Consider the following 115,343-nt stretch of genomic DNA (forward strand, 5'->3'; position numbering starts at 1 on the left):
TCGTCATAGGCGCCTTCCTCTTCGAGGAAGTTGATGGCGGTGATGACGCCACGGCCGGCGCAGCCGACGCCCGGCTCCGGGCCGCCCGACTCGACACACTTGACGCCACCGTAACCGACGGAGAGCACATCATCGAGTTCGAGGTCTTCGACCGAGCCGGCTTCCGCGGCCAGGTGCATGACGGTGGTTTGCGCCTTGGAGTGCAGGATCAGGCGGGTGGAGTCGGCCTTCGGATCGCAGCCGATGATCATCACCTTCTTGCCGGCTTCGGCGAGGGCGGCAACGAGGTTCTGCGTGGTGGTGGACTTGCCGATACCACCCTTACCGTAAATAGCGCACTGACGTAATGCCATGATGAAGCCTCCATTAGAAATTCAGTGGCGGTCATTAATTGCCAATTACAGTAAAGCAACTCGTATGCCACTTTTTAAAAACGACTTGGAGCGCCGCCGACATTCACCTGAAATACTCAAATTTCTGCGCAAAATCACTGAATCATGCCGTGCCAGGCCATTAATCCGCCATTTCCAGACGACTCACGCCCTCATTTTCACGAAGCAGCGGCCAGAGCCGGTCGAGTGCGAATTCAGGAGCTGTGAATTCGAGTACGCGGCGGTACGCAAAGCGCTGCCGGGCGTTCCTGCCGGTACGCCTTCACCGGCGTGGCGAGCAGCAGCTGTACGCTGCGCACGACGAAATACACCGGCGCGCCGAGGCACAGATCGAGGTGATGCAGCGCGGCAGCGGCGACCTGCGCATGCAGCGTCAGTCCGCTGCGGGTGCTCATCATCACCTCGACGCAGGCCGGGTATTCGCTGATGGCCGCGATGCGGCCGCAGAAGACATTGCTGGCGCCGATCTGCACCGGCGTTCCTGTACCGACGAGTACATCGTTCGCCGTGAACAGTACGTCGATGTCCGCGCCGGGGCGCAGTTCCAGCGCTTCGCTGGAGCGGCGCGAGACCGAGGCGATCAGCCGATCCTCGGCATTGAGGGCGATCGCAACCTCGATGCGATCAAAGGCCGGCATCAAGGCTTCGATGCGGCCGCGAAACTGGTTGCAGGCACTGAACTTCATCTACTGCTACTCCGCAGTCCTGGGGGGACGCCGCGCGGCCGGCGCGCGGCAGGGTCGATGCAGCGCTCAGTCGAGCTCGTCGATCGAAGTGATCAGGCGCAGGCCGGGCGCGGCGGCGCTCGTCGGTGCCGCGCTCTGCGCCGCCTGACGGCGCTCGGCCTGGCGCTTGGCCCGCTCGACCCAGCTCAGACCGCCGCAGTGCAGCGCCAGGCTGACCTCATTGAGCAGGTCTTCGATGGTCTGGCCGGTGCCGACGATGATCGGCTGGATGCCGGCGGCGATCAGGCGCTTGATCGATGAAGTGCCGATCGAAGCGGCGTAGACCGCGGCGCAGTCCTGCAGGAAGTCGAGCTTGGCGATCACCTTGTCCTCAGGCGGCTTGGCAGCAAGGCGTTCGAGTTCCTCAGCGCCGAGTTCGAGCTCGACGACATTGCTCTCGGCGTCGGTCGACAGCGACTTGAAGCGGTTCTCGCCCTTCATCTCGACCTTGATGAACTCGCCGACGCCGAGCAGCTCGGCGTAGCCCGGCGAGACTTCGTAGATCACCAGCGTGTCGGCAGCACCGAAATGCAGGTTGACGTTGACCTGGTCATTGGAGGCAAAGGCCACTTTGATCATGACTGGATACTCCCGGCCGGCATACCGGCATGAGCCGCGCAGCAGGCGAAGCGCTGGCGCAGCGGCGACTGATAGGGTTCGATGCCGGCGCGGTGCGTCGACAGCAGGTTGGCGAGATCGAACAGCAGCTGGCGGGCACCGCGGTAGCCGACCCACTGCCGCGCCGCGGCGCCGTAGTGGTCGTACTGCGGGAAGCCCGCGCGCAGCAGCGGCACGCCGAGCCGCTCGGCGCTCTGCAGTGCGTGTGAATTGCCGATCAGCAGCTGCGCGCCGTGGGCGCGCGCGCGCTCTTCGAGATCCTCGAAGTCGCCAACCAGCACCTCCTCGGTATTGAGCGCTTCCAGCGCCGGCGTGCGGTACGGGCTGACCGCGGCGACCAGCTGGGCACCGACGTCGTCGAGCAGCTGACCGAGCGCGATCAGCTGATCGGCATCGGCGCCGATGGCGATGCGGGCGTCGCCGAACACCACGTAGGTGTCGACCATCGCATCGAGCAGCTGCTCGCGCTGGCGCACGATGCGCGCCGGCACCGGCCGCCCGGAGACATCGGCCAGCGCCTGCACGAAGGCATCACAGTCGGCCAGGCAGCTGAGGCCGGTGAAGCGCACGTCCGGCACGCCGGTGCGCGCACGCAGCAGATCGGCGGCGGCGCCGAGTGAGGCGCCGATCACCAGCGTCAGCACCGAGGCGCCCATCGAGGCGATCTGCGCACGGCTGATGCCGCCGCTGCTCAGCGTGGTGTAGCCCTGCGCATCGAGGTGGCCGTCGAGGGCATCCCCCAGATCGGGCAGGAACAGCGCCTGCAGGCCGAAGCTCTCGATCCATTCGCGGATCGCCTCGATGTCGGCCGGCGTCAGCATCGGCGAGGCCAGCACGTTGACCTGACGTGCCCGCCGCGCCACCGGCACCGCCGACGGCGGCACCAGCGCATCGATGATCGCGCGCACCGCCAGCGCAAAGCCGCTCTCCAGGCCGCCGAGCGTGTCCGGCGTGTTGACGGCGACCACGCTCGCCGCGTGCTCGCCGCCCTGGCGGAACGTGCGCAGCGCGCGGCCGATATCGACGCCCTGGGTCTCGGCGAGCCCGGTGGTGATCAGGCCGACGACTTCCGGGTGATGGCCGCTGATCACCGTGGCCAGTGCCTCCTGGATGCGCTCGTCGGCGCCCATGACGGTGCTGACCATGTCCATCGCTGTGGTCTGCAGCGGGATCGGTTCGCGAAAGTGCCGGGTGAAGAACACTTTGCTGAACGCGGTGCAGCCCTGCGCGCCGTGCTCCAGCGGCACGCACTGGCGGATGCCGAGGAAGGCGAGCGCCGCCCCCATCGGCTGGCTGACGCGCAGCGGGTTGACGGTCAGCGGTTTGCCGGTCTGGACGATGCAGGCCATTTCACACCTCCTCCAGTGCCGGCGCTGTCGCCGTCACGCCGTTCAGCCAGCGCGGCTGCTGGCGTGCGCGCTGCCACACCGGACTGTCGATGGCCAGCGACAGCTGGCGCGCCAGTTCGATCAGGCCGTCGTAGCCGGCGTAGCCGAAGTCGCGTTCGTGATTGATGTCGAGGAAGGCCAGGCGCGCCTTCAGCGCCGCGTAGAGGTAGCGGCCGCCGGCGATGAGGATGTCGGCGCCGCTGTCGCGGCAGGTGGCGATCAGCGCCGACTGATCGTTGTCGTCGATCATGCGCGTGCGCTCGCCCATCAGCTCCTGGATGCGCGCACGGTCCTCGGCGGTGGACTTTTCAGTGCCGGTGGCAACCACCTCCATGCCCAGATCCTGCAGCGCCGACACCACCGACCAGCTCTTGACGCCGCCGGAGAAGATCAGCGCCCGCTTGCCGCTCAGGCGTTCGCGCCAGGGCTCCAGCGCGGCGCGTGCGCGCGCCGCCTCGCGCAGGATCAGCAGCTCGGTGCGCACACTGAGCGAGGTGTCGCCGAGCAGACTGGCGAAGTCGCGCAGCGCCTGCGAGGTGTCGTGAATGCCGTAGAAGCTGCCTTCGAAGTACGGCGCGCCGTAGTCCTGCTGCAGGCGGCGTGCGACGTTGAGCATCGCCTTCGAGCACACCACCATGTTGACCTCGGCGCGGTGCATGGTCTGCACCTCGCGAAACCGCGCATCGCCCGACAGCGTGCAGAGAATGCGCAGGCCGAGCTCGTCGAACAGCGGCGCCACGCGCCAGAACTCGCCGGCGATGTTGTATTCACCGATCAGGTTGACGTCGTGCACCTGGATGCCGGGGGCGGCGAAGCCTGCCGGCAGCGGCGCCGGCTCGCGGGTACCGATGACATGGCGGTACAGCGTCTCGCCGGCGATGCGGTTGCCGAGGCTCTTGGTGCCGTAGAAACCGGCACCGTCGACCGGGATCACCGGCACCCCCCAGCGCTGGCTGGCATCGCGCGCCACCGCCTCGATGTCATCGCCGTGCAGCGCCGGCACGCAGGTGGCGTAGACGAACACCGCCTGCGGCCGGTAGCGCTCGACGGCGCTGCGGATGGCGTGGAACAGCTTTTTCTCGCCGCGGCCCATGATCACGTCGACGTCGGACAGGTCGGTGGTCATGCCCAGCCGGTGCAGCTGCGGCCCGGAGGACACGCTGCCGCGTGCATCCCACGAGCTGCCGGCGCAGCCGATCGGGCCGTGCACGATGTGCGCGGCGTCGGCGATCGGCAGCAGCGCGATCTGTGCGCCGTCGAAGGCGCAGCCGCCCTGCGTGGCACCGGGCTTGGGCCGGGCGCAACCGGTCTTGCGACCCGTGTCGTTGTGCGCGCAGGCCGGTTCGTCGAGCAGGTTCTGGATATCGTTCTGATTCATCGTGCCTCTCCGGACGGCCAGCACCGTCGCATGCGGTCAGGGTCAAAACACGGACCGGCGCGAAGCGCTGCACCCGAACGGGATCGCAGGCGGTATGCAGCGAGCCGAAGCTCACGGATGAGCGCATCACGCGGTAGGGCGATGGCATTCGGCACGCTAAAACATTTCGGCAACGCCATTTAAAAACGGCCGAATATTTCAGCAATGAAAATACTGCCGACGCTTTTCACCCCTGCTGCTGAATTAGCAATCAGTACGCCAAGGTGCTTAATGGCGATTAATGCGTGATTTCGCACCCGGGCCGCGGTAATTCGCCGTACCGGGCGGAACGAATTACGCCAACGGAGTACCGCGACGAACGCACGCATTGCACGTGATTCGTCGCGGCCTTTTTCATCTCAACGAAAATCCTTGTGGTTGAGATTGTATTTGCTCATGCGCAAGCCGAGCACGCGACGGGTCAGGCCGAGATGATCGGCGGCTTCGGTCATATTGCCGCGATACAGCTTGAGTGCATCGACGATCCACTCGTACTCGATGGCATTGAGCCGCGCCTCAAGGCCGCCGGCCGAGGCCTCGGCCTCGCCGACCACCGGCGCCTGCAGCGACGGCGGCAGGTTGTAGCCGTGGATCACACCGTCCTCGCACAGCAGCATCGCGCGCTCGATGACGTTTTCGAGTTCGCGCACGTTGCCCGGCCAGGGGTAGGACTGCAGCATGTTCAGCGCCGGCGTGGAGATGCGCTTGACGGCGATGCCCATCTCCCGCGAGAAGCGGGCGACGAAGTAGTCGGCGAGCGTGATGATGTCGGCGCCGCGCTCGCGCAGCGGCGGAATGGTGATCGGGAAGACGTTGAGGCGGTAGAACAGATCCTCACGAAAGCCGCCGTCGGCGACCATCTCGCCGAGGTTGCGGTTGGTCGCCGCGATCACGCGCAGATCGACGCGGATCGTGGTGTTGCCGCCGACGCGCTCGAAGCTGCGCTCCTGCAGCACGCGCAGCAGCTTGGCCTGCATGGTCAGCGACATCTCGCCGACTTCATCGAGAAAGATGGTGCCGCCGTCGGCTTCCTCGAAACGGCCTTTACGCAGTCCGGTGGCGCCGGTGAACGAGCCCTTCTCGTGACCGAACAGCTCGCTCTCGATCACCGACTCCGGCAGCGAGGCGCAGTTGAACTTGACGAAGGGGCCGTTGGCCATCGGGCTGTTGTGGTGGATGGCGCTGGCCACCAGCTCCTTGCCGACGCCGCTTTCACCGAGGATCAGCACCGTGGTCTTGGTGCGCACCACCCGCTCGATCAGCCGGTAGATCTCCTGCATCGGCTTGGAGTGGCCGATGATGTTGGAGGGCTTGAACTTGGCCTTGAGCTCGCTGCGCAGGCGGCGGTTCTCGGCTTCGAGAGCGACATGCTCGATGTTTTCGAGCAGGTAGAGCTCGACGGCCTGCGCGGTGGTCGCCGCCAGGATCGACAGCACCTCGATGTCGAGCTTGAGCAGTTCGACGTTGTCGTAGAGGCGCTCGGCGCTGATCGTGCCCATGACCTTGCGCCCGCGCATGATCGGCACGCACAGGAACGACAGGTCGGCATCGGCACTGCGGCTGCCGGTGCGGTTGAGGAACGCCGGTTCGTCGCGGATGCTCGGCACCACGGTGGTCTGCCCGGTTTCGACGACGCGGCCGATGATGCCCTCACCGAGCAGGTAGATGCCCTTGGCCGCCTCCTCCGCCGTCAGCCCGAAGCTCTCATGGATGATGATGTGGCCGGAGTCCTTGTCGAACAGGCTGACCATGCCGCGCACGACCTTCATGTGCCGCTTCATCAGCCGCAGCAGGATGCCGAGAATCGCTGACAGATCCGCGCTCTGCGAGGCGATGCGGCTCATCTCGTAGAGCAGCGGCAGCAGATCGGTGCGGCACTCGCCGAGATCGCATTCACAGTAGTGAGGAAGGGATGTCACCTGCTTTCGCCCCTCCTGGCTACGGCTCTCGGGACGACTGGAAAACTCGCGCTCGAACGGGCCCGTCCCCTTGGCCACGAGTTGCCGAGGCTGCAGTACTGGCAGCGCTGTCATCAAAGCTCCGCAGCGGGCAGTACCCGCACCGCCGGGTTGCCGAGCACACGTACCAGCTCGCGACGCACGCCGCCGAGCGTCTGTCCGGCCAGCGCGCAGGCCACGCAGGCGCCGCTCAGGCGCACGCGCACGATGTTGCCGCGCACGTCTACCAGCGCCATGTCACCGCCGTCGGCCTGCACCCGCGGACGCAGACGCTCGATCGTCTCCGCCACCAGTTCCAGGCAGGTTTCCGCAGCGGCGGCCTGTGGCAGCACGATCTCTTCCCCGATGGCCTCGGCGAGGTCCGGGGCCGCACCTGCGGCGGCATCCAATGCTCGATTGCTCATGGCTGTCTTGCTCCCGCCGGCGAATCCGTTGCACCGCCCGCCGCAGCCGGCGCCCGCAGCGACGCGTATCTGTCACAACCGCGTTCAAGCAGGTCTCGGGCCAACCGCAGTGTCTGGGTGAAAATCCATACGCAAAACGCGGAATGGTGCCGAATCGTGAACATTTTTGAACGGCTGGGACCGGATCGTGACGTCTGCGTACAACTGACCGCGTGTGTGCAATGCGCCAGGAAAAGCCTGCACTGCGTTATATCGGTGCAAATATAACGATCGATCAAAAGACCTCGACGCGCGGCGCGGCCGCGCGCAGTGCAGGACTCAGCCGCTGGGAAATGCGCTGACGGCAGTGCCGCCGGACGCGCTCAGTCGACGGCTTCAGCCTGCGCGGCAGCGTCGTAGGGGAAGCGCCAGGTTTCGAAGGTCTTCGGGAACAGCATGCCGGCATCACCGCGATCGCCGGTGAACACCCGGCGCAGGCGCGGCGCGCCGAGCTTGCCGCTGGGATCGAGCTCTTCAAGCTTGTCGAGCGCGCTCAGCGCCTCCGCCTCGCGACCGAGACGCGCCATGTTGTAGGCGTAGGCGGTCAGCGACTGCAGCCACAAGCGGGTGTAGGCGTGCCATTCCGCGAAATCGGCCATCTGCGGCGTGACCTCGCGCCAGTCGGCCGGCAGGCCGAGCCGCGCCGACAGCCAGTCGATGCACGACAGCGCCCAGTGCGCGGCTTCCAGCGAGCGGCGGCGATAGAAGTAAAAGCGGTAGGCGACGATGCGGATGCCGAGCGTGTCCGGCGAGGCGTCGATCAGCTCGCGCACCATCGCCTCGGTCTTTGCCGAATCCGCCCAGTTGGCGAAGATCTCGCGCAGCGTCTCACGGGTCTCCGGCGGTACGTTGTTGGCGAAGTGGTAACGCTCCAGGCTGTAGATGCGGGCGCTGCGGCGCGTGCTCGCCGCGCTGGGCTCGATGGTTTCAGACACGTTCGACTTCTCCAGTCAGTCGGGCGGCGCGACGCGCCGCTCCCAGGCACGCGCGACCGGCATGTGCCAGTCGCATTCCCTCGGGCCGTGCAGGACGGCCCCTCCACGCCGCAGCAGCGGCGCATGCACAGCAGACGAGCGGGGACGGATGCACACCGCGGCGGGCTGGCAGTGTCGTCATGCCGGCGGCCGCAAGCGGCCTCCCTCCCCTGCCGCCGGCGCCGCGGGCGGCTCGTTCGCGATTCACGGCGGCCCGCTGTGCGCGGCGACGGCATCCGCCTCCGGCGGCGCCAGGCCGAGCAAGACATGGGCCAGCTCGGCATCACTGAGCCGGTAGCCATAGAAGCGCTGGTAGAAGGCGCGTGCGGCGGCGCCGACGTCGACATCGGCCAGACGCTGCGGATGGAACAGCTGTGCTGCCCACAGCACCTGCAGCACCGTCTCCGCGGCGCGCGTGCACCAGGCGTTGATACCGCGCGGATTGACCAGCACGCGGCCGGTGCGCACCGCGCTGACGCCCTGCCAGCGCGGGTCATCGAGGATCGCGCGGCGCTGCGCGGCATCAAGGGTGACGATGACCTGCGGGTCCCAGTCCAGTACATCTTCCAGATGCACGTGTACGTCACCGTGCAAGCCGGCCCGGGCGACGACGTTGATGCCGCCGGCCGCGCCGATCCAGGCATCGACCATCGACTCCAGGCCCTCGCTGCGCAGCGGCGCCACCGAGGCGTAATACACACGCGGGCGCTGCGCCGGGTCGAGGTCCGCGAGCGCTGCGGCCACCCGCTGCAGATTGGCGGCATATTCGGTGAGCAAGGCGTCGGCCTGCACCGCGGCGGCCGGGCCGAGCGCGGTGGCGAGCAGCCGCACCGCCTGCACGAATTCCTCCGGTGTGCTGTAGCCCAGATACAGCACCGGCAGGCCGACGCGCTCCAGCCGCCGGCCGAGCGCGGTATTGCTGAGCCACAGCGTCACCAGATCCGGACGCCGCGCCAGCAGCGCCTCCAGATCGACGCCGGCCGGACGGCTGAACGGCGTCGCCAGCGCCGCCGTGCCCGGCAGCACCCGGCGCAGCCAGGGATTGTCGCGCACCTCGGGGGTGACGCTGTCGAGCTGCGCCGCGCCGCCGAGGGCGACGATCAGCGAGGCCATCGAAATACCCGGCGTACCGACCCGCATCACCGGCCGCGACAGGCGCAGCATGTGACCGGCCTGGTCGACCAGTTCGACACCGCCACCCTGCACCGTCTGCGCGCCGAACAGCAGCACCAGCAGCCAGCCCCAGCGTCCACCAACGAGCGCCCGGCGCATGCGCTCAGAACGCCACGGTCGCGGACAGCGACACGGTGCGCGGACTGCCCAGATAGAGGATGCCCGAGCGCGTGCTCCAGTAGTCCTCGCCGGTCAGGTTGGCGATGTTGAGCCGCCAGGTGGTCTCCTTGCCGTAGAGCTTGCTGCGATAGCGCAGGCCGGCGTCGAACAGCGTCACCGGATCGACGTAGAGCGTATTGGCCGCGTCCCACGGCACCTTGCCGACGTAGGACACACCGCCGGTCAGCGTCAGCCCGGGCACACCCGGCAGCTCGTATTCGGCATACAGCCGCGCCATGTTCTCGGCCACGCCCTGCGGCACCTTGCCGACGTTGGCGGTCGCCTTGTCGATGCGCGCATCGAGCAGCGTGAAACCGCCGACCAGCGTCAGCCGCTCGCTCGGCTTGCCGCTCAGCGAGAACTCCCAGCCCTGATGCACGACGCGGCCGTCCTGCGAGGCGAGGTTGGTGCCCGGGTCGACGTACTGATTGGCCTGGCGGATGCGGAACCACGCCAGGTTCAGGTCGACGCCGCCGAGCGCCAGCCGCGCGCCGAGCTCGGACTGCTTGCTGACGAAGGGCGAGAAGGTCTCGCCGGCGTTGGCCGTGGTGCTGCCGGCGACGAAGCCCTGCTGCAGCGCCTCGGCATAGGTGAAATAGGTCGTCAGCGTCTCCAGCGGACGAAACGACAGCGAGGCGATCGGCGTCGCCTTGTCGGCGTCGTAGCGGCTGACGCTGCGTTTGCCGCTGGCGCTGGTCGCGGTCTGTTCATCATCGATGCCGGCGCGGTTGACGCCGAGCAGCAGCGACCACTGTTCGCCGATGTCGATACGGTCGGCCAGCAGCAGCGTGGTGTACGTAGTGTCCTGCGCGGTCGAGGTGCCGGCCGGCGGCAGCTGCCAGGCCGGATGCGCCCGCGAGTCCCACGCATAGACCGTGCTGTAGGTGGTGCCGCGATAGCCGTTGTCGCCGGCATCGAACTCATCGCGCGTGGCGCCGAAGCTCATATGGTGATGCAGCGTGCCGGTCGTGAAGTCGGCATCGAGGAACAGGCTGTACTGATCAACGGTGGTGGTGAAGCGCTGCTGCGAATCGACACGCCAGCGGTAATCGAGATCGCGGTTCTGCCAGACGATGCGGTTGAGGAAGTACTCGCGCTCGATCTCACTGTGACGCACGCGCCCGCGCAGCGTGAAGGTGTCGTTGAGCCGGGTTTCGAAGGCACCGCCGAGGCGGCGGGTCTCGTCGCTGGCACCGGTATACGGCGCGCCCCAGTTGTCGCTGGCATCGGGCGCATCAGGGATGCCGATCTTGGCCGTGGTCATGAACAGCGCCTGGGCGTGGTCGAGTTCGCGACGCGCGGCCGCGGCTTCCAGATCGATGCGCGTATCCGCCGACAGCCGCCAGCTCAGCGCACCGGAGCCGACATAGCGCTGCTGGCTCTGCTGTTCAGCGCCGGTGGTACCGGCATTGGCGTAGCCCAGATTGAGGCGGTAGAGCAGATCCGGATTGGCGGCCAGCGGCCCGCCGAGATCGAGCTGGCTGTAGAGCTGATGGTCGTAGCTGCCGACGGTCAGTGCGGCCAGCGGCTCGGCCAGCGGGCGCTTGCTGAGGTAGTTGACGATGCCGGCCGGCGAGGTGATGCCGTACAGAAAGCCCGCCGCACCGCTCAGCACCTCGATGCCCTGCTTGTCCTCCAGCGGCTCGTAGATGTCGAAGGAGCGCAGGCCGTCGAGCGCCATGTTGTAGCTCCAGGTCGAGGCGCTGAAACCGCGCATCGAGAAATACGGCGTGATCTGGCTGGCGCCGGTGCTGGCGTAGACCGTCGGTACGTACTTCAGCGCTTCGGTGGTGTTGCTGGCCTGGGTGTTGCGGATCAACTCGGCGGGCACCGTGCTGACCGACAGCGGACTGTCGCGGCGGCTGCCGGCGCCGAGCGGGCCGAGATCGACACGCTCCACGCGGTAGCCGCTGGCGGCGCTGCCGTCGTCCGGCGACTGCGCGGTGACGACGACGGGTTCGAGCTCGACGGCGGTATCGGCCCCGGCGGCAAATACAGCGCTCGGCAGACCGAGCAGGCCCAGGGCCAGCGGGGCACGACGGTGGCGATGGACGGTCATCACGGGGAAGCTCCTTGGGTCGGTTCGGCCATGCGGGATGCACAGCCCCGGCGCAAGCGACATGCCAGCGCCGGCCGACAACCGAGAGCGCACCCCGGCGTGCAAAGCTCACCGATCGTTCATCAGGGAACCACCCTGCCCCCGGCGCCGGCAGGTACGGCTGTACGGGAATGTCCAACGGCGCCCGCAAGCGTACCGGCGGGTACGCCGGCTGGCCGCCGCCGGCGGCGCTGCGGCCAGCCGCGACGCGGGCCGGCACCGCGACGGCGGTGGCTGGCGCGCGCCTTGCTGTAGCGCTGCGTACTGCTTCGCGCCGGCGAACGGCCGCATCGTCCGGCGCCCAACAGAGGAAGGCGCCCCCCATGGAACCCATCAAGTGCGGATTGCTGCCCGGTGAATCGAAGCCGGTCGTCGAGCGGCTCAACGAGCCGCTGCGTGCCTGCCTGCAACGCTGCCTGGGGCGGCCGGTGCAGCTGGTGGTCGGCGAAAACTACGTGGCCACCGGCGAGGCGCTGCGCCAGGGCCGGCTCGACATCGCCTACCTCGGCCCGGTCACCTACGTGCTGCAGAGCCGCAGCGCGGCGCTCGAACCCTTCGCCCGGCCGACCCACGGCGGCAGCTGCGGACCGACCTTCCGCGCGGCGATCATCGTGCCGCTGGACAGCCCGCTGCAGTCACTGGCGCAGCTGCGCGGCGGCGAGATCGCCTTCGGCGACCTGGCTTCGACCTCCGGCTCCTGGGTGCCGCGGCACATGCTGCTGCAGGCCGGGCTGGCAGCCGACCGCGACTACGTGCGCCGCCACCTCGGCGCCCACGACGCGGTGGTCAGCGCGGTCGCCGCGCGCCGCGCGACCGCCGGCGCGCTGTCGCTGCCGGTGTTCGAACGCCTGCTCGCCGAAGGCCGCATCGGTGCCGGCGCGGTGCGCGTGCTCGCCGAATCGGCACCGATCCCGGAGTACATGTGGACCTTCCGCGCCGGCCTGCCGACGGCGCTGCGCGAGGCCCTGCGCGAGGCGTTCATCGAGCTGCTGACACCGGCGGCGCTGCGTCCCTACCGCGCCCAGGGCTTCATTCCGGCGGTCGACGCCGATGTCGATCGCGTGCGTCAGTGGATGGAAGACATTCTGCAGGCACGCCTGCGCGGTCCGCTGCCGCCCTCGGTGCTGCCGCCGACGCCGCGCCATGCCGCCAGCGAGGCGGCGGCGCGCTGGCGGCATGAGCGCACGGCGCAGCCGCGCAGCGGAGCGGCATCGTGAGCGCAGCGGGCGGCGACGGCCGCAGCCCGCGGGTGACGGAGCGCTCGCAGGTACAATTGGCGGTCTCGCAGAGCATGTTCTGCGAATTCGACATGGGCGAGTGCCGCACCAGCTTCATGCCGCTGCTCTATGAGATGAGCCGCGTCTCCACCGAAACCGCCGACCTGCCACGCATCCTGCGCATCCTGATGCGCCTGCTGCGCCAGTACCTGAAGGCCGAGCGCGGCAGCATCAGCCTGCGCGACCCCGACGGCGGCGAAGTCAGCGTGCATGACAGCTTCGGCGCCTGGGACGAGCACGAACCGGGCCTGCACGCCCTCAGCCAGCGAGCGATCGCCCGCGGCGAAGCCGGCGTCATCGCCCACATCCCCGGCGAGCCGGATTTTCAGGGCAATCCGCTGGCACCGTCGCACTCGACGCTGTGCGCGCCGATCATGCGCAACAGCCGGGTGATCGGCACGCTGAGCGCGCAGCGCGTCTACCTCAACCGCCGCCTGCTCAACCTCGACCTGGAAATCCTCTCGATCCTGGCGATGCACATCGCCCCGGCGGTCGACCTTTACCTGCGCGAGACGGTACGCCGCACCTCGCTGGAAGACGAAAACCGCCGCCTGCGCGACGCCGTGCGCGAACGCTTCAAGCCCTCGAACATCATCGGCAGCTCGCAGGCGATGCAGGGCGTCTATGCGCTGATCGAGCGCGTCACCCGCTCGAAGACTACGGTGCTGATCCTTGGTGAAAGCGGCGTCGGCAAGGAGCTGGTGGCCAGTGCCATCCACTATAACGGCCCCGATGCCGACGGCCCGTTCATCAAGTTCAACTGCGCGGCGCTGCCCGAGAGCATCATCGAGAGCGAACTGTTCGGCCACGAACGCGGCGCCTTCACCGGCGCACACAGCACCCGCCGCGGCCGCTTCGAGGAGGCCGACGGCGGCACCATCTTCATCGACGAGGTCGGCGAGCTGTCGCTGGCGATGCAGGCCAAGCTGCTGCGCATCCTGCAGGAGCGCGACTTCGAGCGTGTCGGCGGCAACACCACGATCCAGGTCGATCTGCGCGTGCTCGCCGCTACCAACCGCGACCTGCAGGCGATGGTGCGCCAGGGCACTTTCCGCGAGGATCTGTACTACCGCCTCAACGTCTTCCCGATCGCCATCCCGTCACTGCGCGAGCGCGGCCACGACATTATGGCGCTGGCCGAGCACTTCGTCGCCCGCTTCGCCAGCGACATGGGCGTCGAGATCCACGGCATCGCCGCCGGCGCGCAGAACATGCTGCTCTGCTACCACTGGCCGGGCAACGTGCGCGAGCTGGAGAACGTCATCGAACGCGCGGTGATCCTCGCCGAAGGCGGCACCATCGAAGCGGCGCACCTGCCACCCTCGCTGCAGACGCCGGTGGCCAGCGAGCTCGCCAGCGGCACCGGCGGCCGCCTCGAAGCGCGCCTCGGCGCCGTCGAGTACGAGATGATCGCCGAGGCGCTGCAGCTGCATCACGGCAACATGACCGAGGCCGCCCACCACCTCAAACTCAGCCGCCGCGTGCTCGGCCTGCGCATGGAGCGCTACGGTCTGACCTACAAGGACTTCCGCTAGCGCAGCGCGAACACCACCGGCACCACCACCCAGGCCGCCAGCGCCCGGCCGTCGCGATAGGCCGGGCGAAACCGCCAGCGCTGCAGGGCTGCCAGCGCCGCGGCATCGAGCCGCTGGTCGCCTGAGCCTTTCGCCAGCTGCACTTCGCCGACCCGGCCGGCCTCGGTGATCAGCACCCGCACCCGCACCCGCCCCTCGCGGCCTTCGGCGCGCGCGGCCGGCGGATAGCCCGGCGGCGGACCGCTGATCACATAAGGCAGACTGCTGCCATCGCCGCCTCCACCACCGCCCCCCGGCGTGCCGCTGCTGCCGCCGCCGTTACCGCCGGCCGCCGCCGCGGCCGACGCTGAAGCACCAGCGTTCTGCGCGACGCTCGGCGGTGTCGGCGGCGGTGCCGCTTTTTTCTTCACCGGCTGCGGCTTGGGCGCGGGTCTGGCTGGCTTGCGCACGACTTTCTTCGGCGCCGGCGCGCTGAGCGCTGGGGCCACCGGCGCCGGCGCCCGGCTGCTGATCAGCGGCGGCGTCGGTTCAGGCTCGGGCTCGACGACGGGCTGCGGCTCGGGTTCGACGACCGGCTCGGCCGCCGCAACCGACTCCGCTGGTGTGACCGGCTCCGGCGTGATCGACTCAGCCGCTGCCGCCGCGCCGGCCGCCCCGCCATCACCGGCGGCCGGGCCGAGGCCGAGCGTGACCTCGATCGGCAGCAGCTTCAGGGTCGGTGCCGGTGCCGGCTCGACCTGCAGCAGCGCCGCCAGGGTCAGCGCATGCAGCAGCAGCGACAGCAGCGTGGCGCCGGTGAACGGCCGCAGCTTCACGTCGCGCATGACAGCACTCCGCCCAGACGCGGCACGCACAGGCGGGCGAGATGGCCGTCGCGCTGGTGAATGTCGTGGATCTCGGTCTCGACGCCGTAGGTGCTGCGCAGGTAATCCTCGGTGATCAGCGCCTGCGGCGCGCCGACGTGGCAGCGGCGTTCGCGGTCGATCAGCAGCACGCGCGAGGCGTAGAGCAAGGCATGGTTCGGATGGTGCGTGGTGAGGATGACGCCGATGTCCTCGCGCGCGGCGATGCGGCGCACGTGTGCCATCACCTTGAGCTGATTACCGTAATCGAGGTTGGAGGTCGGCTCGTCCATCACCAGCACGCGCGGCGCCTGGGCCAGCGCACGGGCGATCAGCACCAGCTGGCGCTCGCCGCCGCTGATCTCGGTGTAGCGCGCCTCGGCCAGCGCGCTGATGCCGAGCGTATCCAGCGCCGCCGCCGCCAGCTCGCGATCGTGCGTCCCGGGCGCGGCGAACACGCTGCGGTGCGCCGCCCGCCCCATCGCCACCACATCGCGCACGGTGAACGGAAACGGCGGTGCATGCGTCTGCGGCACGTAGCCGACACGGCGGGCGAAGTCGCGCCGCGACCAGCGCGCCGCCGAGCGGCCGTCGAGGCGGATCTCGCCGCCGAGCGCCGGCAGCAGGCCGAGGATGGTCTTGAACAGCGTGGTCTTGCCGACGCCGTTGGGACCGAGCAGGCAGAGCAGCTCACCGCCCTGCAGCGCCACGGAAACCGCCTCCAGCAGCGGCCGGCGGCCGTAGCCGCAGCTGAGATTGCGTAGTTCGAGCATGTCCGTGCTCTCAGGCCCAGCCACGCCGGCTGCGGCCCAGCAGATACAGGAAGAATGGAGCGCCGATCACCGAGGTGAGGATGCCGAGCGGCACCTCGACGGCGAACAGCGAACGCGCCAGGTCATCGACCAGCAGCAGAAACCCGGCGCCGAGCGCCGCCGCCACCGGCAGCAGCAGGCGATGATCCGGGCCGACCAGCATGCGCGCCAGATGCGGCACGATCAGTCCGACCAGGCCGATGATGCCACTGATCGCCACCGCGGCGGCGGTGACCAGCGTCGCGCAGACGATCACCAGCAGGCGCAGCCGCGTCGTCTCCAGACCGAGCGCGCGTGCCTCCTCGTCACCGAAGCAGAGCACGTTGAGCGTCCAGCCCAGCGCCTGCAGCACAGCACCGCCGAGCAGAATCGGCCAGGCGGCCAGCGCCAGATCGGCCATTTCCACCGTATCCAGGCTGCCCATCAGCCAGAAGGTGATGGTCGGCAGCGTGTTGTACGGATCGGCGACGAACTTCACCAGCGAGACGAAGGCCGTGAACAGCGTGCCGACGATGATGCCGGCGAGCACCATCACCAGCAGCGGATCACCATGGCGGCCGAGGCCGGCACCGATCGCCGCACTGGCGCCGACGGCGAGCAGGCCGCCGGCGAAGGCGAAGGCCTGGATGCCGGCCATGCCGTAGCCGAGCAGGATCGCCAGCGCCGCGCCGAAGCTCGCGCCGGCGGACACGCCGAGGATGCCCGGCGACACCATTGGGTTGCGGAACAGCCCCTGATAAGCAGTGCCGGAGATCGACAGCGCCGCGCCGACCAGCAGCGCGGCGAGGATGCGCGGCAGGCGGATGCCGAGCACCACCGCCTCGACCTCCTGCGACCAGTGCGCATCGAGCGGCAGAATCTCCGCGGCGAGCACCTGCAGCGCGGTCAGCGGCGGCACCGGGTAGCGACCGATCGCGAACGACGCGGCAAACACCAGGGCCAGCAGCAGGCACAGACCGAACGGACGCAGCAGTAGATGTGGAGCCAGACGGGCAGAGGGCGGGTTCATGGCGGGGTCGGCTCCGTCAGCAGGGCGATGCGCACCACGCCGTGCACGCCGAGCTCGGCGAGCAGCGCACTGACCTCGCCATAGGCGAGCGCGGTGTCGGCCCGCAGGTACACCACGCGCTGCGGGTCGGCGCTCAGCTGCGCTTCAAGCAGCGCACCGAGCGCCTCGCGTGTGATCGCTTCGCCGTCGAGCGCGAGCTGGCCGTCGCGGTCCAGGCTCAGCACCAGCGGCGACTGCGGCAGCTGCACCGGCTGCGCCGCCGACGGTGGCAGGCGCAGCGGGATTTCATTGAGCGCCAGCGGTGCCGTGACCATGAAGATGATCAGCAGCACCAGCACCACGTCGATGAACGGCGTGATGTTGATCTCGGCGTTCTGCTGCGGCAGACCGTCGTCCGCGCGCGTCGACATCAGCAGGGACATGGCGGCGCCTCCGTGCTGAAGTGGACGGCCAGACGGGCGATGCCGAGGCGGATGCGCCGTGCGCAATGGCCCAGTTCGCCGGCGAACTCGTTGTAGGCGATCGCCGCCGGGATCGCCGCGAGCAGGCCGATCGCGGTCGCCGCCAGCGCCTCGGCGATGCCCGGCGCGACGGCGGCGAGGCTGGTGTTCTGCAGGCGGGCGATGCCGGCAAAAGCGTTCATCACCCCCCAGACGGTGCCGAACAGGCCGACGAACGGCGCCGTCGAGCTGATCGTCGCCAGGTAACCGAGGCGCTGCTCGGCGCGCAGCAGCACCGCCGCCAGATGATCCTGCAGCGTGCGCTCGATGCGCTCGCGCGCGGCCTCCTGATCCTCACCGGCGGGCCTCTGCCCGGCTTCGCGGCGGCCGAGCGCGTGCAGCGTCGCCGCCAGCCCCTCGCCCGCCGCCGCCGCGGGCGCACGCTCCAGGCGCGCGGCCTGGGCACGCAGGCGGCGCAGCACGAAGACTTTTTCCAGGATCACGCTCCAGCACAGCAGCGAGTAGCCGATCAGCACGCAGAACACGCCCTTGACCACCGGCGAGGCCTGCATGAACAGGCCGAGCGGCGACAGGTCGACCTCGTTCATGGTGTCGCCCTCCCCGCCTGCGGCCGGCTCAGCGCCAGCAGCGCGCGCACTTCCTCGGCGCTCGGCTCGCGGTGATAGAACGTGCTGAAGTACTCGCGGGTGACGGCTTCGAGATCGAAGTGATAGACCTCCGGGTAGAGCAGCTCGGCGAGCCAGATCACGCCGAGGATGCGGTTGCTGCCCGGCGGCCGGTCGAACCAGCTGTACGGCAGCCACGGAATCTGCACCACGCGCCCGCTGCGCACCGCCTCGACCCGCTGCCACAGCGGGTTGTCGACGATCGCCGTCCAGGTCGTCGCCTGCTCGGCCGCCGGCGTCCACACCAGGATCAGGTCCGGCTGCCAGACGTAGATCTGCTCCAGCGACACACTGCTCATGCCCTCGTCGGGCAGGTTGGCGACCTGCGCGACGTTGACGCCACCAACGAAGTCGAGCACCTGGGTATGGCTGGAGCCGGCCGGATTGGTCGACAGCCCGTCCGGGCCCTCGGCGTAGTAGACGCGCTTGCGCTGGGCCGGCGCGATGCGCTTGGCCAGCTGCGGAATCGGATCGAGGTAGGTGGCGACGAAATCGGCCAGCACCTGCGCCTGCGCCGGTTCGCCGAGCACCTCGCCGAGCAGGTGGAAGGTGCGCTTGAAGTCGCGCAGATCCTGCTCGATCAGCAGCACCGGAATCTTGAGCTTTTCCTGCAGGCGATCGGCGCGCTCCCCGGCACCGGGCATCGCCTCCATGACGATCAGATCCGGCGCCATCGTCACGATCTCCTCATCGGAGAAGCGCATGCCCTGCGCCGGCATCACCTTGCCCTCACGCAGGGCCGGCGCCAGCAGTGCCAGCGCCCGCTCGCCGAGGCGGTAGTTGTTGGCCAGCTTGTGCGGGGCGACGGCGGCGACCACCGGGATGCAGTGGCCGATGGCGTAGACGCGCTGCACCGTGTCGGGCAGCGTCAGCAGCCGCCCGCTCATGTCGGCGAGCTGGCGTTCGGCCAGCGCCGGCGCGCTGCCCAGCAGCGCCGCCAGCAGCAGTGTCAGCAGGTAAAACCGACGGGCGCCCATCAGAATTTCACCGCGACTTCGACGCCGTAGGTGGCGCCGACATCCCGCAGCACGCCCCAGTTGGCAGTGGCCGGATAACCCTTGTTGTTGGTGCCGTAGTGCTCGTCGGTGAGGTTCTGGCCGTACAGCGTCACCGTCACGTCCTTGCCGAACTGGCGGGCGACGCTGAGGTTGACGGTGGTGAAATCGCCGACGGTGTAGCCGTAGCTGAGGTAGGGATCGACGCGCAGCAGCGTGACGTTGCTGTTCCACGGCCCCTGGCGCCAGTTGAGGCGGGCCGTGTACTTGTTGTCGGGGAATTCGCTGCCGTTTTCGCCGTCTTCCTCGCTGTCGTTGAAGTGCGTCCAGCCCAGCTCGTAGCCGAGGGCATCATCGGCAAAGCGTCCGCGCAGGCTCAGCTCGAAGCCGTGGCGGATGCGGTCGGCGGCCTTGTAGACGGTGATGCTGGTCGCCTCACCGCTGGCCTCGTCGATCAGCGGATTGCCGTCGGCGTCCTCGCTGATGCTGCCGTCGGAGACCTTGGCGTTTTTGATGTTGTAGTAGAACGGCGTCAGGCTGGCCTGCAGCGCCGGGCTGAAGTCGGCCTCGATGCCCAGCTCGTAGCGGCTGCGATCCTCGGCGTCGAGCTCGGCGTCATCGCGCGTGGTCAGCACATCCGGCGTCGGCGTGTGATTGAAGGAATAGCGCGCCGACAGCCGCCAGGTCGGATCGATCTGCCAGGCGCTGCCGATCGAGACCAGCGTCGCCTTGTCGGTCCACTCATCATTGGACAGCTGCACCTGATTGCCGCTCGACAGGTATTTGTCGCCGCCTTCGATGATGTGCTTCTTGTCCATGCGCAGCGCCCCGTCGATCGACCAGGCCGGGGTGATGCGGTATTCGTCGGTGACGTAGGCGCCGAACACCTGCTCACGGCGCGGCGTGTCGCTGCCTTCACTCTGCTGATACCAGCGCACGCTCTGCGCGCCGATCTTGAAGATGTTCTGCTCACCGCTGAGGGTGTGCGAGAGATTCCACTCGATCGCCTGGTCCTTGGCGTCGCTGCCGCTGACCGAGGACTTCGGCTTGATCGTCGTGTAGGCGTACTGCGTGCCTTCGGTCTGGCTCCAGCCGTAGGTCAGCGCCGTGGTGTTGTGCTCGTTCCAGGTCCGCGCCAGATTGACGGCGAAGACCATGGTGTTCATCGGGTCGTAGCGCCAGATGTTCTTGTCGAGCACGCCGTCCGGCGTCGGCCCGCTGACCGGATACTTGGTGACGCCGCTGTAGGTGCCGGTGGCGCGCTGGATGTCGCGCTCGGCGCGGTTGATGAACAGCGAGGCCGAGGCGTTGAGATCGGCATCCTTGTAGGCGCCGTTGAGCAGAAAGGTGTCGCCTTCATAGGCGTTGTTCCAGTCATCGCGGCCATCGGTCTGGCTGCGCTGGTAGCCGAGGCCGACGCTGGCGCGGCCGTCGAGCCCCGAGTAACTGAGAAAACCGCTGGCCTTGCGCGTGTCGTAGCGGCCGTAGCTGACGTGCGCCTCGCCGCCGCTCTCGCCGCCGGGCATCGCCTTGCGCGTGGTGATGACGATGAAGCCCTGGTTCGGCGAACCGGCGTTGGCCGAACCGAAGGACATCAGTGGGCCGATGGTGATCACCGTCGAGTCGCGCAGAAAGCGGATCGAGTCGATCATCTCCACCGGCAGGTCACCGAGCACGCGCTGCGCCTCGGTCTGCGTCAGGTAGACACCGTCGAGGATGATGCTGACGTTGTCACCGCGGTTGTAGGAGAAGTTGTGCACCCGCGCGCCCTGGCGGCCGATGCTCATGCCGAGCGCGGTTTCGATCAGGTCGCTGACGTCGCGCGGGCGGATCGCCTCGATGTCCTCGCGAGTCATGGTCTGGCTGGCCTCGACGCTGCGCGGCACGGCGAAACGGCTGTAGGCCGGCACCTCGTCGCGGGCGTCCTCGACCACCACCGGCGCGAGCTCGCCGACGGTTTCGGCGGCCAGGCCGGCCTGCAGCGGCAAAAACAGCGTCACGAGCGATAAGCAGGCGGTCTCTTGCTGGGTCATGGGTCTTCCTGTGCCACCGTGGATCGTGATCGGGCCGAAACGGCCACCCGAGGCCCATCACAATCCGCATGCCAGCCGCCGCCCGCGGCGAAAAGCGCACCCGACGGTACGCAGTGGCACGTTGTTACCATCCGGTCATCTCGCCGCTCCCGGCCGGCCCCCAGCCCGCGGGCGGTCTTGTTCGTGCACGTACCGCGGGTGCACGGATCGGTACGCCGGGCGGCAGAGTGCTGGCGGAGCGATGCGCCCGGCCGGCGCCGGCATGGCACAGGCCGGCCGCGCCGCGCGCCGGCCGTGGCACGGCCGCGGGCGGACTGCTATCGTGCGCGCCGCTTTCACCGACTCCGGGACCGCGCAGCACCGTGAACGAGAAGAACAGGAGCGTCGGCCGCCCCCGCTCGCCGGCCGGCAGCACGGCCAAGGGAACGGCCGCCCCCAGTCAGTCGCTGACTCGCGGCCTGCAGTTGCTCGAATGCCTGGCCGGCGAGCCGCACGGCATGTCGCTGAGCGATGTGGCGCAGGCCGCCGGCCTGGCGACTTCGACCACGCACCGCCTGCTCGGCACGCTGCAGGCGCTCGACTTCGTGCGCCACGATGAACGGCTCGGGCTGTGGTCGATCGGGCTGAAGACCTTCTGCATCGGCAACGCCTTCACCGACAGCCGTGATTTCGTCGCCGAGGCGCGACCGCTGATGCACCAGCTCGCCGAGGACAGCGGTGAGACCGTCAACCTCGGCGTCGTCGACGATGGCGAAGCGGTGTTCATCGCCCAGGTCGAAAGCCAGGCGATGATGCGCATGGTGGTGCGCCTGGGCAGCCGCGCGCCGCTGCACGCCTCCGGCGTCGGCAAGGCGCTGCTGGCACGCATGGACGAAGCGCAGGTCGCGGCGATCCTGCACCGGCGCGGTCTCGCCGGCTTCACTGCCGGCACGCTGAGTTCACCGACCGCGCTGCGGGCGGCGCTGGCGACGATCCGCCGCCAGGGCTACGCCGTCGACGACGAGGAGCACGCCATCGGCCTGCGCTGCGTGGCGGCGACCATCCACGGCCCGGACGGACGGGCACTGGCGGCGATTTCGGTGTCCGGGCCGAAGGCGCGGCTGGCGGATGCCCGCCTCGGTGAACTCGGCGCCCGGGTGGCGCGCTGCGCCGCGCAGATCAGCGAACGCCTCGGCGGCCGCGCGCCGGCGGCGGAGTCATAAGCCGGGTCCGTCGCGCGCTGCGTCAATTCCCCGGGATACCGCTTAATGCCAAAGCCCCCGCAGCCGTCATGGCCGCGGGGGCTTGGCGTTTCAGGCAGGCGCTTCAGCCGGCGGTGGCCTCGGCCACGTTCGGCAGCGTCACCGGCTTCATCGCGATGCGGTAGAACACCGCGCCCAGTGCACAGCCGATGAACCAGTTGAAGTCGGCGAGCCCCTTGACCCCGGACAGCGTGATCACCACGCCGACCAGCACTGCCGGCAGCAGCGCGTACACCGCCCGGCGGTTGACGCCGTTGTCATACCAGTAGGTGTTGCCCGGGCGTTCGCTGTAGAGCGCGTCGACATCGATCTGGCACTTGCGCACGACGTAGAAGTCGACCAGCAAGATGCCGAACAGCGGGCCGATGAAGGCGGCAAGCATGTCCAGCGTGTAATGGATCACGTCCGGCGAGTTGAACAGGTTCCACGGCGTGATGAACACCGAACCGACCGCGGCGATGAAGCCGCCGGTGCGGAAGCTGATGTGCTTGGGTGCGACGTTGGAGAAGTCGAACGCCGGCGAGACGAAGTTGGCGACGATGTTGATGCCGATAGTGGCGGTGACGAAGGTGAAGGCACCGAGCACGGCGGCCAGCGTGTTGTCGATCTTGCTCACCGTCTCGATCGGGTCGGTGATCATGTGGCCGAACACCGGGATGGTGCCGGACACGGTGATGACGGTGACCAGTGAGAAGGCCAGGAAGTTGACCGGCAGGCCCCAGAAGTTGCCCTTCTTCACCTCGCCCATGGTCTTGCCGTAGCGCGAGAAGTCACCGAAGTTGAGCATCGGCCCGGAGAAGTACGACACCACCAGCGCCACCGCGGTGATCATCATGCCGAGCGACTCCCAGCCGCTGTACTTCACCTCGCCGAGGTTGAGGCTGATGTTGTCCGGCCCGGCCTTCCACACGATCCAGCCGGCGAGCAGGAACATCACCACGTAGACCGCCGGGCCGGCCCAGTCGATGAAGCGCTTGATCGCTTCCATGCCGTGCCAGAACACCAGCGCCTGCAGCACCCACATGGTCATGAAGCCGAGCCAGCCGAGGTGCGACAGGCCGAGAAAGTGCGCCTGGCCGAGGCTCTCCAGGCCGGGGAAGAAGCGCAGCAGCACGATGGTCAGCGCCGAGGACGCCAGGAAGGTCTGGATGCCGTACCAGGCGACGGCGATCAGGCCGCGGATGATCGCCGGGATGTTGGCCCCCCAGACACCGAACGACATGCGGCAGGCCACCGGATACGGCACGCCGGCCTGCTGGCTGGGGCGGGCGACGGCATTGCACAGGCCGTTGACCAGCCAGATACCGACCAGCAGCGAGACCAGCACCTGCCAGCTCGACAGGCCGAGCGCGAACAGACTGCCGGCGAAGATGTAGCCGCCGACGCTGTGCACGTCGGACATCCAGAAGGCAAAGATGTTGTACCAGTTCCAGTCCTGCCGCTCGCGCAGCGGGCCGAGGTCTTCGTTGTACAGGCGATCGCTGTAGCCCTCGGGCAAGTGTTCACTCATGACAGTCAACTCCGTGATTCGGCTCTGGGATATCGCTGGCGGGCGATGAAGCGGTGGCCGGGCCACCCGTCGACGGCAGGAGCGGGGATCGGCACCGTCAACGTGGATACATAAAGTCATATAATTGTATCCAAGTAAAGCGCTTATTATTCATCATGTTGTGTGCACAACCTACGGGCATTCCCGTGCGCTTTATTGAAGCCTCTGCACCGATCAGAAGCAGCATGACGGCACCTTGCAGTGCATCAAGCAGGTGCATCGCACTTTTTTACGCACACAATCGGATACAATAAAAACATATTTTGTGTACTAACCAAGATCCGCTATGCTGCACACACCGTTCGTCGCTGTTCAGGAATCCATCGCATGAGTGCTTCGATCACCCCGTTTTCAGCCGTTGGCAGTCGGCGCGCCGGGCAGGACGACGCCATCTATCAGCGCCTGTACGCCGCGATCGTCGAACAGCAGCTGCTGCCCGGCACCCGCCTGCCGGAAGACACGCTGGCCGAGGCCTTCGGCGTCAGCCGCACCGGCATCCGCAAGGTGCTGCAGCGTCTGGCGCACGAGCGGCTGATCGAGGTGCAGCCCAATCGCGGCGCCTCGGTGGCACAACCGAGCGTGCAGGAGGCGCGTGAGGTGTTCGCTGCCCGCCGGGTCATCGAATGTGCCGCGATGCCGCTGATCACCGCCGCCACCACGCCGGCCAGACTCGACGTGCTGTGCGAGCTGGTGACACGTGAGCACGCGGCGCTGGCCGCCGGCGAACGCGCTGTGGCGATCGTGCTTTCCGGCCAGTTCCACGTGCAGCTGCTGGCGCTGACCGGCAATGAACCGCTGGTCGACTTCCTCGCCCAGCTGGTCTCGCGCACCTCGCTGATCATCGCGCTGTACGGCTCACCGGCCACCAGCGGCTGCGGCCACAGCGAGCACGAGGAACTGCTTGCTCTGCTCGCCCGCGGCGAGGCCGACGCCGCTGAGCGCTGGATGGAGCAGCACCTGCTGGAAATCGAGCACGGTCTGGCGCTGGTCGAGCCGATCGACGACGAACCCGATCTCAAACGCCTGTTCACCGAGCTGGCGCAGCGCCCACTGCGCGAACTCTGATCCGCCGAGGAACCTGCATGCGCATCCGCCTGATCAATCCCAACACCAGCGCAGCGATGACCGAGAAGATGGCCGTCGCCGCGCGTGCCGTCGCCGCGCCGGGCACGCTGATCGAGGCGGTGACGCCAGCCAGCGGCCCGGTGTCGATCGAAAGTCATTTCGACGAGGCGGTGGCCGCGCTCGGCGTCGCCGAGGAAGTGCGCCGCGGCGAGGCCGAAGGCGCTGAAGGCTACGTGCTCGCCTGCTTCGGTGACCCGGGGCTGCTCGCCGCGCGCGAGCTGGCGCGCGGGCCGGTGGTCGGCATCGCCGAAGCGGCGTTCCATGTCGCCGCGCTGATCGCCACCCGCTTTTCCATCGTCACCACGCTGCCGCGCACCGCGATCATCGCCGAGCACCTGCTGGCGCAGTACGGCTACGCCCAGCACTGCCGGCGCGTGCGCGCCGCCGACATCCCGGTGCTCGACCTCGAAGACAGCGGCAGCGCCGCCTACGCCCGTATCGTCGAGGAATGCCTGCGCGCGCGCGATGCCGACGGCATCGGCGCGATCGTGCTCGGCTGCGGCGGCATGGCCGATCTGGCGCAGGCGATCAGCCGCGACATCGGCCTGCCGGTGGTCGAAGGCGTCACCGCGGCGGTCAAGCTGGTCGAGGCGGTGGCTGGCCTCGGCCTCGGCACCAGCAAATTCGGCGACCTCGCCTGGCCGCCGGCCAAGCGGTTTACCGGCGCCTTCGCCGGCTATTCGGCCTGAGACGGAGAGTGATCGATGACGATGTCCGCCGACTATCCACGCGACCTGATCGGCTACGGCCGCAAGCCCCCGCATGCCGACTGGCCGGGCGGCGCCCGCGTCGCCGTGCAGTTCGTGCTCAACTACGAGGAAGGCGGCGAGAACTGCGTGCTGCACGGTGATGCCGGCAGCGAGCAGTTCCTCTCGGAGATGTTCGCGCCGGCCGCCTACCCGGACCGGCACATGTCGATGGAGTCGATCTACGAGTACGGCTCGCGTGTCGGCGTCTGGCGCATCCTGCGCGAATTCGAGCGCCGCGGCCTGCCGCTGACGGTGTTCGGCGTGGCGATGGCGCTGCAGCGCCACCCCGAACTGACCGCGGCGCTGCGCGAGCTCGATCATGAGATCGCCTGCCACGGCTGGCGCTGGATCCACTACCAGACGCTGCCGGAAGACACCGAGCGCGAACACATGCGCCTGGGCATGCAGATCCTCGAACAGCTGACCGGCGAACGGCCGCTCGGCTGGTACACCGGCCGCGACTCGCCGAACACGCACCGCCTGGTCGCCGACTACGGCGGCTTTCTCTACGACTCGGATTACTACGGCGACGACCTGCCGTTCTGGATGCCGGTCAGGAAGACCGACGGCAGCACGGTGCAGCAGCTGATCGTGCCCTACACGCTCGACACCAACGACATGCGCTTCAGCCTGCCGCAGGGCTTTTCCCACGGTGAAGAGTTCTTTGCCTACCTGCGCGACGCCTTCGACGTGCTCTACGCCGAGGGCGAGGAGCGGCCGGCGATGCTCAACATCGGCATGCACTGCCGGCTGCTCGGCCGCCCGGCGCGTTTTCGCGCGCTGCAGCGCTTCCTCGATCACATCCAGGCCCACGAACGCGTGTGGATCTGCCGGCGCGTCGACATCGCCCGCCACTGGCGCGCGCGCCACCCCTGTTCCGCGGCCTGAAGACCCGCCCGCCCCCATTCCGGCGCTGCCCGCGCCGCAGGAGACCTCATGAGCACCGCCCCCGCCGATCTGCCCGCCTACGCCCGCCGCCTGCCCAACCTCGCCAGCACCAAACTCGGCGCCAAACCGATCGCCGCCACCGATGAGTGGTTCGCACCGGCCACGCGCATGCTCAGCGACGCGCCGGCGGTGTTCCTGCCCGACGAGTACGACGCGCACGGCAAGTGGATGGACGGCTGGGAAACCCGGCGCAAGCGCGTCGAGGGCTACGACCACTGCGTGGTGCGTCTGGCACTGGCCGGCATCATCCGCGGCGTCGACATCGATACCTCGTTCTTTACCGGCAACTACCCGCCGGCCGCCTCGCTGGAAGGCTGCTTCGTCGCCGCCGGCGAACCCGACGCCGACAGCGCATGGTTCGAGCTGCTGCCCTCGGTGTCGCTGCAGGGCAATGCCCACCACTACCACGCCATCGACTGGACGCTGCTCGGCGGCGAGCGCCCGGTCAGCCACGTGCGCCTCAACATCTACCCGGACGGCGGCGTCGCCCGCCTGCGCGTCTGGGGCGAGATCTGGTTCGACGCCGCCAGCCTGTCGCCGGGCGCCGATCTGGAGCTGTCGTCGATCCTCACCGGTGCGCGCATCGTCGCCTACAACGACAGCCATTACGGCTCGCCGCATGCGCTGATCGCGCCGGGTCGCGGCGTCAACATGGGTGACGGCTGGGAGACGCGCCGCCGCCGCGAGCCGGGTAACGACTGGATCATCGTCGAGCTCGGCTGCGCCGGCATCGTCGAGCGCATCGAGGTCGACACCGCGCACTTCAAGGGCAACTACCCGGACGCCTGCTCGATCCAGGCCGCCTGCATGCACGGCGGCACCGATCAGTCGATCGTCACCCAGTCGATGTTCTGGCGCGAACTGCTGCCGCTGCAGAAGCTCGGCCCGGATGCAATCCACACCTATGCGGCACAACTCAACGACATCGGCCCGGTGACGCACGTGCGGCTCAACATCCACCCGGACGGCGGCGTCAGCCGGCTGCGCGTGTTCGGCCACCGGGCGCAGGGCTGAGACCATGGAGACGACGATTGCGCTGCGGGCGCTGATGGTGGAACCGCTGAGCCGCGAGGCCTTTGCACCGTTCGGCGAGGTCATCGAGACCGCCGGCGCCACGCATTACCCGATCAACCAGGGCTCGACCGAGCGCTTCCACGATCTGGCGCGCGTCGATGTCGTTGGCGGCCGCACGCTGATCAACATCTTCCGCGGCCAGCCGTTTCACCTGCCGGTCGAGGTGCGCCTGCTCGAACGCCATCCGCTCGGCTCGCAGGCCTTCGTGCCGATCGACGGCCAGCGCATGCTGATCGTCGTCGCGCCGCCCGGCGAGCTCGACGAGAGCGCCATCCGCGCTTTCATCAGCACGCCGTGGCAGGGTGTGAACTACGCCACCGGCACCTGGCATCACCCGCTGCTGACGCTGGCGGCGCGCGGTGATTTCCTGGTCGTCGACCGCGGCGGCCCCGGCGACAACTGCGAAGAACGCCTGCTCGCGCAGCCGCGGCGCATCGAGAGTCTGCCCGTTTAACGCAATCGACCGATCCAGCTCAGGCAGCGCGGCGTTCAAGCTTGACAAAGCTTGCAGCTCACGTGGATTTTGGCGCGTCCAGACCAGAGACGCGGAGCGGGCGGATCAGTGGACGACTTCACATCCCAGCCGCTGGACATGCTGCCCGCGGATATACACGGAGATGCCTTGAAGCCCACCAGCCGCCAGACCGACGGACGCCAGATCGCGCTGCGCTGGGGAGTCGGCGCCAGCGCAGCCACGCTGTTGCTGCTGCCGTTGATCTACGGCCGGCCGCTGCCGGCCGATATGTTCCTTGCCGTGCATTCGCTGCTCGAAGTGCTCGCCGTCACCGCCTCGCTGATGGTGTTCGCGGTGCTGTGGAGCGCGCGCCAGTATCGTCCGCACGGCAGCGAGATGCTGCTCGGTGCAACCTTTCTCGCCGCCGGCCTGCTCGACATCGGCCACCTGCTGTCCTACGCCGGCATGCCCGAGCTGCTGACGCCGAACAGCCCGACCAAAGCCATTCACTTCTGGCTCTACGGCCGCACGCTGACTGCCGCCGGCCTGCTGCTGGCGGCCTTGCGTGCCGGACGCGGGCAGCCGGCGCCGGCACAGATGCTGCCATTGCTCGCGCTGCTGCTGGTACTGTGCGGCTTCACCCTCGCCCTGCTCGGCGAGCGCTGGCTGCCGGTCTGGTTCGACGCGGACGGCGGCTTGAGTCCGTACAAAATCGCCGTCGAATACGTGCTGGCGCTGGCTTTTGCCACGGCCACGGCGCTGTTCGCCTGGCGGGCATACCGCAACGGTGCACAACACCTGGCCTGGCTGGCCTGCGGCGCCTGGCTGCAGGTCCTGTGTACGATCTGCGTCACGCTCTACCAGCAGCCGCACGACGCCAGCAACCTGCTCGGTCATATCCTCAAGGTGCTCGGCTGTGCCTGCATCTACCGGGCACTGGTGGTGCGCTCGATCGATGAACCCTACCGCCGGCTGGCCGCCGAACGCGCGCGGCTGCTGGAAAGCGAGGCGCGTTTTCGTGACAACGCCGATGCCGCGCCGGTCGCCATCTGGCTGGCCGATGCGCAGGGCGCGCGGCAGTGGTTCAACCGCACCTGGCTGCAGTTTCGCGGGCGGACGCTGGCCGAAGAAACCGGCGACGGCTGGCGCAGCGGCGTCCATCCCGAGGACATCGCGCGCTGCAGCGCCTGCCTGCACGAAAGCCTGACCGAAGGACGGCCTTACCGCATCGAATACCGCATCCGCCACCGCGACGGCGGCTGGCGCTGGGTGCTGGAAAACGGCGCACCGCGCAGCGATGAGGCGGGGTGCTGCAGCGGGCTGATCGGCTCGGTCGTCGACATCGACCAGCAGAAACGCACGGCGCTCGAACTGCGGCTCGCCGCCAGCGTCTTCGAGCACGCGCGCGAAGGCGTCGTCATCACCAATGCCGAAGGCATCATTCTCGATGCCAACGAGACCTACTGCGCACAGACCGGCTATGCCCGCGAGGAACTGCTGCAGCAGACGCCGAGCCTGATGCGCTCCGGCCTGCACGACGAGACCTTCTACACGGCGCTGGCGGCGGCGCTGGCACGCGACGGTTTCTGGCAGGGCGAATTGTGGAGCCGGCGCAAAAACGGCCGGCGCTACGCGCAGCTGCTGGCGATTTCTGCCGTGCGCGGCGATGACGGCGAAATCAGCCATTACGTCGGCCTGTCCACCGACATCACCGAGCTGAAGAACCATCAGGCGCGCCTGGAACACCTCGCCCGTCATGATCCGCTGACGCAACTGGCCAACCGCACGCTGTTCGCCGAACGCCTGCAGCAGGGCATCGGCGCGCTGCAGGCCGGCGACGGTCTGCTCGCCGTGTGCTATCTCGACCTCGACGGCTTCAAGCCGGTCAACGACCGCTTCGGCCATGCCGCCGGTGATCGCCTGCTGGTCGAAGTGGCCTGCCGGCTGCAGGAATCGGTCGGCGAACACGACACCGTCGCCCGCTTCGGCGGTGACGAATTCGCGCTGCTGATCGGCCCGCACCCGAACTTCGCCACTTGCGAGGCGGTGCTGAAGCGCATCCTCGAACACGTGGCACAGGTGTATACGATCAATGTCGGCGACCGCGTGACGATGTCAGCCAGCATCGGCGTGACGCTGTTCCCGGATGACGACGCCGATGCCGACACACTGCTGCGCCACGCCGACCGCGCGATGTATCAGGCCAAGCAGTCAGGACGTAACCGCTACGTGCTGTTCGACCCGGAATCCGACCGCCGCAAGCGCAGCCGCCAGGATCTGCTCGGCAGCGTCGCCGGCGGGCTGCGGCGCGGCGAGTTCTGTCTGTACTACCAGCCCAAGGTCGACCTCACCCGCGGCTGCGTCGCCGGCGCCGAAGCACTGATCCGCTGGCAGCACCCCGAACGCGGCCTGTTGCTGCCCGGCGCCTTCCTGCCGGCGATCGAAGGCAGCGAGCTGCAGCTCGAACTCGGCGACTGGGTGATGGAACAGGCGCTGCACCAGATCGCCGACTGGCAGCGCTGCGGCGTCACGCTGTCGGTCAGTGTCAACATCCACGCCACGCACCTGCTGCACCCGGATTTCGTCGAGCGCCTCGCCAACCTGATCGGCCGCCACGGAGCGAACCGCACGCCGGCACTCGAAATCGAGGTGCTGGAAACCGCGGCGCTGCACGATCTCGACCAGGTCGCGCGCATCCTCGAAGGCTGCCGCGCCTTCGGTGTGGAATTTGCGCTCGATGACTTCGGCACCGGCTTCAGCTCGCTGCTGTATCTGCGCCATCTGCCGGTACGCACACTGAAGATCGACCGCTCCTTCGTCTGCGACATGCTCGACGACCCCGAGGCGCTGGCGATCGTCGAAGGCGTCATCGGCCTGGCGCGGGCCTTTCGCCGCGAGGTCATCGCCGAGGGCGTGGAAAGCGCAGCACACGGTCAGCGCCTGCTGGCACTCGGCTGCCATCTGGTACAGGGCTTCGGCGTCGCCCGGCCAATGCCGGCCGCGGATCTGCTCGACTGGATCGGCAGCCACTACCCGCACACGCAGACGGACCGCGCCCGGCGCTGCGCCGGTGCGCACTGACGCCGGGCCGCAAGCCGGCGCTATGCTGTGACTCCGCCCTTGCGGCCCGATCCCGCGGAGTTCCCGATGTCGAACCTGCTGAGCCAGGAACGCCTGCTGCTCGTCGCCCTGCTGGTGGCTGCCGCCGCGCTGCCCTTCGAGCACGCGCTGCTCGCCAGTCAGGGTGTCGCCCTGCTCGCCTCGGCGCTGCTGATCGTGGCGATCCTCGGCGCCGCGCTGCGCGTCGCCCACCATGCCGAGGTGCTGGCCGAACGCTTCGGCGAGCCCTACGGCACGATGATCCTCACGCTCAGCGCAGTGCTGGTCGAAGTGGTGATCCTGGCGATGATGCTCGGCCATTCGTCATCGCCGACACTGGCCCGCGACACCATTTATTCGGCGCTGATGCTCGACCTCAACGGCATCCTCGGCATCGCCGCGCTGCTCGGCGGCCTGCGTCACGGCGAGCAGCCGTACAACGTCGATTCCGGCAATTCCTACGTAGTGATGATCCTGACCGCCATCGGCGTGTCGATGATCGTCCCCGAGTTCATCCCGGAGCCGCACTGGCAGAAGTGGTCGCTGTTCACCATCGTCGCGATGCTGACGCTGTATGCGATGTTCCTGCGCCTGCAGACCGGCCAGCACAGCTACTTCTTCAGCTACAGCTACGCCCAGCCGCGCGCCCCTGCAGCCAGCACCGCGGTCCACGCACAGGGTGACGCACGTCTGGCTGCAGGACTGCTGGTGGTCGGTATCGTGCTGATCGGCGCACTGTCCGAAGTGATGGCGCAGAGCCTCGGCGTCGCACTCGAAGGCAGCGGCCTGCCGCCGATCACCGCTGCACTGGTGGTGGCACTGATTTCGGCCAGCCCCGAAATCCTCACCGCGCTGCGCGCCGCGCTCGCCAACCGCATGCAGCCGGTGGTCAACATCGCACTCGGCGCCTCGCTGTCGACGGTGATCCTGACGGTGCCGGTGATCGAGGGCCTGGCGCTCGTCACCGGCCATCCGATCGAGATGGCGCTGACCCCGGTACAAACCGCGATGGTGCTGATCACGCTGTTCGCGGCGGCGATCAATCTGCACGATGGCGAAACCAACGCCATCGAAGGCACCACGCACTTCGTGCTGTTCGCCGCCTTCCTGATGCTTTCCGCGCTCGGCCTGTAAGCGCTGCGCCGGCGCCGGACGCGTCACCCACGCCCCTGAGCTTCCCCCGGACATTCACCTGACGGACGCCTGCCCATGAATTTCGAGACGATCCGCTTCGAACGGCGCGATGACGGCATCGCCCTGCTGACCCTCGACCGGCCACAGCGACTCAACCGCTTCAATGCCCGCATGCAGACTGAGCTGCATGAAGTGCTGCGTCAGCTGCAGGCCACGCCGGCGCGCGTGCTGCTGCTCATCGCCGCCGGCGAAGCCTTCTGCGCCGGCCAGGACTACGCCGAAGCCGAGCACGAGGCTGGCGGTGCGCTGACCGACCTCGGCCGCCTGATCGACGATGGCTACAACCCGCTGGTGCGTGCGCTACACGCGCTCGAATTGCCAGTGGTCGCGGCGGTCAACGGCCTGGCGGCCGGGGCCGGGGCCAGCCTGGCGCTGGCCTGCGACATCGTCATTGCCGGGCAGTCGGCCGAATTCGTGTTCGATGGCAGTGCGCTCGGCCTGATCCCTGAAGCTGGCGCCACCTGGGTTCTGCCGCGGCTGATCGGCATGGCACGGGCAACGGCGCTGGTGATGCTCGCCGAGCCGGTCTCAGCGGTACAGGCCGCCGACTGGGGCATGATCTGGTGCTGCGTCGCCGACGCCGAACTGTCGACCGCGGCGCTGGAAGTCGCCATCCGGCTGACCCGGCAGGCGCCGAAGACACTCGCGCTCGGCAAACGCGCGCTGCACGCCGGCGCGGCGCACAGCCTGGACCAGCAGCTCGATCTCGAACGCGACTTCCAGCGCATCGCCGGACACAGCGAAGACTTCCGTCAGCGCCTCGCCGTACTCCTCGGCCACGCCGCCTGTAATGGCAGCAACTGAGCCCAGCATTTACGGGAAAACCCGCAGCCGGCTTACGCTTTGGCCGGCTGGCGCGGCGCCCGCATCCGCCCTATGCTGCGGATAGTCATACATGCTGGGTAGGGTTGGCCTGTCTGACGGATTTTTCACGTTATCGCCGGAACATCTTCGGTTTTCCGCCATCCGAGGATGAGATATCACCGGCATTGACCCGGCCATAGAGCCGGGAACTGGGGACTGCTCCATGGAACAGATCCCCGATATATGCAGCACCACGAGGAGGAGACCCGTCGCGTGCCAGCGCGTCGGGTCGAGGAGAAACAATATGATATCCATCGATTGGAGCACGCCGCCCGACACGATACAGACCGACCGTACGCGGATCTTCCAGGGCTGGTTCGAGCGCGCGCGCGGGCTCGACTGGTCACAGCGCAACGCTGCGACGGTGCAGGCTTTCGCCTATCTGCAGGAAGCCTATCGTCGCGCGCTGTCTCTGGACACGGAACGCATGCCCCGCACCAGCTCCCGGCGTTCGTCTGATTATCGTCACTGAGCTCGATGACGGAGGCGGCTCACCCGCCTGCCGCTGCATCCAACACGCCGCCTGCGGGCGGCGTGTTCATTTTTGCGCGCTGCCATTGAGCCAAGAGGCTCAGCACTGCGCGTCGCCGAGCTCCAGATCGTGGCGGGCCAGGCGCACCTTGGCGCTCAGATAGGCATGGTTGTGTGCCGTCAGGTAGACGCCGGTCGACAGGCGTTCAACCACCTCGATGCCCCAGGCGGCAAGCTGGTCGACTTTATCCGGATTGTTCGACAGCAGGCGGATACGCTTGATCCCGAGCGCGAACAGCATCTGCGCGGCGCAGCGGTAATCGCGGGCGTCTTCCGGGTGATGCAGCTGGCGGTTGGCGGCGAAGGTATCGAGCCCGCGGTCCTGCAGACCGTAGGCATCAAGCTTGGCGTACAGGCCGATGCCGCGCCCTTCCTGACGCAGATACAGCACGTAGCCGCCGGCCTCACCGACCCGACGCAACGCCTCCTGCAGCTGCGGGCCGCAATCGCAGCGCTGTGAACCGAACACGTCGCCGGTCAGACATTCCGAATGCAGCCGCACCAGCGGAATGTCGTCGGCCGGCTGCGGGCCGAGGCCGAGCGCAAGGTGCTCGCGGCCGTCGACCAGACCGTCGAAGCTGTGAAACAGGGCGGGAGTACCGTCCGCCAGCGGGACTGTCACCCGCCGGCGCACTCGCGCTGCAGGCAGCAGATCATCAATCGCTTGGGCTTGCATGAGCATTGTCCGTCGATGAAACCAGGGCGCTGTGCACCCGACTGGCGCACCATCGCACCGAAACCGCCGCGACACCAGCGGCGAATACGCATCGCCTCCTTGCAGGAATGCACGTCTGCCCCGTCAGACCCGCTGCGGAGCCAGAAAATCCACCTGTGGTGGTCGACCGGGCAGCGTCAGCGCAGCGCTCGCCGCCGGTGTGCTGGCGAGCAGCCGGCCACGGCGCCAGACGTGCAGCCGGGTGGCACGCAGACGGATCGCCTCGACCGGATCACGCGCCTGCAGCAACACGAAATCAGCATGGCAGCCGGGCGCGATGCCGTAATCCTGCAGGCCGAGCAAATGTGCCGGTGCCGTGGTCACGGCGGCGTAAGCATCGCGCATACCGGCCTGCGAGGTCATCTGCGCGACATGCAGCCCCATCGCCGCGACCTCCAGCATGTCGGCGCTACCGAGCGCATACCAGGGGTCCATCACGCAGTCGTGGCCGAAGGCGACAACCAGGCCGGCGGCGAGCTGTTCAGGCACGCGGGTCATGCCACGGCGCCTGGGGTAACTGTCGTGACGGCCCTGCAGTGTGATGTTGATCAGCGGATTGGCGACCACGCCGAGCTGCGCCTCGGCCATCAGCGGCAGCAGCTTGGAGACGTAGTAGTTGTCCATCGAGTGCATCGAGGTCAGATGCGAGGCGGTGACGCGTCCGTGCAGACCGAGGCGCTGGGTCTCGGCGGTGAGGGTTTCAACGTGGCGCGACAGCGGATCGTCGGATTCGTCGCAATGCATGTCGACGCGCAGGCCGCGCTCGGCGGCCAGCTCGCAGAGCAGGCGCACGCTTGCCGCGCCATCGGCCATCGTGCGCTCGAAATGCGGGATGCCGCCGACCACCTCGACGCCGAGATCGAGCGCACGCTTGAGGTGTTCGAGCGCTCCCGGCGCGCGCAGCACGCCGTCCTGCGGAAAAGCGACCAGCTGCAGGTCGAGATACGGCGCGACCTGGCGCTTGACCTCCAGCAGCGCCTCGACCGCGAGCAGGCGCGGATCGCAGACATCGACATGCGAGCGGATCGCCAGCAGGCCGCGGGCCACCGCCCAGTCGCAGTAGGCAAGCGCACGCTCGATCAGCACCTCCTGCGTCAGCAGCGGCTTGAGCTCGCCCCACAGCGCGATACCTTCCAGCAGCGTGCCGGAGGCGTTGACCCGCGGCAGGCCGTAGCTCAGCGTCGAGTCCATGTGGAAGTGCGCATCGACGAACGGCGGGGACAGCAGCAGGCCGCCGCCGTCGAATTCCTCGGCGGCACTCGCCGCCAGCCGCGGTTCGACGGCACGGATGCGGCCGGCCTCGACGCCGACATCGATATCACGCCGCCCGTCGGGCAGCGTCACGTGACGCACGATCAGATCCATCGACAGAACTCCTCAGCCTCAGCGCTCGCCGCGGCGGTAGGGCTGCATCAGTGCCTGCGGGTACTGCGCGCGGCGCGCCATCACCACCAGCGCCAGAATCGACAGCAGGTACGGCAGCATCAGGTAGACCTGATACGGCACCGCCGCATGCCCGCCCTGCTGCAGCCGCAGCTGCAGCGTGTCGCAGAAAGCGAACAGCAGCGCACCGAGCAGCGCCTTGCCCGGCCGCCAGCCGGCGAACACCACCAGCGCCACGCAGATCCAGCCGCGGCCGTTGACCATGTTGAAATAGAAAGCATTGAAGGCCGACAGCGTCAGGAAGCTGCCGGCCACCCCCATCAGGGCCGAACCGGCGATGACCGCGCCGCAGCGCAGCCCGAGCACCGACAGCCCCTGCCCTTCGGCGCTGGCCGGACTCTCACCGACCATGCGCAGCGCCAGACCGAGCGGCGTGCGCTGCAGCAGATAGGCGAGCAACGGCACGGCGAGCAGCGCCAGCAGCGTCAGCGGCGTCTGCTGTGCCAGCACCGGAATGCCGAGCCCGTCCATCGGCGCGAACGGCACGATCGTCGGCGGTGTCGACACCTGCGGAAAACTCAGTCGGTAAGCGTAGCTCGACAGGCTGATGCCGAGCAGCGTCACTCCCAGGCCGGAGACGTGCTGCGACAGCCCGAGCAGCACCGTCAGCAGTGCATGCAGCGCGCCGAACGCAGCCCCGCACAGCGCCGCGATCAGCACCCCCGTCCACAGGCCGGCCCCGGCGTGCACCGCCAGCCAGCCGGTAAAAGCGCCGATCACCATGATGCCCTCGATGCCGAGGTTGAGGACGCCCGCGCGCTCGCACAGCAGCACGCCGAGCGTGCCGAAGATCAGCGGCGTGGCAATGCGCAGCACCGCGACCCAGTAGTCGGGCTGGCCCAGCCAGCCGAGCAGTTCGATCCACATGCCTCAGCTCCAGCGCAGGCGGTAGCGGGCGGCCAGCCCGGTGACGAGCATCGCCAGCAGCGAGACGGCGACGATGACATCGGCCAGATAACTGGGTACGCCGAGCGCGCGGCTCATGCTGTCGGCACCGACCAGCGTGCCGGCGACGAACAGCGCCGCCAGCACCACACCGAGCGGATGCAGCTGCGCCAGCATGGCGATGACGATGCCGCTGTAGCCGTAGCCCGGTGACATATCCAGCGTGACATAGCCGGCGCGGCCGGCGACCTCGCCGACGCCGGCCAGCCCGGCCAGCGCCCCGGACAAGGCGGCGGTCGCCAGCATCACACGTTTGACCGGCAGGCCGGCGAAGCGCGCGGCGCGGGCATTGGCACCGACGGCACGCATCGCCAAGCCAAAGCGCGTGTAGCGCTCCAGCGCCCACAGCGCCAGCGCCGCACCGAGCGCCCACAGCAGGCCGCTGTGCACGCGCGAACGCTCCAGCAGCTGCGCGAACACCAGCTCGTCGCGGATCGCCACCGACTGCGGCCAGCCCATCGCCAGCGGGTCTTTCATCACGCCGTCGAGCAGCATCGACACCAGCAGCAGTGCGATGAAATTGAGCAGCAGTGTGGTCACCACCTCGTCAACGCCGAAGCGCAGCTTGAGCCAGGCCGGGCCGAGCAGCAGCGCCGCACCGGCGGCCATGCCGGCGAGCAGCATCAGCGGATAGAGCACGGCCGGCGGCAGATCCCAGCCGCTGCCGCCATGCAGGCCGCCGACGGCGACCGCCGCCAGCGCGCCGAGATAGAGCTGGCCTTCGGCGCCGATGTTGTAGAGCCGCGCACGGAAGGCAACGGCGACCGCCAGCCCGGTGAGGATCAAAGGCGTGGCGCGGGTCAGGGTTTCGGTCAGGGCCAGACGGCTGCCGAAGGCGCCATCGAACAGCAGCGCGTAGGCGCGGCCGACCGGTGCCCCGGCCCAGACCAGCAGACCGGCGCAGGCCAGCAGGGTCAGCGCCACCGCCAGCAGCGGTGCCGCCAGCGCCCAGCCGGCCGAGGTCTGTTCGCGAGCTTCAAGCCGCATCGTGTCGTGCTCCCGCCATCGCCAGACCGAGGCTCGCCAGCGTCCACTCGGCGCCCGGCCGAGCCGGCCCGAGCTGACCGTGCGACATCACGGCGATGCGATCGGCCAGGGCGAAGACTTCATCGAGGTCTTCAGAAATCAGCAGCAGCGCCGCGCCGCGCGCACGCGCCGCCAGCAGGCGCTCGTGCACGGCGGCGACGGCGCCGATGTCCAGGCCCCAGCTCGGCTGCTGGGCGATGATCAGCCCCGGCTCACCGTCGAGTGCGCGACCGAGCACCAGCTTCTGCAGATTGCCGCCGGACAGGCCGCGCGCCGGCTGCTCGATGCTGCCCAGCCGCACGTCGCCCGCAGCCACCAGCTGCTGCGTGAAGGCGCGCGCGGCACCGCGACGCAGCAGGCCCCAGCGACTGAAGCGCGGCGAACGCCAGCGTTCGAGGATGGCGTTCTGCCATACCGGCAGATCACCGATGGTGCCGATGCCGGTGCGATCCTCGGGAATGCGGCCGACACCGAGCGCGAGCAGCGCCGCCGGGTCCGCCGGCAACGGCCGGCCATCGAGCTCGACCCGCCCGGCACTCGCCGCACACAGCCCGCACAGCAGCTCGGCCAGCGCCGCCTGACCGTTGCCGGACACGCCGGCAATGGCGACGATCTCGCCACCGTGCACTTCGAGATCGACGCCATCAAGGCGCGGCTGCGCACCGTGGCCATCGACGCGCACGCCCCGCAGCCGCAGGCGCAGCGGCCCGGGCACACTGAGGGCACGCTGCGGCAGTTTGACTTCGCGGCCGACCATCAGCGTCGCCAGCTCGGCCTTGCTGGTCTCAGCGACCGCGCGCTCGGCCACCAGACGCCCGCCGCGCAGCACGGCGACGCGGTCACTGACCGCCAGCACCTCGTCGAGCTTGTGGCTGATGAAGATGATCGACAGCCCCTCGGCGACCAGCTCCTTGAGCGTGGCGAACAGCGCGCTGCTTTCCTGCGGCGTCAGCACCGCGGTCGGCTCGTCGAGGATCAGCACGCGGGCGCCGCGGTACAGCGCCTTGAGGATCTCGACGCGCTGTTTCTCGCCGACCGACAGGCGCGCGACGCGCGCCGCCGGATCGACGGCGAGGCCGAAGCGCGCGGCGGTGTCGTGGATGCGCGCCAGCGCAGCGCGACGGCGCGAGAACGGCTGCCACAGCGGCTCGGTGCCGATCAGGATGTTCTCCAGCACCGTCAGGTTGTCGGCCAGCGTGAAGTGCTGATGCACCATGCCGATGCCGGCGGCGAGCGCTGCTGCCGGATCGCCCGGCGGCAGCGGCTGACCGAAGGCTTCGATCGAGCCGCTGTCGGCGCGATAGTGGCCGAACAGGATGCTGACCAGCGTGCTCTTGCCGGCGCCGTTCTCACCGAGCAGCGCCAGCACCTCGCCGCGTGCGAGTTCGAGCGAGATGTCGGCGTTGGCGATCACCGGGCCAAAGCGCTTGCCGATGCCACGCAGGCGCAGCACCGGTGCGCCGGTGGCCGTCATGGCGTCGACTTCGGTTCGGTATCGATCACCGGCACGACGAATCCGCCATCGAAAATCGCCGCCCGCTTGATACGCACCTTCTCCTGCAGCTCAGCCGGCACCTTGTCGGCAAAGGTACCGAGTGGCGCCAGATCCGAGCCAAGGTATTTCATCATCGAGTACTGACCGTAGTCCTCGGCTTTGAAACGTCCCAGCTCGATCTGATAGAGCGCGCGGGCGATGGTCGGCTCCATGAACCACAGCGCCGAAGCGACGACGGTCTTCGGATACTGCTCCTGGGTGTCGATAACGTTGCCGATCGCCAGCTTGCCGCGCTCCTTGGCGGCATCGGAGACACCGAAACGCTCGGCGTAAAGCACGTCGGCACCCTGATCGATCTGCGCCAGCGCGGCTTCCTTGGCCTTCGGCGGGTCGAACCAGGAGCCGATGAAGCTGACTTTGAACTTGACCTGCGGGTTGACCTCGCGCGCGCCGGCCATGAACGCCTGCATCAGGCGGTTGACCTCGGGGATCGGGAAGCCGCCGACCAGGCCGATGACATTGCTCTTGGTCATGCCACCGGCAATCATGCCGGTCAGGTACGAGGGTTCCTGGATGTAGTTGTCGAACACCGAGAAGTTCGGCGCCTGCGGCTTGCCGCTCGAACCGAGCAGGAAGGCCGTCTGCGGATAATCCTTCGCCACCTTGCGCGCCGCTGCTTCGACGGCAAACGCCTCACCGACGATCAGCTGCACCCCCTGCTCGGCGTACTGGCGCATCACCCGCTCGTAATCGGCATTGCCGACACTCTCGGAAAACACATAGGTGATTTCACCGCGCCCCTCGGCGGCCTTCAGCGCTTTGTGGATGCGGCTGACCCACTGCTGCTCGACCGGGACGGTATAGATCGCGGCGACCTTGATCGCGTCGGCGGCGTGGGCACCAGGGAGCCCGAGCGTTGCCAGCACGGCCAGGCCGGCCCCGAGTTTCAAGACCTTGCGACGAGTCGTCATGCACTGTGCACCTGCGTTGCCTGCCAATGGGGCGCCCGGCACGGCCGGTTGCGTACGGCGACGACCGGCGCCGCCGGCGATCATGGCAAAAAAACCCCGGCCGCGTCTGCTGCGTCGCAGCGTAAATCCCGCGGGTTGCGGCGAATCAGCTGGCGGCAGACAAGCGGGCGCGCACGCTGAGCGCGCTGGCCGGACGACCGTAGAAATAGCCCTGCGCGGCATGCGCACCGCGGGCGAAGGCGAAGTCGGCCTGCGCCAGACTCTCGATGCCTTCAGCAACGACTTCCAGATCGAGCGCAGTCGCCATCGCCACGATGGCACTGACCAGCGCCGCGCTGCCACGATCGCCCGGCAGGTCGGCGATGAACGAACGGTCGATCTTCAGCGCATGCACCGGAATGCGCTTGAGGTAGGCCAGCGAGGCGTAACCGGTACCGAAATCGTCTACGGCGATGCGCACGCCGAGCGCGGCGCACTCCTCGATCGCGGCGAGGGTGCGCGCGTCACCATCGAGCAGCAGGGTTTCAGTGATTTCCAGCGTCAGTGCCTGCGCCGGCAGGCCGTGGCGGGCCAGCACTGCGGCAACCTGCATGGCGAAAAACGGCTCGGCGAACTGGCGCACCGACACATTGACCGCCATGTGCAGCTCACTGCCGGGATCGATGGCGCGCCAGTGCGCAAGCTCCGCACAGGCGGTATCGAGCACCCATTCGCCGATCGTCACGATCAGGCTGCTGTCCTCGGCCACCGGAATGAACACGTCCGGCGGCACTTCGCCAAGCTCGGCGTCGTTCCAGCGCAGCAGCGCCTCGGCACCGACGATGCGCCCATCCTCCAGCGCGATCACCGGCTGATAATGCAGGCTCAGCGCATTCAGCCGCAGGGCATCGCGCAGGCGTTGCTCGATCAGCAGGTGTTGCCGCAGGTTCTGCGCCATCGCCGCTTCGAAGCGGCCCCAGACGCCGCGTCCGCACGCCTTGACCGCCGACAGAGCCATGTCGGCGCACTGCAGCAGCCGCGCCGGCTCACCGGCATCGCCCGGCGCACTGGCATAGCCGATGCTGCAGCTGACGTGCAGCGGTTTACCGTCGACGAAAAACGGCGCGGCGATGGCATCGCTCAAGGTCTGCGCCAGGCTTTCGAGCGCCGCCTGATCATGGCGCGTCGCCAGTACCAGGAATTCATCGGCCCCCAGGCGCCCGGCGCTGTCGCCGCTGACACCGATCCGTCCCAGGCGCTGCGCCAGCTCACGCAGCACGGCATCGCCGGCGGCATGGCCAAAACCGTCGTTGATGCGGCGGAAATGATCGACATCGACCAGCAGCACGCCCAGGCACAACCCGCGCTCCAGCGCCCGCAGCAGATCCTCGTCGAGGCGCTGCAGACACTGCGCACGGTTCGGCAGGCCGGTGAGCTCGTCCAGGTGCGCCTGCTGCCAGAGCAGCGACTGATCGGCCTTGCGCTGGGTGATGTCCTCCTTGACGGCGACGTAGCCGCCCAGCACCCCGCGCTCATACAGCGGCGCGATCCACACCTGTTCCCAATAGAACTCGCCGTTGCGGCGCCGGTTGCACAGTTCACCCTGCCACTCGTGCCCGGCCTGCAGATCCCGCCACATATCGTCGAACACGCCGCTCGGCATCACCGTCGAGCGCAGCACCGCATTGCTGTGACCGAGCAACGACTCGGCGCCGTACCCCGAGCTGCGCTCGAAGGCCGGATTGACATACTCGATGACGCCCTGGGCGTCGGTGAGCACCACAGCAACGGGGCTGCGCTGCACGATCAACGACATCCGCGCGAGCGCGCTGCGCATGCGCTGCAGGCGTGCATCACGGCTGGCCAGGCGCCGGTGCAGAATCCGCTGCAACCGCCCGCCGCGCTGCCGGGGCGGCCGCCACAGCAGCAAGCCGATGCCCAGCGGCGCCAGCCACGCCACCCAGGACATCGACACATGCGGACCGGCAAGCTCGGACGGACCGCGGTCGGCCATGGCGTTGAGCGCCGCCATATCGAGTGCGGCGGACAGCAGCTGCAGGTTCGGCAGCACCGCCGTCAGACGCTCCTCATCGGCCGGTTCGCTGGCCAGTGCGGAACGCACCTCACCCAGTACCTGGCGGGTTTGCGCCAAAGCCGCCCCGAGGCTCGACGCGCTCCGCACCGCCTCGCTCGCCTGCAGCGCGTCGAGCGTCGCCAGCCGCGCATCCAGGGCCTCGCGGTCGACGTCCGCGCGCCCGCGCAGACGGGCATCCACGGCACGGGCCAGTTCCGGCAGCTCACGTCCGAGGCGGACGGTGGCCACCAGCGCATCATCGCCGCTGCCCGCAACGGCGTCGCCACTGCGGCGCAAAGACCACAGTTGTGCGCCCAGCCCCACGCTCAGTATCAGCACGACACCGACGCGAAGCAGCGACAGAAAGGGCACGCGGCGCAGCGGGGCGAACGACATGTCAGTCACCCGTCACAGACCATGTCGGCGCGCGGCACGAGCACACGCGGCGCACCGGCAAGGGCACCGAAAGATGGGGTACGACGCTGAAGATCGTGACTTGTCATGCGTAATGGCTCCGGCAGACAACGCGCTTGCGGCCAGCCCTGGCTGATGCTGCTCGATCCACTGTACCGCCGCCTCCGCAGTCTGCCGTGAGCGTTACCTGCGGCCAATCCCACGCGCAACCGTCTGACGCAATTCTTACGCCCATCTATTGCAAAAGACTGGATTTTCCGAGCATTACTGCACGTCATGAGCTTGTTCCTCCAATCGTGCGCGCCAGATTGAGCCAGGCTCGGGCCGCTGGCGACAGATACGAACCGCGGCGCCAGCTCAGCGCCAGCTGCCAGCGCGGCGCCTGCTCACCGGCGAGCGGTGCGTAGCACACCTGCGGATGCGGTCGCTGCTCGGCGATCAGCCGCGGCAGCAGGCCGATGCCGAGCCCGGCGGCGACCAGAGCGACGATGAAATCCGGCTGTGCACTGCGCGCCGCCTCGCGCGGCGTAAAGCCGAGCTGCTGGCAGGCATTGATGATGATGCGGTTCAGGGCAAAACCGCCCTCGAACAAAATGAACGCACTGTCGGCCAGCTCGGCGAGCGTCACCGCCGGCGTGCCGGCCAGCGGATGCGCGCGCGGCAGCAGCGCCACCATCGGTTCCTCGCAGACCATCTGCCAGTCGAAGGTCTCCGGGATCGGCAGCAGGCTGCCGGCAAGTTCGATCTGGCCGGCGAGTACCGCCTCCTCCATGAACTGGCTGCCGCGTTCGAGCAGCTGGATCTCGACGCCCGGATAGCGCTGGCGGTAGGTGGCGAACAGTGGCGCAAACAGCAGATGGCTGCCGAGCACCGGCAGGCCCAGGCGCAGCACGCCGCGGCGCAGGCCGCGCAGATCGTCGAGTTCGGCGAGCAGATCCTGGCGCGCGGCGAGCAGGCCGAGCGCACGGCGATAGACGATCTCGCCGGCCGGTGTCGGCAGGATGCGATGACCGATGCGTTCGAGCAGCGGCAGACCGAGTTCATCCTCAAGCTGGCGTACCGCCTTGCTCAGCGTCGGCTGAGTGGCGAAGGCCGTTTTCGCGGCGGCTGAAAAGCCCCCCTCACGCACGACTTCGACGAAATAACGCAGAGCCCGCAAGTCCATGTTCCATGCCTTCCATGAATTAATCTGATTCAGACAATTCATTTTTAACATGAATATGACGGACGTACGCTGGCGGAAGTTTCAGGAGGTAGCCGCCCATGTCCATCGATCGTTTATCCACCCGCCTGCGTTACGGCCTGCGCCGCAGTCGCGTGCTGCAGGTCGTCCTGCTGGCTGCGCTGTGGTGGGGAGCCGATGCGCTGGTGCGCCGCTACGCGCTGCCGCTGCCCGGCGGAGTGCTCGGCATGCTGCTGCTGCTGGCCCTGCTCGCCAGCGGCCAGGTCTCCGGCCACAGCCTGCGCCGTGGCGCCGGCTGGCTGCTCGCTGAAATGCTGCTGTTTTTCGTGCCGGCGGTGATGGCGTTGCTCGACCATGGTGCACTGCTGCGCAGCGAGGGCCTGCAGCTGGTCGCCGTCATCGTCTTCGGTACCGTCATCGTCATGACCGGTACCGCGCTGACGGTGGAAGCCTGCTGCCGCTGGAGCGAGCGTCGTGCCGGCTGAAATCGCCCTGCTGTTCTGGCCGCTGGTGACGATCGCGCTGTACGCGCTGTCGCGCGTGCTGTACCGCCACTATCCGAGCGCCTGGACCTCGCCGCTGCTGGTCACGCCGCTGGCGCTGATCGGGCTGGCCATCGCGCTGCACGCCGGCTACCGCGACTACATGCGTGGTTCACACTGGCTGCTGATGATGCTGGGTCCGGCGACGGTGGCCTTCGCGCTGCCGATCTGGGACCAGCGCGCGCTGATCCGCCGTCACTGGGCGGCACTGCTGATCGGTGTGATCGCCGGCAGCGCGCTGGCAATCGCCAGTTCCTGGGCGCTGGCCAGCGCGCTGCACCTCGATGCCAGCCTGCGTGCGAGCCTGGTGCCGCGCTCGGTGACGACGCCGTTCGCGGTGGTCGTCGCCAGTGACATCGGCGGCGTTCCCGAACTGACGGCGGTGTTCGTGATGATCACCGGCATCCTCGGCGCTTCGCTCGGCAGCTGGCTGGCGCGCCTGCTGCCGCTGCGCTCCTCGCTGGCGCGCGGCGCGCTGTTCGGCATGGGGGCGCACGGTGCCGGCGTGGCCCGCGCGCGGGAAGTCGGTGAGGAGGAAGGTTCGGTTGCCGGTCTGGTGATGATTCTGGCCGGCGTATTCAATGTGCTGGTGGCGCCGCTGCTGGCCATGTGGCTGCGCTGAACAGCGGCGCTGGCGGTGTCGTCGGCATGCTCAGTGCAGGCGGGCGAGCGTGCGGGCGAACTGGCGGGGTGTCAGCAGACCGCAGCGCCAGGCATGGACGGTCATGCGCCGCAGGCGATGGCGGACCGGACGGGGCAGGAAGCGCATAGCGTTGTCTCCTCTAAAAAACGGCTGCCATCGGGACTCTCGGTGATGCCCTCGGCTGCACAATGACGGTGAGGATGAAACCGCGCCGTCATGGCCGCCATCCTCTTTGCTCTCACTTACGTGAGCGTTACGACGGCGGATTCAATAGATCCGCACCTGGCCGACCAGCCGTCCCTGGATCGACACTTGATCAGCCGCGAAACGCATCGGCTCCATCCGGCTGTTGGCCGGGGCCAGTACCACGCTGCCGTCCGGGCGCGGGTAGTAGTACTTCAGCGTGACCTCACCGCCGTTGAGCAGCGCGACGACGATCTCGCCGGCGCGCGCGCTTTCCGCGGCCTCGATGATCACCGTGTCACCATCGAGGATGCCGGCCTCGATCATCGATTCCCCCTGCACGCGCAGGGCGTAGCGGTTCGGCCCGGCCAGGCAGCGCAGATCGAGCGTCTGCTGGTCGGCCACCGCCTCGATCGGCCGGCCGGCGGCGATACGGCCGAGCAGCGGCAGCGCCGCGTCGTCACCCTCCGCTGCCGTGTCATCGCCGCACAGGCGGATGCCGCGCCGGCGACGGGGTTCGATCTCGATCAGGCCGGCAGCCTGCAGCGCCTGCAGATGCCGGTGCACGACGCCGCGGGAACGGATGCCGAGTGCCTGCGCGATTTCTTCGAGCAGCGGCGCCTCGCCGTACTCGCGCTGATGCGTGTGCAGGATGTCGAGCAGGCGCTGCTGGGTCGGCGTGATGGCGGCATTCACGGTTTGTTCTCGCTTTGTTCTCATTACGGGCAAGCATAGAGAACAAAATGAGAACAAACAAGCATCCAACGGTGAATCAGGGTGTCGGCGCCAAACGCTGCGCCAGCGTCGCTTCCAGCGCGCTGAGAAAGGCCCGGGTCTTCGCCGGTACCAGTCGGCGCCCCGGCATCACCGCCCACACCGCCTCGGCCGGCAGCTCCCATTGCGGCAGCACCCGGCGCAACTGGCCGGCGGCGACCTGCTGCTGCAGATAGGCATCGCTGAGCGCGGCAATGCCGGCATCGGCCAGCGCCAGTTCGGTCAGCATCGCCATCGAATTGGCACGGATGCGACCCGCCGGCAGCCCCTCCCAGCGCTGCGTGCCGTACTGCAGCCGCCACGGCTGCGGATCACCGAGCCGCCCGGCCAGATGCACGGCGCGATGGGTGCCCAGTTCGGCGGGCGTTTGCGGCTCGCCATGCTCGGCGAGGTAGGCGGGACTGGCATAGAGCCGGGTCGACAGCAGGCACAGGCGGCGGGCGACCAGACCGCTGTCGTCGCCGAGCGAACCGAGGCGCACGCCGACATCGACCTGTTCGCCGATCAGGTCGACGACGCGCGGCGTCAGGTCGAGTTCGAGCTGCACGCGCGGATAACGCGCACTGAAGGCGGCGAGCATCGGCCCGAGCAGGCGCTCGGCGAAATCCGGCGTCATCGTCACCCGCAGCCGTCCGGCCGGCTCGACCTGACACTGTTCGGCGAGCGCATCGGCGGCCTCGACCTCCTCGCCGATGCGCCGGGCATGTTCGAGCAGCAGCTCGCCGAACTCGGTCAGCTGCAACCGCCGCGTGGTGCGCGTCAGCAACAGCGCGCCGAGCCGGGTCTCCAGCGCGGCGATGCGTCGCGACACCGTGGACTTCGGCAGTCCGCTGCGTTCAGCCGCGCGGCTGAAGCTGCCGCAGTCGATGACCTGGGCGAACAGCAGCAGGTCGTTGGCATCGGTCGGCATCACAATTATCCCGAATATGGAACAGTGTTATCTATTTTATGGGCTTCTGAGCGCATGAATGGAGCAATACAGTACGCCTCACGCCAACCACAGCCCTCAGGAGACGGTCGATGAACATTCTGCAAATCAATGGCAGCGCCAAGACCAGCGGCTCGCATTCCACCCGCCTCGCCAACGACATCGTCGCCCGTCTGCGCACGCAGAACCCCGACGCCTCGCTGACACTGCTTGATCTCGCCACGAATCCGCAGCCGGTACTCGACGGCGCCGCGCTCGGTGCGCTGTTCACGCCGGCCGAAGCACGCACGCCGGAGCAGGCGGCCCGTGTCGCCCTCGACGATGCCCGCATCCATGAAGTGCAGGAAGCCGACGTCATCGTCATCGGTGTGCCGATGTACAACTTCGGCGTGCCGGCGCAGCTCAAGGCCTGGATCGATGCGATCTGCCGTGCCCGCGTCACCTTCCGCTACACCGAACACGGCGTCGAGGGCCTGCTCAAGGGCAAGCGCGTTTATCTGGCGATGGCGCGTGGCGGTGTGCACCGCGGCACGCCGAGCGATCAGCAGACACCGTATCTGAAGACGGTGCTTGGCTTCCTCGGCATCACCGATGTGCATTTCGTTTACGCCGAAGGCCTCAACCTCGGCCCCGAGGCCGAAAAAGCGGCCCTGCAGGCAGCCGAAGGCGAGATCGACCGGCTGTTCGCCGCCGCCTGAGGTACCCGGATTCATCCGCCCGCCGCCGCCACGGCGGGCTGCAACACCACAGGAGACCATAACAATGACGACCACCACCCTTTCCCGCCCCGGTGTGCGCAGCGAACAGGTGCAACGGCCACGTGCGCTTGAAGGTCTGGTCCGCGGCCAGGTCACCACCGACGGTGACGGCGTGCGCCTGACCCGCGTCATCGGCCATGGTCTGCAGCAGCGGCTTGATCCCTATCTGATGCTCGATGCCTTCGGTACCGACGAGCCGCGCGACTACATCGGCGGTTTTCCGGATCACCCGCACCGCGGCTTCGAGGCGATCACCTACATGATCGCCGGGCGCATGCGCCACCGTGACAGCGCCGGCCATGAGGGCCTGCTGCAGAACGGCGATGTGCAGTGGATGGTCGCCGGCAGCGGTCTGGTGCACTCGGAAATGCCCGAGCAGGAAGACGGTCGCATGGAAGGCTTCCAGCTGTGGCTGAACCTGCCGGCCGCCGACAAGATGACCGCGCCGGCCTGGCGTGACATCCCGGCGGCGGCGATTCCGCGCTTCGTCACCGATGCCGGCGCCGAGGTCAGCGTCATCGCCGGCAGCAGCCACGGTGTGCAGGGCGCGATGCAGCGCCCGGTCACCGAGCCGCTGTACCTCGACATGACCATCGAGCCCGGTGGCCGCTTCGCGCAGCCTCTGCCGGCTGAGCGCAACGTGTTCATCTACGTCTATCGCGGCGAGCTGCATGCCGGCGGGCGCACGGTTTCGGCCGGCTACCTCGGCCTGTTCGCCAACAGCGCCGGGAGCGACGGCCTCGAACTGAGCGTTGCCGCCGACGCCGAGGGCAGCGTCCGCGCGATTCTGGTCGCCGGCCAGCCACTGCGCGAGCCGATCGCCCAGCATGGCCCGTTCGTCATGAACACGCGCGAGCAGCTCTACCAGGCGGCGGCCGACTACCAGAGCGGCGCCTTCCACGCCGTGCGCGCCGGCACGCTGTAAACACCCAGCCCGGCCCGGAAATTCGGGCCGGGCTTTGCATCAACGCCGGCGCAGCACCAGCAGTGCGATGCCACCGGCGACGATGCCCCAGAACGCCGAACCGATACCGAACAGGCTCAGACCCGACGCGGTCACCAGAAAGGTGATCAGCGCCGGCTCGCGTTCGTGCTCGTCGCGCACGGCGGCGGCCAGGCCGCTGCCGATGGTGCCGAGCAGCGCCAGTCCGGCGATCGCCAGCACCAGCTCCCGTGGCAGCGCCGCGAACAGAGCCCCGACGGTGGCACCGAACAAACCGACCAGCAGGTAGAACAGGCCGGCGGCGACCGCCGCGGTGTAGCGCCGATTGATATCCTCATGGGCTTCGCGTCCCATGCAGATCGCCGCCGAGATCGCTGCCAGATTGATCGCGAACGCGCCGAACGGCGCCAGCAGCAGGGTCGCAAGACCGGTCCAGCCAATCAGCGGCGACACCGGTGTGGTGTAGCCGGCCGCGCGGATCACGGCGACACCCGGCACGTTCTGCGAGGCCATCGTCACCACGAACAGCGGCAAGGCGATGCCGATCATTGCCTGCAGCGAAAATTCCGGCCTCACCCACTCCGGAGTTGCCAGTTGCAGCTGCAGCCCATCGGCATGTAGCAGACCGAGCGCCGCGGCCAGCCCGATACCGAGCAGCAGGGTGACGACGATCGCATAGCGCGGCGACAGCCGGCGCAACAGCAGATAAGCAGCGAACATCGGCAGCACCAGCGCCAGCTGCGCCTGCATCGCCACGAACACATCCAGCCCGAAGCGCAACAGCACGCCAGCAAGCATGCCCGAGGCGAGCGACAGCGGGATACGCCGCATCGCCCGCTCGAAACCGCCGCTGAAACCGGCGACGACGATCAGCACGGCCGACACCAGAAACGCACCGGTCGCCTCGGCCAGCGACACACCGGCCGCCCCGGTGATCAGCATCGCCGCTCCCGGCGTCGACCAGGCGGTGACCACCGGCACCCGGTAATACAGCGACAGACCGACGCAGGTCAGGCACATGCCGATACCCAGCGCCCACATCCACGAGGCGATCTGCGCCGGCGTCGCACCGAGCGCGGCCGCGGCCTGAAAGACGATGACGGCAGAACTGGTAAAACCGACCAGCACGGTCACGAACCCCGCCACAACAGCGGAGACGGAGAAATCCTTGAGCAAACGCATAGGCGATTCCTGCAGCAGGCCAAGCGAAAAGCCGTACAGGCTAGCAGCGCAGCCCAACTGTGATGCACCCGGCAGCAAGACGACTGTCATGCTGACATGCCAAGTGACACCGCGAGAATGTCCCTGCAGCAGCGGCATTCCATGCAGATCGGTTCATCCCCGCGCCTGCGGGGAACGCTCCGGCTGCAATTTCGCGTGCGCGGCCATGATCGGTTCATCCCCGCGCCTGCGGGGAACGCCTGGAACAGGACAATATCCGGGCACAAGAAGTCAGTTCATCCCCGCGCCTGCGGGGAACGCCGATGCGGAGAATCTCCAGACGCTGTGCGTGTCGGTTCATCCCCGCGCCTGCGGGGAACGCGACACACCGTGCCGACTCTCACATTGTACCGTCGGTTCATCCCCGCGCCTGCGGGGAACGCCAGGCCATCATCCGATAACCAACCGCCTGCACCGGTTCATCCCCGCGCCTGCGGGGAACGCATGTCGTAGGTAACTGGTTCCCGCGCGAACGGCGGTTCATCCCCGCGCCTGCGGGGAACGCCGTGACGGGCACCTGCACGTCGCGCAGCGACACGGTTCATCCCCGCGCCTGCGGGGAACGCCCCACGCCGCATCGCCTGCTGCGGGCGACAGTCGGTTCATCCCCGCGCCTGCGGGGAACGCAATGGGAACCGCCAAAAAAGGATTTACGTCGGCGGTTCATCCCCGCGCCTGCGGGGAACGCATTGGAAGCGGAAAGTTCTGTTTCTGTGGACACGGTTCATCCCCGCGCCTGCGGGGAACGCATATATGCCTCATACTGCGGATATAAAATCTGCGGTTCATCCCCGCGCCTGCGGGGAACGCCTGGTCGCTGCCAGTCTCGCGGCGCGCGGTCGCGGTTCATCCCCGCGCCTGCGGGGAACGCATATGAATTGTCATCAAATTACGGAAATTCGCCGGTTCATCCCCGCGCCTGCGGGGAACGCCGGATCATTGGCAGGCGTTTGATATGCATCGGCGGTTCATCCCCGCGCCTGCGGGGAACGCGGGCACGGAGTTATCGCCGTGGCGCCGGTGGACGGTTCATCCCCGCGCCTGCGGGGAACGCCAGCCGATACGCCTGGCCGACCAGGTGATCGGCGGTTCATCCCCGCGCCTGCGGGGAACGCTTCGAGGTCGCCCGTACCAGTTACGTGCGGGTCGGTTCATCCCCGCGCCTGCGGGGAACGCTGGTGACCGTGCTGAACGGCACTATCAATGAGCGGTTCATCCCCGCGCCTGCGGGGAACGCTGCGTAAAGCAATCCATGCTGGGCGGCGGTGTCGGTTCATCCCCGCGCCTGCGGGGAACGCCTCGGTCAGGAGTCGCTCACGCTTGCTGCCAGCCGGTTCATCCCCGCGCCTGCGGGGAACGCTTATTGAGGGGGCTTTGTTCCGCTATGTCGGCCGGTTCATCCCCGCGCCTGCGGGGAACGCGGGAGTCAGGGGTAGGAGTTGAAAATGACCACCGGTTCATCCCCGCGCCTGCGGGGAACGCGGGGCCGGCACGCGCACCCCGGACGAGGAGGCCGGTTCATCCCCGCGCCTGCGGGGAACGCAATTAAAGGAAATACTATGTCCCACACCAGCACGGTTCATCCCCGCGCCTGCGGGGAACGCCGCCGGCCGGCGCATCAGCGCGCAGCTCCATTCGGTTCATCCCCGCGCCTGCGGGGAACGCTGAGTCGCTGATAATAGGGCAGCTTTGCTCTGCGGTTCATCCCCGCGCCTGCGGGGAACGCATCGTCGGTATCGGAAAACATTTCAGACAAGGCGGTTCATCCCCGCGCCTGCGGGGAACGCAGTACGATCCAAAACACCAACTAAAACATTAACGGTTCATCCCCGCGCCTGCGGGGAACGCGCTAGGCGGTGTCTGCGTTCGATCGATCGCGGCGGTTCATCCCCGCGCCTGCGGGGAACGCGGCTGCTACTGTTATTGAGAACGTGCCTGTTCCGGTTCATCCCCGCGCCTGCGGGGAACGCGTCAATCATTACCTCACGGACGTGATCCACATCGGTTCATCCCCGCGCCTGCGGGGAACGCGCTGGGATTTGGTTTTGACCACGCCAAGTATCCGGTTCATCCCCGCGCCTGCGGGGAACGCCCGCCTACGAGCACCACTCCGCAAACGAACACCGGTTCATCCCCGCGCCTGCGGGGAACGCTCTTCAGCTATCTATATGAAAAACATATAAAAAAACACGCATAAAAAATCTACCGCGTAAATACCGGCACTCTGGCAATTGCGCGGTAGCGGAAAAATCATACAACCAACTATTTTTAAAAGATATTTTGGCAATGTGCAGATCAGCATGCCAAAAACTACCGCAGCCGATATACGGCTGCGGGTAAGGGACTCAATGCAAGTCTGCCTGTCTACGACGCTGCCGCGACAAGGCCGTCAGCAACAGCGGTAAACCGCCGGCGATTGCTGCTAATGAAGACGGGGCCGGCACCGACAGAACACCAAAACTCGCACCGTACTGGTCATGTGCCCAGAACGCGCCGGTAGGCAGGGTCATGATGTGGCCACTGCCATTCAGCGTTACCGTACCGTCCAGAGCCTGCGCGCCCAGTAAAGCCTCTCCCTCTGCACTGAGCACGAAGTCTTCGATCATGACTAAAAATTCGGCAGCAAGTGTTGCCGATACCGAGATCGCGCCGTCAGCCTGAGCATTGGACGCTGAGCCGAGCAGGATGTCGTCTGCTGTGCCGGTGCCGTCGAAGCTCCCCACCACGCCGGCCGGTGTGAGATTCGAATCGAGCTGCGGGTCGAGATACAGCATGAAAGTACCGTTGGTGATTGCCGCATTGATCGAACCACTGAGCGGATCGTAAACGGAATCGCCGGACACGGTGAACAGCGCGTAAAGGCCATATGCGCTGCCGATACCGGTCGATATCGACACACCGGCCGCCGTCAAGCTTTGCACTTCCGACACGCCCCACTCGAAGAACGTGCCATCCGGCAGACTCGCCAGCACACTGTTGGACACCAGCTCCAGGCTGTCACCACTGACCAGACCGCCACCGGCCGTCAACGACGACTCGTCGATCGTCAGTGCCGAAGCCACCGGTGCGCCGAAAGATGTGAGCATCGCGAGCGCCAGGCCCGCTACATGATTACGGCATGCTTTCCGATATTTACTCAACTTTTCCATATCACTTTCTCCATCCTGGATCGTTCACCAACGTCCGTGATTTGTGTCGAACAGCCGCTAACAGTCCTTATTCAGCAGGTCAACCAGGTACAACCGAGCTTTCCCACCGCGTCCGGATCACAGCGCGCCGAATAGCACGACGGCACCACAGGGCCGAACGGTGCGACTGGCATGCACCAGCCGTCTGGTCCATTGCCGTAGAGCTGTCGATGTACTGCCGCAATCGAAGCCAGCATCGATGGCTCGGTGTAGCGCATGACTTCATGGCGGTCGAACAGGTAAAGCTGACGCACGCCGTGGTACTCGATTGCAGAGGATACCGGCCGCAGACAAAACCCCAGCCCAGCCAGCAAGCGCGCCAACGCCGGGGCCATCAGAGCGAATGCATATTGTGCCGGTGAGCGAACGAACATGGCCGCAGCAGCCAATACCAGGCCGATAGCCGGCAGAGGTCCCCGATCACGCGGGTCATGGATGCCTGTCGCTGGAAGCTGCCCGCCTGAATCCAGTCCAAGCGGTGCCGGACCGTCAGCACGGCGACGGCGAAATTCGCTGGCGATGGTACAGCGGGATAATTCACAGCCGAGGCTCGGCTGTGTCAGTGCAGCCGCCAGCTGCGGACTGGCTGCCGCCGCCGCCCCAACCAGCGTCCCGAGAACATTCAGACAGGGCAGCGTCGTGTGTGCATCCGCTGCACCGCTCGATACCAGGCGTATGCAGCCAACGACCTGACTGCTGCTACGGTGCACCAGCAATGCATGCTCGGAACGCGCGTCAAACACATCGGATTCCAGCGCTTCTTCTGCAGCCCCGCTGAGCTCCCAGCCAAGCTCCTCGCAATACACGCGATGGCGCAGCGCATAAGCCTGTACCTGAGACTGGGGTGTCGTCGCCAGCCGCCACACGAAATAGGTCTGCAACTGGCTGTAAACGCTGCCTCTGGCAAACGCCCGAAAACGTAGAGGCATCATTCCGAAGTCCCCCACGCCATGCCAGGCAGGCCGCGAGCATATGAGCAAACATCGGCATCACGCAGTCGGCTGAGTCGATCGGTAACGTGATACATGGACTTGCTGTTTCGCCGCTGCGGGCGACTGTACCGCCACCACAGGCGCAGGTGCCCTGCTGGCTGAAGAACGGACAGCTCAAGCCGATGATCGATCATTCCGACGGGCATCAATGCGCTCCTTCGCATTCTCGACGTCCTGATTCAAACGGCTAAAGCCACCCTTGCAGGTAAGCAGCACTCCAGCAGATTGCGAGCCGCATCAATGCTGCCCTCTGGGATCGCCGGCCCCTCTGAAATTGCACCAGCAACGACCGTCGATCAGCTCTGCAGCACAATGCCCCGGCACACACCGCGACACACCGTCCGGAATCACGGAAAACCCCTCTGGCAGCGGCAAGTCCTCGGGCAGCCTGCCATATAAATGCCAGTGTGCCGTCGCAATGGCTGTGAGTGCAGCCGGAGAGGTACGACTCAGCCCCTCGCCACGCTCGATCAGATACAGGCGACGCCGACCCCGGTGCTCGACCGGCGGACTGACCGCATGCAGTCTGAAGCCGCCGTGCGCCAGCAGCCTGGCCAGCGCGGGAGCCATCAATGCAAACGCATAACGCGCATCCGAATGCAGGAAGATCGCGGCGGCGGCGAACACCAGACCCATCGCCAGCGCCGGCACGCCACTGCGTGCGTCCGCAACCATCCGCTGGTCCTCGTCATGCACCTTCAGCCGGTGCAAAGGCAGACCTTCAGGCGCCGGTCCATCGATGCGCCGACGCCTAAACTCGCTGGCCACGGCAAAACGCGAAAACTCACACAGCGCCTGCGGCTGATCGAATATGTGCGCCAGCTCGGCATCGGCCGTGGTCAGTGCAGCCAGCCGGTCACCGAAGATCTGGGCAAACGGTAACCCATGCGCCACATCGTGGTCACCGGCAAACACCACACGGACACAGCCAACGATGTGACCGCTGCCGCGATGCACCATCAGCGCCTGGCTCGCCTGCGCATCGAACTCGTCACGCTCCATGCCCATTGGGCAGTGGCTGTCGTCCTCCCAGCCAAGCTCAGCGCAGTAGACCCGATAGCGCAGTGCGAAAACTTCATCGCGCTCTGCCGGTGTGCAGGCGAGGCGCCAGCAGAAGTGCTCTGAAAGCTGTTCGAGGCTGCTATGGACGGCTGCCGTAACCGGTCCAGGCAAAGCTTCGACCGCCCGATTCATGACGGCAGCACTCGGGTGCCATTGCCGCCTGGCCTCATAGACGATGGATGCCGATTACGGCATGGAGCCGTCTTCCAAGCAGCAGCACTCTGGATGGAGATTTTCCAGCCGCCACAGCCACTCGATGCTATCGGCCGCTGATACCGATCCAGTCTCAAAAAAGGCGCTGAAACGCCTGCACACGCGGCTGCAGTCCCTTGCACGATACGGCTCCCGACAAAACGCTGGATAGACATCCACTAGACGGGCGAACGCTAAGGCCAGCTGCACCTAAATGCAAGTGTGCAAAAGCCTGTTGGCTTTTTGAGCCAAGTGTGGCGAACACCGGGACCATGTCCGTCCGCTGTCTGCCGATTACGCCGCACTCACGCCTGCCGCCGCCCGCTCGACGTCCGCCGCCGCTCCGCGGACTGCGGCGGACTCCAGTCGCCACAGCCGCACGGCGATGCCGGCTGCGAGCAACAGGCAGAAGGCCAGCACGCCGACCACCGCTGCCCAGCCGCCGCGATGCCACAGCAGCCCTGAAAACGTGCCGAGCAGACTGGCTCCGGCGTAATAGGCGGTCAGATAGAGCGCGGCAGCGAGCCCCCTCGCCTGCTGCGCGCGCCGTCCTACCCAGCTGCTCGCCGTGGCATGCGCGCCGAAAAAGCCGATATTGAACAGTGCCAGGCCGAGCACGATGGCCGCCACGCTCTCCGACAGCATCAGCAGCAACCCGCTGAGCCCGGCGCCGATCAGCAGCAACAGCGCACGAGCGCGGCCGAGCCGGGCGGAAAGACGCGCCGAGCCGGTCGAGGCGACACTGCCGACCATGTACAGCGCAAAGATCAGACCGGTCACACCGGGGCCGAGCGCAAACGGCGGCGCCTGCAGGCGATAACCGAGGTAGTTGTAGGCGCTGACGAAGCAGCCCATCAGCAGGAAGGCCAGCGCGTACAGCCACGGCAGGCCGGCATCGGTCAGATGCGCACGGGCGCCGGCATAGAGCACGCGCGGATGCAGCGAGCGCGCCCGAAAACCGCGCGACGCCGGCAAACACCACCAGAACGCCAGCGCCGCCAGCAGCGACACCACACCGAGCGTGCCCAGCGCCACCTGCCAGCTCCACCACTCGGCAAGCCAGGCGGCGATCATGCGTCCGCTCATGCCGCCGACGGCACTGCCGGCGATGTAGACGCCCATCGCGTGCGCCAGACTACTCGGTTCCATCTCTTCGCTGAGGTAGGCCATCGCCACCGCCGGCAGGCCGGCCAGCGCGATGCCTTCCAGCGCCCGCAGCAGCACCAGCTGCGAAAAGCCGCTGGCGAAACCGCTGGCGATCGCCAGCGCCGCCGACAGCAGCAGCGCGCCGATCATCAGCGGCCGCCGGCCGAAGCGGTCGGACAAGGCGCTGGCGATCACCAGCGACAGCGCCAGACTCGCCGTCGCCGCCGACAGTGCAACGCTGGCCTGTGCCGGCGACAGTGCGAAGGCATGTGACAACAGCGGCAGCAGCGGCTGTACACAATGCAGCAGCGCAAAGGTCGAAAAGCCGCCGATAAACAGCGACCAGCGCAGGCGGCGATACGCGGGCGTGCCGACGACGATGCCTGTGGCGACGGGCTCGGCGGCGAGGACTTGAGTGGACATCTGGACAGACCTCCTGAAACAGGCCGCGAGCTTATGCCTGGCAAAACCGCCAGTGAAATATATGTTTCAAGCAGTATTGATATATGTGACATATCAATTGCGGAGACATTGAGATGGAACTGCGGCACCTACGCTACTTCATCGCCGTCGCTGAGGAACTGCACTTCACCCGCGCCGCCGAACGCCTGCACATCGGCCAGCCACCGCTGAGCCAGCAGATCCAGGCACTGGAGGCCGAACTCGGCGTCCTCCTGTTCGAACGCAGCCGCCGGCGTGTGGCACTGACCGAGGCCGGTCAGTGCCTGTTCGAACGCGCCCGCGCACTGCTCGTCGAAGTCGAACAGATCAAGCAGGAGACGCGCCGTGTCGGTCACGGCGAAAGCGGCGAACTGCGCATCGCCTTTACCAACTCGCTGCCGTTCACCACGTTGCTGCCACGCCTGATCTACCGCTTCCGCCGTCGCTACCCGGACGTGCGTCTGAACCTGCGCGACCTCAACACCCGCCTGCAGCTGGAGGCACTCGCGGCCGGCGAGCTCGACATCGGCTTCGTGCGCGGCCCGGATTTCAGCGAGCTGCCGGAGGGACTGTGCCTGCATGAGCTCAGCCGCGACCCGCTGCGCCTGGTCGTGCACGTCGATCATCCACTGGCCAAGCGCGATCGCGTCGCGCTGATCGAGCTGGCCGATGAACCTTTCGTGATGTTCAGCGACGAAGCCGGTACCGGTCTGCTCGGCCAGTTTCGCCGGCTGTGCCGCGAGCGCCACTTCACCCCGCGCGTTGCGCAGGAAGCGCGCGAAAGCTCGACGATCATCGGCCTGGTGGCCGCCGGCCTCGGCCTGTCGATCCTGCCGGCCCCCATGGAATGTGTGCGTGTCGAAGGCGTGCGCTATCTGCCGCTCAGCGACCCGGACTTTTTCACCAGCCTGACGCTGGCCACCCGTGAGGGCCCGCGCCGCGCCAGCGTCGCCAATTTCGTCGCACTGGCAGAAAGCGCATCGTCAAACGCCATGACCAATAATCAACGTTAAACTCTGTGTCATTTCTGGCAGAAACCACACCACGAGCTAGCGAGGCAAGGACGTTGCGTGAGCGCTTGGCAAAACTCCTCCCAATCAGTTTTCGCGGCCGGCTGGCACTGTCCTTCGGCACGATGACGCTGGTGCTCGGCATCCTGGTCTACGGATACGTCGGCCATGTCTACCGCGCCCAGCTGCTCGTCGACCGTGGCGAAGCCCTGCACGATCTCGCCACCGCGGCCGCCACGGTCCTTGCAGAAAACCTGCACGAGCGCCAGCGCGAAATCGAGCTGCTCGCGGCAACCCCGCTGTACCGGCGCAGCGCGCTCGACAGCCCGGATCTGCGCCGCTCGCTGGAACGCCTGCAACACGCCTATCCCGCATACTCGTGGATCGGTGTCACCGATGCCGGCGGCGTGGTGCGCTCGGCCACCGGCGGCTTGCTGGCCGGCGTGGATGTCAGCCAGCGCCCCTGGTTCATCAACGGCCGTGACGCCCCCTTCATGGGCGATCTGCACGACGCGATGCTGCTGGCGAAAGTGCTGCCCGATACCGGCGACAAGGCACCACCGCGCTTTCTCGACATCGCCGCCCCGATCCGCGATGAACGCGGTGCACTGCGCGGTGTGCTGGGTGCGCACATTCACTGGAACTGGGCCAGCGACGTGGTCGGCGTACTTAATCCGTTGCTGGCTGTACAAAAGCAACGCGAGCTGTTCATCGCTGATCACAACGGTCAGGTGATCTACCCGAGCGCGGGAGCTCGCGCCGCCACCCTGCCGCCGCTGACCACGGCCGTTCTCGACACCCAGTCACGCTTCACGGCGGCGCTCTGGGAGCCGGACGCCGAATACGTCAGCGCCGCCGTGGCCCTGCCCGCGGAGTTCACCAGTGCCCTGGGCTGGCGCATCGTCGTCCGTCAGCCGCTGCACGTCGCGCTGCAGGATGTCGTCGCACTGCAGCGGGTGCTGGCGGTATTCGCCCTGGCGATCATCACGGTGTTCCTGGCGCTGATCTGGTGGAGCGCGACACGCATCAGCCGACCGCTGGAGCAGCTCGCCGGTCTGGCGATGCGCATCGAAAACGGCGAGGAAAACACGCCGCTGGAGGTCGAGGCCCGCAGCGTCGAGGTGCGTCATCTGATCGAGGCGCTGCGCAGCATGGCCAGCCGGCTGATCGAACGGCGCGAAGCCCTGCGCGACAGCAATGCCCGCCTCGAACACACGGTGGCCGCGCGCACCGCCGAACTCGAAATTGCCAACGAGGAACTGCAGCGCATAGCCCGCCATGACGCGCTGACCAGCCTGCCCAACCGTCGCGCTGTCGATGAACGGCTGCATGAGGAATTCATCCGCATGCGGCGCATGCGCCGGCCGCTCGCCGTCCTGCTGTGCGACATCGATCACTTCAAACGCATCAACGACACCTACGGCCATGCCCTCGGCGACGAAGTGCTCTGTCACGTCGCCCGGACGCTGCAACGCTCACTGCGTGAAAGCGACTTCATCGCCCGTTACGGTGGCGAGGAATTCATCGCCCTGCTGCCGGCGACCAGCGCCGAGGAGGCGCGACACGTCGCCGACAAACTGCGCCGCTCTGTCGAAACCCATCCGCATCCGCTCGCCGGACGCGTCACGCTGAGCATCGGTTTCGCCGTCGCCGACGGTCGGCACGAGCACGACAAACAGGCGGTGCGCGAAGCCGACGATCAGCTCTATGCCGCCAAGCGTGAAGGCCGCAACCGCGTTTGCGGTGACGACCGCGGCGGCGAATGGCCGAGCGCCGACGCGCACCGGCAGCTGCATTCGGCTCAGTAGCGTTCCGGCACGACGATCGAATCCGACACCGGCTGGCGGATGTAGTCGTCGTGGCGCTCGCGTTCGGGCAGATGGATCTGCGGGCGTTCGATTTCGTGGTAGTCGAACTGGCTCAGCAGATGCGCGATGCAGTTGAGGCGGGCGCGCTTCTTGTCGACTGCCTGCACCACCCACCACGGCGCCTCGGGAATATGCGTGCGTTCGAGCATCGATTCCTTGGCCTTGGTGTATTCCTCCCAGCGCCGGCGCGATTCCAGATCCATCGGGCTGAGCTTCCACTGCTTGAGCGGGTCATGGATGCGCGCCAGAAAGCGCAGGTGCTGCTCCTCGTCGGTGATCGAGAACCAGTACTTGATCAGCTTGATGCCGGAACGCACCAGCATGCGCTCGAACTCCGGCACCGAGCGGAAGAACTCCTCGACCTCATCCTCGCTGCAAAAGCCCATGACGCGCTCGACGCCGGCGCGGTTGTACCAGCTGCGGTCGAACAGCACCATTTCACCGCCGGCCGGCAGATGCGGCACGTAGCGCTGGAAATACCACTGCGTGCGCTCGCGGTCGTTCGGCGCCGGCAGCGCCACGGTGCGGCACACGCGCGGATTCAGGCGCTGGGTGATGCGCTTGATGACGCCGCCCTTGCCGGCGGCGTCGCGGCCCTCGAAGACGATGACCACCTTCTGCCGGGTCGCCGCCACCCAGTCCTGCAGCTTGACCAGCTCGCCCTGCAGGTGGAACAGGTTCTTGAAGTAATGCAGACGCTGGCTGCGTTCGGCCTCCAGCTGTTCGGGATCGGTCACCAGCGCCTCGTCGGGATGGCGATCCTCAATCTCCATCTCCAGCTCTTCGTCGTAGCCATCGACGAGGTCGCGGTGAATGCGATACAGCAGCTCGCTGTGATCATCGGGCAGAACGGACATCGCGGTGCTCCTCGGCAGGCGGACCATGGGGGTCGTCCAGTATCGGCAAGGCATATTGCGAACAGATGCCAGCGGCTGCACTGGCCGCGCCGCCGCGGCTGCGCTACAAGCGCCCTGATCCCTCCAGCCTCGCGGAGCCCCGCATCGATGATCGTTCCCCAGTTCTGGGCCGAAGCCCGCCTGCGCCAGCGCGAGCCCGGCCGGCAGATCAGCGTGCACCGCTACGGCTGGTCCGATACCAGCCAGGCCGCCGCCCAGGCGCATGCCGAGTCACGTGCCGCCGAAGCACTCAAGCGCCTGCTGGCCGGCGAAAAGCTCGAACGCCGCGAAGCCAAGCGCGCCTACAACGGCGCCGAGGGCGTACCGATCCGCGAGGAGATCGTCGAACGCCACGGCGCCAGCATCATCACCCGCAACGCCTACGGCGCGCGCTGCCTGAACACGCCGGATGTCCTGTTCGCCGACATCGATTTCAGCGACGCGCCCGGCTGGCGCCTCAGCCTGATCTGCTTCGTGCTGCTGGCGCTGCTGGCTGCGAGCCATGACCTGTCGCGGCATTCCCCGGGCTCGTTCGCGCTCGGCCTGTTCGCCGCCGCAGTGCTGGCGCAGCCCTGCGCCAGAGGGCTGTGGCTTGGCTATCGGCGTCTGTGCGGCGGCGCGCAGGGCCTCGCTGAGCGCCGTCTGCGCCGCTTCCTTGCCCGCCATCCGCAGTGGAGCCTGCGCCTGTACCGCACGCCGGCCGGCCTGCGCGTGCTGGCGACGCAGCAGACCTTTGCCGCCGACGATCCGCAGGTCGCCGCCTTCTTCGAGGCGATCGGCAGCGACCCGCTGTATGTGCGCATGTGCCTGCGCCAGCGCTGCTTTCGCGCCCGCCTCAGTGCCAAGCCGTGGCGCATCGGCATCGGCCGGCATCTGCGTCCGCGCCCCGGCGTGTGGCCGGTGGCGGCGGAACACCTGCCACAGCGCGCCGCCTGGATCGAAGACTACGAGCGCCGCGCCCGCGACTATGCCGCCTGCCGATACCTGAAAACGCTCGGCAGCGAGTGCACGCATCCGCAGGTGCAGCCGGTACTGGCCCTGCACGATCGTATGAGCGGCGCACTCAGCGCCCGGGCGTTAGCCTGAACGCCGCCCGGCGTCTGCACCGGGCGCTGCCCTCTGTCACCACGGACGGCCGCCTGTCCGCCCCCGAGCCCCTGGAGTATTCCCGCCCATGTCTTGCGCCTCCCCCGCCCTCTGGCAGTTCTGGATCGATCGCGGCGGCACCTTCACCGACATCGTCGCCCGGCGCCCGGACGGCACACTGCTGACGCACAAGCTGCTCTCGGAGAATCCCGAGCGCTACCGCGACGCCGCGATCCAGGGCATCCGCGAGCTGCTCGGCGTGGCCGCCGGCGCGCCGCTGCCGGCCGAGCGCATCGGCGTGGTGAAGATGGGCACCACGGTGGCGACCAACGCGCTGCTCGAACGCCGCGGCGCACGCACGCTGCTGGCGATCACCCGCGGTTTCGGCGACCAGCTGCGCATCGGCTACCAGAACCGCCCGGAGCTGTTCGCCCGTCGCATCGAACTGCCGAGCCAGCTCTACGAGCAGGTCGCCGAGATCGACGAACGCCTCGGCGCCCACGGCGAAACCGTGCGCGCCCTCGACGCAGCGGCCGCCCGCGCCGCGCTGCAGGCAGCCTTCGATACCGGCATCCGCGCCATCGCCATCGTCCTGCTGCACGGCTACCGCTACCCGCGGCACGAAGCGCGTCTGGCTGAAATCGCCGCCGATGTCGGCTTTACGCAGATTTCCGTCAGCCACCGCGTCAACCCGCTGATGAAGCTGGTCGGCCGCGGCGACACCACGGTGGTCGATGCCTACCTCTCGCCGATCCTGCGCCACTACGTCGAGCAGGTCGAAGCCGAGCTCGGCGGCGCCCGGCTGATGTTCATGCAGTCCAACGGCGGCCTGACCGACGCGCGGCTGTTCCAGGGCAAGGACGCGATCCTCTCCGGCCCGGCCGGCGGCATCGTCGGCGCGGTGCGCGTCAGTGCGCAGGCCGGCTTTGCGCGCCTCATCGGCTTTGACATGGGCGGCACCTCGACCGACGTCACCCACTACGACGGCGAGTTCGAGCGCGTCTTCGAGACCCAGGTCGCCGGCGTGCGCGTGCGCGCACCGATGATGCACATCCACACCGTCGCCGCCGGCGGCGGCTCGATCTGCCGCTATGCCGACGGCCGCCTGCAGGTCGGCCCGGCCTCGGCCGGTGCCGATCCCGGCCCGGCGAGCTATCGCCGCGGCGGCCCGCTGACCGTCACCGACTGCAACGTCATGCTCGGCACGCTGCAGCCGGCGCACTTTCCGGCGCTGTTCGGCGCGCAGGGCGACCAACCGCTGGACCGCGCGGCGGTGGTCGCCGCCTTCGCGGCGCTGGCACACACGGTCAGCACCGACACCGGCACGTCGACCACCGCCGAGGCGCTGGCTGAGGGCTTCCTGCGCATCGCCGTCGAGAACATGGCCAACGCCATCAAGCACATCTCGGTGCAGCGCGGCTACGACGTCAGCCATTACGCGCTGTGCTGCTTCGGCGGTGCCGGCGGCCAGCACGCCTGCCGCGTTGCCGATGCGCTGGGCATGCGCACGGTGCTGATCCACCCCTACGCCGGCGTGCTCTCGGCCTTCGGCATGGGCCTGGCCGACATCCGTGCGCTGCGCGAACAGGCGCTCGAAGCGACGCTGACGCCGGCCGCGCTCACCGCGCTGCAGGCGGATCTGGCCACGCTCGCCGCGGCGGCCCACGAGCAGGTGCGCCTGCAGGGCGTCGACGCCGCGCACATCGAGCTGCAGCAGCGCCTGCACCTGAAATACCACGGCACCGACAGCGCCCTGGCGCTGCCGGCCGGCAGCGACGCCGCCGCGCTGGCACAGGCCTTTGAAGCGCTGTACCGCCGCCGCTTCGGCTTCGCGATGCCCGAGCGCGCGCTGGTCATCGAGTCGATCTCGGTCGAGGCGATCGGCGCCAGCAGCGACGGCGAACTGTGCCCGCCGCCACCGCCGGCGCGCAGCGGGCAGCCGCTGGCGCCGCTTGCCGAGGTCGAACTCTATGTCGACGGCGCCTGGTGCACGGCACCGCTCTACGAGCGCGCGGCGCTGTGCGCCGGCGACCGCATCGACGGCCCGGCGATCATCCGCGAGGCGGTGGCGACCACCCGCGTCGAGGCCGGCTGGCGTGCCGAGCTGACGGCGCGCGGCGATCTGCTACTGACGCGGGTGGTGGCGCTGCCGGCGCAGGTGGCGATCGGCACCGCGGTCGACCCGGTGATGCTGGAAGTGTTCAACCAGCGCTTCATGGCCATCGCCGAGCAGATGGGGGCGACGCTCGAAAACACCGCGACCTCGGTCAACATCAAGGAGCGGCTGGACTTTTCCTGCGCACTGTTCGACCGCACCGGCAATCTGATCGCCAACGCGCCGCACATGCCGGTGCACCTGGGCTCGATGAGTGACGCCGTGCGTTCGGTGCTGCGCCAGCACCAGCCGGCCGACGGCGACGTGTTCATGCTCAACGTGCCCTACAACGGCGGCACCCACCTGCCGGACATCACGGTGATCCGCCCGGTGTTCGATGCCGGCGGCCGCGAGCTGCTGTTCTTCGTCGCCGCCCGCGGCCATCACGCCGACGTCGGCGGCCTGACACCGGGCTCGATGCCACCGCACAGCACGACGATCGACGACGAGGGCGTGCTGCTCGACAACCTGCGCATCGTCGAGCGCGGCCACCTGCTCGAAGATGAAATCCGCGCGCTGTTCGCCAGCGGCCCGCATCCGGCGCGGCGCATCGAGCAGAACCTCGCCGACCTGAGCGCGCAGATCGCCGCCTGCGCCACCGGCCGTCACGAGCTGCTGCGCCTGGTCGAGCATTTCGGCCTCGACGTAGTGCTCGCCTACATGGACCACGTGCGCGCCAACGCCGAAGAAGCCGTGCGCCGCATCATCGGCCGTCTGCACGACGGCGCCTTCCGCTACGAGATGGACGACGGCGCCGTGGTCGCGGTCAGCGTGCACATCGACCGCACGCGGCGCAGTGCGCGCATCGACTTCAGCGGCACCAGCGCGCAGCGGCCGAACAACTTCAACGCGCCGGCGGCGGTGTGCAAGGCCGCGGTGCTATATGTGTTCCGCACGCTGGTCGATGCCGCGATACCGATGAACGAGGGCGTGCTGGCGCCGCTGGAGATCGTCATTCCCGAAGGCTCGATGCTCAATCCGCGCTATCCGGCGGCGGTGGTCGCCGGCAATGTCGAAACCTCGCAGTACGTCACCGACGCGCTCTACGGCGCGCTCGGCGTGATGGGCGCGGCACAGGGCACGATGAACAACTTCACCTTCGGCAACGCCCTGCACCAGTACTACGAGACCATCGCCGGCGGCAGCGGCGCCGGGCCGGATTTCGACGGCTGCGGGCCAGTGCAGACGCACATGACCAATTCGCGCATGACCGACCCCGAGGTGCTCGAATGGCGCTTCCCGGTGCGCGTCGAAGAGCACGCCGTGCGCCGCGGCAGCGGTGGCGGCGGCCGCCAGCGCGGCGGCGACGGTGCGCTGCGCCGCATTCACTTCCTCGAATCGATGACGGCCAACATTCTTTCCGGTCATCGCCGTGTACCGCCCTACGGCATGGCCGGAGGCGAAGCCGGTGCCTGCGGTCGCAACTATGTGATTCGCAGCAATGGACACCGCGAGCATTTCGGCGGCTGCCACACCATCGAGGTCGAGGCAGGCGATAGCTTTGTCATCGAGACGCCGGGAGGGGGTGGCTATGGCGCGTGCACGCCCGAGCACACGGACGTGGTGACAGCGCTTATTCCAGACTAAGTTTGTGGAGTAATGCCCCGTGGCGGCCACGGGCGCCGGACTCGCCAGGATGGCGCCGGGCCGCGGCGAGGTGCCGGCTTCACCACGCCCAAGCCAGAGCTGACGATCATGGCCGACGACCCTCGCCTGATTCTCCCCGATCCCGTACCTGTCCACCCGAAGCTCGATGGACGCGCCGAAATCGGCCGGGGCGAGCACACCATCGTGCTCGAAGGTGATGTCATCAACGGCCAGCCGCACGTGCTCAAAGTGCTGTCATCGCCCACCGACTATGCCTATTACACGGCAGCGGACCGGCCGACCGGCGCGCACTTTCCGGTGGTCTACGCCGATCTCGGTGAAGCCGGGCGTTCGAGCCGCGGCTACCCCTTCCACATCGTCGAGGTCGAAAAGCTCTATCCGCTGCCGCTGTACGGCGACACCGCCGAGCTGGCGAGCAAGCTGTGCACCTCGTATCTGGCGGCGTGCAAGATGTGGCACACCTTCGCCCAGGACATGGGCCGCATCGCGCTCTACCACCTCACCGTCACGCCGATGGGCTGGACCGACGCGATGCTGGAGTCGCTGCAGGCACTGCAGAATTTCATCAACGAATACAGCGCCCTGCCCGACCTGATCAAGGCCGACAACCTGATGATGCGGCGCGACGGCACGCTGGTGTTCTCCGACCCGGTGTTCATGGGCTGACAACTCAGCCGGCCGCGCCCCAGGGCGTGGCCGGCGCCACCAGGCGCGCACCGGGATAACCGTGCACTTCGCCGAAATGGCGGCCGGCGTTCCAGTCGTTGCCGGCCTCGACGATCTCCTGCGGCGTGCGAGCGACGAAGTTCCACCACATCAGGATGGTCTCGGCAAAGGGCTCGCCACCGAGCAGCAGCAGGCGCAGCGGTCCGCGGCTGCGCAGTTCGAGGCGGTCGCGTCCCGGCGGCAGATAGAGAAAAGTGCCGATGCCGAGCGCCGTCCCTTCGAGCTCGACCTCCCCCTCCAGCACCAGCGCACCGTGCTCGAAATCCGCGCGCAGCGGCAGGCAGGCCGTACCGCCGGCAGCGCAGGCGACATCGAGGCCGAGTAGCGGTGAATACACCTGCGCCGGCGAGCGCTCGCCGCCGAACTCGCCGGCCAGCAGCGTCAGCCGGGCATCGCCAAGCGTAAGCCGTGGCAGCTGCGGGTGATGGACGAAGGACGGTTCGCGCCGGCGCTCGGCCTCCGGCAGCGCGATCCACAGCTGTGCGCCATGCAGCAGCGGCGAACGCACCGCCGGCGACTCCTCGGAATGGGCGATGCCGCAGCCGGCGGTCATCAGGTTCAGCTCGCCGGGGCGGATCAGCTGCTCGCAGCCGAGGCTGTCGCGGTGCAGGATCTCGCCGGCCAGCGGCCAGGTCACCGTCTGCAGGCCGATGTGCGGATGCGGGCCGACGCGCAGACCGTCGCCCGTGCCGACATCGACCGGCCCGAAATGGTCGAGGAAGCACCAGGCACCGACCATGCGCCGCTGCCGGCTCGGCAGAGCACGGCGAATCATCATGCCTTCGCCGAGTTCGGCGTCGTGGGTGGTGATGCGCTGGGCCGGGCTGGTGCGCAGCACGCGCTCGCAGTCACTGGACAGAGAAGCGGCGCAGTCGTGTTGCAGATTGCTCATCGGTGATCTCCCGGGGCGGTAGCCGTGATCCGCTGCTGGCGGCGCAGCGGCGCTGTGTGCGGCACACGCTGCAGGACGATGGCTGAGCGCCAGCGATCGTGCCGCCCACACAGGATGAGGAGTCTGCCTGCGCAGGATGGCAGGCACAAAATGGAGCGTCCCGCCCCAGTGGCAGGACGCTCAAACCGACGGCACCTACCAGCTCAAGGAACCGTCGTGCAGCACACGCGCTGGCAGCACATCGGCGCGCCCGGATCGCGCTGGCCGACGGCTCGCGGCCTGCCCGTGCAATGCCTGTGGTAAACGGGCGAACACAGCTGCCTGCGCAAATCGCAGCAAGGTGCGGACCATGAATTCAAAAGAACATGAATTTCATGAAGTTGATGAATCAATGACTTATTGCCAAGCACGCGTAATGTAAAATTTACAGACACGTAGCCTCGATGAGGAGGGCTCAGCGCACCTTGCGCAGCGTTTCGAGCAAGGCACGCGCCTCATCGGCGCCGCTAAAACCGGGCGTTCCGCTCAGCGCCCGGTTCAGCTCGACACGGGCCTCGTCGTTACGACCGAGCTGGTGCAGGGCGACGGCCAGGTGATAGCGCACCTCCGGGTCGTCGACGGCGAACTGCTGGGCGGCACGCAGCTGGGCGAGCCCGGCCTCGATCTCGCCGCGCCGCACCAGCACCCAGCCGAGCGCATCGAGCGCAGCGGCGTTGTTCGGTGCCAGCGCCACGGCCGAACGGGCAAGCTCCAGCGCCCGCGGATCGTCGAGCTGCAGGTAAATGCGCGCCAGCGCCACGCGCACATCGGCATCGCGCGGACGCTCAGTGACCAGGCGCTCCCACAACGGTCGCGCCCTGGCCCAGTCGTGCTGGCGCAGATAGGCATCGGCGAGAGCCGACCGCACCTGCGGGTCATTGGCGAAGCGCGGCGCCCACTGCTCGATCACGGCCAGCGCTGCGGCCTGATCCCCGAGCTGGCGCAAGGCGCGGTACGCCCCGCTCGCCAGGCCCGGCGTCGGATGCTGCTCAAGCGCGGTGCGATACACCTGTACGGCCTCGGTGACGCGACCGCGCCGCAGCAGTACCTCGCCGAGCAGACCGTCGCCGACGGCAGCCCGCTGCGGCTGTTCACGCAGAATGCGCGCTTCGCGCTCGGCATCGTCGAGACGGTTGGCGAACACCAGCGCCTCGATCAGCGTCGGCCGCAGATCAGCTGCCCGCTGCGGTGCCAGCTGCATGGCCCGCTGCAGGGTCTGCACCGCCTCCCCCGGCGCCTGCGCCAGAATCTGCCGCCGGCCGAGCACCGCCAGCTGCGCCGGGTCGTTGGTCAGCACTGCCGCGCGGCGGAAACTGGTGCTGGCGAGATCGCGCAGACCATTGGCCAGTTGCGCCATGCCCAGCGCACTGAGCGCCGCCACCGAGCGCGGTGCGATGCGCTCGGCCTCGGTCGCCACCTCCAGCGCTCGCGCGGGGTTGCCCTGCGCCAGATAGATCTCGGCCAGGCCGAGACGAGCATCGAGCGCGGTGGAATCAGCAGCACGCACCTGCTCCCACTGCTGGCGTGCCTCGGCATGCTGATCGAGCGCCATCAGCACGCGACCAAGCTCCTGACGCAGCGCGGTATCGTCCGGGTGCTCGCGCAACACCGCCTGCAGGCGATCGCGCGCTTGCGCCGCCCGCCCCTGGCGCAGCTCCAGCCGTGTCAGATTGACGTGGACGACGCGCAGGCTCGGATCGAGGGCCAGCGCGCGCTCGAAGGCGGCGTGGGCGCCGTCGAGATCGCCGGCCGCCGCGTGCGCCATTGCGCTGAGGTTGAGCAGCGCGGTGTCGTCCGGTTTCATCGCCACCAGTTTGTCGGCGGTAGCGATGGCGTCCTGCGCCCGCCCGGCACGCAGCTGCATCATCAGCAGCGGCACGCCGCTGTCGGCACTGCTGGCTTCGCTGGCGAACAGCGTGCTCAGATCACTGAGCGCCTGATCGACCTGCCCGGACTGAAAACGCGCACCGGCCAGCTCGCTGGCGATCGCCGGATTGTTGTTGCTCAGGCTGAGCGCGCGTTCGAGTTCGGCCGTCGCCTTCTGCGCCTCGCCGGCGCCGAGGTAGGCCAGACCGAGCTGCAACGCAAAGGGCGCATCGTCGGCGAGCTGCGCGCCCGCCGGTTCCAGCACTTTGACCGCGGCGGCCGGCTCGTTCAGGCGCATCAGCACGGCGCCGAGCAGGCGGCGGGCGCCGGCGTGCTGCGGCTGGCGCTGCAGAAAGCCCTCAAGATCGCCACGCGCATTCTGTAAACGATCCAGCGCGTAATTGACGTTGGCCGACAGCAGCAGGATTTCCGGATCACGGTCGGCGGCATCGCGCGGCAACCGCGACAACCCGTCGGCGGTCTGCTCCAGCACGCTGCGCGCCCGCGCCGTGTCGCCACGCTGACGCAGCCACTGCGCTTTGAGCAGGGCGGCATAGGGCGGCAGCGGCTGATGGCGGGCTTCCAGCGCATCGAAATCGGCCTGCATCGCATCGCGGCGCCCGAGACTGGCCAGCAGCTGCAGGCGCGCCATCCGCGACGCCAGCCGCTCGGGATTGCGGCGCAGCGCCTCGGTGTAATCGGCCAGCGCAGCGTCGCCGTCGCCCATCGCCTCATGCACCAGCGCCCGCGCATCCCAGGCTTCGGCATCGCCGGGCGCCAGCTCCACCGCGCGCTGCGCCGCCGTCAGCGCCGCATTGAGGGTGCCGCGGCGCACCAGCACGTCGGCGCTGCCGATTGCAGCAAAAGCGGCATCGGGGGCCGCCTCGCGGGCCGCCGAGAACGCCTGCATCGCCGCATCGAGATCCCGGCGCGCAAGCTGCCCGCGGCCGCGGCAGTACAGCACTTCGGCCAGCGGCTCGCCGCTGAGTCCCTCCAGCGGTACATCCTCAAACAGCCGGCGGTACTCGCCCTGCTGCAGATATTGCCGCGCCCGCAACGGCGCCAGTCCGCTCCACGGCGCCCCGGCGCGCTCGGCCTGCTCCAGTGTCGCCGCCGCCTGCGTCGGCTCGCCGCGCAGCAGTTGCACCCGCGCCAGCAGCAACTGCGCGTCAATGGTCTGCGGCGCCTGTTGCAGCAGGTTCTTCAGTGTGATTTCGGCCGAAGCCGGGTTGCCGGCCTGCAGGTAGGCACGCGCCTGATCGAGGCCGTCACCGTCGGCCGCATCGGCCGCGGGCACCGCCGCCAGCAGCAGCGCCAGCCACAGCGCACGCGCGCCGCAACGAAACTCAGTGGAATCCATGATCGAATCGCTCCGCCCGCCGGCACGCCGGTGCCGGCGCCGCAAATGAAAATGCCCTGTCGTTACGCGACAGGGCATATCCGAAGAGCCTTCCCGCCGCAAGGGCGGGGTCAGCCGGCCTCAGGCGCGAACGCGACGACGCATCAGCCAGGGCAGGGTCAGACCGAACAGCGCCAGCATGCCGGGTTCGGCAACCTGCGTGGTACCGGGCGTGGTCACCGCGCCGACGAAGATCTGCTCGTAGCCGTTGTTGAGCATCGACATGCGGATGTCGACCTGGATGACGTCGTACAGACCGCTGCGCAGCGCGGCATTCAGCTCGGGCGACCACAACGCATACGCGGCCTGGTTGGCACCGAGGTTGTGATTGAAGGTCTGGGTCGTCGGCGTGCAGCCGGCGACGTAGGTGCCGTCGAGGCCGATGCAGGTCTCGACACCGCTCAGCGTCACCTGACCACCGGACTTGACGTAGTACGGATCGGTGGTGGTGATCGTCGTCGGTGCGTCATTGGCCCCCGGAGCGGCGCCGCTCGACGTATACGAGGTCACATCACCGCCCGGTGTACCGCCCGCGCCACCGTTGTTGGTGAAGTCGAAATACGCGACCTGCGTGCCGTCATCACTGCGCAGGATCACCTGCGCCCAGGCCATCAGGTTCTGGTTTTCGGCGCTGCCCGAGTTCACCTGGTTGTTATTGAAGAAGAACACCAGGTCATTGCCGGCACCGAGGAAGTCGGTCATCGCGCTGACGCGCGAGTCCCAGGTGTTCTCGGTATCGCCGGTGAACTCATTGGCGCCGCCCGGGTCGGCAACGCCACCCGGATTGCTGGTGGTCGTCTGGAACATCGCCGTCGTGCCCGAAGCGACGCCGTCCGGCGTCGGGTAGGCGTCATCCATGCCGGTGACGTTCGTAGTCGCCGGGGTACTGCTTGTACCGGTGCCGATCACCGGCAGATCCTTGATCTGGCCGGAACTGGAAGCCACGTAATACGGATTACCGGGGCCGACGCCGCCACCGTTTTCCAAGTCGTACTTGTAGGCAAGGATCGGTAAAGAATACGAATAGAAATCGCCGTACTGATAGGCGTTATAGGTCGGATCCGGCAGATCGAACGCATACGCGCTGGCACCTGCCGTCAGCGCGAACGCCGCGGCCGAAAAGCACGCAAGCTTGCGATGAAACATGATGTAACCCTCTGAAACTCAATTAAAACGTCCAGACGGCACCCACGTGCGCTCCCCCACGTAAACACCTGTCGGTCCAAGGATTCCCTCTCTACCAGAAGAAAAGCGGAACCTTGTGGTCAGACCGAGCAAACGGCAGGCCAATGTTAACTTTCGTTTAGATCACAATCAGTTAGAAATCTGTGGAAACGTCAAACATTACTGCTTGTTAATTTTTCTGACACTCCATCATCGGCGTTCACGGTCATCCCGATCCGGCATCGCCGCAGCCGAGGCCGGCGGCGCTCAAGGATTGCCCGCTGCGCCGAGATCATCCTCATCGAGGCGTGTGTAAAGCGTTTCGAGCAGGCTGCGCAGCTGGCCGGCGCGCTCGGCGCCGAGCAGCGCTTCGACACGCCGCTCGTACTCGGCGGACAGCGCGACCAGTTCGGCGACCGCTGCCTCGCCGCGTGCACTGAAGCACACGCGTTTGGCGCGACCGTCGTGCGGGTCAGGCACCAGATCGACATAAGCGGCACGCGCCAGGGCATCGACCAGGTAGGCCATGCTCTGTTTGGTCATGCCGGCGGCGCGCGCCAGTTCGGCGACGCTCGCGCCCTGCGCCGGCAGATTGCGCAGCACCACCGAATGCGACTGTCGCAGCTCGGGAAAGCCGCGCGCCGGCAGTTCGGCATAGATGCGTTCGGCCATGCGTTCGTAGGGACGGCGCAGCAGGGCACCCAGTGTCAGCCGGGCATCGGGGATGGCGGTGGTTTTCATGGTGGCAGCTTGACATATAGACAGAATGACTGTCTATTTTAGACAGGTATTCTGGCTTTTATTCATCGTCAGCCACGAGGAGTCTCCACCATGTCCGCCACCCTGCCCGACCCGGTCGCCGAAAACCTGCGCATCATCGACCAGCACATCCGTGAAGAAGCCGGCAACCCGGACGCTGTCATGCCGCTTTACACTGACGATATCGTCCTCGAAGTGCCGGGGCGCGGCCTGCGCTTCGAAGGCCGGGCGGCGATCCGCGCCAACTACATCGCCATGTTCGCCTCGATGGGCCGTGTCGAAATCGAGCCGCTGGAGCGCTTCGCCACCGCCGAGCGCGCCGTCGATGACATGATCGTGCGCTTTCGTCTGATCGGTTCCGGTTTCAGCAACGCACCGTTCCCGGTCGGCAGTCGCGTCGAAGTGCGGTTGCTGCACGTGTTCGCGATGCGCAACGGCAAGATCGCCCGCGAGACGGTGTTCGAAGCCTGGAAGCGCCTCGACTGAAGCCGCGGCACACGGCGCGAACATCAATGCCGGCTGACGGTCTGTAGCAGGTAACCGGCAGGCGCGCGCATGCCCGCCCCGCCCGATCCCTTCGATATCGCGAGTAGCCGACGTGAGTAAACGTTCCGCCCGCTGGTTCGGCCTGCTGGCCGTACTCACCCTGCCGTTCCTCGCCAGTCTGGCCAAGGAGCCGCCGGACCACGCCCGGCAGAGCTGGCGCACCGCACCAAGCCATTCCGCCGGCCTGGCACCGGACCCGCGCCGCCATGCCGCCGAGGCGATCGTGCAGGTCTACGCCGCGCCGACCTACGGCTGGCGCCGCTACTTCGCGGTGCACCCGTGGATCATCTACAAGCGCAGCGGACAGACCGCCTACACCCGCTACGAAGTGATCGGCTGGGGCGGTGGCGACGTCATCCGCCGCAACCGCGCGGTGCCCGACGGCCTGTGGTTCGGCGCCCGCCCCGAGCGGCTGGTCGACCTGCGCGGTGGCGCCGAACTCGATGCCGTCATCGCGCGCATCGAGGCGGCCGTCGCCAGCTATCCCTACCCGCGCGAATACCGCATTTACCCCGGCCCCAACAGCAACACCTTCCTCGCTCACATCGGCCGCGAAGTGCCCGAGCTGCGCCTCGACCTGCCGGCCAACGCCATCGGCAAGGACTACCGCCCGCTGACGCACCCGCTCGGCCTGTCGCCGTCCGGCGTCGGCGTGCAGGCCTCGCTGCTCGGCCTGCTCGGCGTCACGCTGGGGTTGGAGGAAGGCATCGAGCTCAATCTGCTCGGCCTGAACTTCGGCATCGACTTCGCCCGGCCGGCACTGCGCCTGCCCTCGCTCGGCCGCCTCGGCCTGAGCAATCTGGCCGAGGCCGACGCGCCAGCGCCCTAGCGGCAGAGTTCAGCAGCGGAAGCGCCGGATCAGCCCGCTCTGCTCACCGGCCAGTTCTGCCAGGCGCTCGGCCGCCGTGGCGGTTTCGGTGGCGCCGTCGCGGACCGTGTGGGCGCTGCCGGCAAGCTGCTGCACGCCGCTGCTGATCGCCGCGCTGCCCTGCGCCGCCGCCGCCACGCTGCGGCTGATCTCCCCGGTGGTCGCGCTCTGCTCCTCGACGGCGGCGGCGATCATGTTCGACAGTGCGTTGACCTCGTCGATGGTGCGGCGGATCTCGCCGATCGCCCGCACCACCTCGCCGGTATCGGCCTGGATCGCCTCGATGCGCTGCTCGATGTCGCCGGTGGCCTGCGCGGTGTTGCGCGCCAGCTCCTTGACCTCCTGAGCGACCACGGCGAAGCCCTTGCCGGCCTCGCCGGCGCGCGCCGCCTCGATGGTGGCGTTGAGCGCCAGCAGATTGGTCTGCTCGGCAATGCGGGTGATGACGCGGCTGACCGAGCCGATCTGCTCGCTGCTGCCGCTGAGCTTGTCGACCAGCTGCGCGGCCTTGTCGGCCGCCGAACCGGCCACCGCAGCGATCTCCACCGAACGGTGGACGTTGCGGGCGATCTCGTGCACCGCCGAATTCATCTGCTCGGTCGCCGCGGCGACCGCGTGCAGACTGCGGTCGACGCCTTCGGTGGCACTGGCGAGCTGCTCGGCATTGTCGGAACTGTCCTGCGCCACCGTGCTCAGGCGCCGGCTGACCTCGCGCGAGGTGCTGACCGAACGCGCCAGCTGCTCGGCGTTGCGGGCGATGCCGGCGATGCTTGCGCGCAGATCCTTGAGCAGGCGCGCCAGCGCCTCGCCGACGCGGCCGATGGCGTCTTCACCGCTGACGTCGCTGACCACCGTCAGATCACCCTGTGCGGCCGTCTCGACGGCGACAACGATGCGATCGACCTTGGCGCGCAGCTGCTCGGCCAGCGCGTGCTCACGCTGCGCCGCCTGCTGGATGCGTTCCGACTGCCCGGCGATCTCGCGCGACTGTGCCTCCTGCTCGGCCTCGGCCGCACGCAGCTGCTCGACCTGCTCCTGATCACGCAGCGCCGAGGCCCGCAGCGCATCGACGGCCCGGTTCAGTGCCGACGCCATCTGGCCGAATTCCTCGCGCGTGTTCAGGCTCATGTGCGCCTGCAGATCGTGCGCGGCGAGGCGCTGGGCAAAGCCGAGTACGGCGTGGACGTTGCCGACGATGCGCCGGCTCTGCCAGGCCAGCATCAGGGCGAGCACGACGGCGACCAGCGTCGCGGCGCCGATCATCATCAACTGCTGGCGCAGGAAGCGGGCGTCGATGTCGGTCAGGTAATCGCCGGCACCGAGCACCCAGCCCCAGGGCGCGAACAGACGCACGTAAGACTGCTTCGGTTCGGCAGCGGTGGAGCCAGGCCGCGCAGCGTCATACTCGACGAAGCCGGCGTGCTGCACGCCGAGCACCGAACCGCCGACGGCGCGCTGGAAGGCGTCGAGCATGTTGTGACCTTCAGCATCACGCAGCTGCGACACCGACTGTCCGACCATCTGCGGATTACCGCCGTGCTGCACGAAACGGCCGTCGCGGTCGTAGGCAAAGTAATACGCGTCATCGTGGTGCAAGGCATCGAGCGCCTCGCGGGCGCGCGCCTGCGCGGTGTCGCGGTCGAGCCGGCCGGCAAGCTCCTCGGCGTGGAAATGCTCCAGGATGCCGACCGCCATCTCCACCGACTGATGCAGGCTTTCTGCGTTCTGCTCGTCGACCATGCCGCGCAGCTGCCAGCTGGTGACGCTCACCAGCACGGCCAGGGCCGCCACCACGATCGCGACCAGCAGTGAGAACTGCCAGCGCAGGGGCAGGTTGCGCAACCTGCCGGTGATGCCGGACGCGGCTTCACGGCCGGTCAGGTCGATTGTCAGCATCTCTGCCGCAGCGCTCATCGCAGGGCCTCCATCCAGGGGACTTTCGCAACCATCGGGGGGACGGCCGCCAGCGGCAGGGGCATGCACCGATGCCCTCGGCCACGGTAGCCAGGGGTGCCCGCGAGCCAGCGCCCGCGGCAACGATCGAACGCATCAAGCGCACCTGCAGACCGCCGGGCCTGCGGCACGATCGCACGCTGCATGTGACGCAGCTCACAAATAGCGTCAATCAAGAGCCGCTGCCAACTCCTTGATCTTGGTCAGTCCACCGCCGTTGACAGTCGCGCCCGGCGCCGCCGCCTCAACGCCGCGACTGCCCGCCGAGCTGCAGCAGCCAGTCGACGAAGGCGCGCACCTTCGGCCGCTCGAAGTGCGCCGGTGGTGCCACCAGCCAGTAGCTCCAGTCGGCGCGGCGCAGCTGCGGCAGCGGCCGCACCAGCTGGCCGCTGTCGAGGCGATGGCCGACCAGCGCGCTGCGCCCGAGCGCCACCCCCTGGCCGGCGACGGCCGCGGCGATCAGCACACCGGAGGAGCTGAAGCGAGGGCCGCGCGAGGTGTCGACGCCGCTGATGCCCTCGCGCGCGAACCAGGCCGGCCAGCTGATCCAGGCCTGGTAGGGCTCGGCATCGCGATCGTGCAGCAGCGTGAAGTGACGCAGGTCGGCGGCGCTCTCCAGCCGCTGCGGACCGTTGAGCAGCGTCGGGCTGCACACCGGGAACACGTCCTCCCCCATCAGCAGCCGCACTTCGAGGCCGTCGTAGTGGCCGTCGCCGTAGCGGATGGCGAGGTCGACGTCCTCGCGGGCGAAGTCGATGACCCGGCTGTCGGTGTGCAGGTACAGATCGAGCTCCGGGTACAGCGCGCTGAACTCGGCGACGCGCGGTGCCAGCCAGTGCACGGCGAAGGAACCGAGCGCGCTGACGGTGACGGTGCCGCGCAGGCCGCTGGCCTGCACCCGCGCGCTGGCGCGCGCCAGCTCATCGAGCGCCGCGCTCAGCGCCGGCAGGTAGGCGCGACCGGCCTCGGTCAGGCGCAGACCGTTGTTCAGGCGCTGGAACAGCGCGATGTCGAGGCGGGCTTCGAGCAGGCGCACCTGCTGGCTGATCGCCGCCGGCGTCACGCTCAGCTCCTCGGCGGCGAGCGCGAAGCTCTGGTGGCGGGCGGCGGCTTCGAAAGCGCGCACGGCGTTCAGGGGTGGCAGTTGGCGACGCATCGCTGGCTAGGAATTTCTAGGTCAGAGGGGCGGAAATCCTCGGTTGTGAGCAACTTATGCTTTTTCTACGCTGCCTGCACGCCGCGGCGGTTTCCCTCACGCATACCGGAGACCGCGAACATGAAGCCCGATGCCGAACACCGTCTGCCCATCCTCGTCCGCGGCTGGCTGGCCCTGCGTGCCGCGCTGCGCCGCCGTCGCCAGCGCCAGCAGCTCGCCGTGCTGTCCGACCCGATGCTCAAGGACATCGGCCTGAGCCGCAGCGAGGCGCTCGAAGAAGCGCGCAAGCCGTGCTGGCGGCGCTGAGCGGCGCACCCGGCGGCCTTAAGCCGTTGATCAGCGTTCAATGCTTGCATATTGCAAGCAATCGACCGCCCGAGGTGCACGCCCATGCCCCACGCCGCTCCCGCCGACCCGCCGGCCCTGCAGCTCAGTCGCTGGCTGCCGTACCGCCTGTTCATCGTCGCCGCCCGCATCGCCCGACCGCTGCAGAGCTACTACGGCGAACGCTTCGAGCTCAGCCAGCCGGCCTGGCGCATCCTGGCGACGATCGCCGAACGGGCCGAGGCCAGCGCCAGTGAAATCGCTCATGCCTGCGCGCTCGATGCCTTCAGCGTCAGCCGCGGCATCGCCCAGCTGGTGCAGCGCGGCTACGCCGTGCGCGGCCGGGCGCGCGCCGACCGCCGCCGTGCCGCCGTCAGCATCACCGCTGCCGGCCGCCAGGTGTTCGATGACATCGCCCGCCTCGGTCGCGCCATCGAAGACGCGCTGCTCGCCGAGGTCGACGCCGCACAGCGCGCCGTGCTCGATACGCTGCTGCAGCGGCTCGATGCCGCGAGCGCGCAGATCGAGGCCGGCGGCTGGCCGGCACTGCTGCCGCAGGCCGGACGATGAACGCGCTGCTGTTTGCACTGACGGCGCTGCTGTGGGGCGGCGGCGCGCTGGCGACCGCGCTGCAGGCCGGGGTGACGCCAGCGGCCTGGTCGGTGGCGCTGCGCATGGCGCTGGCCGGCGTGCTGCTGCTCGGCTACGGCCGCTGGCGTGGCGAGCGGCTGTACATCCCGCCGCGCGAGCGGCCGTTCATCGTGCTGCAGGGGGTGCTGTTCTTCGCCGGCGCCTTCATCGCCTTCTATGAGGCGACGCGGCGCATTCCCAGCGGGCTGGCCGCGCTGGTGCTGTCGACCTCCTCGCTATTCGCCGCGCTGCTCGGCCGCCTGCTGTTCGGCACCCGCCTGAGCCGGGCACTGCTGGCCGGCATGCTCTGCGGCTGCCTCGGCGTCGGCATCATCTTCGGCCCCGGCATCGACCAGCTCGGCAGCGAGACGCTCGCCGGCTGCCTGTGGGCACTGGCGGCGGCGGTGGCCACCGCCGCCGGCACCGTCGTCGGCGCGCGCAATCAGGCCGCCGGCCTGCCGACCCTCGCCATCCTCGGCTGGGGCGCGCTGGTCGGTGCGCTGAGCAGTGCCGGCTGGGCGCTGGCCAGCGGCGAGCACTGGGCCTTCGAGCCCTCGCTGCGCTACCTCGCCAGCCTGCTCTACCTGGCGGTCGCCGCCTCCTGCGTGACCTTCATGCTCTATTTCGAGCTGGTACGCCGCGTCGGCCCCGGCCGCGCCGCCTACACGCTGGCCAGCGTGCCGCTGCTGGCGCTGCTGCTGTCGGCGCTGTTCGAGGGCCTGCGCCTCGACGCCCACATCGCCCTCGGCGCCGCCGCCGTGCTCGCCGGCAACGTGCTGGTGCTGCGCCGCTAGGCTCAGGCCTCGGCGGGCGCCTGGCGGGTCAGCTGTTCGAGCAGCTCGAAGTCGGTGCGCATGCCCGAGGTTTCACGGATGCGGGCGAGGATCTCGCGCTTGAGGGCGATGAATTCCGGCGCGAGCTTCATGTCCTGGTCACGCTCGGCCGGCAGCGGCACCTCGTAGACGGTGTCGATGCGGCCCGGGCGCGGCGCCATCAGCACCACGCGGCTGCCGAGGTAGATGGCTTCCTCGACGTCGTGGGTGACGAACAGGATCGTCGACTTCTCCAGCTGGTGGACGTGGCGAATCAGGTCGTGCATGACCTCGCGGGTCTGCGCATCGAGCGCGCCGAAGGGCTCGTCCATCAGCAGGATCTCCGGGCGCGGCATCAGCGCGCGGGCGATCGCCACGCGCTGCTGCATGCCGCCGGAGAGCTGGTTCGGCCAGGCCTTTTCGAAGGCCGACAACCCCATCAGGTTGAGCAGCGCATCGGCGCGGCCGCTGGCGATCTCGACGTCGGAGTCGCTGCGCACGGTGTCGGCGATGGCCTTGAGCTGGCGGCAGAACTTGATGTTCTGCATCACCGTTAGCCACGGGTAGAGGCTGTAGTGCTGGAACACCATCGCGCGGTCGATGCCGGGGCCGTCGATGCAGCGGCCGTCGACGCTGATCTCACCGCTGCTCAGCGTCTCCAGACCGCCGATGATGCGCAGCAGCGTCGACTTGCCGCAGCCGGAGGCGCCGACGAAGGTGACGAACTCGTTGGCGCACAGTTCGAGGCTGACGTCGTGCAGCGCTTCGACCGCCGCGCCGTCGCGCTCGAACCGTTTGCCGACGTGGCGGATGCGGATCTTGCTCGGGCTCATCGCACTCACCTCTTGTGCAGCCAGGGGAAGGCACGCCGGTGCAGCCAGCGGAAGCTCTGGTCGGTGAGCAGACCGATCAGGCTGATCAGCAGGATGCCGGCGAAGATCTTGTCGGTGTGCATGTAGCGCTGCGCCTTGAGGATGGCGTAGCCGAGCCCGGAATTGGCGGCGACCAGCTCGGCCACCACCAGATAGGTCCAGGCCCAGCCGCAGGTGATGCGCAGCGTGTCGAGCAGCGCCGGGCGGGCCGACGGCAGGATCACCAGCTTGAGGATCTCGCCGCGGTTGGCGCCCATGGTCTGCGCCGCCTCGATCTGCGCCATCGGCACGCGGCGCACGTCCTCGGCGACCATCAGCACCATCTGGAAGAACGTGCCGATGAAGATGATCAGCACCTTGGCGCTCTCGTCGATGCCGACCCACAACATCACCAGCGGGATGAAGGCGACCGCCGGCATGTAGCGGATGAAATCGGTCAGCGGCTCCAGCGCCGCCTGCACCGGGCGATAGCTGCCGATGTAGAGGCCGAGCGGCAGCGCGATCAGCGCCGAGGCGAAAAAGCCCGCCATCACCCGATAGACGCTGATCCAGATGTCACCGATCAGCCCCTCCTCCGACCACCAGCGCAGGATGCGGGCGAACACCGCACCGGGGCTGGGCATGAACACCGGATCGGGATCGCCGAAGGTGGTCCACGCCCACCACAGCAGCAGCGGCAGCAGCATGCCGGCGACGGCGAGCATCAGGAACACAGGCCGCGGCAGCGTGCCGCGGATCACCCACCAGCGCACGCGCGGCCGGACGGCGGCGGGCGCCGCCGCGGGGGACGGCGGCGCGGCGATGCTCGGAGCAACGGGATTTAGCGTGGCCATGACGGAATGTCCTCGGGGGCCAGGGGATTTTCTTTGGGCAGCAGCGGCAGCCAGCCGCCCGGCGGCGGCAGCGCGCCGATCATCAGCGTGTGGCCGCCGCCGAGCGCCAGGCGCGGCGACTGCCAGCTGCGCCCGACCGGCAGCAGCTCGGCGCCGGCGCGCCCGGGCAACGTCGACAGCTCGATCATCCACGGCGTGCGCCCGGCGTGATGGCGGCCGAAGGACAGCTCGAAGCCGAGCCGCTCGCGGCGACGGGCGTCGTCGAGGCCGGGATAGGCGAGCTGATCGGCCAGCGTGCCGCCGGCCGGCAGCGGCTCAGCGCGATCGGCAGCGAACAGGAAGCAGTCGCCGGCGACCAGCAGATAGGCATGGCGGCCGCTGCCATCGGCAGCGATCAGACGCTGGCCCCAGTTGACGCCGCGCGACTCCGGCAGCCGCTCCCAGACTTCCAGGTAGCTGCCATCGAGGCCGTCCTCGATCAGGCGGTCACGACCGATGAAACGCATCAGCCCGGCGTCGGGTTCGTTGCGCACCGGCTGGTAGTCGATCTCGCGAAACCACTGGCAGCGGTCGCCTTCGACCTCGGTGACGCCGGCAAAGCCAGCCTGCGCCGACAGCGCCAGCAGCTCGCGCCCCCTGCACTCCGCCAGCGAACGCCGCGCACTCGCCGGCTGCGGCAGAGGAATGCGCAGGTCGGCATGCAGGCGGGCGGTCTGCAGCCAGTAGACACGCGTACTGGTATCGATGGCACCGTCGGCGGTTTCCAGCCGCGCCCGGCGCCAGACGCCGAGATAGGACGACGGGACTTCTTTCATGAGTGAAATTCCGGGAAGCGGCGCAGGCGCTCCCAGAACCCGATATCGTGATTCGGCCACAACTCGGCTCCGGTTTCGGCGGCGAGTCGCTTGAGCTTGCGGATACTGGCGAGCGCGAGGTCCTCACGCTCCTGCCAGCACAGGCCGGGGGCGACTTCGTCGCGCAGGTTTTCTTCCAGATCGGCCGCATCTCCGGCGAGGATCACCGGCGCCCCGTGCGGCAGCTCGATCAGCAGCGACATGTGCCCGGCCGTGTGGCCGGGACTGGCGATCGCATGCACACCGGGTGCCAATTCGTACTCACCGCGCTGCACCTTCCAGCGGTAATCACCGGCGAAGTCATCGGCGAAATAGGCGACATCGGCCTGCGCCCGCGCCGCGGCGAGCTCGTCAGCATGCACGTGCACCTCAGCGCCGCAGACCTCGCACAGGCCGCCGGCGTGGTCGAAATGCAGGTGGCCGAGGAACACCAGATCGATGTCGGCCGGCGTCAGCCCGAGGCGGGCGAAATGCGCCGGCAGGCGCTGATCTTCATGCATTTCCGGCGGGCCGAAGGGGAAGCTCTCGGCGTCGTACCAGCGCGCGCGCTGCTGCGGGTCGGCGAGCTTGGTGTAGTCGCAGCCGACGTCGTAGAGGATGCGGCCGTTCGCCGTCTCGATCAGGTAGGCGAGAATCGGCGCCTGGATGATCGTGCCGCTGCCGCGATGGCGGGTCGACAGCGATTTGTCATAGCGGTGGGTGGCGGTCAGCAGCGGCCACAGGCGGCGAACCTGACTCATCGTGTGTCCTCCGCCAGTGCCGCCAGCACGCCGGCCGTGTCGGCAACCCGACCAAACAGGCCGCCCTCGACGCCGATCATCGCCAGCGCCGCGGCGTGCAGCGCCGGATCGGCGCTGGCGCAGGCATCGGCGAGGGTGATGCACTCGAAACCGCGCTCGACGGCGCTGCGCAGCGTCGAGCTGACGCAGACCTCGGTGGTCACGCCAGTGAGCAGCAGCGTGTCGATGCCGCGCGCGCGCAGGATCAGTTCGAGGTCGGTGGCGTGGAAGGCGCTGTAGCCGGGTTTGTCGATCACCGGCTCGCCGGCTTGCGGCTGCAGCTCGTCGATGAAGTCGTGCCCGTACTCGCCGCGCAGCAGCAGCCGGCCGAGCGGACCGCGGGCACCGATCGGCGCACCGGCGCGCTCGGCGCGGCGGCGCTTGGCCGGCAGCAGGTCGCTGAGATCGGCGCGATGGCCTTCGCGGGTGTGCACCACCAGCAGCCCGGCGCGGCGCGCGGCGGCGAGCAGACGCTGCTGCGCCGGCACCACGGCACGCAGGCGCGCAACGTCGAGGCCGGCGCTGGCGGCATAGCCACCGGGCGTGCAGAAGTCGCGCTGCATGTCGATCAGCAGCAGCGCGCAGCGGCGCGGATCGAGGCTCAGCACCATTGTTCCAGCCCGAATTCGTGGCGCACCGCGGCGGCGATGCGCTCGCCGACCTCGGCGGCCATCAGCGCGCCCTTCTCCGCGCTGGCGCCCTTGGCCGAGGCCAGCGCGCCGGCCGGCGGCACCCACTCGGTGCGCGTCGGGTACATGTCATAGGGCGGGAAATCCGCCGGCGGATCGTTCGGCAGCCGCTCCATCGCCACCAGCTCGGGGTGGTAGTGCAGCATCAGCGAGGTCTCGATCACCGCGGCATGCTCCAGCGCAAAGCCGGGGAAGCCGTCGGGGAACACCGCGGCCAGCGTCTGCTCGGTGCAGAAGTCCCAGTACTCCAGGCGCATCACCTCCAGTCCGCTGGCCGCCACCGCCGGTTCGCGCAGCGCCAGCTGGATGCCCTCGGTGACGAACCACTGGTTTTCGTAATGGCCGTTGACCAGCACCAGCCGGCGCACGCCGTGGCGGGCGAACTCGCGCACCGCATCGCGCACCAGCGCGCTCAGCGTGGCGCCGTCGAGGCTGGTGGTGCCGCAGAAGTGCTGGCCGCCGCCGCTCTTCGGCTGCGACTTGTAGCCGTAGCTCAGCGCCGGGGCGACCAGCCCGCCGAGGCGCGCGGCGACGTCGCGGCTAACCGCCGCCGACAGCAGCGCATCGGTCCCCAGCGGCAGGTGCGGGCCGTGCTGCTCGGTGGCACCGCAAGGCAGGAAGACGACGGCGCCGTCCTCGCGCACGCGGCGCTCGTAATCGACCCAGCTGATCTGGTCCATGCGGACTTCGGACATCGACTTAATCTCCGCTCAGGGTTGAAGAGTGTGCAGGGCCGGCCGGCGCGGCCTCGCCGCGGGCGGCAATCAGGGCCGCCAGGCAGACCAGCGCGCCGCCGGCCCATTCGTGCGCGGCCAGCGGCTTGTGGCCGAACAGCGCCGCCGAGCCGACCGCGGCGATCAGCTCGAACACCAGCAGCACCGAGGCGCGGCCGGCTTCGAGGCGACTGACGCCGTCCTGCGCGGCGACGGTCGCCAGGCCGATCCACAAAATCGCAAACGCGCACAGCTGCGCCCAGACCTCGCCGGGCAGCGCGGCCACGCCCTGCTCCAGCAGCAGGCTGGCGGCGCTGGCGAACAGCGCGCAGCCGAGCAGCGGCACCGCGGTCTTGCTCGCCAGCGGCACGCGGTCGGCAGCGCGGGTGGCGAGGTTGTTGAGGGCAAAGCTCAGTCCGGCGCTGAAGGCCAGCCAGTCGACGCCGGCCAGCGGGCGGAAGGTGCTGGCATCGACACCGAGCGTCAGCGCCGCGCCGAGCACCGCCAGTGCCAGCGCCAGCAGGCGCAGGCCGCCGAGGCGCTCGCCGAGCAGCAGCCAGCCGCCGAGCACCCCCCACACCGGCGCCAGGTAAAACAGCAGCATCACCCGCACGATGTCATCGCCCAGCGACAGCGCACAGATCAGCGCCGCGTTCGACCAGCCGCCGAACAGCAGGATCGCCAGCAGCCGCGCCGGCTGGCCGGCGCAGGCCCGGCGCTCGCGCCACAGCACCGGCAGCAGCAGCACGGCGATCAGGCTGTAGCTGACGGCGACCATCGGCATGCCGCTGAGGCCGGCCTCGGCGAAATGGCGCAGCGGCAGCCAGCTGGTGCCCCACATCAGCGTGGCGAGGATCAGCACCGCCTCGGGGCGCAGCCAGGCACGGGAAACCATCGGCGTCTGCATCGTCTCAGCCCATCCATGAACCGCCGTTCGGCCCGAGCACCTGACCGTGGAAATAACTCGCCGCCGGCGAGGCGAGGAAGACGATCGCCGCGGCGACCTCCTCCGGCTCACCGAGGCGCGCCGCCGGAATCGCCGTCTCTTTAGCGATCCACTCCGCGCTCATGTGCTCGGGCGAGACCATCGGCGTGGCGATCGGCCCCGGCGCGACGGCGTTGATGCGGATCGCCGGCGCGAACTCGCGCGCCAGCGAGCGGGTCAGCGCGATGACGCCGGCCTTAGCCGCGCAGTACGGCGCGTAGCGCTCGCGGCCGAGATAGCCGAGGTCGGAGGCGACGTTGACGATGCAGCCGCTGCCACGCGGCTGCATCTGCGCCAGCGCCTGACGGCAGCAGCGGTAGACCGCCGTCAGGTCGATGCCGATGACCCGCGCCCAGTCGTCCTCGCTGGTCTCCAGAAAGGGTTTTTCCAGGATCACGCCGGCGTTGTTGACGAGGATGTCGAGCCCGCCGGCGGCGTGCAGCGCGGCGAACATCGCCGCCACCGCCGCGGCATCGCCGACATCGGCGGCGATCGGCCGCGCGTTGCCGCCGGCGCTGCGAATCGTCGCGGCGACGTCGGCCGCAGCGGCCTTGTCGGCCGGCAGGTGGTTGATCCAGACCTCGGCGCCGGCGGTGGCCAGTGCCAGCGCGGTGGCGCGGCCGATGCCGCTGGCGGCGCCGGTGACCAGCGCGCGGCGGCCGGCCAGCGGCGGAACGGAACTCGGGCGCATCAGTGCATCACCTCGCCGTGGCTGACCGAGAGTGCCTGCCCGGTGATCGCGGCCGCCAGCGGCGAGCCGAGGAACAGGAAAGTGCCGGCCAGATCGGCCGGCTGCAGCAGCTCCGGCACCGCCTGCCCGGCGAGCACCGCGGCCAGCTCCTCGGCCTCGCTGCGGCCGTGCTCGGCGGCCATCGCCCGCAGCGAGCGCATTGCCGCCTCGGTGGCGATCCAGCCCGGGCACACGGCGTTGACGCGGATGCGCCGCGGCCCCAGCTCGCGTGCCAGCGCCCGCGTCAGGCCGATCACCGCGTGCTTGCTGGTGACGTAGGCGGAAAAGCCGGCCACCCCCACCAGCCCCCAGATCGAGGACTGGTTGATGATGCTGGCGCCGGCCGCGAGCAGCGGCAGCAGCGCGCGGCTCAGGCGCTGCATCGACACCACGTTGTTGTCGAGCAGTGCCTGCCAGCGCGCATCGGCGCTCGCGGCGGTGTCGGCGAGCGGCGTCGGATACTCGACGCCGGCGTTGTTGATCAGCACGTCGACCCGCGGCTGCGCGTCCGCCAGGCGGGCGGCGAAGGTCTGCAGCGCCGCCGTGTCGCACAGATCGAGCGCCTCGGCCTGCAGCGGCGCCAGCCCGGCCAGTTCGGCGCACACCGCATCGAGCGCGGCGACATCGCGATCGAGCAGCCACAGCGTTGCGCCGCGCTCGGCAAAGGCGCGCGCCAGGCCGCGACCGATGCCGCTCGCCGCACCGCTCAGCACCACGCAGCGGCCGCGATAGTCGAGGGGATCGTTCATCTCACACCGCCGTCAGGAAGGAGACGCCGACCGCGCCGTAGAACTGCCCGGCCCGCTGCGCGCCGCTGGCCTCGACGTGGCCGTAGTCGTCGTCGAGCACGCGGCGCAGGCGGTAGCGGCTGAAGCTTTTCAATAGCAGCGCCATCGGCAGCACCTGCACGTAGCCCTCGCCGTAGAGCTCGCGATGCAGCGCCGGCAGGCGGTACCACGGCACGCCGGACTTCTCGTGATGGGCGTTGTGGAAACTGAAGTTGAGCAGCAGCAGGTTGAGCCACGGCCAGCGCAGCGAGACGACGTTGGTATAGGTGTTGTGCTGCTCGTAGACGCGGTCGCGCACCTTGTCGGCGGGAATCTCGCCGCCTTCGAGCACGGCGTAGGCGTCGTAGGTGTGCTGGTAGGCGTCGGCAAAGCGCAGCACCGTCAGCATGATCATCCAGGCCACGACGTAGAGCGCGAGCGCCAGCGGCGAGAGCATGCCGAGCGTGGCGAAGGCCAGCGCGCGCACGGCGATGATCGCGGCGACGCGGCCGCGGCGGGCACGGTGCTTGGCGCTGTCGGTAATGAACGGCAGCAGCACCACGTAGGCGTGCATGATCAGCTCGACCGCCGGAATCCACGCCCACTCCAGCGCCAGCACCAGGCGGCGGAACCAGGCCGGCGAGCGCTGCAGAAAAGCCTTGCTGTCGAAGGTGATGACGTCGGCACGGTCGACGTGATGGCGCATGTGCTTGCGCCGCAGGTCCTGGAAATCGGCGTAGCAGCTGCCGGTCAGCCAGCTCATCAGCTCGCCGGTGCGCAGGTTCCACTTCGGCTCGCGGAAGATCGTGCCGTGGGCGAATTCGTGGATCAGGTAGGCGGCGATCACCAGCGCGTGCGCCAGCAGCAGCGTGCCGCCGAGTTTCGCCGCCACGCCGTCGGCGAACAGCAGGGCGATGCCGCCGGCGTAACCGAGCACGGCGTAGGCGATGGCGAGCGTGTTCGGCCAGGCGCCGTCGGCGTAGCGGAAGATCGGCTTCGACATGGTGAATCTCCTGTGGCGGCGGCATCCGCGGCGCCGCGGACGCCGCCGTGGACTCAGTGACTTACGGCGCCAGCGCCTTGACGAACTGAGCGTCGTAGGTCTTGGCGAAGTCCGGCACTGCCGGGATCTGACCGTTGTCGACGAGGATCTTGCCGATCACCGCGCCGCTGCCGTGGAACGAGGTGGTCTGCTCGGAGGGCGTGAAGTTGGTCATCATCTCAGCGAGCGGGATGTTGTAGACGCCGCTCATCTGCTCCTTGGCCTCGGCGGCGCTGACACCGAGCACCTTGCCGATGATCTCGGCGGACTCCTCCGGGTGCGCCTTCATGTAGGCCATGCCGTCGACGTAGCCCTGGATCAGCGCCTGGATCGCCTTGCCGCGCTTGGCGATGACTTTCTCGTCGAACACCAGCACGTCGGTGATCAGGCCCGGCGCATCCTTCGAGGAGAACACCACGTGGAACTTGCCGCCGCCGCCGAGCGCGAGGATCTGCGAGACGTTGGGCTCGTAGGTGACGCCGACCGGCAGGCTGCCGGAGGCCATCGCGCCGGGGATGCCTTCCGGCGTCATGTTGATCGACTCGATGTCCTTGGCGCCCATGCCGTTCTTCTGCAGCGCGTAGGCGAGCAGGAAGTCTGACGGCGACAGCGGGTTGAAGCCGACCTTCTTGCCCTTGAAGTCGGCGACCGACTTCACCGCGGCTTCAGCGACGATCGCATCACCGCCGTTGGAGAAGTCGATCGGCATCACTACGCGGTGCTTGAGCCCCTTGGCATCGGAGGCGACCACCTGGTCGTAGGTCAGCATCGCGCCGTCGATCGAGCCGCCGGCAAGCGCCGGTGGAATCAGCGCCGGATCGCTGAAGAACTGCAGCGACACCTTGAGGCCGTGCTTTTTATACAGATCGAGCTTGTCGGCGACGTAGAACGGGCCGTAGCCGACCCAGACGACGGTGCCGATCTTCAGCGATTCGGCGGCGCGTGCGGCAAAGGGCACGGCGGCGGCGGCGAGCAGGCCGGCACCGAGGGCGAGTTTTCGTATCAGGCGGAGAGTCGGGACGGACATGGACGGGGCACTCCTGCACGGTTTGGGACATGGCTCACGGGATGGCAACCGCAGTTGCATCTCCCGGGCTTTTGTCCCGCCGTGTAACCCCCGTCCCGGAGGCCGGCGTGCTCTCGGACCAGCGTCCACCGTGGTGGACCGGAACCCTAGCGCGCCTGAATCCTATCCTCTTGTTGTCTGCGTCATGAGCGGGCAAGGCTGCCGCTGCTCATCCCGTGTCTCGACGGCTTTGAGCAATTCTGGTGCCACCCGTGCGACAAAACACCGCAAAACCGCGCCCGCTGTGTCGTGGCGCACACTCCGGGCGGCCCGCCCGGCCGGAGTCCGCATGCCGTTTCTGCACCAGCGGCGTGCAGCCTGCCCAGCCGTGAAGCGCCCGCACCCGGGCGGCGGGCTGTTAGGCTTGGCCGCTTGCGACCGTCCGTGGAGGCCCCCCGCCGATGAGCCTGTCCCTGAAAAGCCTGCGCTATTTCATCGCAGTCGCCGAGGTCGGCTCGATCAGCGCGGCCGTGCAGAGCCTGCACATCTCGCAGTCAGCGGTCACCGAGGCGATCAAGGCGCTGGAGCATGAGGTCGGCGCCGCGCTGTTCCAGCGCCACGCCCGCGGCATGGTGCTGACCCACGCCGGCAACCAGTTCCTGCGCCACGCCTATGAAATCCTCGCCGCGGTGCGCAATGCCCGCGAGGCGCTGGCGGCGCGGCCGGACACCATGAGCGGCGCGCTGCACGTCGGCGTCACCGCGCTGGTCACCGGCTACTTCCTGCCCTATCTGCTCGACCGCTACCACCGCGTGTTCCCGCAGGTCGAGGTGCGCGTGCACGAGGACTCGCGCGACTACGTCGAGCATCTGCTGCTCAACGGTGAGCTCGACGTCGCCGTCATCGTCATCACCAACCTGGCCAACGCCCAGGCCTTCGAGACCGAAGCGCTGGTGCGCTCGCCGTGGAGCGTGTGGCTGCCGCCGAACCACCCGCGGCTGGCGCAGGCCAGCGTGGCGCTGGCCGACCTCGCCGATGACGCGCTGATCACCCTCAACGTCGATGAGCTCGAAGCGCTGTCGACCGCCGCACTGCGCGCCGCCGGCCGCCGCGAGCCGCCGAAACTGCGCACCGCCTCGGTCGAGGCGATCCGCAGCCTGGTCGCCACCGGCGCCGGCGTCTCGCTGATGCCGGACATGATCTACCGGCCGTGGTCACTCGAAGGCGACCGCCTGGAAGCGCGGCCATTGGCAGAAGAGATGCCTCGGCTCGAAGTCGGCCTCGCCTGGCGCCGCGGCTCGCCGCTGAGCGATGCCGCCCGCCAGTTCGTCATGCTGGCGCGTGAATTCGGCCGTCGCCACGCCCGCTGAGATGCGTTCAAGCGTTCTTTTTTATCGATAGATAGACGCAAGTCATCGGTAAAAACGACACCGATACCCGGCTTTCGCCCCAACAGCTCATGACAGTGGGCAAACACTGCCGTCAGACGGTGCGTGTACCGCCCCATGATGCGGCAGCTGCCCGCGACGCGGGCATGGCCGCACAGCCCATCGGCAAAACCGATCGCTTATATCCGAAAATCGTGCTGGTCGGCTGCGCCGATGGCGTCAAGACTGAATCGCAGACCGATTCGGCGCCTGCGGCGGTGATCGGCCACTCCCCCGACCGAGACAGAGGAGACGCCCCATGAATCGCAAGCTGTCCGTTGCTTTAGCGCTGGCGCTGGCGGCCGGTGCCGCCCCGGCGCTGGCCGCCGAAGGCGCGCTCGACATCGTCGCCTGGCCTGGCTACATCGAGCGCGGCGAGAGCGACAAAGCCTATGACTGGGTCAGCGGCTTCGAGCAGGCCACCGGCTGCAAAGTCCGCGTCAAGACCGCCGCGACCTCCGACGAGATGGTCTCGCTGATGAACCAGGGCGGCTACGACCTGGTGACCGCCTCGGGCGATGCCTCGCTGCGCCTGATCTACGGCAAGAAGGTGCAGCCGATCGACGTATCGCGCATCCCCAGCTGGAGCAAGATCGACGAGCGCCTGAAGAGCGCCCCCTGGCACACCGTCGACGGCAAGCACTACGGCACACCGTACCAGTGGGGGCCGAACGTGCTGCTCTACAGCACGCAGGTGTTCAAGGAAGCACCAAGCAGCTGGAGCGTGGTGTTCGAGCCGCAGACGCTGCCCGACGGCCAGCCGAACAAGGGCCGCGTGCAGGCGTATGACGGCGCCATCTATATCGCCGATGCCGCGCTCTACCTGATGCACAAGCGCCCCGAGCTCGGCATCAAGGACCCCTACGAACTCAACGAAACCCAGTACGCCGCGGTGCTCGAAGTGCTGCGCCAGCAGCACGCGCTGATACAGCGCTACTGGCATGACGCCAACGTGCAGGTGCAGGACTTCACCTCCGAAGGCATCGCCGCCTCCGGTTCCTGGCCGTTCCAGGTCAACACCCTGCTCGCCGCCAAGCAGGCGGTCGCCAGCACCATCCCGGTCGAGGGCGCCACCGGCTGGGCCGACACCACGATGCTGCACGCCGAGGCCAAGCACCCGGACTGCGCCTACCTGTGGATGGAGCATTCGCTGCAGCCGAAGGTGCAGGGCGACGTCGCCGCCTGGTTCGGCTCGGTGCCGGCGGTACCGACCGCCTGCGACGGCAACGAACTGCTCGGCGCCGAAGGCTGCAAGACCAACGGCATCGACAAGATGCAGCAGGTTCACTTCTGGAAGACGCCGATCAGCAAGTGCGCCCAGGGCAGCTGCGTGCCCTACAGCCGCTGGACCAGCGACTACATCGCCATCATGGGCGGGCGCTGAGCAAGCCGCGCGGGGCCACCGCGCCTCCCCGGCCCGGCCCCCCGTGGGCTGAGGGCGCTGCGCGGCACTGACGGCGTCGGGCGCCGGGTGCGCAGCGGGTTGCGCATCCGCCTCCCCGGCCCTTCTCCGCGGGGCCGGTGCCGCGCCAGCCGGGTCATCGCCACACGGCGACCCGGCCCCCGTCTTCCAGCGCAAGAAGGCTGGAAAACAGAGATTTCAGGTTCACGCATCGTTTCAGGAGACGCCGCCGATGAGCGCTGCCGTCGAATTCATCCAGGTCAGTCGCGTGTTCGGCACCGTGCGCGCGGTCGATGACCTGAGTTTCAGCATCGCCGAGGGCGAATTCTTTTCACTGCTCGGGCCGTCGGGCTCGGGCAAGACCACCAGTCTGCGGCTGATCGCCGGCTTCGAGCAGCCGAGCGCCGGCAGCCTGCTGATCCACGGCCGCGAGGCCGCCGGTGTGCCGCCCTACGAGCGCGACGTCAACACCGTGTTCCAGGACTACGCGCTGTTCCCGCACATGAGCGTGCTCGACAACGTCGCCTACGGACCGATGATGCGCGGCGTGCCGCGCGCCCAGCGCACGCGCCGTGCCGAGGAAATGCTGGCGCTGGTCAAGCTCGACGGCTTCGGCGCGCGCCGCCCGGCGCAGCTCTCCGGCGGCCAGCGCCAGCGCGTGGCGCTGGCACGGGCGCTGATCAACGAGCCGCGCGTGCTGCTGCTCGACGAGCCGCTCGGCGCGCTCGATCTGAAGCTGCGCGAGGCGATGCAGAGCGAGCTGAAAGCACTGCAGCGGCGGCTCGGCATCACCTTCGTCTTCGTCACCCACGATCAGGGCGAGGCGCTGTCGATGTCCGACCGCGTCGCCGTGTTCAACCACGGCCGCATCGAGCAGATCGCCAGCCCGGAAGAACTCTACGAGCGCCCGGCAACGGCCTTCGTCGCCAACTTCGTCGGCACCGCCAACGTCATCGACGGCGCCGCGGCGACAAGCCTGCTCGGCAGCGCCGGCGCCTTCACCATCCGCCCCGAGCGCATCGCGCTGCAGGCCGCCGGCAGCGAGGTTGCTGCCGACGCGGTGCGCATCGGCGGCCGCCTGGTCGAAGTGCAGTACCACGGCGCACATCACCGCTGTGAAGTCGAAACCGCCGGCGGCCTGCGCCTGGTGGTCACGGTGCCGGCGACGCAGGGCGCCGGGCTGCCGCAGACCGGCGCCGAGGTGGCGCTGAGCTGGCCGCGGGCGGCGATGCACGCGCTGCGAGACGCCGCATGAACGCGCTGGCGATGTCTCCCGCGCGGCCGGCGCCGGGCCTGCGCCGACGCCTGGCGAACCTGCTCTACAGCCGCCGCGGCCTGTGGCTGACGGCGCTGCTGCTGCCGCCGCTGCTGTGGCTCGGCATCATCTACCTGGGCTCGCTGTTCGCGCTGCTGGCACAGAGCTTCTTCGCGCTCGATGACTTCACCGGCCAGGTGCGCTACGAGCTGACGCTCGACACCTACCGCGCGCTGTTCGCCTCGCCGGCCAATCTCGACATCATCCTGCGCACGCTGGGAATGGCGCTGGCGGTGACCGTCGCCGCGGCGCTGATCGCCTTCCCGATCGCGCAGTACATGGCTTTTCACGCCCGCGGCCGCAGCCGCGCCCTGCTCTATCTGGCGGTGATGCTGCCGCTGTGGTCGAGCTATCTGGTGCGCGTCTACGCCTGGCGGCTGATGCTGGCCAAGGAAGGCGTGATCGCCTGGCTGGCCGAACAGCTCGGTCTGTCCGGCGCGCTGGATGCGCTGCTGGCGACGCCGGTGGTCGGCGGGCCGACGCTGAGCAGCTCGTACTTCGGCATGTTTCTGGTGTTTCTCTACGTCTGGCTGCCGTTCATGATCCTGCCGATCCAGGCGGCGCTGGAGCGCGTGCCGCGCTCGCTGCTGCAGGCTTCCGGCGACCTCGGCGCACGCCCCGGACAGACGCTGCGCCACGTGGTGCTGCCGCTGGCCTTCCCCGGCGTGGTCGCCGGCTCGATCTTCACCTTCTCGCTGACGCTCGGCGATTTCATCATCCCCGGCGTGGTCGGCGCGCCCGGCTACTTCATCGGCCAGATGGTCTACGTGCAGCAGGGCACCGCCGGCAACATCCCGCTCGCCGCCGCCTTTTCCGTGGTGCCGATCGTGCTGATCGGCCTGTACCTCGCCGTCGCCCGGCGACTGGGGGCCTTCGATGCGCTCTGATCATCCAAGCTGGCGGCTGCGCCTCGCCACCGGCGCCGGCCTGCTGTTCCTGCACCTGCCGCTGGCGATCATCGTGCTCTACGCCTTCACCACCGAGGACCGCACCTACCAGTTCCCGCCGCCGGGGCTGACGCTGCACTGGTTCGAGGTGGCCTGGCAGCGCGCCGACATCCGCGAGGCGCTGCTGCTGTCGCTGCAGGTGGCCGGCATGGCCACCGCGCTGGCGCTGCTGCTCGGCACGATGGCGGCGGCGGCGATGTGGCGTGCGAGCTTCTTCGGCCGCGAGGTGTTCACGCTGCTGATGGTGCTGCCGATCGCCCTGCCCGGCATCGTCACCGGCATCGCGCTGCTCTCGGCGATCCGCCTGGCGGGCTTCGAGCCGGCGCTGTGGACCATCGTCACCGGCCACGCCACCTTCTGCATCGTCGTCGTCTACAACAACGCGCTGGCGCGCTTTCGCCGCACCGCCGGCAATCTGATCGAGGCTTCGATGGACCTCGGCGCCGACGGCCTGCAGACCTTCCGCCACGTGATCCTGCCGCAGCTCGGCAGCGCGCTGCTGGCCGGTGGCATGCTCGCCTTCGCGCTGAGCTTCGACGAGATCATCGTCACCACCTTCACCGCCGGTCACGAGCGCACGCTGCCGATCTGGTTCATGAACGAGCTGTTCCGCCCGCGCGACCGCCCGGTGACCAACGTCGTCGCCGTCGCCGTGATCCTGGTGACCGCGCTGCCGATCCTCGCCGCCTACTGGCTGACGCGCAGCGACGAAACCGGCGAATCCCGCTGAACCCTTTCCCGCGGCGCCAGCCGGCGCCGCGCACTTCCCCGCTGTTCCCCCCGAACGGGCGCCCGCCGCCCCTGCAAGGAGATTGCGCATGAACACCCGCGCGTTCATCAACGGCCAATTCGTCGCCGGCGAAGGCGAGATCGAAAACGTGCTCAATCCGGCGACCGGCGAGACGCTGGCGCAGGTCGCCGAAGCCTCGGCCGAGCAGATCGTCGCCGCGGTGCAGGCTGCCGAAGCGGCCTTCCCGCAGTGGGCGCGCACGCCGCCGAAGGATCGGGCGCTGGCGCTGCTGCGCCTGGCCGATCGCATCGAGCAGCACGGCGAGGAGCTGGCCCGGCTGGAGTCGCTGAACTGCGGCAAGCCGTACCTGGCCGCGCTCAACGATGAAATCCCGGCGATCGCCGACGTCTTCCGCTTCTTTGCCGGTGCGGCGCGGCTGCTGCAGGGTTCGGCCGCCGGCGAATACCTGCCCGGCCACACCAGCCTGATCCGCCGCGACCCGCTCGGCGTCGTCGCCTCGATCGCACCGTGGAACTACCCGCTGATGATGGCGGCATGGAAGCTCGGCCCGGCGCTGGCCGCCGGCAACACCGTGGTGCTCAAGCCCTCCGAGCAGACGCCGCTGACGGCGATCCGCCTCGCCGAGCTGGCCGCCGACCTGTTCCCGGCCGGTGTGCTCAACATCGTCCCCGGCCGCGGCGACAGCGTCGGCCAGCCGCTGATCTCGCAGCCGGCGGTGCGCATGATCTCGCTGACCGGCGACGTCGCCACCGGCCAGAAGGTGCTGGAAAGCGCAGCGAAGACGCTCAAGCGCACGCACCTGGAGCTCGGCGGCAAGGCACCGGTGATCATTTTCGACGACGCCGACCTCGACGCGGTGGTCGAAGGCATCCGCACCTTCGGCTACTACAACGCCGGCCAGGACTGCACCGCCGCCTGCCGCATCTACGCCGGGCCGAAGATCTACGAGCGCTTCGTCGCCGATCTGGCCAGCGCGGTCTCCGGCATCCGCTACGGCACGCAGCAGATGGACGGCGTGGAGATGGGGCCGCTGATCTCCGAGCGCCAGCGCCAGCGCGTGGCGAGCTTCGTCGAGCGCGCCTCCTCGCAGTCGCACATCGAAGTCGTCACCGGCGGCCGCCACGGCAGCGGCAGCGGCTTTTTCTACGAGCCGACGGTGATCGCCGGCGCCACGCAGAACGATGAGATCGTGCGCCGCGAGGTGTTCGGGCCGGTGGTGTCGGTGACGCGCTTCAGCGACACCGAGGAAGCGATCCGCTGGGCCAACGATTCCGACTACGGTCTGGCCTCCAGCGTGTGGACACAGGACGTCGGCCGCGCCGCCCGCGTCGCCGCCGAGCTGCAGTACGGCTGCACCTGGGTCAACACGCACTTCATGCTGGTTTCCGAAATGCCGCACGGCGGCATGAAGAAGTCCGGCTACGGCAAGGACATGTCGGTCTACGCGGTCGAGGACTACACCGCGGTGCGCCACGTCATGATCAAGCACTGAGCCCGACCGGCCGCGCCGGTGCAGTACGCCGCCGGCGCGGCCGTGCGTTCAGAGCATGTCCGGCCACTTGGTCATGCGCGCGCGCAGGTCGAGGGTTTCGCCGTCGACACGGAAGGTGCCGTTACCGACCGCGTGCAGCGTGCGCCGCTCGCTGCGCGCCTCGTCGATCCAGGCGTGCACGCCTTCGAGGATGAACAGGTTGTAGGGCTCGACCAGACGGTCGTCGATGACCCGGCATTCGATCTGCGCCAGGCACTCGGCGATCAGCGGCGCGCCGACCTCGGCCGCCGGCAGCGGCGTCAGGCCGAAGCGCGCGAACTTGTCGATGTCCTGCCCCGAGCAGTTGCCGATGTCGACCACCGTCTCCGCCAGATCGACGCCCGGCACGGCGATGACGCACTCGCCGCTGCGGCGCAACGCCGCAAAGCTGTAATCCCCGGCGCTGACCACACAGGCGATCTGCGGCACGAAGTCGACCACCATGTGCCAGCTCAGCGTCATCACATTGGCCCTGCCGCGATCGGCGGTGGTCAGCAGCACCACCGGACCGGGCTCCAGCCACTGAAACGCTTTGGACAAATCGAGCGTTTGCATCATGCCCCCACGCAGGCAGCGGAAGATGCCTTAACCCTAGTCTCTGATGCGCGCCGGACGAGCTGTCGCAATCAGCACCCTGCGCCTGAACGGTGGCTCAAAAGCGATAGCCGAAGTTGAGCTCCAGGCCATGATTACCGCTGGCGGTATGCGTGTAGGTCAGACCGAGGCTCGCAGTATCGGAGTAGCGATCGCCGACCGACAGCCGCGTGGTCGCGGCAATGCCGACGCGCTGGAAGTTGTCGACGGCCAGCTTGGAGCCAAAGTAGCGCGTGTCCGAGGCCCAGGCCGTCCAGCGCGCGCCGTGACCGAGGACGGTGTCCTGCAGCGGGCCGCTCAGGCGCACCGCGTTGTGCGTGGTGGTTTCGTGCAGATCGTAGCCGGCATCGAGCCCGGTGACGTTACCGCCGACCGAGCGAACGGCGCCGACGAGGTTGTCGAGTCCGATCTCGTAACCATCGCCGAAGCCGTGGCGATAGTGGCTGGTCAGTGAGGTCGAGGCCAGCGAGCCGATGTGGCGCTGGTCGTTATCGAGCACGGTGCCATAACGCAGCATCGGCTTGAGCTCCCAGCCTGCGCTGATCGGCATGCGCAAGCCCGTGCCGAGGCCGTAACTGCGATCATCACGGTTGATGCCATGGCCACGGGTGGTGATCGAGCTGATCGGCAGTTCAACGAGGGCCGTCATGCCATTACCGAGCTTCCAGCCGTAGCGCAGCGGCACGGTTTCGTAGTGTTGGTGATAGCCGTCGGCGTAGAAGTTGCCGAGCTTGAGGCCGATTGCGGCCTGGCCTTCGTCGAAGCCGGCCGTCAGCGGATCGAGCAGAAAGCCCGCTTCGGCGTCGGCGAGCGTCATGCGCCCGAGCAGGCTGGTCGGGCTGCCGCCGATCAGATCGAGCGGCGAGTCTGCCGCATGCTCATCCGGGGTGGGAATGTGCAACGTGGCAACGGTCGGCACGCTCGCGGCACCGCTGACGACAGCCACAGTGCCTGTCGTAGTGCTGGTCTCCGTGGCGCTGGTCGTGGTCGGCACTGCGGACAGGCTCACTGCGCTGGCTGAGCTGTAGTCGGCGACGAGGTTGAAGAACGGCAGACCGGAAATCACGCTGGCAAAGCTGCCGTGAATGCCGCCGCCGGCGGACAGCAGGGTGTAGGTGCTGCCGGCATCAAAACTGCCGTCGGTCGAATCGACCCGCAGGGTCACACCGGTGAGCGTGATCGTGCCGGTGGTAGTGATCAGGTCGCTGTGGCCGCTGCTGTCGATTTCAGCGTTGAGCGTCGAGCCGGGCAGAAAGGTGAGGTCACCGGCGAAATTCAGCGTGCCAATCGAGTTGCCCGGCCGCACGACGCCGCCCGCATAGATCCAGGCTGAGCCGGGTATCGTGCCGTTGCCGGCGAGCATGCCGCCGTTATTGACGCGCAGCGTGCCGACGTCCGCCAGCCCTGCCGTCGCATCGCCGAGCGTGACGCCGCCGCCCAGGCTGGACAGCTCGCCGCCCGGACGCAGATCGAGATCACGCAGTTGCAGACTCGCGCTGCTGCCCAGATCGAAGCGGCCGCTGCCACCGTTGGCACTGCCACTACCGCCGAGCACCAGCATGCCGCCGATGGTCAAGGTGCCGCCGTCGAGCTGGTAATGACCATTGGAGCCCGGCAGCACCCCGAGCAGCAGATCCCCGCCGATGGCGACCACGCCGCCGCTTTGTACGAACTCGCCGCTGCCGCTGCGCCCGACCATCGCCGTACCGGTGACGGTCAGCGTGCCACCGTCGAGCTCATACAGGCCGCTGCTGCCGGCCTCCTGCGCGAGGACCAATTCAGCGACCGTGTGCGTCCCGCCGCTCTGATAGAACTCCCCCTCGCCGGCATAGCAGACCACCGTCTGCGTGCGGCTGCTCAGACTGCCGTCGTTCAGGAAGTAATAACCAGAGCCTCCGCTGTTCAGGCCAAGCAACAGGGCGCCGGTCTCGAACGTGCCGCCCTCCTGCTCGAACTGACCACCGGTATTAAGGCCGACAGTCGTGTTGTCGGTAACCGAAGGGTCCCGCCACTCAGGCCGTAGACCCCGCCGGCACCGCCGCTTTCACTGCCGAGAACAAGATCGGGCGTGCTGTGCATACCGCCCTGCTGCAGAAAAACACCAATGCCCAGTGAGCCGATCACGTCCCCTGAATTGCCGGTGACTGTCAGTGAGCCTCCGTTCATCGTCAGTACGCCATAACTGTCCGTGGCTACGGCGATCTGCAGACCATCGACGGTTACTGCGCCACTATCGAAGACGAAATGGCCGGTCCCTGCATTGCCGACGACGAACTGGCTCGCGGCATCGGCCCCCTGGACGCTCAGGCTGCCGGCGCTGAGCAGGTAATAACCGAGTGCACCAGCCTGGTTGCCCAGCACCAGCTCACCGCCGACATGCACTTCACCGCCGCTTTGCTGCAGCACACTCCCCGTGCCACCACCGGCCGCGGCCGTATCGCTGACGATCAATGAACCGCCTACAGTGAGGCTTCCCCCCGACAGCGTCATACTGCCGACTGCCGATCTACCTACCACGGCCGAGCCGGCCACCTCCACACTGCCGCCATTCAGCGTAAAACTGCCGCCATTCAGCGTAAAACTGCCGCCACTCGACCAACTGACGAACAGATCACCGCCAATCGTGTGCGCACCGCCCGTTTGGGTGAAACTGCCTGCAGAACCATTGATGTATTCGTTACCACCGACGGTTAGGCTGGCAGGACCGTCGATATCACTGAGCTGGTAACTCCCATAAATATCCAGATAACCACTCTGTACGTTTCCTCCGGACTGTTTAAATACCCCGCTGCTACCGACGAAAATACTGTACGCGATAACATCACCCCCTATCAGGATATAGATACCATCTCCCCCGGAGCCGGCGATCAATAGATCATTGGTGCGAAATGTTCCGCCACTTTGCATAAAGGTACTGACAAGCGAGGAGCCATAATAAGAACCCTCAAGTTCAGTGGTTCTGCCGACAGTAAGCGTGCCTCCAGAAAGCAGATAACGGCCTATAGAGTTATTATCGCCAGTGGAGTAACAAGCGTCACCGTCATACCAATCGCAATGAAAATACCCAATAAAAAGGTCTGTTGCGAAAACTTCACCACCACTTTGATCAAACGATCCAACAAACGGAGCTCCAGACAAAGCTATTTCCGGCACACGCCCTACCAACAGACTATAGGTGTTAAAAACTCCTCCAGTTTGCATGAAATCAGCAAAAACCGCCTCTCCATCAGAAAATGATACGTCACGGACGACAATCGTCTCTGTCTCGACATTAAGGTTCAATGCACTATTGCCAACACTGTTGAGAGCATATGATCCGCTAACAACCAACCTGCCTGCTGTAACGACAGAATCACCAATACTATTATTTTGATTAAAATAGCCATAAATATCAGCCCAACCAGTGACATGCACTTGACCGTAACTCAACTTCAAAGTGCCTTCACCAAATAAATGATTAACTGTTAACGTGTCTCCCGCATTTAGCAGCAAGGTTGTGTAATGGCCTGAAAGTACGCCGCCAAGTTCGTGACAGCAGCCGTTAATCTGCAAGCTATAGAGATATGGATCATCAACTCCCGCATAGACGATTGTCTGCGCCGACAGTGCAGGACCTGTTCCTTCCAACTGAACATCATCACCCTCGCCCGGCAGACCGGCCGGGCTCCAGGCCGTGGGATCGCTCCAGCCAGCCCCATCCGCGCCGATCCACATGTAGGTCTCTGCGAGTGATGGCGATGAAGTCAGCAGAGTGGCGCTGACGGCGAGCGGCAGCAGGCGACGGTCGAAGCGGAACACAGGCGGATGCAGGTTCAAGCGAGCGATCTCCGAAGCGAGCGCAGCCGCAAAGTGCCGGCCCCGGATACCGCCACTCCGCCGCTGCATCAGTCCATCGCAAGAGCCACCATCACCTGCCGAATGTCGGAACCGATACGCCATGAAGTGCGTGCAGGTCCGAGTCATTTGGCTTCACATCAGTAACAGGTCGATACCGGATTCGATACGCAGCCATGCGAGCAGACGTTTCGACGACATGAAATTTCGATAACGTTTGCTTACGTCTAACAAAGGACTGATGCATGACGATGTGATGTTCATCACATCCAATGAACGATTCGACAGCTTGGAAAGCCCTCTGGGCAAAGGGCGAAATCATTCCCGAGCAGCGGGATCAGAACTTCGAATCGCGCGTGCAGCGTAGTGCGACAGTCAACACACCGCCATGCAGCAAGCTGCCGCTTACAACGCAGAGCCAAGCGAGCGGGGTCCTGGTGAGCTGCCTGCATTGCCGGGCAGATCAACCCTGGTACGACGTGGCTGTCATATCGGGCATGGTTTGCCGAATCAGTCCGCGCATTACCCACAACGATTCTAAAGCGTTCTAGCAAAGTACAAGGCTTAAAATCATTTAAATCAATTAATTAAATAAACCGCTTGATCATGAAAAATACGAGCGCACCCCGTGCATGCGACCCACGCCCGAATGGCCTAATGACACACACGGGAATCATCGACTCGACATACTGGCCTGGCGCATTACCCGGAGGGCAACACGATGGCAGATGGATTGAGCGGCTCGGTGGGCCTCGACGGTTTGAACCAGCCGGAGGACGTCAGCCTGGTGCAGCAACGTCTGAAAGACCGGGGCTTTGATGTCGGTGAGCCGAACGGGCGCTGCGATCAGCGCCTGCGCACCGCGATCATTACCTTCCAGTCCGGATTCATGCGCCGGCCGGACGGGCGTATCGATCCCGGCGGCCGCAGCTGGCGACAGCTGAGCAGCGAGCCGGCGGCGATCGCGAGTGCCGGTGATTCATTGACGCGCCTCGTGCAGATTCCCGATCTGGCCTGGGTCAATCGCGACCTGCGTCCGGTCAACAACCATTTCATGAACACGAAGCTGGGCGTGCCCCGTGCTGACTATTCCACGCAATGCCAGCCGGTCACCGATGCGCGCCTGGCCCGCAACCTGCTGACGGCCTCGGTCGGCCCGTTCCGCGTGCGCGGGCTGCAGCCGGCCGTCCTGAGCCTGCAGACGGTATGCGCCGAAATCCAGCGCATGCAGCCGGAGGTCTACAGCGTGCTGGGCACCGCCGGCATGCTGTGCTGTCGCTATGTGCGCGGCTCCAGCACCTCGATTTCCAATCACTCCTGGGGCACGGCCGTCGATATAAAAATCAACAACGTCCTCGATGCGCGCGGCAATGGTCGCGTGCAGTATGGGCTGACTCTGATCGCGCCGATCTTCAACCAGTTCGGCTGGTACTGGGGCGCACAGTTTCGGACCGAGGACGGCATGCATTTCGAGGCCAGCCGCAGCCTGGTAGACACTTGGGCCGAGCAGCTGGGCTGAACCCACCCGCCAGAGCCTTTCGCCACCATGTCCTCTCTATCTGAATGCCTCACCAAACGCCTGCCGGGCTGCGTCGCGGGCCTTGTGCTCGCCGCCACGGCTGCCGCCGGTCCTGCAGAACCGCCCTGCCACGCCGTCGGCCCGGCCGACTGGCAGCCTTTGTCGGTGCGCTGGGTCGGCGAGTGTCCGGATGGCCGCGCCGAGGGGCTGGGGGTGCTGCGCGGTCTGGCACAGGGCAAGGTCGTGCGCCTGTATTTCGGCCGCATGCAGGCCGGGCAGCCGCAGATCGGCGTCGTCGAACAGGCGGACGGCTACGTGGCCGGCCGCTTCGAACACGGCGTGCTGCTGCCCAGCGATGCGCGGGAGGACTACGTACTTGCCTTCACCACGGCGAGCGCGGCCGCGGAAGCCGCCAGCCAGCGCTTCAGCCAAGCCGGCAACGCCGCCTCGGCGCACTTCTACCACGCCAAGGCGCGCCGGCTGGCCGAGCAGATGGACTGAGCGGGCTCGCCCGCCCCGCCCTCACAGGCGTCCCAGCACCTGACCGAGCAGGATCTTGGTGATCATCGCCGCCGGGTAGACCAGCGCGTAGCCGAGCGCGACGCGGCTGTCGTGGTCGGTGCGGCTGTTGGCGAAGGCGAGCACCGCCGGCTGCGTCTGCGTGCCACCCATGACGCCGGCGAGCTGCGTGCCGCCCATGCCGAACAGCCGGCGCATGACGAAGTACAGCCCGGCGCCGACGGTGCTGGTGACGGCGATGCCGAGGAGCAGGATGTCGATCCAGGCACCGGAGGTAAAGGCGTGGCCGATCTCGCCGCCGGCCTTGCTGCCGGCCTGCGCCAGGAACACCAGCATGCCGAGCTCGGACAGCGCCTGCGCCGCGGTGTAGGGAATGGTCGTCACCAGCGGGCCGATGCGGCCGATGTTGCCGAGGATCAGCCCGACCACCAGCGTGCCGGCGGCCGAGCCGATCGAGAACACCGTGCCCGGCACCGGGAACGCCACGTGACCGAGCAGGATGCCGAGCACCATGCCCAGGCCAAGCGCGATCGGATTGATGTCGGACAGTCCGCGCGCCGAGTCGCCGAGGTATTCGCTGACGGCGTGGATCTGCTCGCGCGGCGCGATCACGCGCAGGCGGTCGCCGAGCTGCAGCACGAAATGATCGGTCGCCAGCATGTCGACATCACCGCGACGCACACGCGAGATGGTCGCACCGAAACGCGGCAGCAGGCCGAGCTCGGTGATGGTGCGCCCGGCGAGCTTGCCGTTGGAAAGCGTGATGCGGCGGAAATCGAGCTCGCTGCGGTCGATTTCCAGCGCGTGCGAAGAATGATGGCCGAGCTCGTGAGTGACCGATTCGACCTGATCGGCCGGACCGACGACGGTCACCAGATCGTTGCGTTCGAGGACTTCGGAAAGCGTCGCCGCGTGCACATGGCCTTCGCCGTCATGGCGCACGCGCGAAAAGCGGATCTGCGAGCCGTGACGTTTTTCGATCTCGCGGATGCTCGGCTGCGCGGTGGTTTCCACGCGCACCGTGCAGTTGACCAGCGGCGGTGGCGCGTCGGTGTCCTGCGCCCGGTGACGCAGCGCCAGCGTGGTCGCCACCAGCATGCCGATGACGCCGAAGATGTAGGTGACGGCATAACCGACCGTCGGCAGCGTGTTGTTGTGCGCCGCCTCGCGCGCCGCCGCCAGCGCCGGCGTATTGGTCAGCGCACCGGCGAAGCTGCCGGCGATGGTCGCGCTGTCGAGGCCGAGCAGACGGCCGACGACCACCGCGACCAGCGCGCCGAGCAGCACCACGAGCACCATCGCCACGATCGGGCCGAGCCCGCGGCGCAGCGAGGCGAAAAAGCTTGCGCCGGAAACCAGACCGACGCTGAAGGTGAACAGCGTCAGACCGAGCGTGCCCAGCGTTTCCGGCACCTGCAGCTTGAAGCCCTGTGCATTGGCATAGGCACTGATGCCGATCGCCACGAACAGCACTGCCGAGGCGCCGAGCGACACCCCGCTCAGGCGCACGCGGCCGAACAGCGATCCGATGCTGATAAGGATGAACAGCAGCAGGATTTCCTGCCCGGAGAGAAACTGCAGAACACTGTCCATGGATGAGCGGGTCCTCGCTTGATGTGGCGACAGTAACCGGCGCGGTACGGGCGGATTTGTTGCTGTTGTTCCGCCCACCGGGCGCACCTGCCAAGCAGGGTGTACAGCCTGCACACGGACGCCGGTCGACCGCAGCGTATCGCCTTGCATCGGCTTTGGTGAACCGTCGTGCAGCGGCTGGCAAAAACCGTGGACGCCACGGACAGGCCGGCCGCCGCACGCCGCCACCGGCGGCGAACTACAGTGCCCGAAAGACCGCTACGCAAACCTCAGGCGCAGCACCACCGCCCGCCGCCGCGGGCAGCAGCCAGGAAGCGCACCGATGCTCAACACCCCCCGCAGTTACCGCGGCATGGTCACCGCCCCGCACCACCTCGCCGCGCAGGCCGGACTGGCGGTGCTGCGCGACGGCGGCAACGCGGTCGAAGCCGCCGTCGCCACCGCCGCCGCGCTCGCCGTGGTCTACCCGCACATGACCGGGCTCGGCGGCGACGGCTTCTGGCTGATCGCCGAACCCGGCCAGCCGCCACTGGCGATCGATGCCTGCGGCCGCAGCGGCGCGGCGGTGACGCCGGCGCTCTATGCCGGGCGCGGTCTCGACGCCGTGCCCTGGCGCGGCCCGCTGGCGGCGATCACCGTCGCCGGCACCGTCTCCGGCTGGGATGCCGCGCTGCGCGCCGCCGCGCCCTGGGGCCCGCCGCTGCCGCTGGTGCGCCTGCTCGAAGAGGCGATCTTCCACGCTGAGCACGGCATCGCCGTCAGTGCCAGTCAGGCCGAACTGAGCGCCGGAAAATTCGCCGAGCTGGCGCCGCAGCCGGGATTCGCCGCGCATTACCTGCCGGACGGTGCCGCGCCGCACTGCGGCCAGCGGCTGACGCAGCCGGCGCTGGCCGCCACGCTGCGCCGGCTGGCCGAGGCCGGCCTCGATGACTTCTATCGCGGCGCGCTGGCCCGCGACATCGCCGCCGACCTCGCCGCCGCCGGCTCGCCGCTGCGCCTCGACGACCTCAACGCCCAGCAGGCCCTGCTGACGCAGCCGCTCAGCGTCGAGCTGCCGGAAGCCACGCTCTACAACCTGCCGCCGCCGACGCAGGGGCTGGCCTCGCTGCTGATCCTGGCGCTGTTCCGCCGCCTCGGCGTCAGCGAGGCCGAAGGCTTTGCCCACGTGCACGGCCTGGTCGAAGCCACCAAGCAGGCCTTTCGGGTACGCGATCGCGCGGTCTGCGATCCGCAGCACCTGCCGGGCGAGCCGGCGACCTGGCTGCACGCTGACGTCCTCGAAAGCCTCGCCGCCGACATCGACCCGGCGCGGGCGCTGCCGTGGCCGGCGCCGCCGGGCGGCGGCGACACCGTCTGGCTCGGCGCCATCGACGCCGCCGGGCGCGCGGTGAGCTTCATCCAGAGCGTGTTCTTCGAGTTCGGCTCCGGCGTGGTGCTGCCGCAGAGCGGCCTGTGCTGGCAGAACCGCGGCGCCAGCCTGTCGCTCGCGCCCGGCGCACTGAACCCGCTGGCCCCCGGCCGCAAGCCCTTCCACACCCTCAATCCGGCGCTCGCCCGCTTCCGCGACGGCCGCCTGATGAGCTACGGCACGATGGGCGGCGAAGGCCAGCCGCAGACGCAGGCGGCGGTGTTCAGCCGCTACGCGCTGTTCGGCCAGCCGCTGCAGCAGGCAGTGAGCGCACCGCGCTGGCTGCTCGGGCGCACCTGGGGCGAGGCCAGCGTGACGCTGAAGCTCGAAGACCGCTTCGCGCCGGAACTCGTCAGCGCGCTGCGCGCCGCCGGCCATGCGCTGGAAATCCTCCCCGCCTTCACCAGCACCATGGGCCATGCCGGTGCGCTGGTGCGTCACGCCGACGGCCTGCTCGAAGGCGCCAGCGATCCGCGCAGCGACGGGGTGGTCGCCGCCTGGTAGTCGCCCGGTATTTTGCAAAGAAACTTTTGTGCAAAAGATTTTTTGCGCTATAGATTCTTTGCATTCACTCGCCGGGCGCGCTGCGCGCAGGGACACGCATGGACAACATCGCCGGACCGCCCGTCGAGGGTGACAACTTCTTCGGCCGCGAAACCGAGCTCGCCCGTTTTCTCGACACGCTGCAGCAGCACGACATCCTGCTGCTCGGTCCGCGGCGCATCGGCAAGACCTCGTTCGGCCGCGCCCTGATGAAGAACGCCGCCGCACAGGGCTGGCAGGTGGTCGAGGTCAACGTCGCCAGCTGTGACAGCGAGGCCGGCTTTGTCAGCAAGCTGGCCAAGGCCTTTGAGGATGCGGCGACATCCCGACCGCGACAATTCCTCGATCAAACCCGCAAGGCGCTCAGCAAGCTGCTGCAACGCATCGAGGGCATCGAAGCCGCCGTGCCCGGCGTCGCCAAAGCGAGCGTGCGCATCGGTGCAGGCAAGGCCGAAGACTGGACTGCCACCGCCTCGGCGCTGCTGCAGCTGATGGCGGCGCAGCAGCAGCGCTGGCTGCTCTACGTCGACGAGCTGCCGATCTTTCTCTACACGCTGATCAACAACGACCCGCAGCAGGGCGTGGCGCGGGTGCGCCGCTTCCTCGACTGGTTTCGCAACGACGTGCGCGCCCTCGCCGCCTGCGCACAGATGCGCTGGCTGATCAGCGGCTCGGTCGGCCTCGATACGCTGGTGCAGCGGCACGGCATGGCCGACACCATCAACACGCTCAAGCTCGAACGCCTCGAACCGTTCAGCGAGGCTGTCGCCGTCGACATGCTGCAGGCGCTCGCCGGGCACTACGCCATCACCCTCGATGCCGCCACCGCCCGCGCGCTGGTCAGCGCCGTGCAGTGGCCGCAGCCGTATTACCTGCAGCGCGTCTTCAACACCTTGCGCCGGCTGCTCAGCGAACGCGGCCTGCCGCCCGCCGAGCTGATCGAGGCAGCCGTCGATGCCCTGCTGCAACCCGGTGAGGACAACGACTTCCACCACTGGGAACAGCGTCTGCACCAGCAGCTCGATACCACCGACACCGAGCTGGCACTCGCGCTGCTCGGCGCCGCCGCCCAGACGGCCGCGGGCGCGCGTGCCGAAACCACCCTGCTGCCGCTGCTGCAGACGCGCCTGCCCGAGCTGAGCAATGACGCCGCCCGGCACAAGTTCATCACGCTGCGCGACATCCTGCTGCGCGATGCCTACTGGTATGCCGATGAAAGCAGCGGCACGCGCCGCTACCGTTTTTGCCTGGAGCCACTGCGCCGCTGGTGGCTGCGCCGGAACAGCTTATGAACGAACCCACCGAGTTGCGCTTCTACAACCCCGGCTGGCTCAGCGACGAGGCGCTGATCGCCAGCTTCACCGCCCGTCAGGCGCTGTTCGAATTCCTGCGCGACGAGCTACGCCGCGCGCCGCGGCAGGGCACCGTGCAGCACTACCTGCTGGTCGGCGTGCGCGGCGCCGGCAAGACCACGCTGCTGCAGCGCCTCGCCGTGGCGATCCGTCAGGACACCGACCTCGCCGACCACCTGCTCGGGCTGTCCTTCCCCGAGGAGCTGTATGCGATCAAGGGCCTTGCCGATTTCTGGTGGGCCGCCTGCGAAGCGCTGGTCGATGCCCTCGAACGCCGCGGCCGGCGCGCCGAGGCCGACGCGCTCGATGCGCAGATCGAAGGCCGGCGCGCGCAGCAGCGCACGGCCGGGCTGCACGATGACAGCGGCCTGCGCCTGCTCAAGCAGGTCTGCGACACGCTGCAGCTACGGCCGGTGCTGCTGCTCGACAACCTCGATCAGCTGCTGGAGCGCCTCGCCAAAAGCGGCCGCAAGAAAGACCTGCTGACGCCGGCCTACTGGGCGCTGCGCGAAGCACTGTCGAGTGCCGATGCGCCGCTGCTGATCGGCGCTTCGGTGCGCCTGAGCGAGCCGTTCACCGACTACGACAAGGCGTTCTACGACTTCTTCGTGCCGCAGCGCCTGGACAGGCTCAGCCTCGATGAAGTGCAGGCGGTGTTCGACCGCCTCGCCGAAGGCCACGGCGGTGCGGCGCTGCGCGAGCGCATCCGCGCCCGCCCCGGCCGCGTGCGCGCGCTCTACGAGCTGACCGGCGGCAACCCGCGCGCGCTCGGCCTGCTGTTCGAGCTGCTGCGCCAGGGCACGCACGCCCGCGCCGTCGACGACTTCGAGCGGCTGATGGACCAGACCACGCCCTACTACAAGGCGCGCTTCGAGGAGCTGCCGGAACAGGCGCAGCTGGTGATGCACGCCCTCGCCACCGCCCGCCGCGACCGCAGCGCGCTGGACTTCGGTCACACCGCCGCGGCACTCGCCGAGCACTGCGGGCTGGACACCCGCACCGTCTCCGCCCAGCTCGACGTGCTGATCAACGCCGGCCTCGTCGAGAAAGACAGCCCTGCCAGCGGCCGCATGCGCTACCGCATCGCCGAGCAGCTGTTCCGCCTGTGGCTGCAGATGCGCGGCAGCCGGCGCATCCGCCAGCAGGTGATCACGCTGACCGAGTTCATCGAAGCGCTGTACGACAGCGAGGAACGCGAAGCCCTGCTGCGCAGCACCTATGACCGGCTCACTGCCAGCCACGACAGCCGCGCCAAGCTGCAATGGGCCCTCGGCGAGCTGCAGCCCAGCGTCGCCGATCGCCGCTGCCTGCAGAGCTACGCCACCGACACCCTGCTCGCCAGTGCCGAACACCGCACGCGGTTCGACGCCATCCTCGCCCCCGGCGACCTGCCGGTCGAACTCGAATGGCTGGCACAGGCCCGCCAGCAGTTGCTCGCGGCCCTGCCGCGCCTGCAATCACTCAGCTTCAGCGAACAGCACCTCGAAGCCCTGCTCGGCGCGCTGACACTGGATGAGGACAGCAAACGCACCCACGTCGCCCGCCTGCTCGACCCCGCCACCGCCGCTGAAGAACTCACCCGCCTCAAGCTACAGCTCGGAGACGAAAGCCAGTTACTGCGGGACTTCGGCCTCAGTGACAGTGACATCTGCTTTCTGCACCACGAACGCAGCTGCGGCCGCCTGCTGCTGGAGAGCCTGAGCCCCGACGACCGCGAGCTGCGCGACGATGCACAGCGGCGCGAACTGGCGTGGACCCTGCTCGGAGCGGGTGGCATCCCCATCGCCACAGCGGCACAGGCCGAAGCCTGGCTGGCCTGGAGCAAAGAGCAGTTCGCCGATGCCAGCAGCGAGGAATGGGCGGCCTTCGCAGACAGGCTGCGAAAGGCCGGACAAACCGCTGCGGCGCAAGCGGCGGTTGACACAGCGCTGGTGCGCGGGGAATCGGCAGAGGCCTGGTTCCAGCAAGCCGCGTTGTTGCATGACGCCGATCCCGCCGCTGCGGAGGTCGCTTTCCGCAAAGCCATCAACCTCGATCCTCAAGATGCCTGGCCCTGGCATAACCTCGGCTTCCTGCTCGCCGCTCGCCTGCAGCGCTACGACGAGGCCGAAGCCGCTTATCGCAAAGCCATCGACCTCGATCCTCGATCTGCCTGGCCGTGGGTTAGCCTCGGCATCCTGCTCGCGGATCACCTGCAACGCTACGACGAAGCCGAAGCCGCTTATCGCAAAGCCATCGACCTCAATCCTCGATCTGCCTGGCCGTGGAAGGATCTCGGTCTCCTGCTCTCCGACCACCTGCAGCGCTACGACGAAGCCGAAGCCGCTTATCGCAAAGCCATCGACCTCGACCCCCAAGATGCCTGGCCGTGGAATAACCTTGGCAACCTGCTCGCCGCTCGCCTGCAGCGCTACGACGAAGCCGAAACCGCTTTTCGCAAAGCGGCTGAGCTTTCCCCCGAGAGTCGTAACGTCCGCGCAGCGCTGCTCTGTCTGCAGGCCCGGAATGCGCTCAGCGCGGGCGATGAGTGCGCGGCACGTCAGCATCTGGGCGCCCTGCTCGCCGACGTGCCCGATGTGGAAGCCTATTTAGCCAGTCCGCTCTTCGTCGAAATCCTTACCGGCCACGCGCTGCACAGTGGTCGCGGGCCGCAGCTGCTGGCGCTGCTGCGCGAGCTGGGCTTCGAGCGCTATGCCGCGCCGTTGCTGCTGGCGCTGGCGGCGGCGGTCACTGACAACGCGGCGGGGCTGGAGAAGGTGGAGCCGGAGTTGCGCTCGGCGGCGCAGACTTTATTCGAGCGGCTGCAGGCCGTGCGACCGGCGGATCAGCCGGAGGGCGGAGCATGAGCCGGCCCGCACCGCAGGCATTGCTGCGGGCGCTGTTCGCGGCGGCGGTCGAGGCGGCGCAGCCGGCGCATACGCTGGCGGCGCAGCTGCCGCCGCCGCCGCGCGGGCGCACGGTGGTGGTCGGCGCCGGCAAGGCGGCGGCGAGCATGGCGCAGGCGCTGGAAGCGGCGTGGCCGGGCGAGCTGTCGGGCGTGGTCGTCACCCGCCACGGCCAGGCGCTGCCGTGCCGGCGCATCGAGGTGCTGGAAGCCGCGCACCCGCTGCCGGACCAGCACAGCGTGCGGGCGGCCGAGCGCGTGCTGGCGGCGGTGCGCGGGCTCAGTGCCGATGATCTGGTCATCTGCCTGATCTCCGGTGGCGGCTCGGCGCTGCTGGCGCTGCCGGCGGCGGGGCTGACGCTCGCCGACAAGCAGGCGATCAACCGCGCGCTGCTCACCAGCGGCGCCGACATCGCGGCGATGAACTGCCTGCGCAAGCACCTGTCGGCGATCAAGGGCGGACGCCTGGCGGCGGCCTGCGCGCCGGCGCGACTGCTGACGCTGGCGATCTCCGACGTGCCCGGCGACGATCCGGCGGTCATCGCCTCCGGGCCGACCGTCGCCGACCCGACGTATTGCGCCGATGCGCTCGCCGTCCTCGACCGCTACCGCATCACGCTGCCGCAGGCCGTGCGCGCCGGCCTGCACAGCGGTGCGCTGGAAACGCCGAAGCCGGGCGATGCCTGCTTTGCGCGGGCCGAATACCGGCTGATCGCCACGCCGATGCGCTCGCTCGCCGCCGCGGCCGCCGTCGCCCGCGCCGCCGGCGTCACGCCGCTGATCCTCGGCGATGCGCTGGAGGGCGAGGCGCGCGAAGTCGCCAAAGTGCTGGCCGGCATCGCCCGCTCGGTCGCCACCCACGGCCAGCCGCTGCCGGCGCCGTGCGTGCTGCTCAGCGGCGGCGAAACCACCGTCACCGTGCGCGGCCACGGCTGCGGCGGGCGCAACGTCGAATACCTGCTGGCGCTGGCGATCGCGCTCGACGGCCATCCGCGCATCCACGCCCTCGCCGCCGATACCGACGGCGTCGACGGTGCCGCGGAAGTCGCCGGCGCACTGTGCGGCCCCGACACCCTGGCCCGCGCCCGCGCGCTCGGCCTCGATCCGCGCGCCCGCCTCGCCGACAACGACGGCCACGGCTTTTTCGGCGAGCTCGACGATGCGCTGATCAGCGGGCCGACGCAGACCAACGTCAACGACTTTCGCGCGATCTTCATCGGCGCCTGAAGGCCCGGCGCCGCACGGCCGGACACGGCGCGCGGCTCATCGGCGGCGCGCGGCAGGAAACGTTGCAAACATCGTTTGCCGACCTGCCTGCCGCCGACGCCCGCGGCTGCATTGCGCGCCCCCGTGCCCGGAGCCGCGCCGATAAACGTCGGCCCCCTCGCCCGCGACCGGATTGCACCCTTCATCGCCCACAACCCCGTCGAGCGGCATCCGCTGGACGGCGGCGCAGTCCGGCTGCGCGACCGCCTCGACGCCGGCACCGCCGCCGATGGCCGGGCGCTGCCGCCTGAACGCCCCGCGCGGTGGTCGGCACCGCTGACACAGGGGCTCGATCGGCCGTGCCGGCCCCCCAGCGCTGCGCGGAGCACGGCGGCGGCGGCGTCGATGACAGCGGCGCCGTCGACTATCAGCGGCGGCCGGCGCCGTGAATCAGCTGCATGGACAGGCACTTGCCAAGTCCCCAGCGGCATCGCCGGCACGGCGGATTAGCGCACTGTCCAGCGAGCTTGCCGGCGGTACCTGCCCGGTCCCGCTGACCGACTACACCTAACGGCGGGGCCGGACGCTTCCGCCACGCGCCGGTGTCGTTTTCAGATGATGGCAACGAGGTAGCACGATGAAATACGTCACCCTCCCCGATGGCGAACACGTGCCGGCGCTCGGCATGGGCACCTGGCGCATGGGTGAACGGCACACCAGCCGGGAAGCCGAGATCGCGGCGCTGCAATACGGCATCGATCTCGGCCTGACGCTGATCGACACCGCCGAAATGTACGGCGACGGCGGTGCCGAGGAAGTCGTCGGCGCGGCGCTGCGCGGGCGGCGCGGACAGGTGTTCCTGGTCAGCAAGGTCTATCCGCACAACGCCACGCGCCACGGCACGATCACCGCCTGCGAGCACAGCCTGCGCCGGCTCGGCGTCGACTGCATCGATCTCTATCTGCTGCACTGGCCCGGCGCGACGCCGCTCGCCGAAACCGTCACCGCCTTCGAGCAATTGCAGCGCGACGGCAGCATCCGCCACTGGGGCGTCAGCAATCTCGACATCGGCGAGATGGCGGAGCTGGCGACGGTGGCCGGCGGCGCGCGCTGCGCCACCGATCAGGTGCTCTACAACCTCAGCCGCCGCGGCGTCGAGTGGGATCTGCTGCCGTGGTGCCGCGAACACGGCATGCCGCTGATGGCCTACTCGCCGGTCGAGCAGGCGCGGTTGCTGGAGCATGCGCCGCTGCAGAAGCTCGCCCGCGGCCTCGGCATGAGCCCGGCACAGCTGGCGCTGGCCTGGCTGCTCAGCCGCGAACAGGTGATCGCCATCCCCAAGGCCGGCGCCCTGCGCCACCTCGACGACAACCGTGCCGCGCTCGACGTCACGCTGACGGCCGACACGCTCGCCGAGCTCGACCGCCTGTTCCCGCCGCCGCGCCGCGCCAGTCCGCTGGCGATGCTCTGAAAGCCGTCGTCCGCCACGCGGCCACTTACAGCACCGCGCCCAGATGCTCGCCGAGGAAGCGCTCCATCGCCGCCGACGCCAGCGGCCGGCTGAACAGAAAGCCCTGCATGCTGCGACAGCCGAGGGCATCGAGGTAATGACGCTGGGTCTCGCTCTCGACGCCCTCGGCGACGACCTTGCGGCCGAGGCCGCGCGCCATGGCGACGATGGCGACGACGATCGGGCTGTCGGGCTTGTCGGCGCAGACGTTGCGCACGAACTCGCGGTCGATCTTGATGGTGTCGAGCGGCAGGCGCTCCAGGTAACTCAGCGAGGAATAGCCGGTGCCGAAATCGTCGATGGCGACGCGCACGCCGAGCTCGCACAGCGCGCGCAGGCGGGCGACGGTGCGGTCGACGTCGCGCATCACCGTGTGTTCGGTGAGTTCCAGTTCGAGCATCGTCGCCGGCACGCCGGTCTGCTTCAGCAAGCCGGCAATCTCGGGAACGAAGTCGGCCTGCTCGATCTGCTGACTGGAGATGTTGACGGCGAGCCGCCCCGGCGCGATGCCGCGCGTGCGCCAGTCGGCGAAGGTGCGCAGCGCCTGCTCCAGCACCAGGCGGCCGAGCGGCACGATCTGGCCGGTATCCTCGGCGACCTGCACGAACTCCGCCGGCAGCAGCAGGCCGCGGCTGGGGTGGTTCCAGCGCACCAGCGCCTCGACGCCGTCGACCTCGCCGCTCTGGCCGTCGACCTGCGGCTGGTAGTGCACCTCGAACTGGTGGGCGTCGATGCCCTTGCGGATCGCCGTTTCCAGCGAGAAGCGGCCGCTGAAGCCGGCATCCATCTCCGCGCTGTAGAAGTCGCAGCCACCCCCGCTGTGCCGGCTCTTGCAGTGGTACATGGCGATGTCGGCGGCCTTGATCAGCGCCTCGACGCTGTTGCCGTCACCGGGATGGAAGGCCACGCCGATGCTGGTGCCGATGTAGAGCTCCTGACCGTCGATGACGAAGGCCTGGGCCAGCGCATCGTGAATCTTGCCGGCGACGACGGCGGCGTCCTGACTGGCGCGGATGTCCGGCAGCAGCAGCACGAACTCATCACCGCCGATGCGCGCCAGCAGGTCGCCGCCGCGCAGGCATTCGCGCAGGCGGTTGGCGACGCGGCGCAGCAGCTCGTCGCCGACGGCATGGCCGAGCGTGTCGTTGACGTACTTGAAGCGGTTGAGGTCGAGAAACATCAGCGCCAGCCGACTCTGTCGCAGCCGCGCCTGATTCAGTGCGGTGGCCAGCTGCTCGCGCAGCATCAGGCGGTTGGCGAGGCCGGTCAGCGGATCGTGATAGGCCTGAAAGGCGATGGTTTCCTCGGCGCGCTTGCGTTCGGTGATGTCGCGGGCGACGCAGTACATGCCCTGCACGCCGTTGCCGGCCTCATCGAGCGCCAGCGCCCGCGCATGCAGCTCGAAGTGATGGGCGTCGCGCGCGGCATCGCGGTCGCTCAGGCGCAGCTCGACGGCACGTCCGGCCGCGGCCTCGGGGCTGTCGGCGAACAGCGTGCGCGCCAGCTCGCGATCGGCGGCGTGTACCAGGCTCAGGTAATGCTGGCCGAGCAGCTGCGCCGGTTCGTAGCCGAGCAGCCGCGCACTCGGATTGACGAAGACGATGTGGCCGTCGGCGGCGACGATGAAGATCAGGTCCGGCGAGTGGTCGACCATGTAGCGATGCAGGCGCTCGGAGCGGTCGAGCTGCGCCGCCAGCTGCGCGTTCTCGCGCTCCAGGCCGTGCTTGCGCAGCGCATTGTCGACGGTGCGCAGCAACTCCTCCGGCGCGTAGGGCTTGCGCACGAAGTCGTAGGCGCCGCGGCGCAGCGCACGGATCGCGGTATCGATCGAGGCATCGCCGCTGAGCATGATCACCGGCGGCGCGCTGCCCTGCCGGCGCACGTGGTCGAGCACGTCGAGGCCATCGACCGCGCCGAGGCGCACGTCGAGCAGCGCCAGGTCGATGCCGTTGTGCGTCAGGCGCTCGATCGCCGCTTCGCCGTTGTCGGCGGTTTCGACGCGGTAGCCGCGCAGCGCCAGCAGGTCGCGCACGCTGGCCAGCATGCGCGCATCGTCATCGACCACCAGCACGGCGGGCGGCGCGGCGACGCTCGCCACGCCTGCGTCCGGCGCGCTCATACTTCGTCCGCGACGGCATGTCGCGGTACCCGTACATGGAATTCACAGCCGCGCTGCGGCCGCGAGCGGCAGTCGATGCGCCCGCCAAGCTCGCGCACCAGATTGGCGACGATCGACAGCCCGAGGCCGGCGTGGCCATCACCCTTGTGGCTGGTGAGCGGCTGGAACAGCCGGCGCTGCACCTCCGGCGGCAGGCCGGGGCCGTCGTCGCTGACGCTGATCTCGATGAACTCGCCGCCGTCCGCCCACACCGGACCAGCACTGCTCAGCTGCACCGTGCCGCCGCTGCCGAGCGCTTCGACGGCATTGCGCAGCAGGTTGAGCACGATCTGCTTGAGCGCCGGGCCGCTGCCCGGTGCGGCATTCAGGCCGGCGCTCAGGTCGGTCTCCAGACGGCAGTCGTGCGGCTCGAACAAGGCCAGGCGCAACAGCCCGGCCTGCTCGCGCAGCAGGCGGTCGACCTCGACCGGCGTGCCGTCATCGGCCACCGGCGCCGAGCTGTCGGCGTACTGGCGCAGGATCGCCGCGACGCGGTCGATCTCCTCGCCGATGATGCGCAGGTCGCCCTGCACCGCGTGTTCTTCACCCAGCCGCAAGCCGAGGATCGCCAGGTAGTTGCGCATGATGCCGAGCGGGTTCGCCGCCTCGTGCACCATCACCCGCGCCCGCGCGTGCGGCAGCTCGGCGGCCTCGCGCCGCGCCTGTTCGGCGAGCGCCTGCGTGCGCTGCAGGCGCTCGATCGCGGCGGCTGCTTCTTCGGCGAACAGCTGCAGCGCCGCGTGCCGCGGCTGCAGCCGCGCCG

At 68.2% G+C, this 115,343-nt stretch carries 97 protein-coding genes, 1 CRISPR repeat array and 1 riboswitch (1 of these 99 running past the window's edge); of the genes, 40 read left to right on the forward strand and 57 right to left on the reverse strand.

The window, feature by feature from the left end; all coding sequences use genetic code 11:
• The 10 genes from C7443_RS05480 to C7443_RS05525 form a co-directional block, all read right to left on the reverse strand.
• A partial coding sequence (locus C7443_RS05480; protein ID WP_146213238.1) for an AAA family ATPase occupies positions 1 to 353 on the reverse strand: 353 nt, incomplete at its 3' end.
• 233 nt (positions 354 to 586) lie between these two features.
• Positions 587 to 1,078: a TOBE domain-containing protein gene (locus C7443_RS05485; RefSeq protein ID WP_110017596.1), complete on the reverse strand. Its 492-nt coding sequence runs from the start codon at positions 1,076 to 1,078 to the stop codon at positions 587 to 589.
• Positions 1,079 to 1,144: 66 nt separating this feature from the next.
• Positions 1,145 to 1,696: a NifB/NifX family molybdenum-iron cluster-binding protein gene (locus tag C7443_RS05490; protein WP_110017597.1), complete on the reverse strand. Its 552-nt coding sequence runs from the start codon at positions 1,694 to 1,696 to the stop codon at positions 1,145 to 1,147.
• Positions 1,693 to 3,084, reverse strand: coding sequence for a nitrogenase iron-molybdenum cofactor biosynthesis protein NifN (gene nifN / locus C7443_RS05495; protein ID WP_110017598.1), 1,392 nt, complete (start codon positions 3,082 to 3,084; stop codon positions 1,693 to 1,695). Before nifN ends, C7443_RS05490 begins: the two co-directional genes overlap by 4 nt.
• A gap of 1 nt (position 3,085) precedes the next feature.
• Positions 3,086 to 4,501, reverse strand: a complete 1,416-nt coding sequence (nifE, locus tag C7443_RS05500; RefSeq protein ID WP_110017599.1) for a nitrogenase iron-molybdenum cofactor biosynthesis protein NifE — start codon at positions 4,499 to 4,501, stop codon at positions 3,086 to 3,088.
• A gap of 398 nt (positions 4,502 to 4,899) precedes the next feature.
• Positions 4,900 to 6,459: a sigma 54-interacting transcriptional regulator gene (locus C7443_RS05505; RefSeq protein ID WP_110017600.1), complete on the reverse strand. Its 1,560-nt coding sequence runs from the start codon at positions 6,457 to 6,459 to the stop codon at positions 4,900 to 4,902.
• Between the two features lie 113 nt (positions 6,460 to 6,572).
• Positions 6,573 to 6,902 carry a NifU family protein gene (locus tag C7443_RS05510; RefSeq protein WP_110017601.1) on the reverse strand — a complete coding sequence of 110 codons (330 nt, stop codon included), beginning with the start codon at positions 6,900 to 6,902 and terminating at the stop codon, positions 6,573 to 6,575.
• 362 nt (positions 6,903 to 7,264) lie between these two features.
• The gene (locus C7443_RS05515; protein WP_246004569.1) at positions 7,265 to 7,876 is read right to left on the reverse strand and encodes a hypothetical protein; all 612 of its coding nucleotides are present in this window, start codon (positions 7,874 to 7,876) and stop codon (positions 7,265 to 7,267) included.
• Positions 7,877 to 8,119: 243 nt separating this feature from the next.
• Positions 8,120 to 9,187 carry an ABC transporter substrate-binding protein gene (locus tag C7443_RS05520; RefSeq protein WP_110017602.1) on the reverse strand — a complete coding sequence of 356 codons (1,068 nt, stop codon included), beginning with the start codon at positions 9,185 to 9,187 and terminating at the stop codon, positions 8,120 to 8,122.
• Between the two features lie 4 nt (positions 9,188 to 9,191).
• Entirely contained in the window at positions 9,192 to 11,306 is a 2,115-nt protein-coding gene (locus tag C7443_RS05525) for a TonB-dependent siderophore receptor (RefSeq protein WP_110017603.1), read from the reverse strand.
• Positions 11,307 to 11,476: 170 nt separating this feature from the next.
• Here C7443_RS05525 and phnD point away from each other — a divergent pair, with 170 nt between their 5' ends.
• Both phnD and C7443_RS05535 read left to right on the forward strand, forming a co-directional pair.
• The gene (gene phnD, locus C7443_RS05530) at positions 11,477 to 12,562 is read left to right on the forward strand and encodes a phosphate/phosphite/phosphonate ABC transporter substrate-binding protein (protein ID WP_110017604.1); all 1,086 of its coding nucleotides are present in this window, start codon (positions 11,477 to 11,479) and stop codon (positions 12,560 to 12,562) included.
• Positions 12,563 to 12,654: 92 nt separating this feature from the next.
• The gene (locus C7443_RS05535; RefSeq protein ID WP_110018021.1) at positions 12,655 to 14,157 is read left to right on the forward strand and encodes a sigma 54-interacting transcriptional regulator; all 1,503 of its coding nucleotides are present in this window, start codon (positions 12,655 to 12,657) and stop codon (positions 14,155 to 14,157) included.
• Here C7443_RS05535 and C7443_RS05540 read toward each other — a convergent pair.
• The 7 genes from C7443_RS05540 to C7443_RS05570 are packed head-to-tail and all read right to left on the reverse strand — an operon-like array spanning position 14,154 to position 20,974.
• The gene (locus C7443_RS05540; protein WP_110017605.1) at positions 14,154 to 14,981 is read right to left on the reverse strand and encodes an energy transducer TonB; all 828 of its coding nucleotides are present in this window, start codon (positions 14,979 to 14,981) and stop codon (positions 14,154 to 14,156) included. The genes C7443_RS05535 and C7443_RS05540 overlap by 4 nt on opposite strands.
• Entirely contained in the window at positions 14,969 to 15,772 is an 804-nt protein-coding gene (locus C7443_RS05545) for an ABC transporter ATP-binding protein (protein ID WP_110017606.1), read from the reverse strand. The genes C7443_RS05540 and C7443_RS05545 overlap by 13 nt, the downstream gene beginning before the upstream one ends.
• Positions 15,773 to 15,782: 10 nt before the next feature.
• The gene (locus C7443_RS05550; protein ID WP_110017607.1) at positions 15,783 to 16,820 is read right to left on the reverse strand and encodes a FecCD family ABC transporter permease; all 1,038 of its coding nucleotides are present in this window, start codon (positions 16,818 to 16,820) and stop codon (positions 15,783 to 15,785) included.
• Positions 16,817 to 17,242 carry an ExbD/TolR family protein gene (locus C7443_RS05555; RefSeq protein WP_110017608.1) on the reverse strand — a complete coding sequence of 142 codons (426 nt, stop codon included), beginning with the start codon at positions 17,240 to 17,242 and terminating at the stop codon, positions 16,817 to 16,819. Before C7443_RS05555 ends, C7443_RS05550 begins: the two co-directional genes overlap by 4 nt.
• Entirely contained in the window at positions 17,230 to 17,868 is a 639-nt protein-coding gene (locus C7443_RS05560; RefSeq protein ID WP_110017609.1) for a MotA/TolQ/ExbB proton channel family protein, read from the reverse strand. Before C7443_RS05560 ends, C7443_RS05555 begins: the two co-directional genes overlap by 13 nt.
• The gene (locus tag C7443_RS05565; protein ID WP_110017610.1) at positions 17,865 to 18,923 is read right to left on the reverse strand and encodes an ABC transporter substrate-binding protein; all 1,059 of its coding nucleotides are present in this window, start codon (positions 18,921 to 18,923) and stop codon (positions 17,865 to 17,867) included. The genes C7443_RS05560 and C7443_RS05565 overlap by 4 nt, the downstream gene beginning before the upstream one ends.
• Entirely contained in the window at positions 18,923 to 20,974 is a 2,052-nt protein-coding gene (locus C7443_RS05570) for a TonB-dependent receptor plug domain-containing protein (RefSeq protein ID WP_110017611.1), read from the reverse strand. The genes C7443_RS05565 and C7443_RS05570 overlap by 1 nt, the downstream gene beginning before the upstream one ends.
• Before the next feature lie 362 nt (positions 20,975 to 21,336).
• Here C7443_RS05570 and bhcR point away from each other — a divergent pair, with 362 nt between their 5' ends.
• Positions 21,337 to 22,176: an HTH-type transcriptional regulator BhcR gene (gene bhcR, locus C7443_RS05575; RefSeq protein WP_246004571.1), complete on the forward strand. Its 840-nt coding sequence runs from the start codon at positions 21,337 to 21,339 to the stop codon at positions 22,174 to 22,176.
• Positions 22,177 to 22,279: 103 nt separating this feature from the next.
• Here bhcR and C7443_RS05580 read toward each other — a convergent pair whose 3' ends face one another.
• Complete coding sequence (locus C7443_RS05580; RefSeq protein ID WP_110017613.1) at positions 22,280 to 23,725, reverse strand: NCS1 family nucleobase:cation symporter-1; 1,446 nt, start codon at positions 23,723 to 23,725, stop codon at positions 22,280 to 22,282.
• Between the two features lie 366 nt (positions 23,726 to 24,091).
• On the opposite strand from C7443_RS05580, the gene C7443_RS05585 reads away from it, so the two are divergent.
• From C7443_RS05585 to C7443_RS05625, 9 genes are all read left to right on the forward strand, one after another.
• On the forward strand, positions 24,092 to 24,829 hold the full coding sequence (locus tag C7443_RS05585; RefSeq protein ID WP_110017614.1) for a GntR family transcriptional regulator: 738 nt from the start codon (positions 24,092 to 24,094) through the stop codon (positions 24,827 to 24,829).
• 17 nt (positions 24,830 to 24,846) lie between these two features.
• Positions 24,847 to 25,578: an aspartate/glutamate racemase family protein gene (locus tag C7443_RS05590; RefSeq protein ID WP_110017615.1), complete on the forward strand. Its 732-nt coding sequence runs from the start codon at positions 24,847 to 24,849 to the stop codon at positions 25,576 to 25,578.
• A 15-nt stretch (positions 25,579 to 25,593) separates the two neighbouring features.
• A complete protein-coding gene (gene puuE / locus C7443_RS05595) occupies positions 25,594 to 26,526 on the forward strand; it encodes an allantoinase PuuE (protein WP_110017616.1) in 933 nt (310 codons plus the stop codon).
• Between the two features lie 69 nt (positions 26,527 to 26,595).
• Complete coding sequence (alc, locus tag C7443_RS05600; protein ID WP_425467071.1) at positions 26,596 to 27,600, forward strand: allantoicase; 1,005 nt, start codon at positions 26,596 to 26,598, stop codon at positions 27,598 to 27,600.
• 4 nt (positions 27,601 to 27,604) lie between these two features.
• Positions 27,605 to 28,114 carry an ureidoglycolate lyase gene (locus C7443_RS05605; RefSeq protein WP_110017618.1) on the forward strand — a complete coding sequence of 170 codons (510 nt, stop codon included), beginning with the start codon at positions 27,605 to 27,607 and terminating at the stop codon, positions 28,112 to 28,114.
• A 168-nt stretch (positions 28,115 to 28,282) separates the two neighbouring features.
• Positions 28,283 to 31,195, forward strand: coding sequence for a bifunctional diguanylate cyclase/phosphodiesterase (locus tag C7443_RS05610; RefSeq protein ID WP_170123506.1), 2,913 nt, complete (start codon positions 28,283 to 28,285; stop codon positions 31,193 to 31,195).
• Between the two features lie 66 nt (positions 31,196 to 31,261).
• Positions 31,262 to 32,347, forward strand: a complete 1,086-nt coding sequence (locus C7443_RS05615; RefSeq protein ID WP_110017620.1) for a calcium:cation antiporter — start codon at positions 31,262 to 31,264, stop codon at positions 32,345 to 32,347.
• Positions 32,348 to 32,422: 75 nt separating this feature from the next.
• On the forward strand, positions 32,423 to 33,211 hold the full coding sequence (locus tag C7443_RS05620; protein WP_110017621.1) for an enoyl-CoA hydratase-related protein: 789 nt from the start codon (positions 32,423 to 32,425) through the stop codon (positions 33,209 to 33,211).
• Between the two features lie 304 nt (positions 33,212 to 33,515).
• Positions 33,516 to 33,743 carry a hypothetical protein gene (locus C7443_RS05625; RefSeq protein WP_110017622.1) on the forward strand — a complete coding sequence of 76 codons (228 nt, stop codon included), beginning with the start codon at positions 33,516 to 33,518 and terminating at the stop codon, positions 33,741 to 33,743.
• A gap of 99 nt (positions 33,744 to 33,842) precedes the next feature.
• Here C7443_RS05625 and C7443_RS05630 read toward each other — a convergent pair whose 3' ends face one another.
• The 8 genes from C7443_RS05630 to C7443_RS05665 all read right to left on the reverse strand — a co-directional run bounded on the left by C7443_RS05630 (position 33,843) and on the right by C7443_RS05665 (position 44,029).
• Positions 33,843 to 34,478 carry a GTP cyclohydrolase II gene (locus C7443_RS05630; protein ID WP_246004572.1) on the reverse strand — a complete coding sequence of 212 codons (636 nt, stop codon included), beginning with the start codon at positions 34,476 to 34,478 and terminating at the stop codon, positions 33,843 to 33,845.
• Between the two features lie 123 nt (positions 34,479 to 34,601).
• Entirely contained in the window at positions 34,602 to 35,882 is a 1,281-nt protein-coding gene (locus C7443_RS05635) for an amidohydrolase family protein (protein ID WP_110017623.1), read from the reverse strand.
• Positions 35,883 to 35,900: 18 nt separating this feature from the next.
• On the reverse strand, positions 35,901 to 36,827 hold the full coding sequence (locus C7443_RS05640; RefSeq protein WP_110017624.1) for an ABC transporter permease: 927 nt from the start codon (positions 36,825 to 36,827) through the stop codon (positions 35,901 to 35,903).
• A 3-nt stretch (positions 36,828 to 36,830) separates the two neighbouring features.
• Complete coding sequence (locus C7443_RS05645; protein WP_110017625.1) at positions 36,831 to 37,892, reverse strand: ABC transporter permease; 1,062 nt, start codon at positions 37,890 to 37,892, stop codon at positions 36,831 to 36,833.
• Complete coding sequence (locus C7443_RS05650; protein ID WP_110017626.1) at positions 37,882 to 39,405, reverse strand: ABC transporter ATP-binding protein; 1,524 nt, start codon at positions 39,403 to 39,405, stop codon at positions 37,882 to 37,884. Before C7443_RS05650 ends, C7443_RS05645 begins: the two co-directional genes overlap by 11 nt.
• A complete protein-coding gene (locus C7443_RS05655; protein WP_110017627.1) occupies positions 39,402 to 40,397 on the reverse strand; it encodes a BMP family protein in 996 nt (331 codons plus the stop codon). The genes C7443_RS05650 and C7443_RS05655 overlap by 4 nt, the downstream gene beginning before the upstream one ends.
• A gap of 145 nt (positions 40,398 to 40,542) precedes the next feature.
• Complete coding sequence (locus C7443_RS05660; RefSeq protein ID WP_110017628.1) at positions 40,543 to 42,846, reverse strand: putative bifunctional diguanylate cyclase/phosphodiesterase; 2,304 nt, start codon at positions 42,844 to 42,846, stop codon at positions 40,543 to 40,545.
• Positions 42,847 to 43,138: 292 nt separating this feature from the next.
• Positions 43,139 to 44,029 carry a LysR family transcriptional regulator gene (locus tag C7443_RS05665; protein WP_110017629.1) on the reverse strand — a complete coding sequence of 297 codons (891 nt, stop codon included), beginning with the start codon at positions 44,027 to 44,029 and terminating at the stop codon, positions 43,139 to 43,141.
• 98 nt (positions 44,030 to 44,127) lie between these two features.
• Here C7443_RS05665 and C7443_RS05670 point away from each other — a divergent pair, with 98 nt between their 5' ends.
• Together C7443_RS05670 and C7443_RS05675 are read left to right on the forward strand one after the other, a co-directional pair.
• The gene (locus C7443_RS05670) at positions 44,128 to 44,532 is read left to right on the forward strand and encodes a CidA/LrgA family protein (RefSeq protein WP_110017630.1); all 405 of its coding nucleotides are present in this window, start codon (positions 44,128 to 44,130) and stop codon (positions 44,530 to 44,532) included.
• On the forward strand, positions 44,522 to 45,211 hold the full coding sequence (locus tag C7443_RS05675) for an LrgB family protein (protein ID WP_110017631.1): 690 nt from the start codon (positions 44,522 to 44,524) through the stop codon (positions 45,209 to 45,211). The genes C7443_RS05670 and C7443_RS05675 overlap by 11 nt, the downstream gene beginning before the upstream one ends.
• A gap of 288 nt (positions 45,212 to 45,499) precedes the next feature.
• On the opposite strand, the gene lexA is transcribed toward C7443_RS05675, so the two are convergent.
• Positions 45,500 to 46,111: a transcriptional repressor LexA gene (lexA, locus tag C7443_RS05680; protein WP_246004573.1), complete on the reverse strand. Its 612-nt coding sequence runs from the start codon at positions 46,109 to 46,111 to the stop codon at positions 45,500 to 45,502.
• A gap of 76 nt (positions 46,112 to 46,187) precedes the next feature.
• Positions 46,188 to 47,099: a LysR family transcriptional regulator gene (locus tag C7443_RS05685; RefSeq protein ID WP_110017633.1), complete on the reverse strand. Its 912-nt coding sequence runs from the start codon at positions 47,097 to 47,099 to the stop codon at positions 46,188 to 46,190.
• A 110-nt stretch (positions 47,100 to 47,209) separates the two neighbouring features.
• On the opposite strand from C7443_RS05685, the gene C7443_RS05690 reads away from it, so the two are divergent.
• On the forward strand, positions 47,210 to 47,815 hold the full coding sequence (locus C7443_RS05690; RefSeq protein ID WP_110017634.1) for an FMN-dependent NADH-azoreductase: 606 nt from the start codon (positions 47,210 to 47,212) through the stop codon (positions 47,813 to 47,815).
• 64 nt (positions 47,816 to 47,879) lie between these two features.
• On the forward strand, positions 47,880 to 48,800 hold the full coding sequence (locus tag C7443_RS05695) for a pirin family protein (protein WP_110017635.1): 921 nt from the start codon (positions 47,880 to 47,882) through the stop codon (positions 48,798 to 48,800).
• 39 nt (positions 48,801 to 48,839) lie between these two features.
• On the opposite strand, the gene C7443_RS05700 is transcribed toward C7443_RS05695, so the two are convergent.
• From C7443_RS05700 to C7443_RS05720, 5 genes are all read right to left on the reverse strand, one after another.
• On the reverse strand, positions 48,840 to 50,000 hold the full coding sequence (locus C7443_RS05700; RefSeq protein WP_110017636.1) for a benzoate/H(+) symporter BenE family transporter: 1,161 nt from the start codon (positions 49,998 to 50,000) through the stop codon (positions 48,840 to 48,842).
• 149 nt (positions 50,001 to 50,149) lie between these two features.
• A CRISPR array of direct repeats spans positions 50,150 to 52,192; the repeat unit is 29 nt; unit sequence CGGTTCATCCCCGCGCCTGCGGGGAACGC.
• A gap of 192 nt (positions 52,193 to 52,384) precedes the next feature.
• A complete protein-coding gene (locus C7443_RS05705) occupies positions 52,385 to 53,188 on the reverse strand; it encodes a hypothetical protein (RefSeq protein WP_110017637.1) in 804 nt (267 codons plus the stop codon).
• A gap of 71 nt (positions 53,189 to 53,259) precedes the next feature.
• The gene (locus tag C7443_RS05710; protein ID WP_110017638.1) at positions 53,260 to 54,159 is read right to left on the reverse strand and encodes a PEP-CTERM/exosortase system-associated acyltransferase; all 900 of its coding nucleotides are present in this window, start codon (positions 54,157 to 54,159) and stop codon (positions 53,260 to 53,262) included.
• A gap of 297 nt (positions 54,160 to 54,456) precedes the next feature.
• Positions 54,457 to 55,413 carry a PEP-CTERM/exosortase system-associated acyltransferase gene (locus C7443_RS05715; RefSeq protein WP_110017639.1) on the reverse strand — a complete coding sequence of 319 codons (957 nt, stop codon included), beginning with the start codon at positions 55,411 to 55,413 and terminating at the stop codon, positions 54,457 to 54,459.
• Between the two features lie 354 nt (positions 55,414 to 55,767).
• Positions 55,768 to 57,042, reverse strand: a complete 1,275-nt coding sequence (locus C7443_RS05720) for an MFS transporter (protein ID WP_110017640.1) — start codon at positions 57,040 to 57,042, stop codon at positions 55,768 to 55,770.
• Positions 57,043 to 57,155: 113 nt separating this feature from the next.
• Here C7443_RS05720 and C7443_RS05725 point away from each other — a divergent pair, with 113 nt between their 5' ends.
• Both C7443_RS05725 and C7443_RS05730 read left to right on the forward strand, forming a co-directional pair.
• The gene (locus C7443_RS05725; RefSeq protein ID WP_110017641.1) at positions 57,156 to 58,073 is read left to right on the forward strand and encodes a LysR family transcriptional regulator; all 918 of its coding nucleotides are present in this window, start codon (positions 57,156 to 57,158) and stop codon (positions 58,071 to 58,073) included.
• A gap of 65 nt (positions 58,074 to 58,138) precedes the next feature.
• Positions 58,139 to 59,878, forward strand: a complete 1,740-nt coding sequence (locus C7443_RS05730) for a sensor domain-containing diguanylate cyclase (protein WP_342774208.1) — start codon at positions 58,139 to 58,141, stop codon at positions 59,876 to 59,878.
• On the opposite strand, the gene ppk2 is transcribed toward C7443_RS05730, so the two are convergent.
• Complete coding sequence (gene ppk2 / locus C7443_RS05735) at positions 59,872 to 60,795, reverse strand: polyphosphate kinase 2 (protein ID WP_110017643.1); 924 nt, start codon at positions 60,793 to 60,795, stop codon at positions 59,872 to 59,874. The two genes, C7443_RS05730 and ppk2, sit on opposite strands and share 7 nt — an antisense overlap.
• A 147-nt stretch (positions 60,796 to 60,942) precedes the next feature.
• Between ppk2 and C7443_RS05740 the strand changes: the two genes are divergently transcribed.
• The 3 genes from C7443_RS05740 (at position 60,943) to C7443_RS05750 (ending at position 66,349) form a co-directional block, all read left to right on the forward strand.
• Positions 60,943 to 61,920, forward strand: coding sequence for a hypothetical protein (locus tag C7443_RS05740; RefSeq protein ID WP_110017644.1), 978 nt, complete (start codon positions 60,943 to 60,945; stop codon positions 61,918 to 61,920).
• Positions 61,921 to 62,008: 88 nt separating this feature from the next.
• Positions 62,009 to 65,662 carry a hydantoinase B/oxoprolinase family protein gene (locus C7443_RS05745; protein ID WP_110017645.1) on the forward strand — a complete coding sequence of 1,218 codons (3,654 nt, stop codon included), beginning with the start codon at positions 62,009 to 62,011 and terminating at the stop codon, positions 65,660 to 65,662.
• Between the two features lie 108 nt (positions 65,663 to 65,770).
• Entirely contained in the window at positions 65,771 to 66,349 is a 579-nt protein-coding gene (locus tag C7443_RS05750; protein WP_110017646.1) for a hypothetical protein, read from the forward strand.
• 4 nt (positions 66,350 to 66,353) lie between these two features.
• Here the strand turns inward: C7443_RS05750 and C7443_RS05755 are convergent, their stop codons facing one another.
• The 4 genes from C7443_RS05755 to C7443_RS05770 form a co-directional block, all read right to left on the reverse strand.
• Positions 66,354 to 67,301: a pirin family protein gene (locus tag C7443_RS05755; protein ID WP_110017647.1), complete on the reverse strand. Its 948-nt coding sequence runs from the start codon at positions 67,299 to 67,301 to the stop codon at positions 66,354 to 66,356.
• A 454-nt stretch (positions 67,302 to 67,755) separates the two neighbouring features.
• Complete coding sequence (prsT, locus tag C7443_RS05760) at positions 67,756 to 70,566, reverse strand: XrtA/PEP-CTERM system TPR-repeat protein PrsT (RefSeq protein WP_170123507.1); 2,811 nt, start codon at positions 70,564 to 70,566, stop codon at positions 67,756 to 67,758.
• Positions 70,567 to 70,686: 120 nt separating this feature from the next.
• Positions 70,687 to 71,751 (reverse strand): hypothetical protein, encoded by a 1,065-nt coding sequence (locus C7443_RS05765; protein ID WP_110017649.1) that lies wholly within the window; start codon positions 71,749 to 71,751, stop codon positions 70,687 to 70,689.
• A 285-nt stretch (positions 71,752 to 72,036) separates the two neighbouring features.
• Positions 72,037 to 72,510, reverse strand: coding sequence for a MarR family winged helix-turn-helix transcriptional regulator (locus C7443_RS05770; protein ID WP_110017650.1), 474 nt, complete (start codon positions 72,508 to 72,510; stop codon positions 72,037 to 72,039).
• A gap of 90 nt (positions 72,511 to 72,600) precedes the next feature.
• On the opposite strand from C7443_RS05770, the gene C7443_RS05775 reads away from it, so the two are divergent.
• Positions 72,601 to 73,014: a nuclear transport factor 2 family protein gene (locus C7443_RS05775; RefSeq protein WP_110017651.1), complete on the forward strand. Its 414-nt coding sequence runs from the start codon at positions 72,601 to 72,603 to the stop codon at positions 73,012 to 73,014.
• 112 nt (positions 73,015 to 73,126) lie between these two features.
• On the forward strand, positions 73,127 to 73,903 hold the full coding sequence (locus C7443_RS05780; protein ID WP_110017652.1) for a DUF3750 domain-containing protein: 777 nt from the start codon (positions 73,127 to 73,129) through the stop codon (positions 73,901 to 73,903).
• 9 nt (positions 73,904 to 73,912) lie between these two features.
• Here the strand turns inward: C7443_RS05780 and C7443_RS05785 are convergent, their stop codons facing one another.
• Complete coding sequence (locus C7443_RS05785; RefSeq protein ID WP_110017653.1) at positions 73,913 to 75,856, reverse strand: methyl-accepting chemotaxis protein; 1,944 nt, start codon at positions 75,854 to 75,856, stop codon at positions 73,913 to 73,915.
• Positions 75,857 to 76,139: 283 nt separating this feature from the next.
• Entirely contained in the window at positions 76,140 to 77,051 is a 912-nt protein-coding gene (gene gcvA, locus C7443_RS05790; RefSeq protein ID WP_110017654.1) for a transcriptional regulator GcvA, read from the reverse strand.
• 120 nt (positions 77,052 to 77,171) lie between these two features.
• On the opposite strand from gcvA, the gene C7443_RS05795 reads away from it, so the two are divergent.
• The 3 genes from C7443_RS05795 to C7443_RS05805 all read left to right on the forward strand — a co-directional run bounded on the left by C7443_RS05795 (position 77,172) and on the right by C7443_RS05805 (position 78,799).
• On the forward strand, positions 77,172 to 77,357 hold the full coding sequence (locus tag C7443_RS05795) for a DUF1127 domain-containing protein (protein ID WP_110017655.1): 186 nt from the start codon (positions 77,172 to 77,174) through the stop codon (positions 77,355 to 77,357).
• 84 nt (positions 77,358 to 77,441) lie between these two features.
• Positions 77,442 to 77,945, forward strand: a complete 504-nt coding sequence (locus tag C7443_RS05800) for a MarR family winged helix-turn-helix transcriptional regulator (protein ID WP_110017656.1) — start codon at positions 77,442 to 77,444, stop codon at positions 77,943 to 77,945.
• Complete coding sequence (locus C7443_RS05805) at positions 77,942 to 78,799, forward strand: DMT family transporter (RefSeq protein WP_110017657.1); 858 nt, start codon at positions 77,942 to 77,944, stop codon at positions 78,797 to 78,799. Before C7443_RS05800 ends, C7443_RS05805 begins: the two co-directional genes overlap by 4 nt.
• Positions 78,800 to 78,801: 2 nt before the next feature.
• Here the strand turns inward: C7443_RS05805 and C7443_RS05810 are convergent, their stop codons facing one another.
• From C7443_RS05810 to C7443_RS05860, 11 genes are all read right to left on the reverse strand, one after another.
• Positions 78,802 to 79,650: an ABC transporter ATP-binding protein gene (locus tag C7443_RS05810; protein ID WP_110017658.1), complete on the reverse strand. Its 849-nt coding sequence runs from the start codon at positions 79,648 to 79,650 to the stop codon at positions 78,802 to 78,804.
• 5 nt (positions 79,651 to 79,655) lie between these two features.
• The gene (locus C7443_RS05815) at positions 79,656 to 80,393 is read right to left on the reverse strand and encodes an ABC transporter permease (protein ID WP_246004591.1); all 738 of its coding nucleotides are present in this window, start codon (positions 80,391 to 80,393) and stop codon (positions 79,656 to 79,658) included.
• A gap of 116 nt (positions 80,394 to 80,509) precedes the next feature.
• The gene (locus C7443_RS05820) at positions 80,510 to 81,337 is read right to left on the reverse strand and encodes a hypothetical protein (protein WP_110017660.1); all 828 of its coding nucleotides are present in this window, start codon (positions 81,335 to 81,337) and stop codon (positions 80,510 to 80,512) included.
• Entirely contained in the window at positions 81,334 to 82,116 is a 783-nt protein-coding gene (locus C7443_RS05825; RefSeq protein ID WP_110017661.1) for an N-acyl homoserine lactonase family protein, read from the reverse strand. Before C7443_RS05825 ends, C7443_RS05820 begins: the two co-directional genes overlap by 4 nt.
• Positions 82,113 to 82,766, reverse strand: coding sequence for a cysteine hydrolase family protein (locus C7443_RS05830; RefSeq protein ID WP_110017662.1), 654 nt, complete (start codon positions 82,764 to 82,766; stop codon positions 82,113 to 82,115). Before C7443_RS05830 ends, C7443_RS05825 begins: the two co-directional genes overlap by 4 nt.
• Positions 82,757 to 83,539, reverse strand: a complete 783-nt coding sequence (locus C7443_RS05835) for a creatininase (protein ID WP_110017663.1) — start codon at positions 83,537 to 83,539, stop codon at positions 82,757 to 82,759. Before C7443_RS05835 ends, C7443_RS05830 begins: the two co-directional genes overlap by 10 nt.
• 4 nt (positions 83,540 to 83,543) lie before the next feature.
• Positions 83,544 to 84,464 (reverse strand): DMT family transporter, encoded by a 921-nt coding sequence (locus tag C7443_RS05840; protein WP_246004574.1) that lies wholly within the window; start codon positions 84,462 to 84,464, stop codon positions 83,544 to 83,546.
• A 4-nt stretch (positions 84,465 to 84,468) separates the two neighbouring features.
• Positions 84,469 to 85,233 (reverse strand): SDR family NAD(P)-dependent oxidoreductase, encoded by a 765-nt coding sequence (locus C7443_RS05845; protein ID WP_110017664.1) that lies wholly within the window; start codon positions 85,231 to 85,233, stop codon positions 84,469 to 84,471.
• Complete coding sequence (locus C7443_RS05850; protein WP_110017665.1) at positions 85,233 to 86,021, reverse strand: SDR family NAD(P)-dependent oxidoreductase; 789 nt, start codon at positions 86,019 to 86,021, stop codon at positions 85,233 to 85,235. The genes C7443_RS05845 and C7443_RS05850 overlap by 1 nt, the downstream gene beginning before the upstream one ends.
• A 1-nt stretch (position 86,022) precedes the next feature.
• Entirely contained in the window at positions 86,023 to 87,042 is a 1,020-nt protein-coding gene (locus tag C7443_RS05855) for a fatty acid desaturase family protein (RefSeq protein ID WP_110017666.1), read from the reverse strand.
• Positions 87,043 to 87,103: 61 nt separating this feature from the next.
• Positions 87,104 to 88,108 (reverse strand): ABC transporter substrate-binding protein, encoded by a 1,005-nt coding sequence (locus C7443_RS05860; protein WP_110017667.1) that lies wholly within the window; start codon positions 88,106 to 88,108, stop codon positions 87,104 to 87,106.
• 58 nt (positions 88,109 to 88,166) lie between these two features.
• Positions 88,167 to 88,269: riboswitch (guanidine-I (ykkC/yxkD leader) on the reverse strand.
• 279 nt (positions 88,270 to 88,548) lie between these two features.
• On the opposite strand from C7443_RS05860, the gene C7443_RS05865 reads away from it, so the two are divergent.
• The 7 genes from C7443_RS05865 (at position 88,549) to C7443_RS05895 (ending at position 95,421) form a co-directional block, all read left to right on the forward strand.
• A complete protein-coding gene (locus C7443_RS05865) occupies positions 88,549 to 89,457 on the forward strand; it encodes a LysR family transcriptional regulator (RefSeq protein WP_110017668.1) in 909 nt (302 codons plus the stop codon).
• Positions 89,458 to 89,621: 164 nt separating this feature from the next.
• Positions 89,622 to 89,777: a hypothetical protein gene (locus tag C7443_RS20085; protein WP_170123508.1), complete on the forward strand. Its 156-nt coding sequence runs from the start codon at positions 89,622 to 89,624 to the stop codon at positions 89,775 to 89,777.
• Entirely contained in the window at positions 89,774 to 90,898 is a 1,125-nt protein-coding gene (locus C7443_RS05870; RefSeq protein ID WP_110017669.1) for an ABC transporter substrate-binding protein, read from the forward strand. Before C7443_RS20085 ends, C7443_RS05870 begins: the two co-directional genes overlap by 4 nt.
• 250 nt (positions 90,899 to 91,148) lie before the next feature.
• Positions 91,149 to 92,171 carry an ABC transporter ATP-binding protein gene (locus tag C7443_RS05880; RefSeq protein ID WP_110017671.1) on the forward strand — a complete coding sequence of 341 codons (1,023 nt, stop codon included), beginning with the start codon at positions 91,149 to 91,151 and terminating at the stop codon, positions 92,169 to 92,171.
• Positions 92,168 to 93,118 (forward strand): ABC transporter permease, encoded by a 951-nt coding sequence (locus C7443_RS05885; RefSeq protein ID WP_246004575.1) that lies wholly within the window; start codon positions 92,168 to 92,170, stop codon positions 93,116 to 93,118. The genes C7443_RS05880 and C7443_RS05885 overlap by 4 nt, the downstream gene beginning before the upstream one ends.
• Positions 93,108 to 93,908, forward strand: a complete 801-nt coding sequence (locus C7443_RS05890; protein ID WP_110017672.1) for an ABC transporter permease — start codon at positions 93,108 to 93,110, stop codon at positions 93,906 to 93,908. The genes C7443_RS05885 and C7443_RS05890 overlap by 11 nt, the downstream gene beginning before the upstream one ends.
• A gap of 88 nt (positions 93,909 to 93,996) precedes the next feature.
• Positions 93,997 to 95,421 (forward strand): gamma-aminobutyraldehyde dehydrogenase, encoded by a 1,425-nt coding sequence (locus C7443_RS05895; protein WP_110017673.1) that lies wholly within the window; start codon positions 93,997 to 93,999, stop codon positions 95,419 to 95,421.
• 48 nt (positions 95,422 to 95,469) lie between these two features.
• Here the strand turns inward: C7443_RS05895 and C7443_RS05900 are convergent, their stop codons facing one another.
• The 3 genes from C7443_RS05900 to C7443_RS19815 form a co-directional block, all read right to left on the reverse strand.
• The gene (locus tag C7443_RS05900; RefSeq protein WP_110018025.1) at positions 95,470 to 96,015 is read right to left on the reverse strand and encodes a flavin reductase family protein; all 546 of its coding nucleotides are present in this window, start codon (positions 96,013 to 96,015) and stop codon (positions 95,470 to 95,472) included.
• Positions 96,016 to 96,112: 97 nt separating this feature from the next.
• A complete protein-coding gene (locus C7443_RS05905) occupies positions 96,113 to 97,969 on the reverse strand; it encodes an autotransporter outer membrane beta-barrel domain-containing protein (protein ID WP_110017674.1) in 1,857 nt (618 codons plus the stop codon).
• Positions 97,957 to 99,870 (reverse strand): autotransporter outer membrane beta-barrel domain-containing protein, encoded by a 1,914-nt coding sequence (locus C7443_RS19815; protein ID WP_146213239.1) that lies wholly within the window; start codon positions 99,868 to 99,870, stop codon positions 97,957 to 97,959. Before C7443_RS19815 ends, C7443_RS05905 begins: the two co-directional genes overlap by 13 nt.
• 739 nt (positions 99,871 to 100,609) lie before the next feature.
• Here C7443_RS19815 and C7443_RS05915 point away from each other — a divergent pair.
• A complete protein-coding gene (locus C7443_RS05915; protein ID WP_110017676.1) occupies positions 100,610 to 101,407 on the forward strand; it encodes a M15 family metallopeptidase in 798 nt (265 codons plus the stop codon).
• Positions 101,408 to 101,434: 27 nt separating this feature from the next.
• Positions 101,435 to 101,908, forward strand: coding sequence for a hypothetical protein (locus C7443_RS05920; protein WP_146213240.1), 474 nt, complete (start codon positions 101,435 to 101,437; stop codon positions 101,906 to 101,908).
• Between the two features lie 21 nt (positions 101,909 to 101,929).
• Here the strand turns inward: C7443_RS05920 and C7443_RS05925 are convergent, their stop codons facing one another.
• Positions 101,930 to 103,519 carry an aspartate:alanine exchanger family transporter gene (locus C7443_RS05925; protein WP_110017678.1) on the reverse strand — a complete coding sequence of 530 codons (1,590 nt, stop codon included), beginning with the start codon at positions 103,517 to 103,519 and terminating at the stop codon, positions 101,930 to 101,932.
• Between the two features lie 322 nt (positions 103,520 to 103,841).
• Here C7443_RS05925 and C7443_RS05930 point away from each other — a divergent pair, with 322 nt between their 5' ends.
• The 5 genes from C7443_RS05930 (at position 103,842) to C7443_RS05950 (ending at position 112,383) form a co-directional block, all read left to right on the forward strand.
• Complete coding sequence (locus tag C7443_RS05930) at positions 103,842 to 105,431, forward strand: gamma-glutamyltransferase family protein (RefSeq protein WP_110017679.1); 1,590 nt, start codon at positions 103,842 to 103,844, stop codon at positions 105,429 to 105,431.
• A gap of 98 nt (positions 105,432 to 105,529) precedes the next feature.
• Entirely contained in the window at positions 105,530 to 106,762 is a 1,233-nt protein-coding gene (locus C7443_RS05935; RefSeq protein ID WP_110017680.1) for an AAA family ATPase, read from the forward strand.
• Positions 106,759 to 109,668, forward strand: a complete 2,910-nt coding sequence (locus C7443_RS05940; protein WP_110017681.1) for a tetratricopeptide repeat protein — start codon at positions 106,759 to 106,761, stop codon at positions 109,666 to 109,668. Before C7443_RS05935 ends, C7443_RS05940 begins: the two co-directional genes overlap by 4 nt.
• Positions 109,665 to 110,933, forward strand: a complete 1,269-nt coding sequence (locus tag C7443_RS05945; RefSeq protein ID WP_110017682.1) for a glycerate kinase type-2 family protein — start codon at positions 109,665 to 109,667, stop codon at positions 110,931 to 110,933. Before C7443_RS05940 ends, C7443_RS05945 begins: the two co-directional genes overlap by 4 nt.
• Positions 110,934 to 111,549: 616 nt before the next feature.
• Positions 111,550 to 112,383, forward strand: a complete 834-nt coding sequence (locus tag C7443_RS05950) for an aldo/keto reductase (protein WP_110017683.1) — start codon at positions 111,550 to 111,552, stop codon at positions 112,381 to 112,383.
• A gap of 25 nt (positions 112,384 to 112,408) precedes the next feature.
• On the opposite strand, the gene C7443_RS05955 is transcribed toward C7443_RS05950, so the two are convergent.
• Together C7443_RS05955 and C7443_RS05960 are read right to left on the reverse strand one after the other, a co-directional pair.
• Positions 112,409 to 114,541, reverse strand: a complete 2,133-nt coding sequence (locus C7443_RS05955; protein ID WP_110017684.1) for a putative bifunctional diguanylate cyclase/phosphodiesterase — start codon at positions 114,539 to 114,541, stop codon at positions 112,409 to 112,411.
• Positions 114,538 to 115,343, reverse strand: partial view of an HDOD domain-containing protein gene (locus C7443_RS05960; protein WP_110017685.1) — the final stretch only. It continues 1,264 nt past the right edge of the window; 806 of the gene's 2,070 nt are visible here — the last part of the coding sequence; its start codon lies off the right edge, out of view — the gene reads right to left on this strand; the stop codon is at positions 114,538 to 114,540. The genes C7443_RS05955 and C7443_RS05960 overlap by 4 nt, the downstream gene beginning before the upstream one ends.

Source organism: Plasticicumulans acidivorans (genome assembly GCF_003182095.1).
Taxonomy (GTDB): Bacteria; Pseudomonadota; Gammaproteobacteria; order Competibacterales; family Competibacteraceae; genus Plasticicumulans; species Plasticicumulans acidivorans.

Bases quoted from the DNA above. Each gene is read 5' to 3' on its own strand.
- C7443_RS05640 (WP_110017624.1), bottom strand. From the start codon at position 36,827: ATGTGGATCGAACTGCTCGGCTGGCTGGGCCAGCCCGACTACTGGGTC.
- C7443_RS05745 (WP_110017645.1), top strand. From the start codon at position 62,009: ATGTCTTGCGCCTCCCCCGCCCTCTGGCAGTTCTGGATCGATCGCGGC.
- C7443_RS05930 (WP_110017679.1), top strand. From the start codon at position 103,842: ATGCTCAACACCCCCCGCAGTTACCGCGGCATGGTCACCGCCCCGCAC.
- C7443_RS05795 (WP_110017655.1), top strand. From the start codon at position 77,172: ATGAAGCCCGATGCCGAACACCGTCTGCCCATCCTCGTCCGCGGCTGG.
- C7443_RS05710 (WP_110017638.1), bottom strand. From the start codon at position 54,159: ATGATGCCTCTACGTTTTCGGGCGTTTGCCAGAGGCAGCGTTTACAGC.
- C7443_RS05835 (WP_110017663.1), bottom strand. From the start codon at position 83,539: ATGTCCGAAGTCCGCATGGACCAGATCAGCTGGGTCGATTACGAGCGC.
- C7443_RS05560 (WP_110017609.1), bottom strand. From the start codon at position 17,868: ATGAACGAGGTCGACCTGTCGCCGCTCGGCCTGTTCATGCAGGCCTCG.
- C7443_RS05775 (WP_110017651.1), top strand. From the start codon at position 72,601: ATGTCCGCCACCCTGCCCGACCCGGTCGCCGAAAACCTGCGCATCATC.
- C7443_RS05490 (WP_110017597.1), bottom strand. From the start codon at position 1,696: ATGATCAAAGTGGCCTTTGCCTCCAATGACCAGGTCAACGTCAACCTG.
- C7443_RS05695 (WP_110017635.1), top strand. From the start codon at position 47,880: ATGACGACCACCACCCTTTCCCGCCCCGGTGTGCGCAGCGAACAGGTG.
- C7443_RS05540 (WP_110017605.1), bottom strand. From the start codon at position 14,981: ATGCGCGACGTGAAGCTGCGGCCGTTCACCGGCGCCACGCTGCTGTCG.
- C7443_RS05685 (WP_110017633.1), bottom strand. From the start codon at position 47,099: ATGCCGACCGATGCCAACGACCTGCTGCTGTTCGCCCAGGTCATCGAC.
- C7443_RS05715 (WP_110017639.1), bottom strand. From the start codon at position 55,413: ATGAATCGGGCGGTCGAAGCTTTGCCTGGACCGGTTACGGCAGCCGTC.
- C7443_RS05920 (WP_146213240.1), top strand. From the start codon at position 101,435: ATGTCCTCTCTATCTGAATGCCTCACCAAACGCCTGCCGGGCTGCGTC.
- C7443_RS05725 (WP_110017641.1), top strand. From the start codon at position 57,156: ATGGAACTGCGGCACCTACGCTACTTCATCGCCGTCGCTGAGGAACTG.
- C7443_RS05840 (WP_246004574.1), bottom strand. From the start codon at position 84,464: ATGCAGACGCCGATGGTTTCCCGTGCCTGGCTGCGCCCCGAGGCGGTG.
- C7443_RS05705 (WP_110017637.1), bottom strand. From the start codon at position 53,188: ATGGAAAAGTTGAGTAAATATCGGAAAGCATGCCGTAATCATGTAGCG.
- prsT (WP_170123507.1), bottom strand. From the start codon at position 70,566: ATGGATTCCACTGAGTTTCGTTGCGGCGCGCGTGCGCTGTGGCTGGCG.
- C7443_RS05895 (WP_110017673.1), top strand. From the start codon at position 93,997: ATGAACACCCGCGCGTTCATCAACGGCCAATTCGTCGCCGGCGAAGGC.
- C7443_RS05940 (WP_110017681.1), top strand. From the start codon at position 106,759: ATGAACGAACCCACCGAGTTGCGCTTCTACAACCCCGGCTGGCTCAGC.
- C7443_RS05670 (WP_110017630.1), top strand. From the start codon at position 44,128: ATGTCCATCGATCGTTTATCCACCCGCCTGCGTTACGGCCTGCGCCGC.
- C7443_RS05565 (WP_110017610.1), bottom strand. From the start codon at position 18,923: ATGGGCGCCCGTCGGTTTTACCTGCTGACACTGCTGCTGGCGGCGCTG.
- C7443_RS05885 (WP_246004575.1), top strand. From the start codon at position 92,168: ATGAACGCGCTGGCGATGTCTCCCGCGCGGCCGGCGCCGGGCCTGCGC.
- C7443_RS05510 (WP_110017601.1), bottom strand. From the start codon at position 6,902: ATGAGCAATCGAGCATTGGATGCCGCCGCAGGTGCGGCCCCGGACCTC.
- nifE (WP_110017599.1), bottom strand. From the start codon at position 4,501: ATGAATCAGAACGATATCCAGAACCTGCTCGACGAACCGGCCTGCGCG.
- C7443_RS05810 (WP_110017658.1), bottom strand. From the start codon at position 79,650: ATGAGCCCGAGCAAGATCCGCATCCGCCACGTCGGCAAACGGTTCGAG.
- C7443_RS05900 (WP_110018025.1), bottom strand. From the start codon at position 96,015: ATGCAAACGCTCGATTTGTCCAAAGCGTTTCAGTGGCTGGAGCCCGGT.
- C7443_RS05955 (WP_110017684.1), bottom strand. From the start codon at position 114,541: ATGAGCGCGCCGGACGCAGGCGTGGCGAGCGTCGCCGCGCCGCCCGCC.
- C7443_RS05870 (WP_110017669.1), top strand. From the start codon at position 89,774: ATGAATCGCAAGCTGTCCGTTGCTTTAGCGCTGGCGCTGGCGGCCGGT.
- C7443_RS05845 (WP_110017664.1), bottom strand. From the start codon at position 85,233: ATGCGCCCGAGTTCCGTTCCGCCGCTGGCCGGCCGCCGCGCGCTGGTC.
- C7443_RS05690 (WP_110017634.1), top strand. From the start codon at position 47,210: ATGAACATTCTGCAAATCAATGGCAGCGCCAAGACCAGCGGCTCGCAT.
- C7443_RS05830 (WP_110017662.1), bottom strand. From the start codon at position 82,766: ATGGTGCTGAGCCTCGATCCGCGCCGCTGCGCGCTGCTGCTGATCGAC.
- C7443_RS05620 (WP_110017621.1), top strand. From the start codon at position 32,423: ATGAATTTCGAGACGATCCGCTTCGAACGGCGCGATGACGGCATCGCC.
- C7443_RS05590 (WP_110017615.1), top strand. From the start codon at position 24,847: ATGCGCATCCGCCTGATCAATCCCAACACCAGCGCAGCGATGACCGAG.
- puuE (WP_110017616.1), top strand. From the start codon at position 25,594: ATGACGATGTCCGCCGACTATCCACGCGACCTGATCGGCTACGGCCGC.
- phnD (WP_110017604.1), top strand. From the start codon at position 11,477: ATGTCCAACGGCGCCCGCAAGCGTACCGGCGGGTACGCCGGCTGGCCG.
- C7443_RS05750 (WP_110017646.1), top strand. From the start codon at position 65,771: ATGGCCGACGACCCTCGCCTGATTCTCCCCGATCCCGTACCTGTCCAC.
- C7443_RS05550 (WP_110017607.1), bottom strand. From the start codon at position 16,820: ATGAACCCGCCCTCTGCCCGTCTGGCTCCACATCTACTGCTGCGTCCG.
- C7443_RS05535 (WP_110018021.1), top strand. From the start codon at position 12,655: ATGGGCGAGTGCCGCACCAGCTTCATGCCGCTGCTCTATGAGATGAGC.
- C7443_RS05520 (WP_110017602.1), bottom strand. From the start codon at position 9,187: ATGCGCCGGGCGCTCGTTGGTGGACGCTGGGGCTGGCTGCTGGTGCTG.
- C7443_RS05605 (WP_110017618.1), top strand. From the start codon at position 27,605: ATGGAGACGACGATTGCGCTGCGGGCGCTGATGGTGGAACCGCTGAGC.
- C7443_RS05755 (WP_110017647.1), bottom strand. From the start codon at position 67,301: ATGAGCAATCTGCAACACGACTGCGCCGCTTCTCTGTCCAGTGACTGC.
- C7443_RS05770 (WP_110017650.1), bottom strand. From the start codon at position 72,510: ATGAAAACCACCGCCATCCCCGATGCCCGGCTGACACTGGGTGCCCTG.
- C7443_RS05925 (WP_110017678.1), bottom strand. From the start codon at position 103,519: ATGGACAGTGTTCTGCAGTTTCTCTCCGGGCAGGAAATCCTGCTGCTG.
- C7443_RS05555 (WP_110017608.1), bottom strand. From the start codon at position 17,242: ATGTCCCTGCTGATGTCGACGCGCGCGGACGACGGTCTGCCGCAGCAG.
- C7443_RS05855 (WP_110017666.1), bottom strand. From the start codon at position 87,042: ATGTCGAAGCCGATCTTCCGCTACGCCGACGGCGCCTGGCCGAACACG.
- C7443_RS05525 (WP_110017603.1), bottom strand. From the start codon at position 11,306: ATGACCGTCCATCGCCACCGTCGTGCCCCGCTGGCCCTGGGCCTGCTC.
- C7443_RS05580 (WP_110017613.1), bottom strand. From the start codon at position 23,725: ATGAGTGAACACTTGCCCGAGGGCTACAGCGATCGCCTGTACAACGAA.
- C7443_RS05655 (WP_110017627.1), bottom strand. From the start codon at position 40,397: ATGACGACTCGTCGCAAGGTCTTGAAACTCGGGGCCGGCCTGGCCGTG.
- C7443_RS05665 (WP_110017629.1), bottom strand. From the start codon at position 44,029: ATGGACTTGCGGGCTCTGCGTTATTTCGTCGAAGTCGTGCGTGAGGGG.
- gcvA (WP_110017654.1), bottom strand. From the start codon at position 77,051: ATGCGTCGCCAACTGCCACCCCTGAACGCCGTGCGCGCTTTCGAAGCC.
- C7443_RS05805 (WP_110017657.1), top strand. From the start codon at position 77,942: ATGAACGCGCTGCTGTTTGCACTGACGGCGCTGCTGTGGGGCGGCGGC.
- C7443_RS05630 (WP_246004572.1), bottom strand. From the start codon at position 34,478: ATGCAAGCCCAAGCGATTGATGATCTGCTGCCTGCAGCGCGAGTGCGC.
- C7443_RS05720 (WP_110017640.1), bottom strand. From the start codon at position 57,042: ATGTCCACTCAAGTCCTCGCCGCCGAGCCCGTCGCCACAGGCATCGTC.
- C7443_RS05880 (WP_110017671.1), top strand. From the start codon at position 91,149: ATGAGCGCTGCCGTCGAATTCATCCAGGTCAGTCGCGTGTTCGGCACC.
- C7443_RS05820 (WP_110017660.1), bottom strand. From the start codon at position 81,337: ATGAAAGAAGTCCCGTCGTCCTATCTCGGCGTCTGGCGCCGGGCGCGG.
- C7443_RS05615 (WP_110017620.1), top strand. From the start codon at position 31,262: ATGTCGAACCTGCTGAGCCAGGAACGCCTGCTGCTCGTCGCCCTGCTG.
- C7443_RS05545 (WP_110017606.1), bottom strand. From the start codon at position 15,772: ATGCTCGAACTACGCAATCTCAGCTGCGGCTACGGCCGCCGGCCGCTG.
- C7443_RS05860 (WP_110017667.1), bottom strand. From the start codon at position 88,108: ATGTCCGTCCCGACTCTCCGCCTGATACGAAAACTCGCCCTCGGTGCC.
- C7443_RS20085 (WP_170123508.1), top strand. From the start codon at position 89,622: ATGGCCGCACAGCCCATCGGCAAAACCGATCGCTTATATCCGAAAATC.
- C7443_RS05645 (WP_110017625.1), bottom strand. From the start codon at position 37,892: ATGCGGCTTGAAGCTCGCGAACAGACCTCGGCCGGCTGGGCGCTGGCG.
- C7443_RS05625 (WP_110017622.1), top strand. From the start codon at position 33,516: ATGATATCCATCGATTGGAGCACGCCGCCCGACACGATACAGACCGAC.
- C7443_RS05700 (WP_110017636.1), bottom strand. From the start codon at position 50,000: ATGCGTTTGCTCAAGGATTTCTCCGTCTCCGCTGTTGTGGCGGGGTTC.
- C7443_RS05485 (WP_110017596.1), bottom strand. From the start codon at position 1,078: ATGAAGTTCAGTGCCTGCAACCAGTTTCGCGGCCGCATCGAAGCCTTG.
- nifN (WP_110017598.1), bottom strand. From the start codon at position 3,084: ATGGCCTGCATCGTCCAGACCGGCAAACCGCTGACCGTCAACCCGCTG.
- C7443_RS05765 (WP_110017649.1), bottom strand. From the start codon at position 71,751: ATGTTTCATCGCAAGCTTGCGTGCTTTTCGGCCGCGGCGTTCGCGCTG.
- C7443_RS05815 (WP_246004591.1), bottom strand. From the start codon at position 80,393: ATGCTCGCCGTCGCCGGCATGCTGCTGCCGCTGCTGCTGTGGTGGGCG.
- C7443_RS05635 (WP_110017623.1), bottom strand. From the start codon at position 35,882: ATGGATCTGATCGTGCGTCACGTGACGCTGCCCGACGGGCGGCGTGAT.
- C7443_RS05740 (WP_110017644.1), top strand. From the start codon at position 60,943: ATGATCGTTCCCCAGTTCTGGGCCGAAGCCCGCCTGCGCCAGCGCGAG.
- C7443_RS05570 (WP_110017611.1), bottom strand. From the start codon at position 20,974: ATGACCCAGCAAGAGACCGCCTGCTTATCGCTCGTGACGCTGTTTTTG.
- C7443_RS05800 (WP_110017656.1), top strand. From the start codon at position 77,442: ATGCCCCACGCCGCTCCCGCCGACCCGCCGGCCCTGCAGCTCAGTCGC.
- C7443_RS05850 (WP_110017665.1), bottom strand. From the start codon at position 86,021: ATGAACGATCCCCTCGACTATCGCGGCCGCTGCGTGGTGCTGAGCGGT.
- C7443_RS05650 (WP_110017626.1), bottom strand. From the start codon at position 39,405: ATGACGGCCACCGGCGCACCGGTGCTGCGCCTGCGTGGCATCGGCAAG.
- C7443_RS05915 (WP_110017676.1), top strand. From the start codon at position 100,610: ATGGCAGATGGATTGAGCGGCTCGGTGGGCCTCGACGGTTTGAACCAG.
- C7443_RS05660 (WP_110017628.1), bottom strand. From the start codon at position 42,846: ATGTCGTTCGCCCCGCTGCGCCGCGTGCCCTTTCTGTCGCTGCTTCGC.
- C7443_RS05785 (WP_110017653.1), bottom strand. From the start codon at position 75,856: ATGAGCGCTGCGGCAGAGATGCTGACAATCGACCTGACCGGCCGTGAA.
- C7443_RS05865 (WP_110017668.1), top strand. From the start codon at position 88,549: ATGAGCCTGTCCCTGAAAAGCCTGCGCTATTTCATCGCAGTCGCCGAG.
- C7443_RS05585 (WP_110017614.1), top strand. From the start codon at position 24,092: ATGAGTGCTTCGATCACCCCGTTTTCAGCCGTTGGCAGTCGGCGCGCC.
- C7443_RS05825 (WP_110017661.1), bottom strand. From the start codon at position 82,116: ATGAGTCAGGTTCGCCGCCTGTGGCCGCTGCTGACCGCCACCCACCGC.
- C7443_RS05890 (WP_110017672.1), top strand. From the start codon at position 93,108: ATGCGCTCTGATCATCCAAGCTGGCGGCTGCGCCTCGCCACCGGCGCC.
- C7443_RS05935 (WP_110017680.1), top strand. From the start codon at position 105,530: ATGGACAACATCGCCGGACCGCCCGTCGAGGGTGACAACTTCTTCGGC.
- ppk2 (WP_110017643.1), bottom strand. From the start codon at position 60,795: ATGTCCGTTCTGCCCGATGATCACAGCGAGCTGCTGTATCGCATTCAC.
- C7443_RS05950 (WP_110017683.1), top strand. From the start codon at position 111,550: ATGAAATACGTCACCCTCCCCGATGGCGAACACGTGCCGGCGCTCGGC.
- C7443_RS05945 (WP_110017682.1), top strand. From the start codon at position 109,665: ATGAGCCGGCCCGCACCGCAGGCATTGCTGCGGGCGCTGTTCGCGGCG.